Below are 91,791 nucleotides of genomic sequence, written 5' to 3' on the forward strand. Positions count from 1 at the left end.
TAGAAATATTTACACGCAAAATAGAGAAAAGTGAATTTGAGGATCCTCAAATTCACTTTTCTCATTATTTAGAAGCTAGTTATGTCCCAGCCTCCGTGTGTGTAATATGTATTTTGGTCCCTAAGGATTGTAGAGAAAAGCAGATTTTTTCTCTACAAGAATAGTTCCTCGAATGTCCAACAACGATTAATATATTGCTTTCATTCCTTTGAATCCAGTCAGCTCTTAACCTGTACTCGTTTCCAATGCAAATGTATGAACCAATTCATGATAAAACCCTTTCTTTGCAACCAATGTATCATGATCGCCTTTTTCGATGATCTGTCCATCTTTTAAAACAAGGATTTGATCTGCTTTTTGGATCGTATTCAATCGATGAGCGATGACAAAGCTTGTTCTGCCTTTCATCAACTTAGACAGTGCTTCTTGGATTTTCAATTCTGTAACTGTATCAATGTTGCTCGTTGCTTCATCCAAGATTAAAATCGCCGGATTAGCTAGTATAGCACGAGCAATCGAGAGCAGCTGCTTCTGTCCTTGGCTAATGCCGCTTCCATTTTGTGTAAGGATGGTATCATATTGTTTTGGAAGCTTCTTGATAAAAGTATGTGCATTTGCTAATTGAGCTGCTTCTTCCACTTCCCGATCCGACGCTTCGAGCCGGCCATAGCGAATATTATCGCGAATGGTTCCTTGAAATAAGTACGTATCTTGCAGGACAAATCCCATCTGCTGCCGGAGGCTTTCTCTTTTTATGTTGGTTATATCTTTATCGTCTATGGTGATGGTTCCTTTTTCTGCTTCATAAAATCGAGATAACAATTGAATAATCGTTGTTTTACCAGCACCTGTAGGGCCTACAAGTGCAACTGTTTCACTAGGAGATACGTTAAAATGAATATTATTTATTATCTGCTTTCCTTTTTCATACCCAAATGATACATGATGAAAGCAAACCTTCCCTTTCAATGTTGTTTTTGTTACATCTCGAGCTGTTTTTTCATCCTTTGCCTCTACTTCTTCTTCCAAAATTTCAAACACACGTTCTGCCCCTGCAATAGCAGACAATAATGTATTAAACTGATTCGCAAGGTCGTTGAGCGGTCGTGTAAATTGTCGAGAATATTCGGTAAAAATAATGATAACACCTACGGAAATAACCCCTTTTAAAGCCAAAATCCCTCCTACTCCTGCGATAATGGCAAAGCTCAAATTGTTTAAAACGTTCATGAGTTTCGGAATAAATCCTGAATACGTCTGTGCCCAGTATCCAGCGTTTTTTAACTGCTTGTTTTTTTCCATGAATGCCGCTGTCATTTTCTCTTCTTGAGAGAAAGTTTTGACAATCTTTTGACCAGAAATTGTTTCCTCAATAAAACCATTCAACTCTCCTAAATAGCGCTGCTGCTCTTTAAATCGTTTCCCCGTCCGATTAGTAATCCATTTCATCCCTCCGTACATAAGCGGTACGATAACCATTGTGATAAGAGTAAGCAACGGACTTAACCAAAGCATAATCGAAACCGTACCAATAAGGGTTAAGACGCTGGAGAAAACTTGAATGACAGAGCTATTCAAAGTCTGGCTTACATTTTCAATATCATTTGTTAATCTACTCATTAATTCCCCGTGCTGCCGTTTATCAAAGAAAGAAATCGGAAGCTGATGGAGATGACTAAATAACTGTGTCCTCATTGTATAGACTGTGCCTTGAGCAACACCAATCATCCAATAGTTTTGTAGAAAAAGTGCGAGCGAATGCAGAAGGTAAATGCCAATTAAAGCAATAAGCAAAACAAGGAGTCCGTCACTGTTTTTTGTCATTATATATGAATCTACTGCTGTACCAATCAAATAAGGCCCAAGTAATCCTAAAACAGAACTGACAACTACCATTATTAGAACGAGCAGCAATAGCCCCTTCCGATTCGAAAGATAAGACAATATTTTTTTTAGCGTACTGCTGCGGCTGCTTCTATTTCGCGATTTATTAAGTCTAGATTCGATTGGTTTCATGAATTTACTAACCATAGACCAACTCCTCCTGACCAAACTGAGATTGATAAATGCGCTGATAAAGAGAAGAATGTGCCATTAATTCATGATGGTTTCCTTTTGCTATTACCTGCCCATCTTCCAGTAATAAAATCATCTCGGCATTCATGGCAGTACTCATTTTTTGCGTAATGATCAACAATGTACTAGCATCCTCATCTAATGCTTCGAGTAAAGCAGCCTCTGTTTTCAAATCTAACGCACTCGTACTATCATCTAATATTAAAAGCTTCGGTTTACGAACGAGTGCTCTAGCAATAGATATTCGCTGCTTCTGTCCCCCGGATAGGTTAACCCCTTTTTGTCCAAGTACTGTCTCATATTGGTCTGGCATTTGAACAATTGTATGATGAATTTGCGCTTTTTCTGCTGCTTCGATTATTTCTTCCAACGAGGCGTTGTCTTTTCCCCATCCAATATTCTCCTTTATGGTACCAGAAAAGAGTATCGTTTCCTGAGGAACAAAACCGATTTGTTTGCGCAGGTCTGCTAATTTCATCTCTCTTATATCGACGTCATCTATCAATATCGTTCCATGATCAACATCATATAACCTTGGAATAAGCTGAACGAGCGAAGATTTTCCAGAACCTGTTGCTCCTAAGATCGCTAGTTTTTTTCCAGCTGGAGCAATAAAGGAAACATTTTGTAATACGGAGAAAGAGTGGCCAGGATAGTGAAATGAAACTTCTTTAAACTCCACTTTGCCGTTAGTAATTGGCGTTGAACATTGTATTTTATCATGATCAATTAAGTCAATCTCGGTAGTCAGCACCTCAGAAATACGTTGTGAGGATGCTCGGGCACGTGAAAATGCCATAATCACAAACGTAAGAATAGATAGTGCGGCTGTCATGCGAAACCCATAATTAACAATAGCAACAACCTCTCCAACTAATATTTTGCCATTGTATACCTCATTGCTTCCAAACCATAGCACTGCTAAAATGCTTACATTCATAAAAAATAAAAGAACGGGCATCGTTGTTTCTACTACACGAAGTGCAGAAATTGTTTGATCTCTTAATCCCTGATTTGCCTTTATGAAACGGTCTTCTTCATGTTTTCTTCTAATAAACGCTTTAATCAATCTCATCCCAGCCAAGTTTTCTTGCATCACACCATTTACCGCATCTAATTGCTGCTGCACCTTTTTAAACAATGCACCGCCTTTTTTCATCATCCAAATGAGAAATATCATAAGCAAAGGAACGAACGCAATAAGCACAAGCGCCAATTTGACATTTACGAATAGTGCCATAATTGCTCCGCCAAGAACAAGTAAAGGAGCTCTCAACATAATTCGCAAGCTCATAAAAACAGTATTTTGCACTTGTGTAACATCATTTGTCATTCTTGTAATGAAAGAAGAAGCAGGAAAGCGATTTAAGTTGGAAAAAGAAAATGCTTGTATTTTTTTAAAGAGGCTTTCCCTTACATCATATGCGAAGTGCTGACTGACATGGGCAGCAAAAAATGAGTTAATGATCCCGGCAAGAAAAGCAAACAAAGACAAGGCAAGCATGATAACGCCCCACTTTAACACGACATCTAGATCCTTTTTTACAATACCTTGATCAATAATGATTGCCATTAACAACGGATAGATCAGTTCTACTGCCAACTCAACGAGCATCAGAAGCCAGGCAATCGCCATCGGCCGTCGATATGGCTTTAGATAGGTTAATACTTTCATCTATAGTCCTCCAAACGATTTCCCCCATAAAACCCCCTCTAATTTTTCTACATCCCCTCCATTCTATGATCTCTTATATACGAAGCTTTTATTTATTTTACGGCAATCGTTAGAAAAGTTCTACCTTGCTGCCCAATTATCAAAAATGAACACGCTAAACTTTTATTTAGTGTCGCGATTCATTAGATTAATAGTGTTCAAATTTGTGATGACACGTGTCAACTCTCCTATGTTTTTTAATGGATGCCCTTGCATCATCCAAACTGCTTGTCACCCTCCTGTTACTTCTTTCTCCCTTTCATTATTACCAACAACATGCAATGTTCTAGTTGGAAAGGCAACAGAAACTCCTTCCTCCTCCAAAATATCCATTATTTTGAAATTAACATCTTGTTTCACATTTAAATATTCTTCCCAAACAGTCGTTTTTGTAAAAAAATAAAAGAAAATAGCTAAACTGTTTTGCTTATATTCATCGAATTTTACAAAGATCGTTTCTTGATGGATTTCGGGATGTTCTTTTAGCATTTTTTCCAAACGTTTAATTACTTTTTCTAATGTTGCTTTCGGTGTTTCATAAGTAACGCCTAATTCAAAATTAATTCGGCGTTTTCCCATCCGGCTCCAGTTTGTAATCGACTCATTGGCCAGCGTCGCATTTGGAACCGTTACAAGTGCTTGAGCGAACGTTCGAATCTTGGTGCTGCGAAAGCTAATATCCTCTACCGTTCCCTCTACGCTAGGAGTCATAATCCAATCACCGATTGAAAAGGGTTTTTCCGTAATAATAATAATGCCTCCAAACAGGTTGCCAATAGCGTCTTTAGCAGCTAATGCAAATGCAAGGCCTCCTAGCCCTAAACCGGCAACAAAACCATTAACATCAAAGCCAAATTGTTGAGCTATAACACTCAAGCTAATGGCAATAATAACAAACCGAATTGCTTTCGATAAAAAAGGGATCAGAATTTGATCTATCTCGATATTTAATCGTTTGTTTAATTTTTCAAAAAGCACTGAGGTAGAAGAGGATAAATTGTATAAACCCCATGTAATGAGTATAACAATAGATGATTTGAAAAATGCTATAAAAGTCGGATTCGTTTGCTTGATATAAGGAAAATAAGCAACTGCTACGTATATACCAATAATAACAAATAGCCATCGCAACGGTTTTTCAAATGCAAGAAAAACATGAGTAAAGAAATCCGTCGGGGTTTTTTTCGTTATTTTTAAAATTAGTTTAAAAATGTATGTAGAAAATATTTTCCTAAATAGCAAAAACAAAAGAAATATCCCGATAGATATCCCAATTGATTTCCAGTCATAAGTCATGAAGGTCTCCAATGACACGAGTAAAGACTCCTTTCTTAACTAAAGTGAACTTCTATCAGCAAGACTTTCCCAAGCGGGAAGCTTGGACAAATCAAACATTTTGCTGAATGGATGTACGTCATAAAGGATAAACATGCATCTGTTTTCTATGAAACACGAAGAAAATAATGGAACGACCAAGATAAAATGCTTGGTCGTTTTTTAATATTTTCTAGACTTTATAATGGAATAAAGCAGCCAGATTATCATACCAGCCGCAATGAAAAAGCCAATCTCTATAACAGGCAGCTTCCAAATCATCGTATACTCCTGGGCAATGGATGCACCGATGATCAGGCCAACCATCATAATACTAAAAGACAACAGTACAATGCTATAAGACAGACGGTTCCCTATCTTATCTAACTTATTTAAAAATGTATCGAGGTCAGGAACGGTAATCTCCGAGCGAAATTTCCCTTTTTGCATTGCTGCAGTTAGTTCTTTTATATTTTTGGGTAAATGAATCAAAATATCGCTATATTCAATTGCATGATGCCAGAAGCGCTGTGATAAAGTCTTTGGATTGTATCGTTCTTGCAAAAGCTTTTTGCCAAATGGCTCTGCTGCTCCCATTATGTTAAATTGTGGATCTAAACTTTCCACAATCCCTTCCATTGTCAGTAATGTTTTCCCTAACAATGTTAAGTCCGCTGGAAATTGTATATATGCTTGAAAGCGATGGAGAATAGTTCATTTATCACTTCTCCGAAGTGAATCTGACTTAATGCTTCTTGATAATACTTCTCTTGTAAATCTTCAATGTCCATTCTAAGCTCGTTTATTTTTGTATCCGGTTCAATGAGCCCCATGCTTGTAATTGCTTTTAAAATACCGTCTGTACTTTGATGTCTCATGGCAATAACGAGGGACGCAAAATGGTATTTTATTTCTGCATTTAATCTTCCAACCATGCCAAAATCCAACATACCTATCGTATCATTAGGCAAAATCACAATATTGCCCGGATGGGGATCGCCATGGAAATAGCCATCCACCAGCATTTGTTTTAACATGATATTTGTAAAACGTTCTGCAATTATTTTTCTATTATAGCCTAATTGATCTAAAGTTTTATTTTGACTAATTTTAATGCCATCTATGTAGTCAGAAGTCAACACTTTTTTTGTTGAGTATTCCCAATGAATTTTAGGAATAACTAAGTAAGGTTCCTCTTCACAATACCGAGATATTCTTTCCGCATTTCTTGCCTCATTATCATAATCTAATTCTTGATGTAATGCATTCGAAAATTCTTCCACTATTTCTGTTAAATGATAATTGGCTGCCCAAGCAAAACGATTTTCTGCCATTCTAGCCAAGTCCCCAATAATCTCTAAATCCGTTTCAACGATTGTTTTCAAATTTGGCCGCTGCACTTTCACTGCGACTCGTTTATTGGAAGGAAGAACAGCATCATGCACTTGACCAATGGAAGCTGATGCAAGAGGTTCTTCATTAAATTCAAGAAATAATTGCTCTAATTTATTCCCAAGCTCAGCTTCAATAATTTCTTTCACTTCTATAAAAGAAATGGGCTGTACATGATCTTGAAGCTTCTCTAATTCTTTCACAATTTCTTGAGGGATTAGATCTGGCCGTGTACTCGCAATTTGCCCTAATTTAACAAAAGAAGGTCCAAGCTCTTCAAGAAAACTTCGCACTTTTTCCCCTAAAGATCGTTTTTGTGCAAGTTTTTGTTCAGATGCCCATTTTTTCTTTATTGAAAACATCTCTGTTAAGCCGAGCTCCATCACTAGAAAAGCAAAGCCATTTCGAATAAAAGCATTCACAATTTCTTGATAGCGATGAATATGACGTATCCTTTTCCCAAGCATCTTCCTACTCCTTCCACTGCATCTCGTGTAGGTTTTTCGGCAAAGAAGACAGCATTAAAATAGAACATATAAGGAAGTAATCGTTCTCTTTTTATTCCTTCAGATTTTTTGAGGACGATAACGTCGACACTTGCTCTTCTAATTGAACAATTCGTGCCCGCAGCTCTTCTATCTCTTCCTCCGTAGCAACATGAAGCGATCTTAAAAGCTGCTTTGTCCGCAGTTCAATCATTTCATCGATTTCTGTACGCAATTTATCGCCTTTTTCTAATAATTCATTAACAAAAGCATTCGATTCTGATTTTGTTAGTTCTCCTTTTTTTACCAATTCATCTACTAACTTCTCCACCTGCTCTTTACTTGCAGCAGCTAATCCTAATCCTAATGAAAATCCTTTGCTAATCAGGTCTTTCATTTTCTTATCCTCCCTTTTGTCTGTTCTTCACTTAGGTGTAGAAATGCGGTTCATTATCATACTATATTTATTATTTTTACGTACTATCTTAAAAACATACTTGCAACTTTCTGTATAGAAAATTTTTTTTACATTGTACGTATTTTTTATGCTTGCATGTCATAAATTAATTTTTACTAAGGGCAGCTTTTTCAAGGATCAGACTCCACTATTATGAACATCATTTCATTTATTCTTATTTTTTATCCTAACATAAACCTATTAAAATATTAATTTTTTTATTCCAAAATAATAAGAGGTTGATCTGATGATTGACCAGCCTCCATTGGACGAGTAATTTCTATCAGAAATGTAGTCATATTTCTTTTTTTCTTTTCGTACCATATGTTAAAGAGGAGTGACGCATTATTAATAAGCGCTAATTTCTTAAAAAAAAGCAGTAAAAGCAATTAATAAAATAATCGCACCACTAAATAGTGTACCGAATTGTCCAACCGTGAATTTGCCTATTCGAACCTTTGCTAACTTTTGGCCCAATGATACACCAGCCCAAACGGTAATAAAGCTTCCGACTGCTGCAGTTATTGAAATCGCTAATGGGGATAATCCAAGAAGACCAGCTCCAAGTCCGTTTGTAAGTGCGTTTGCTGAAAGTGCAATCCCAAGGAGTATCGATTCTCCAATCCCGATGACTCCTGATTTATCAAGATCAACAGCTTCCGGATTTTGAAGGATGCCAGAGATGCTTTTTGTCTCTGTAACTTTCTCATTCTTATTTTCATTTTTTCGCGGAACTGCTAGTAAAATAACTCTTAATCCAATGACAAATAATAAAAAAGCTCCAACAATAACGGGAAGTATCCCTGGTAAAATTTGAGATAGCCATAACCCAAAGAAGATTCCAGCTATACTAAAAAGAAAGCAAATAATTGCAATCAATAGGTTGGAACTGATTGTAATGCGCATCTTTCTTATCCCGTACGAAATGCCAACACCTAAATTATCAATACTAGATGAAATAGCAAATCCTAAAATAATAAGCCAAGTCATGTTGATAACACTCCCTATTTTTTTAACACATTGTATTAAAACCATTGAAAAAAGTGCCTGCCCAAATCAAAACTGTTGATAAAATTTCAACAGACAGTTCAAATATGCATGTTCTATTCCTAAGGAGTGACTGAAAGATGGAAAAAACTGAATTTAATAACAAGTCTAGACTTGGCCCTTTATTAAAAAAACTTTTATCACAAAAAGCGCTCTCTATGCGTAAATTTAGTCAGCTTACAGGAATTGATACTGCAACAATTTCTCGTATTGCTAATCAAAAACAGCAGGCTAACATTCAGCATATACAATTGTTTGCCGAGCATCTTCAGGTTCCGATTAATACGCTACTAGCAGCTGCGGGCTATAAGCTTGAAGATTACCAGACTCCATTATCTACAGATATGCATCACTCTATAGAAACAATTCAAGAGGTTTTGGTTTCTTCTAATTTGTTTGATGAAACTTTTAAAGTTGAACAAATACAGAAAGCATTAGCGAAATATGAGCAGTACGCACGAACAAAAGAAGGAAAAAATATCATCGAAGAAGAATTTGAAGCAAAAGTGGAGCAAGTAAGCGGAGCAGGGCCATTTATTGACCAATTAAAAAACATGTATGAAGAATATTTGCAAGGGAATCTATCAGAAGATGAACAAGCTTTACTTGGGAGTGTACTTCTCTATTTTATTCTTTCTACCGATATTATCCCGGATTATGTCTTTCCAGTTGGCTTTTTAGATGATGCTTTAGCTGTCCAGCTCGTCTTAGACAAACGAGCTAGTTCTTTTCCACAATCATCCCCACAAATGAATGATCAAGACATTAAATAGTGTTTACACCCCTCGTTTTATTCCCGTGTTCCTATACAAAAAGCTGCTTGGCAGGCAGCTCTTTCCATTCACAAAAAAAGCTGCCAAAAGAAGGATTTTACGTTCTTTTGAACAGCTATGACATTTACGCTTTAACCGCGATATAGATTTCTACTTGATCTCTTTCCTCGTCATACAACTCATAATCTCCCGTATAAGTACGCTCTTGATCAGCTGTTCTGAAATACTCCCATATCGTTAACCATGTTTTTGGTACAACTTCTGTAATAAGACCTTTAGGTGTTGTAAAGACAGCATAAGTTGATGCAGGTACTGTTTTTGCTGTCATTCCTTCTGGGACTAGCCCGATTTTTTCTACTTGTTTCCCGATTGTCATCGAATACTCCCCGTTGACATCACTTTCATAATCAGAATACAGCCCGATCGTTTGCTGCGGCTTAACCAGGCAAGGAATTTTTTGAGCGATATCTTGTTTGCTATATTCGCTCCAAAGCCTGGGAATTTTCCCTTTCGATGTTATTTCTTTTGCATTGGTTGTTCGCACCGATACGCCTATCATATGAAAAGCTGCTCTTGTCACGATTTGAGGAAGGATTGGCTCTTCCTCTTGCTTTCGCCATCTTTTTAGGAAAGGCAGTGTTTCACGCAACATTGCTTCTGCTTCTTTCGCTTTCATACCTCCTGCTTCTATATGAGGAATACAGATTGCAATCATCTCTTCTAAGGAAAGATTCGGCTCCTTGAATTCTCCCGCTTCATAACAATAACGACAATAATCGCTGCTTTTTTCACCTGATCTTTCCGTTCCAAAAAGCTGTTCTGATTCTATCGGCATACTACAGCTTTGACATAATATATTTGCTTGCATATTCATTCCTCCTTCAAGACATATGTTAGAATAACCAAGTTGACAACGTTATGTCATATTATTTACAGAAGAAGATGAAGTGTTGCAAATTATTATTATCATAATGGACCTTTTTCCGGTGGAACCAAACAAAGATATTTTTTGAAAAAACAGCCCCTATTAGTTGTTTAATAAATAGCTGCAACGTTTCCAGCAAGCTTCTTTATTTTCTTTCTTAAGCTTTGTGGATGCAGTACTTCAACATCGTCTCGAAAGCTTAAAATAAAACCATATAGCCATTCATCTTCGGGCATCTCCGTTTCTATGATCAAGCGTCCTTTCTCGTCAACAGTTATATTTTCTACATGAAAATATTCTTCTACAATTGTACGTACTTTATGGTGGAAGGCTAACGTAAATGCAATCGTTTTGGATTGGTTATACCATTCTTTATCCCAAGGAAGGTCTTCTATTTTTATTTGTTTACGTTGAAAAGTAGTTTCTACAATCTGTAAATCGTGCATACGTGCTAATTTAAATAAACGAAATTGTTTTTTTTGTAAGCAATAGCTGTATAAATACCATGATCTTCCTTTTAAAATAACGAGATGGGGTTCTACTGTTCGCTGTGAAGCTTGTCCCAGTCTGTTAAAATAGTGAAATGTACAATGTGTACATGATTCAACCGCTTTTTTTAACATTGTCACCTTCGTTTGTAAATGAGGCTGTTGACCCCAAGGACTAAAATCGATAAAAATAGACTCTTTCACCTGATCCTGCTGCTTTGATATACCTTGAATTTTTTCTAATACGGCTGAAGCATGGTCATCTTGATAGGAAGTCGAGACACTTTTTAAAGCCATTGTAATCGCTGCTAGTTCTGCTTTCGTTAACACATGCTTATCAAGTCTGTAGCCTTCTATTAGCCCGATTCCCCCATTTGCCCCTTGATAGGTGACAACAGGTATTCCTGCTTGTGTAATCGTGTCAATATCACGGTAAATCGTCCGTACAGAAACGTCAAACATTTCGGCCAACTCTTGCGCACGAACACGCTTTCTATTAATCAATATCATTGTCATCGCCAACAACCTGTCAAGCCTCATCCACTTCACTCCTTCAGGTCTTCATCTGATCTTTTTTGAATCATATTTTCTAGTTCATTTAAGCCTATTAAACATGAAACAATTTAATTTGGTCATTTAATTCATTCGCAACCTTTGACAGTTTTTCAATCGTTGCAGAAATTTCTTGAATGGTGACTGTTTGTTCTTCAGCTGAGGCGGAAACTTCTTCGGATGCTGCAGAAGTTTCTTCTATAATTGATGTAATACCTTCCATCATATGTTGTACTTTGAATGCATTTTCATTAACACGCTGTAGAATTTCTTTTAACTGGTCAACATTTCCCTCTGTTTCTTGCACTCGAGCAACAATATGATGCAGTGCTTCACTTCCTGATTTTATAATAAATACTTGCTGTTCAAATTTTTCCATGTTATTTTCCAGGACAGCAATCGCTTTTGTCGTTTCTTCTTGAGTTGATTCTATCAGTTTTTTAATCTGATTTGTCGCAGCATTCGTTTCTTCCGATAACTTTCTCACTTCTTCAGCGACAATTGAAAATCCTTTTCCGCTTTCGCCTGCTCTAGCTGCTTCAATCGCTGCATTTAAGGCTAACAAATTAGTTTGTTTGGCAATTTCATCGATCATTGTAATAATATCTCCAATTTGCTCTGAACGCTCTCCTAATGCCTGCACATTTTTTGTTGCGGTTTCCATCTCGATGGCAGTTTCGCTTAAAGCAACAATACTTCTTTCTATTTTTTCTTTTCCTTCACTAGCAAGCAAAGTAGATTGTGCTGCATTTTTAATTGTATTTTCTGCCAATTGATTGCCTTCAACTACTTGATTTGTCGTATCATGCATTGCTTCAAGAATTTCGTTTGATTGAGTTGCCTGATGTTCTACACCATTTGCAACTTCCCCTATCGTCATAGCAATCTGGGCAGCAGATTCTCCTGTTTGCTTCATATTATTTTCTAAATAATAGCTATTATCTGTCACCTCAGCAGCATGGCCTCGTATAGAAGTAGCTAATTGATGCAATTGTTGCCGCATATGTTCAAAAGCGTATGCTAATTTTCCTACTTCGTCTTTGCTCTCAATCGCAATTGACTTTGTCAATTCCCCTTTAGCTATGAAATCTGCATTCTCTTGCAGTCTGCTCAAATTTCTAGAAATCCCATAAGCAATCATATAACTGACGATGCCAGTTAATACCATTCCAAGGATCATGATGATAATGGTATTATTCATATCTTCATTCATTCCACTATGCATATGATCAATATCCTGCTTTAATTCTGTAATCGTTGCTTCAAGATAAGTATTTACTTGTTCATTCATCTCTTCTGAATAGCCATCAAATTGTTCCATAAGTGGATTGCCTTTTTCATGTCCTCCATCTATATACGCCTGCGCCATTTTCTGGCCAGTTTCATAAAAATCATCAAATAGGGTAGAGAAATCATCCATTTCTTTAACGATGTCACCCGTTTCTAACGATTTTAGTTCATTTAACGTCTTTTTGAAATCTGCAGCATATTCTGCTGCAATATCGAATCCATCATCAAACCCTTCTGCTCCCCTTGTAGCACTAATATCCGTTAACCATTGCTGTACTTGAACAATATCCAGCTTTAACTGCTCCGCCATTAATGCTTTTTCAATTGAGCGCTGCTTAATATCGTCTAAAGTACTACTATATGCAGCCATTTGGGACACTAAATAAATCTCAGTGCCGCCTAAAACAGTAAAAACCAATAAGAAAGTGAGTAATAATTTTCGTTTAATCGTCAAGTTTTCTCTCTCCTATCTATGTATTATCATAAGCTTGCCATACATACCCCTTATCGTATTTATTCACATACATAAAGATATAGGATTACTAATGAATGTAATCCATATCACACAATCCTAACCTGGCCGAACGATAAAGTGAAACTTCCATGAGTGGGGGTTTTACTGCCAGTTAGATGTGGGATAAAGTGAAACTTCCATGAGTGGGGGTTTTCTCTCATCCCCCATACAAAGGATCTCAAGCTAAAGGCGCGACGTCCTCGAAAAGGGAAACCGCTTTTTCTTCGTGCGATGTATCACTGCCGAAGCTTTCCTTGTTCTGTCGCAACGCTTGAGTGACCTACGTCATGTAGGCCTGAACCAATCGGACATTTGACTTTCAGTTATCCCCACCTAGCGCTTCTGATTCCTCTTCCTTTTGAGGTGGGGGTTTTACTGCCAGTTAGATGTGGGATAAACTTGATCATTTGCCTTCTGCTAAATAGTTCATTAGACTGAATAATAAACAAAAAAGAGCAACCATCAGGTCACCCTTTATACCTATAAAACTTTAGCACTTTTATCATATGATTGTTCATGATTACTGTCAAGAATCTAGATTCATCCAGCTCTCTGCTTTAGAATATTCAAACTTAAAAAAAGTATTTTTCCAACTCTCTTCCTCACCCAATAAGTTTAAAAATTAAAAAAACCAGTAAAACCCTTAGCTTAGGGTTACTGGTTCTTATCTATGTTTTTTCAAAAAACAGGGTCTGGGTCAATACCAGTTCTTCGAAGTAATTCTGAAATAGTGACAAATTCATATCCTGCTCTTTGAATTGCAGGAATAATGACTTTCAGTGCAGCAACAGTTTGGCTTCGGTTTCCTCCTGAATCATGAAACAGCACGATATCGCCAGGACGGTAATCATCTAGTACATTTGTGATAATCTTTTTAACGCCGGGTCTGCTCCAATCTCTTGAATCTTGGTGCCATGACCACATAATGACTCGGAGTTTTTTATCAACTGCCGTCTTTATAATAAGATCATTATAGTATCCGCCTACAGGTCGATAAAAAATAGGATAGACGCCTGTCGTTTCATAAATCACTTCATCTGTTCGTTCTAACTCCTCTTTTAATGTTTTTTCATCCAATTTAAGCCTATAAAGATGATTATACGTATGATTAGCAATTTCATGTCCTTCCTCTATCTCTCTTTTTGCTAATTCAGGATATTTTTTGACACGTGATCCAACAACAAAAAAAGTAGCTTTGGCTTTATATGCCGCAAGTAGATCTAATATTTGAGAAGTATAAACCGGATGGGGGCCATCATCAAATGTCAGTGCAATCAGTTTTTTGTCTGTTTTTATATTCCAGATGACATGACCTGTTTCTTCAAGTTTCCCCCTTTCCATTGCATAGCTTAAATGAATGTTGGAAAAGAATACAAAGACAAGAAGAACAATACATAAAATGACAGAAAATCTTTTTCTCATCGTATGCTCCTAAGCAGCTTCTTTAAAAGCTGTTGATCATGTAAAGTAGATATCTTATGTTTTGAGTAATCGCATTATTTTATGCAGACTGATTATTATTTTAAAAAATCAAATAACGTTATTTCCCATTGTACTTATTTCATCATATAATGGCAGGAAGCTTCCTATTCTATAGATATGAGGTAAGAAAGCTTTTTCTTATCTTCCACATCCAGGTTCAGTTCATACAAGTTTTTAAAAAATTACATTCGCATCGCTGTTGCAATAAATCAACGATATTTCGTTTTTGTCGAGATCATCTATATCGGTTTGAGGGAAGTGATCCTATACTCCTAAAAAAAGTAAACCCCGATCTGAAAACCTGAAGTAGTCTAAGCGTGGGAACGTTGTCCAATTGGTTCGTGTCCATAAAATAAGGAGGTTTTTGATTTTCATTTTCGAGGAGGTTGCGGTTTATTTGAAATTCTGTATGGGGGGATAAAGAGAATCCCCCCAAATGAAAGTTTCACTTTTACGGCGTTATCACTCCAAATGAGTGTCCGTTATCATGCCAATTCGGTTTCCATACTGGACGCTCATGTTAAGCTTTAATGATTCACATGGTTCAAAAGCAGAACCAATCAGCAGCACAACAGTGGAACCAAATGAGAAATAGGCCATTTCGTTCCCCTTGTTTATAGAAGTGTGGTTATGGGTAAAATGAATGCTGTTCACATTCAATGCCCCGACCTTGATTACTGCCATTTGACAATTTGTATTCGTCAACATCGTAATAAGACGATAATTTGTAGATAGTGGTTTTGGAGCATGCTTCATGCCAAGTTCATTTACTGGATACGATTTTCCGCCGCATGACCATTGTTCTTCAATTTCTCCATTGACTGGACTATGAATTCGATGATAATGTGAAGGAGACAAATAAAAGATAAAATACCAGCCTTTACTAAATTGTTTTGCTTTTTCTTGATTGCCCAATATACTGTCAAGTTTGTAATCTTGTCCTTTTACTAGGAAAGAATCCTGTTCAGAAATCTTTCCGAATGATGTTAAAACGCCATCCACTGGACTCACAACTGATTGTGGCGAAGGATCAACTGGACGAATACCTGGTTTTAACTCGCGGGTAAATAAATCTTGCAAACTTTTATATTCATGAAGCTGGCGTGCCATTTCTTCAGTATTGAGAGCATTAGCTTTTGCAAAAGGTTTGATCAAAAACCTGCTCGCTGAAGAAGAGGTGATTTTTTTTAACAATGAAGAAGCAATAGGGTTTCCAGTTAACTCTACTAAGCTTCTAAAAAGGAATTTCCGCAATTGAATAGCCCCTTTTTTAAAAAATGTAGTATAATGAATGTATATGTTCAAAAAGGATCGAGACGTTTCATGTATCGATAACTGAGCCGAAGTTGAGAACATAGACAATAACATTTTAAATACGTACAGTACGGTCTTTTTGAATAAACTCAACATATTTTTTTATTTTTTCATGCAAGGGAGTGGTCTAATCCTGTTTTTATCTCATCGGACTGATAATACTTCGAAATTATTCATTAGTCAAATGGCTAATTTTTTAACGATCATGAATTTGGGCTGTGGTATTTTAGCGCTTTTATTTGTTACAAGAGGAAATCCACACCTCTCATTGCTCTTTATTTTTTTAGCTGCTCTGTTTGATTCTTTTGATGGAAGAGTAGCAAGGAATCTTAACATCGTTTCAGATTTCGGAAAACAGCTCGATTCATTATCAGATCTCGTTTCCTTTGGTGTCGCACCAGCCTTCTTACTATATGAAAGTATCTTACATCGCTATCACTCTGCTGGTACTCTCTTTATGATTATTTTCATTATTTGTGGTGCAATTCGATTAGCACGATATAACACTACTGTTTTTACCGGTTCCTTTCAAGGTCTTCCAATTACAGCAGCAGGTTGTTTTTTAGCTATCAGTTATTTCGGAATTCCTTATTTTCCATCTTATATCTTTATGTTTTTCGTGTTGATTTTATCTTTCCTCATGATTAGTTCATTAAAGATAAAAAAACTATAAACAAAGGTGCTGACCTATCAGGTTAGCACCTTTTACTTCCCTTTGTCCACCGTGAAACTTTACTGTTCCTCTTTTGCTGCTTCCCCGTATTTTCGGTAAGCAGCATGATAAGTTGGACCTACTCCGCGTTTAAACGCAATGGAATGTCTTATCGCTGCTGTAATAAAATTTTTTGCTTTCTTTACGGCTTCTTCCATCGTCTTCCCTTTCGCCAATTCCGCTGTAATCGCAGCCGAATATGTACAGCCTGCTCCATTTGTATGAATAGTAGCGATTCTATCTGCTCCCAATTGCTTGAAAGTTTGTCCATCATATAAAATATCAATCGCCGGCCCCTTTAAGCGCCCTCCCTTAACAAGGACATACGCTGGGCCCAATTTATGAAGTTCTGCTGCCGCCTCTTTCATTTCGGAAATAGATGTAATTTCAGGAATTCCTAATAGCCGTGCTGCTTCTGGCATATTTGGCGTAATAATCGCAGCTTGTGGAATTAATTTACTTTTCATCATTTCTATGGCGTCATCTTTTAAAAGCTGAGAACCCATTTTTCCAATAATCACTGGATCAACAACGATATTTTTTACTTGTGATTCCGCAAGTAATCGTGCTGTCCGCTCTATAATCTCATTTGAGAATAGCATTCCTGTCTTTAGTGCATCCAAACCGATATCATGAAAAGCCGTGTAAAATTGTGCTTCAATCGCTTCAATTGATTGTGTGTATACACAATTCCCTTTTTCTGGGTGAGATGCAACAATAGCAGTAACCGCAGTCATCCCAAATACATCCAGCTCCTGGAACGTTTTAATATCTGCTTGGATGCCAGCACCACCTCTTGCTGCTGAACCTGCAATAGACAAAGCTCTATAAATCGTCATGATGACATTTTCCCTTCTTTCCTCAAACAATCCTCATTTTTCATTATAAGGGAAACACTTATAAAAAATCAGCAAAAATATAAGGTTTTTCCTAATACGTTTTGTGAGATTTGCCTTTTACCTTCTTCCCATATATATAAATGATATATGCCCAAGTTTTAAAATAAATACAACCCCTGACAAAAAAATTGACCTTTTTGACTAGACAAAATTTTCTTTCGTGTATATACTGTTATACAACAATATTTAATAAATATTTCTGTTATATATAAGGAGGGGTAATCATGTTGCAACAAACTGCAATATTAAAAGAAAAACAACGATCAAAAAAGGTATGTGTTCAATGTGGGGCTAGTATTGATGAAAAGTATGAATCTCATTTAACAGAGTGTGACCGCTGTTTAAGATTTAGAGAAGATTAAAAAAATTAAACCTTCAAAAAAAAGAGCATTTCATCCGACTTAACTTGAGAATGGAAGAGTGAAATTTCTCCCTTCTCTGAGCAGACTTGACTTTTATCATTTAACATAAACACTTGACAATTTAGTAAATTAGACAGAAAATATCATCATAACTACATCTTATGAACTGACTGGGACTAGTAAATAATATGAACGTGCTAGAGAGTGGAATTCGAAGGCTGCAAGATTCCTCACGAGAGTATATTGAACCTGCCCAAAAAAAGCTGCTTATGGAAACATTGGCCGTTAGCCCTCGTTACGGGAATAGAGTTGGATGCTTAAAGGCATCAATGAAGGTGGTACCGCGGAGCACTTCTTCCGTCCTTTACTGGATAGAGGAAGTGTTTTTTGTTTTCTCTTTTACATGTACAAGCGCTTAATGCTAGGAAGAAAGGACGGAAAAATGAAAAAACAGCGAGTTGTTGTCAAAATTGGAAGTAGTTCACTTACAAATGAACAAGGTAAGCTCAGTGAAGAAAAACTTTCCGATCATGTTGCTGCACTTGCATATTTAAAGACGATCGGATATGAAGTGATTTTAATTTCTTCGGGTGCAGTGGCATCTGGTTTCAGTTCACTTGGATTTTCTACAAGGCCAAGAACAATGGCCGGGAAGCAAGCAGCGGCAGCTGTTGGACAGGGTTTATTAATGAGAGGCTATCTTTCTGCTTTTGAAAAACACAAGATCGTTCCAGGACAAATCCTTTTAACAAAAGAGGATTTTTACAGCCAAAAACGCTTCCGTCATTTATTTTCGACGATGACGGAACTGATTAAAAATGGGGTTATTCCAATCATTAATGAGAATGATTCAATCTCTAGCGAAGGCCTTACTTTTGGTGATAACGATATGTTATCTGCACTTGTCAGTGGTTTTCTGCACGCAGATGCACTCATTATTTTAACTGATATTGATGGTTTGTATGACAGTAATCCTTATTCTAATAAAAACAGTAAAAGGTACCAGTTTATTCCTGAAGTGACTGAAGATTTATTAATGCTCGTCGATGATCGCAGTTCTGCAGTCGGAACAGGTGGGATGAAGTCAAAGCTCATAGCCGCTCAAAAAGCCCTTTCCCTTGGTGTGAGTGTATTCATCGGAACTGGCTCTGGAAAAACAAAGCTTGCGGATATTTTAGAAGGAAAAGGAAATGGCACTTATATTGGAGCTCCGTTTCAAACGACGATGCAAATAAAGAAGCAATGGATTGCTTTTCACTCTCATGTAAAAGGAACAATTGAAATCGATAGTGGTGCAGAGTCAGCATTATTGTTGAGAGGAAAAAGTTTACTGCCTGCTGGCATCACCAACATTACCGGAGCATTCCAGGTGCTTGATGTTGTTGCTGTTGTTAATCAGAATGGTACAGTGATTGGCAGAGGACAAAGTAATTACGCAGCAGTAGACTTAGAACAGATTAAAGGCTTATCAAGTGATGAAGCAATGGAATATTGCAGTAGCCAGCGTCCTGAAGTGATTCATCGTGATAACTGGGTTGCAATTGGAAAGGAGATGCATTGAGAATGAATGAACTGCATAAAAAAGCAGCAATACTAAAAAAGACTGCACTGACATTGCCTATGCAATCTGAAGCTGAAAAAAATGACGCTCTATTAAAAATTGCTCGTTCGCTCCGAGACAATCAAGCGACAATTTTACAAGAAAATCAAAAGGATATGATAGCTGGAAAAAAAGCCGGACTCTCCCCTGCCCTTCTGGATCGTTTGCTTTTAACGGAGGAACGAATAGAGCAAATAGTTGAAGGTGTTCAGCAGCTTGTTACTTTAAAAGATCCAATTGGAGAAGTAATAGAAACTTGGAAACGGCCAAATGGCCTTTCGATTCAAACTGTTCGTGTTCCTCTTGGCGTCGTTGGAATGGTTTATGAGGCGCGTCCAAATGTAACCGTTGATGCAGCATGTATTTGTTTAAAAGCTGGAAATGCTGTTTTTTTAAGGGGTAGTGCATCCGCATTACACTCAAATATTGCCCTTGTTCAGGTAATGCAAGAAGCGCTTGCCCACTCATCCATTCCAAAGGATGCCATTCAGCTTTTAGAAGATACAAGCAGAGAAACAGCAAATGAAATGTTTCAGCTTCATGAATACTTGGATGTATTAATCCCTCGCGGCGGTGCTGGCTTAATCCAAGCTGTTTTAAAACACGCTACGATACCAGTGATAGAAACTGGAGTCGGCAACTGCCATCTTTTTATTGACGCTTCAGCACAAAAAGAAATGGCAATCGATATTGCTTTGAACGCCAAAACACAACGGCCATCTGTCTGCAACGCAATTGAAACAGTCATTATTCATGAAGATTGGCCACATACGGACGCCTTACTAGCAGTAATGCGGCAAAATGATATCGAGCTTCGTATTGATGAACGTTTTAAAATCGGTAGTGATTATCAGAAAGCAACAGAAAAAGATTGGCGTACAGAGTACTTAGATACATGTTTAGCTATGAAACAAGCAAAAAGTGTCCAGGAAGCAATTGAACATATAAACGAATATGGCACAAAGCATTCTGAAGCAATTATTTCTGAAGACGATAACAACGTAAAGCTTTTCTTTCAGGCTGTTGATGCTGCCGTTTTATATCATAACGCTTCAACAAGGTTTACTGATGGAGAACAATTTGGTTATGGTGCTGAAATTGGCATTAGTACACAAAAATTACATGCCCGCGGACCGATGGGATTGCGTGCGCTCACAGCAGTAAAAACAATCGTAGAAGGACAAGGACAGATTCGGAAGTAGGAGAGACAGCAAACCTCCCTCCATTGTGTTAAAAGTTGTTTAGTCCAAGCGTACGTAAGTGGTTATTTGACAATAAACGGAATTTTAGGAATAAGAATAGAAAATGGTTGCTGTCCAAATCCTTTGTTAAGGGAAGAGGCAATTTTTACGCGACTTTTATTTTAAAAGTTGTTTTTCGCAAATAGATAATGGTAATCTTTCAACTATTGCATAAAAACGATTCACTCGAAAAGCTCCATACAAATCAATGATGCATACTTAACAAATTATTTACTTAAAATTCCATATTTTAAATTAATCAGTGTGCGCCAATAAGTTAAAATATGAATTTCAATCATATTCATTATCCAATACTAGGTATCACTAAATATAATGCTATAGAATTGAAAAGGCCCTCCTAATATGCATGGTGATGCATGTTAAGAGGGCTCTCAAAAATAACACTAAATTGGGACGTACTTCAAGGCTATTTAGAAAAAGAACTTTTTTATGATTTACTTTGCGAAAAGGATTTAATCACACCACATGCTAGTCGCTTTCCAGCATCTCCAGCTGGCTGTGTTCGATAATCATCCGGAAACTGATGAATGATAATAGCCTTCCCGATAACATCCTTTACTTTAAATTTATTTGTAAAAAAAGACATGCGGGCATACCCATCATTTGAGAATAAAACGGGAAAATCTCCGGCATGATTGCCATGCGGCTGTTTAGTCGGATTCCAGTGTTCTCCTGCAGCTTGGAATGGATTGTTTTTATCTCCTACTTCACAATTACCGTGCTCGTGAACATGAAATCCATGTGGACCAATTGGCGGCCTCTTTCCTTTTGCTGGTTCATATGCGGGGAGTCCCGTCACCTCTACATAAACTTCTGTGCCATTTGGAACTTCTGTAAATACAACATACCCCTTTAAACCTGGTGCTAAAGGCCCTCCTTTTACTCGGGCATAAGCGGCAGGCATCGCCTCTTGCTGCCGATAATAACCTGGATGGGCCAACAAATATTGGCCATTATGATAAACGTACATATTCAGATATCACTTCCTATCTTGGTAGTTATCTGTCTACTCATTTTATGCCTAAGATTTTATGTTTGTGATAACATGTTTATCCCCCATTTTTATTAAGAGCACAATTTAATCAAGAGAAAATTTTTCTTGTTGGCACATCATGGGGTACAGTTTTAGGCACTGAAATGATTCATCGCTATCCAGACAAATTTTACGCTTATGTTGGGAATGGACAAATGGTAAATCCAATGGAAGGGATTAAAATTTCTCACAAATGGCTGAAGCAAAAAGCAGAGCAAACAAATCATAAGAAATTACTATATTTATAAGCACTCACTTAAAAGAAATATTCCGTCAGCATCTTCAGTAGGGTTGCTTTTAAACTCTTTATTTCTCGATCTTTCGTGTGATAGAGAATAGTGTTCTCTATCCTCAAAGCTCCTTTTATCTACCGGAGCTAAGTTCCTTTTGTTTGCAGCAGTTAATACAAGGGTCAGCAAATATCTTAAATGCTTCCCCATTCTAATTAATCCAATGCTGTACCTTTTTCATATTCTGACGAATTCCACTGTTATTTTTTATTGCTGACATGCTTCAATACACAAAATAATTCCCAATTATACCCATTTGCTTATCCATTCCGCTAGGTGATTGTAACGGTAGTCGGTTATGACAGATCACGATTTCATTCATTAGTCGTTGCATTGATTAATCCACCAATTAATAACACAGCTGCTGTCAAGTAAAACCAAACGATCAAAACAATAACACTTCCAAGTTGACCATAGAGTTGAGAATAGCTTCCAAATGAAACATAATAAGTAAAGGCTAACGCGACTCCTTGCCAACCTATTGTGGCAAATAGGGCACCAGGTAAAGCAGAACGGTACAAAACTTTCTCTGTTGGGAAAAATTTATAGAGAAATAAAAAAAATAAAAACAGAAAAAAAGTCCCCATCCCCCATTTAACAATCAGCCACCAGAAATAAAAAGAGGTCGGTACTGTGACATGTGTAATAACAAAAATACGAGCAATCTCTTCAATAATTGGAATGAAGAAAGAAAAAGAAAAAATAACGATCAATCCAGCGGTTAAAAAAAAATCGAAAAGCAATCCTTTCAAAAATGATTCTTTTCTCTTCATGCGATATGCATCATTCATCGAACGAACAAGCGATTGAACCGCCATAGATGATAACCAAAACGTTGCAATAAAACTAAAGGATGCTAGTTTTTTTTTCTGATTGTTGATAATAGAAAGTAATGTATTTTCAAGAATATCATAACTTCCTTCTGGTATATATGGCTGCAGCATCTCTAAAAGCCCACGAGCTTCAATTGGCAAAAAGCCAATAAGAGTAAACACAAAAATAAGAAAAGGAAACATGGACAGTAGAAAATAATAAGCCATTTGCGCCGAATGATCATAAAAACGTTCGTTAAAAAATCGTTTTGCTACAAGCAATCCAGTTCGCAGCACGGTCATGTCCCACACTCCCTAATATAAGTCGCTACAACTCGTAATAGATCAACTTGATTTTTAGACCAGATAAGTATCTATTATAAGCAGAACTATTTCAGTTATAATTTGATCGGCTCCATTTAAATGCAAACCAACTTCAGCGATAAGCCGATTTATTCGATTTAAAAGCGAATCGATAACATTTAAAGGCCGATTACATGATTTATAAGCAGATCGACTTCAGTTATAAAGCCATTCTCTTCATTTTTTGGCCAATCGACATCTTTTATAAGCCAATTCTCGCGATTTATAAGCCGATCAATACAACGATACGAAGCTTGCTCTTTAACATTTTCCCTCAGATTGCAGGAAAATAACCGTCTCAATAAAAAGAGCGTCACCACTCTTTGATTGGGCGACGCTCTCCTTTATTGTTCCCTTTTTTAGCAAAACGATGACGCAATTCTTTTTCGACTTCAACTAATGAAACGTTACGTTCTGCAAGCAGTACGAAGCAATGATAGAATAAGTCGCTGCATTCGGCAATGATATCATTGCGATCGTTATTTTTTGCAGCAATCACGATTTCTCCAGCTTCTTCAATGACCTTCTTGCCAATTTTATCAATTCCCTTTTTTAATAAATAGTTCGTGTATGAATTAGGAATTGGTTCTGTTTTCCTGTCCTCAATTTCCAGCATGACTTCCTCGTAAATACTTCGTGTTTTTGCTTCCTTCATTTTAGACTGATTATTGTCAAGCACTGTTTGAATGAAGCAGCTCTCTTTTCCAGTATGACAAGCAGGACCTAAAGGATCGACACGAATTAACAGTGTGTCTTTGTCACAATCAAGCTGAATCGATTGAACAATTTGTTTATTCCCAGACGTTTCTCCTTTATTCCAAAGCGTTTTTCGGGAACGGGAATAAAACCAAGTTTCTTTCGTTTCCAATGTTTTTTCATATGCTTCTTCATTCATATATGCAAGCATTAATACTGCATTCGTTTTATGATTGACGACAATAGCGGGCACTAATCCTTTTGAAAAATCGATTTTCACTTTACTCTCACTCCCTGCTCCTGGCACAGATGCTTCACTTCCTGAATAGTATGTGTTCCTTCATGAAAGATAGAGGCTGCCAATGCAGCTGCAACATTTGTTTCCTTAAAGACATCAATAATATGTTGAGGATGCCCACAGCCCCCAGAAGCTGTTACAGGAATCGCGACTGCGTCAACAACTGCTTTTGTTAATAAAAGATCATAGCCATCCTTTTTACCGTCACTATCCATACTTGTAAGTAATATTTCTCCTGCTCCAAGTTTTTCAACTTCTTTTGCCCACTCAATTGCATCTAAACCAGTATCATGCTTACCTCCTTGAATCATCACATGCCATTTTCCCGGGGCAGCTTGTTTTGCGTCAATGGCTGCTACGACAACTTGAGAACCATATTTTTCGGCAATTTCTTTTAATAATGATGGGTGATGAACAGCAGCAGAATTAATGCCAATTTTATCAGCACCTGCCTCTAATAACTGTTCAGCATCTTGAAGCGTTTTTACACCACCGCCTACTGTAAAAGGAACCGTTACATGCTGTGCAGTCTCTCTCACCCATTTTAGCATCGTACCCCGCGCTTCTGTCGTTGCGGCAATATCCAAAAATACAAGCTCATCTGCACCATTTTTAGAATAATAAGCAGCCATTTCAACTGGATCTCCCATTGTTCGCAAGCCGACAAACTGGATTCCTTTGACGACTTTTCCATCTTTAACATCTAAACAAGGAACAATTTTCTTCATTGCTGTACCTCCTTGAGCTTGATACTGCCATCATATATCGCTTTGCCGACAATTGCTTCTTTCATGCCGATGCCTGCAAGATCGGTTAGATCATCCATACTACGAATACCTCCTGATGCAACAATCGTACAGGTTACAGCTTCGGAAATCTGTTTCAGTTGTGCAAGATTAGGGCCTGTCATCGTCCCATCCCGAGAAATATCAGTAAATACAATCGTTTTTGCACCAAGGGCTTCCATCTGTTTAGCAAACTCGATAAAATCAATAGCTGTCACAGTCTCCCACCCCCGAGTTGCGACTTGCCCATTTTTTGCATCGATGCCAATAACAATATGATCGCGAAATTGTGTTAATGCCTCTGTTACGAATGTATTGTCTTCTAAAGCTGCTGTACCAAGTACAATTCTTGTAACTCCTGCTTCCAAATAACGTTCAACTGTTTGCAAATTCCGGATACCGCCGCCAACTTGAATTGGCACTGTCGACATCTTTGCTAAATCTTGGATTAATCCATATTGTTTTGCTTCACCTGCTCTCGCTCCATCTAAATCAACGATATGGACAATTTTTGCACCATCTGTAAGAAATTGTTGAATTTGCGAGCGCGGATCACTACCTACTTCCGTTGTTTTATTAAAATCTCCTTGATACAAGCGTACGCATTTGCCATCAATTAAATCAATAGCTGGTATAATGATCATTCTCTTTTCCCCCTATTCAAGCATTCCTTTTGTTGAATTGACCCCTTTTATATTCGGATCAATTGTTATAGCGATCGCTAATGCGCGGCCTAATGCTTTAAAAAGCGCCTCTATTTTATGATGTGTATTCACACCGTATAGAACCCTGGCATGAAGTGTTGTGCCCGATTGAAAAGCAAATGCTTGAAAAAACTCACGTACTAGCTCGCTATCGAATTGGCCAAGCTTTGGATTATCAAAAACAGCATCAAAGTGAAGAAAAGGACGACCGCTAATATCAAGTGCTACAAATCCTAATGCATCATCCATTGGGACATAAGCTGATCCGTAGCGCGTAATGCCATGTTTATCTCCAAGGGCTTCTCTGACAAGCTGGCCAAGCACAATGCCGACATCTTCTACAGTATGATGGCTATCAATATGTAAATCTCCTTTCGCATTGACAACTAGTCCAATGCGGCCATGTCGAGCGAATGCCTCCAGCATATGATCAAAAAAACCAATCCCTGTTTGAATATCTACTAACGACGGATCATCCAAATTGCAAGAAATTTCTATCATCGTTTCATTCGTTTTTCTACTCTTTGCTGCTTTCCTCATCCCAATCTCTCCAATCTTTTCTCTGTAAATATCTTCAAAGTCACATTCACTGTTCTCTATTCGTTTTTCCTTTTTTCCAGCCTCTTACTAACTGCTCGTGCATGCCCAACCAGCTGCTCTTTCATGGCAAGATGTTCTACAAATGGTGCCGCAGTTTTCAAAGCGGCTTCAGAATAATAGAGATAGGTCGTTTTTTTCATAAAGTCATCTACTGATAGCCCAGAAGAAAATCGTGCAGTTCCAGATGTAGGCAAGACATGATTTGGCCCTGCAAAATAATCGCCAAGTGATTCAGGTGTATGCGCTCCTAGGAATACAGAACCAGCATTTTTTACTTTTCCTAAATAGGAAAGTGGATGTTGAAGTTGAATTTCTAAATGTTCAGGCGCTAAACGATTTGCAAGTAGAAAAGCAGTGTCAATATCTTCAACTAAAACGATAGCACTTTGATTTGTTAAAGACTTGATCGCAATCTCCTGTCGAGGCAAAACAGCGCACTGCTTTCTTAATTCAGCTTGTGTTCTTTCTATTAATGTCTGAGATGTAGTAAATAAAAACGTTCGTGCATGCTCGTCATGCTCGGCTTGAGCAATTAAATCTGCGGCAATGAAGGTTGGATTCGCTGTTTTATCTGCAATAATCGCTACCTCAGAAGGTCCAGCAATCATATCAATACCGACATCACCAAATACGGATGCTTTGGCTGCAGCGACATATTTGTTTCCTGGTCCAACAATCTTATCGACGGCTTCGATCGTTTCCGTTCCATAGGCTAGTGCGGCAATCGCTTGAATACCTCCGATTTTATATATCGTATCAACACCGGCAATGTCGGCTGCGACTGATAAAATTGGATCAATTTGCCCGCCATTTCGTGCAGGTGTTACCATGATTACTTTTTCAACTCCGGCAAGGACTGCAGGAATGGCATTCATTAGTACGGTTGATGGATACACTGCCGTCCCCCCGGGAACATAAATCCCGACTCTTTCCATTGGCTGTAATAACTGCCCTGAAATGATATCTTCAGTCATTTCCATGATCCTCGATTGTTGGAGCTGTTTTGCATGGAACTGCTTTATATTTTCGGCCGCTTTTTGCAAAGCTTCTGATGTCTCTTCAGAAACGTCTTTCCATGCCTGTTTCCGTTCTTCCTTGGAAACTTCCCATTTATCTGGTATACATTGATCGAATTTCTCTACATATTTCTTTAATGCAACTTCTCCGTTTGTTCGTATATCTTCAATAACCTCTTTCACAAGAACCATGACTTCTTCCTCAAAAGCATTGTGTTCTTTTTGAGTGGATAAAAACGCATCGATAAAAGCATTTACTGTAAATGTTCTAATCATCTTGCTGCCTCCTTTATTTGTAAGGAATCAAGAATTGGTGTTATTTGTTCTCGTTTGATCTTCAAAGAAGAGCGATTGGCAATGCAGCGGGCAGTAATTGGCTGCATCCATTCCAACACAACAAGTCCATTCTCCTTTAATGTTGATCCCGTCTCCACAATATCGACGATAGCATCTGCCAAACCAAGAAGCGGTGCTAATTCAACTGAGCCTTCTAGCTTTACAATATCAACTGCTTCACCTTTTTGGCGAAAATACGCTGTCGTCACATTCGGATATTTCGTTGCTATGACCCGTTTTTTTCCAGAAACAGCCTCTTTTTTTTCTCCTGCCAGCGCAAAACGGCAGTTTCCAAATGGGAGCGGCAACAGATCAAACACATCAGGTTGGAATTCCATTAAAATATCATCGCCAACAATTCCAAGGTCTGCAATTCCGTGTTCCACGTAAGTTGCGACATCTACCCCTTTGGCAAAGACAAATGAAAATTCATCTGTTTCCACTCGTAGCTTTCTACCTTTATTCACAATCGGTTCTATACAATAGGATAACGATTGGAAATAGTCTAAAAATTGCTTTTCAATCCGCCCTTTTGTTAATGCGATGCAAACCTTCATTTTTCCTTCACCTCACGTACGTCAAACTGTTCATCTATTTGCAGGACGAGATCATAGTGATGTCCTTTTTTAGGCAATGTATATTGAATATCAACAATATACGCTTCATGTTCTCGGCGAATTTTTTCAGCAGCGGCAAGCGTATTATCGGAAGCGACAATACAGCAGCGCTTTTTTCGTTCTGGGGCTATTATTTTTTCTGCGAGTATATCGACATCAAAGGCTAAGCCAACTGCCGATGCTTGCATATCAAACTGGCGATACAGTTCATCATAGCGTCCACCCGAAAAGCACGTAGCTCCGTTTTCTTTTAAAAAACCTCTAAACATTGTGCCTGAATAATAGGGCAAATTTTTCACACGTCCTAAATCGACAATGACGTCTTCAACACCGCAAGCTTGTAAAAGCAAAGCCAACTTTCTTAAATGTTGGATAATGACAAGCAGCTGAGGTCGTTGTTTCCAGCGTTTTTCGTAATGCTCTATCACATCAAAAGAACCGAAGGCGTCAACAAGGTCTGTCAACTCAGCAGCAATCTCTTTATCTCCATGTTGGCAAGCGAACTGATATACTTCATCTTTTCTTTTGTCGTGCATTGCTTGCCTCAGTTTTTCAATCTGATCTACCGTCAAGTGAAGTTCCTTCGTCAGCTCTTTAAAAATTTCTGAATGTCCCAATTCTATTAAATAAGAATGGATCCCCATTTCTTTCAGTAATGTTTCAGCCAACATTAAGCATTCACTTTCACCAAGTAAAGTCGGCATATTTACTATCTCAATACCAACTTGCCGATTTTCAATGCCAGGCTTATCTCGTTGAAAGACCGCTCCTTGATATGCCCATTTTTTGTTAGGATGATCTTGTTTTGCTAATGCCCTCGCAATTGCTGTTGTCCAGTCTGGCCGCAGTACTTCAATTTCTCCTTCAGCATTAAACCATTTGAGCATATTTTTTAATTTCATATCTACATGCTCATTCGTAAAAGTATGAGCATACTCCACAACTGGGGTAGAAATTTCCACATAACCCCGCATCGTGATTATTTTCCTAAATGTTTCTAATACTTGATGACGGCTGCTCACAACAGCTCCAATGTCATCTCTACTTCCATTGGGCAATAGCATCTTGACTTCACTTCCCAGCTCGATTATTCTTTAATATATTAGCACTCTACCAAACTAAAGTATTTTGTAAATTGATATTACAATAACATATAATAAAAGAAAACGTCAATCTTAAAATGCAAAATGATGAAAACATGCGAATGGAGGTATTATATGTTCCCAGTTGGAGATTTTCATGTACATACACATTTTTGCCCACATGGTTCAAATGATCGGATGGAAGAATACGTAAAAAATGCGATTTCAAGAGGAATGAAGTTTTTATCCTTTACAGAGCACGCACCTTTGCCAAACGTTTTTGATGATCCCGCTCCAAACAAAGACAGTGCTATGCGATTAGAGGATATTGATGCTTATTTTAAGGAAGGAAATCGATTAAAAGAAGCATATAAAGACACGATCACAATTAAAGTCGGATTTGAAGTTGATTACCTACTTGGTTTTGAAGCAGAAACGGAGCGCTTTTTACACACATATGGAGCTGACATTGAAGATGCGATCCTCTCTGTTCATATGCTGCAAGCACCAAATGGAGAATACGTATGCTTAGATTTTAGTCCTGACGAGTTTGGACGCATCATTAGGTTATTCGGTTCTATTGATCATGTTTACGAAACCTACTATCAGACATTGCGCCAAGCAATCGAAGCAGATTTAGGAAAATGGAAGCCTGTTCGAATTGGACATCTAACGTTGATTGAAAAATTCTCTAAGCTTTTTAAAGCTGCGAGAACGTTTAATGATGTAATCGAAGAAATATTGACGCTTATCGCTGCCAAACAATATTCCCTCGATGTAAATACTGCTGGATATTTTAAAGAGTATTGCGGAGTCACTTACCCGACCGCTACAGTAATGAGACAGGCAAACAATAAAAATATTCCGCTTATCTTTGGATCTGACAGCCATACAGCTGGGCATGTAGGAAAGGGATTAGAGCAAATACCAAAAGACCTGCCGCTCGCATTGCCAAAAGCTTATGACGAAAAGGGGAACTAGTCCTGTTGCAAATAATGCATCTATGCTACGATAAGTAAAGGGTTATTCGATCAGTTGGAGTAGTCGTTTCGCTTCAACTGAAGTTCTCCCCCCTGGAAGAAGTACTTGGATTCGTCAGAAGGTGTGTGTCTATGAGTTTACTAATCTTTTTATTCGTGTTTGCACCATTTGCTATGCTCCTACATGAATGTGGCCATGGTCTTGGCGCTTTATTCGTGAAGGCTAGAGAAATTAAGATTACCCACGGCACAGGGCCTTCTATTGTCAGGCTCTCTATTGGCAGACTACAATATCATCTTCATCTCTTTTATATTTTTGGGGGAATGACAGAAAGCGCTAAAGAGGCTCCCTATAATCGTTTAGAAAAAATAGTTATTACCTTAATGGGCCCGATTTTGAATGGTATTACAGGCTTATTTGTTTTCTGCTTATTATCCTCTATACATTCTCTTTGGCATCTATTTGCCTTGTTTAACTTCTGGCTTTGCTTTATTAACTTGATCCCTTTTAAAATCAGCGAGCGCACGTCAGATGGCTATATTGTTTTTTATTTGTTATTTCATAAAAACTAGGATAAACACCCTTATGATAATCTTCTCCATGTTTTCATCATTTTATTAAAATCTCATCGTTTGTCCATTACTGCTAAATTGATTTTTACATAAAGTATATTAATCTCTTTTAAGGAGGTGAATGCTTTATGTCAGGCTATGGCGGCGGTGGATACGGTAAAAACTTTGCGTTAATTGTTGTTCTGTTCATTTTGTTAATCATTGTTGGAACTTCTTATGTCGGTGGTTATTGGTAATAGTATATTTTGCACCGTTCATAAGCAGCTATGCAATTAAGAATCAGATGAAACCTCTCCTCCATCTGATCTTATGACAGGCAACCTCCTACGTTAGCACCTAAAAAAGAGAAGCGTCAAATAATGGCGCTTCTTCTTTTTAATCCAACACATATTCAACAGAAGAGATTTCAAGGAAAGCACTAAATCTTTCCTTTAAAAAGAAGAGGAGAGAGAAGTTTTCTTCTTCAGTTTCTCCTACTCTTCAGGTAAAGTGATTAACTTGCCTCCCCATTCTGTATTCCAAAACAAGGGTGAGATGTATGGTGAGGACGAGAAACATTACTATCCTTCCTCTCACCACTAAAATTTAGACATTATTTAATGATGTCTAGAGGTTTTTCAGCTGGCCCTTCCAATACTTCTCCTGTAATTGAAAATCTTGAACCGTGACAAGGGCAATCCCATGTACGTTCACCACTGTTCCATTCAACCTCACATCGCATATGCGTACATGTCGTATCGACCATATGTACAGTGCCGTCCTCATCCTTGTATGCTCCTGCTCTTTTCCCGTTAAAAAGAATCACCGCTCCTTCATCACGTTCCAAGTCTGCAGCAGTCTTGCTTGGCGACTCAAGTTTCCCTTTCACTAAATGCTTTGCAACATCGGCATTTTGCTGTACAAATGTTTTGATGCTTGGATTAGGATGAAAACGTGATGGGGTGTAAAGCTCTTTATAAGGATTTTCCTTTTCTAAGATAAGATCTTTAAGTAAAAGTCCAGCTGCTGCACTACTTGTCATCCCCCACTTCCGATAGCCAGTCGCTACGAGAATATGTGGATTCCCAGCTGATATTTCACCAATATAAGGAATGTTATCTAATGTTGTTAAATCTTGCGCGGACCAACGATATGCAATCGAGTCCACATCGAACCTCGTTTTGACAAACTTCTTTAATGCTTCATAATGCTCGCTCGTTTCGACTCCTTGACCTGTTTTATGATTTTCACCGCCAATAATTAAATAATGGTCATCCCCGATTGGCGTGTGACGAATGGACCTTTTAGGATCTTCCACACTTAAATACATGCCGCCTGGATAAGGTTGTTCCGATTTTACTGCTAATACATAGGAACGTTCTGCATACATTCTTGAAAAATAAAATCCCGCCCCATCATAAAAAGGGTGATGAGAACAAATGACTACTTTGTCACAAAAAATATGGCAGCCATTTTCAGTGCTGATTTTTTGTTTTTTTCCCTTTTCAATATCAAGAGCTTTCGTATTCTCGTACAATCGTCCACCTTTTTCCACAATCACTCCCAGCAATCTTTTTAAATATTTTAGTGGATGGAATTGGCCTTGCTGCTCCATCATGAGAGCAGCTTTCACATTTATCGAGAGTGGGATCTTTTGTAAGAACACGCCGTCAATCCCTAGCTGTTCATAAGCACGCATTTCATTTTCCAGCTTTTTCACATCGGAATCAGACTCTGTAAAGAGGTAAGCTGCTTCGTTGGAGAAATCACAATCTATTTTTTGTATAGAAATCGTTGATTTTATCCATTGCAACGCATCGTGATTGGCGCTGTAATATTTTTTCGCTTTCTCACTGCCTAACTGAGTGATCAATTCATCATAAATCAAATCATGCTGTGCAGTAATTTTTGCTGTTGTATGTCCTGTTGTTCCATTAAATAATTCTCCAGCGTCTAAAACGGCAATACTTAATCCCTCATTTGCCAGCAAATATGCAGTTGTTATGCCTGTTATTCCCCCACCAACAATGGCAACATCAACGTTAATATCTTGATCTAAAACAGGAAACTGCGGTAATTTAACAGAAGCTCGCCAATATGGTTCAGGTGACTGCGGCAACTTTATTTGCATTTTTAAACCCTCCTAAGATTCTACAATCAACAATCAAACAGCATTTTGCTGCACGATTATATTATTAATGAACAATACTTCCTAAACATTTTTCCCATCACGACTTTTTTCATGTACAGAGTACTTTTAAATATTGTTAAAACTGTTATAATGATAAAAAAGTACTAAATATGTAACTTTTGTAAGCAAGTCCCCAAACGAGGCATGAGCAGTTTTGCTTTAAAAACAGCTTTTTTCTGTCGAAAGATAAGGAAATTTTTTAAGTTTCTAGACATGGGACTTTTTTAACAATCTCAAAAGAGGGGTGTCCAAAGAATAAAAAAGAGCCGAGAAATAAAAGCTTGGGGGTTTCGAATCCAAACGGATTGCAATAACTTTCTATGAAGCGTACACCTATTTTTGAAGATACGCTCATACGTGATAACGACACAGAATAATGAGGATGATGAGGTAAAGGGGATGGCAATATGTTAAAAAACTTACGACCGCGCGCTTCCATTGAAATGCTTTCCAAACAAGGAACTGATATTCATTCGGAGGGAAGAATTCAAGGAACTTTAGCATTCAATCATTTTACACATAAAGATTATGAAAATTTGCAAGAGGTACATACAACTTTATCACATTTAAAACAAGAAATGGTTCAGCTTTTTGCAGATTATTTCCAAAAATTATGCGAATCGCAAAACATGAAAGTGAGCAGCCTTTTAATAGAAAAATATATTGAGTCATTTTTTTTAGACCAGCGTGATCAACGGTATGTAGCCAAGATTATTCATTATTTTAACGAACTGAGGAGGGCAAAATTTAGTGCAGGAAGATTAATTGTTGTATTTAACCAATTTAACTATTATTTAATCACAAATTTACTCTCACAAAAAGGAGCCCGTCCAAACCACTGTATGGCGCTCATGGGGAGCATGCAAAAAGCGATTAATATTGACCAAGAGATTCTCATAGAAGTGTATGAAGAACGTTTAATGGAGCGAGTTGTACATGGCATTTCCGACCTAATGGAAGAAAACGCTAAAATTATGTTTATTAAAGAATTGATACAAAATCTTGATTTCCAAGGTAAAGAGATTGATAGCGCTTCTGCTGCGACTGAAGAAATGACTGCATCGATTGTAGAAATTGCTAATGCAGCAGTCAGTATTTCCGAAAAAACAACTGATTCTGTTAAAGAAATTGAAAATGGACAAATGATGATCACCAATGCGTTGGATGAAATATTTAAAACGGAGAAAACCTTCGAAATGATTGTCAATAAATTTGCATCATTACAACAAAATGTCGCTTCGATCAGTCATGTTGTCGAATTAATTAATAAAATTGCCGACCAAACGAATTTGCTTGCACTTAATGCTTCCATCGAAGCGGCACGTGCTGGAGAACAGGGAAAAGGCTTTGCGGTCGTAGCAGCAGAAGTACGCAAACTTGCTGAAAATACTGTTTCCTTCTTAAAGAATGTAAATGATAATGTTGGGAGTCTAAAAGCCATTTCGGATGACGTTTCTGCGTCAATTGAACAAACAACTTCTGTTATACATCGAGCTACAAATGACGCCCGTCAATCGCTTCCATTGTTGGGGAAAATGGTAGGAACCGTCCAAGAAATTGACAATGATATTAATAATGCTGCTGCCGTTTCCGAGGAACAAGCTGCTGCAGTGGAGGAAGTTTCAAAAAGAATGCAAGAAATTGCTGTACTCTCTGAAAATGTTCGTGATCTCGGAGCAAATACTGGAAAAGCAATTCGAGATTTGTCTTTAGTGATGGATCAATATCGTCTAGAAATTATCGAAGAAAATCACATCCAGCTTTCCACACCTTCCTTGCTCTATTTATCTAAAGCAGACCATATTCTCTGGAAGTGGAAAATCTATAATATGTTCTTGGATTTGGAGAACATCAACCCCGATCATGTTGCTTCGCATCAAGATTGCCGGTTAGGAAAGTGGTATTATGCAGAAGAGACGAAAAAACGATTTGCCAACATACAAAGCTACCGCGACATCGAAAAAGCACATAAAATTGTGCATGAAGCAGCTCATCAAGCTGCTGTCTATTTCAATCAAGGAAAATTAAAAGAAGCGGAAAGCTGTATGAACAAACTTGAAGCTGCCTCGGCGGAAGTAATTGAAACAATTAATTATCTACTAGAGGATATTGAAAGAGAAAGACAACAAGCAAGCTCTTTATAACAAAAGGGTGCTTCGTCTTTAAAGTCTTTAATATGGATATAATGCCTGACTTTAAAAACGGAAAAATCGACCTGATAACTTATTATCATAAAATATCTTAAATCATCTGCGAAACTGAAACAAGAAATGTTTCGCTTATTCAATAATCGCACTTAAAGACAATGGGTGAGAAGACTAAACTTTCTCACCCGTTTATAGAGTGAAAACTTCCATCAGTGGGGGTTTTTCTCATCTCCAATAAAAATGTCTCAAGCTAAAAGCGTGACGTCCTGTAGGCTCGAAACCAACCGGACATTTGACTTTCCGTTATCCCCCACTATCGCTTCTGATTCTTCTTATTCTTAAGATAGGGGGCTTGACTCGCCAGTTAGGCGTGGGCTAAATATTATTTCCCTATCGACGTCGTTGCTTTCTGATTCTTTGCAGTTGTAATAATCTGTGGAGCAATAGAAATTAATAGCACTAACACAATCACACATGCTAAAGAAGAAAAGAAATATGCAATCCCGTTAGCAGTAAGGGAAAAAATAAATGGTGTTTTACCGGCATTAAATGCATAGCTCTTAAAGAAGATCATTCCGGCAATAAAATGCCAAAAATAACGAACTGCTCCACCAAAAAATACAGCCGTTGTCATGTAGAAAATTGCTTTCCCTTTTTGCTGGTTTTTTACATTTTCTTGAATGGGATGGATGAGCAGACCAGCAAAGCCAATGCACGCAAATGCAATAAAGTACTCCAAAATAACTTGTACTGGATGAACAATCCACGCATCACCAACGATAATCTGCAAGATCCCCCATAAAAATCCAGATAATACACTCGCTTTAAACCCTTGGCGAAATGCCACGATAAAAATCGGTACCATTGCGAACTTAATTGAAATCGATGGCCCCAACTTAAAAGACAGAAGCAAGTCTAAAATAAGTGCAAATGCTGCAAAAATTGCGGCCTCAATCATAGCCAATAACTTTTCATTTCTCATAAAAAATAGCCCCCTATGAATGATTTTTAACCAAACATACCCATCGGAGGCCAGCAGAACAATACAGAACGCGTTCTTCTTACAATTGCCACATCCCTACGCTAGTACTAACTAACAGGTTCAAAGGGTCAGAACATCGTTCACTCTCAGCCTCACAGCTCCCCTTTTGGTAACGTTGATGAAGTTGTTTCCACTTATTGTAATACATTTCGGATCATTTCGAAAGGAAAAAAAAGCCAAGACGATTGTCTCGGCTTTTTTCTAATCCCCTTTCGGGTCTAATGCATCACGAAGTCCATCTCCAACGAAGTTAAAGCTTAGCACTGTTAAAAGAATAAGCACACCTGGAAAGAATGGATACCACGGTGCTTTCATTAAAACAGTAAAGTCTTGCGCATCTTGAAGCATATTCCCCCAGCTAGGAGTCGGCGGTTGAATTCCGAGTCCTAAATAACTTAATCCAGCTTCAGATAGAATCACGCTACCAATTAAAAGTGTTGCAGACACGATAATCGGACCCATTGCATTTGGTAAAATATGGCCAAAAATGATCCTTGATGCTCTCGTTCCAATCGTTCGTGACGCCAATACAAAGTCACGGGTCCGCAGTGTTAAAAATTCCCCACGCACAAGACGTGCAGTACTCGTCCAGCTTGTTAGCGCGAAAACAAGGATTAATGAATTAACTCCAGGATTGAAGATTGTAACGATCGTAATAAGTAAAAATAAACTTGGGATCGAAATAATAATATCAACGATACGCATTAAAATCGCATCGATGATTCCACCGTAATAACCAGCAAGCGCTCCAACTGTGATGCCAATTACTAAAGCACCTGCAACAGAACCAAAACCAACCAATAATGAAATGCGGCCGCCATATAAAAGGCGCGTAAATACATCTCGCCCATAGCGATCGGTTCCAAGCCAATATTCAGCACTTGGCGGCAGCAGCTTCTTTGTTAAGCTTTGCGCTTCAAAAGGATAAGGTGCAATCACTGGCGCTAAAATAGCGGCCATGATGATGATAAATAAGAAGATTGCTCCAAAAATCGCTAATTTATTTTGCAAAAATTTACGAAAAAAGATTTTCGTTAATGTATCGGGCTTTTCCAGCAAATGGGGGTTCATTTGAAGCTCTTGATCTGTTATTTCTACATTTCCTTGTGACATCATTTTCCCCCCTTAATACTCAATTCGCGGATCAAAGATTGCATATAGAATATCCGCTAATAAATTTCCTAGTACAACAAACACTGCAGAAATAACAGTAAGTGCCATAATGACAGGATAGTCTCTTGTGAATGCTGACTCAATAAATAATAACCCGATACCCGGCCAGCTAAATACTTTTTCCGTAATAGCCGCACCGCCAATAAACGACGGAAGCATTAAACCAAAGATCGTCACAATTGGAATCATGCCATTTCGTAGACCATGTTTGATAACTACTTTTTTCTCTTTAAAACCCTTTGATTTTGCCGTACGAATATAATCTTGTTTCAATACATCTAGCATGCTAGACCGTGTATAGCGGGTTAATGCAGCCATATCAGCAGTCGCAAGCACAAATGCAGGTAAAATTAAATGGTGAATCCGATCCCAAATACTAAAGGGCGCATTTAAAGTAGAAACGCCGCCTGTTGGGAACCATTGCAGCTGGACACCAAACACAATGATCAGCATTAAGCCAAGCCAAAAGTTTGGTGTGGCAACACCAAGAAACGATGTAACCGTTACTGAATAATCCAACTTCGAATATGGCCTCATAGCAGACATAATTCCAAATGGAATCGAAATGAAAATGGCTAAAAATGTAGAAACAATCATAAGAAGCAGTGTATTTGGTAAACGATTTAAAATCATTTCACTAACAGGGACACCACGACGAATTAGAGAGGTGCCAAAGTCTCCTTTGACCATATTTCCTAGCCATTTTACGTATTGAACTGGAATAGGATCATTTAATCCATACCGTTCTTCAAATTTAACTTTGTCTTCATCACTCATTTTAGGATCCATCAACATTGCGACGGGGCCGCCTGGTGCGGCTTTAATAAGCGCAAATGATAAAATGGTAATTCCAAGCAGCAAGGGAATAGCCATTAAAACACGCCGAATAATATAAGAAATCATTGCCTATTCTCCTTCAGTTTCATTTTTTCATCATTCTCCTACGCCATTAGTTTACGATCGAAAAAAAGTGTTTGCGATCTGGGTAGGGAAGCTTCCTGAAGAGAACTTCATACTCAAAAAATACAGAAGGCAGCACTTGCTTGATAATAAGACAAGTGTTCCCTTGCATCACAAACGATTTTTAAATAAAGAGAGAAGTTCTAATGTATGCGAAATACGTTATAGTACATTAACGTATGGATTTTTAAGCTCAAATGAGAAGAAAAGGGGAAATAAGCAATCATTTCCCCTGTTTCTCAAAATACAACTTGCTTATTTTTCTTCTTCCAACCACCATTTGTTAGCATGATAAATTTGATTTTTTGGATGGAATTCATAGCCTCTCAAGTTTTTCGGCATTGCTCTATACTCATCTGGATAGTATAAGAAAGTGTACGGTTGATCTTCAGCAATCTGCGCTTGGATTTCACCAATCATTTCTTTTCGTTTTTCACGGTCTTTTTCTTTTAACTGTGCTTCCATTAAAGGATCAATGTCAGGGTTGGAGTACCCTTGCATATTATTTCCTTTTTCCATTTCATCAGTATGGAAAATGCCGCTTGGATCTGGATCAATTGCCAAACTCCAGCCCATTACAACCGCTTCAAAATTACGCTCTACAGAATTAAGATCTTTAATAAGAGCGCTAAATTCCATAATGGCCGGCTTCGCGTCAATACCAACTTCTTTTAATTGTTCTTGCAAAATAACAGCAACATCTTCACGAACTTTGTTGCCTTGGTTCGTTTTGATTTCAAATGAAAATTTCTTTCCGTCTTTTTCTAGAATGCCATCAGCTCCTGGCTCCCAGCCAGCTTCTGCCAACAATTCTTTTGCTTTTTCACGATCGAAATCAAATTTCGGTACATCTGGATTGTATGCCCAGCTTAATGGACTTTCTGGCACGTGTGCTACTTCACCATGTCCATCCATTACATTCTCAACAATTTCTTCACGATTAATTGCATGTGTAATCGCCTGACGAACTTTTTTATCTTTAAACAAATCATTACGCATGTTATACCCTAAATACGTATAAGATAGTGCCATGCTGTTTTCAAGTCGTAAATTCGCAGCATCAGCAAATGCTTCTACTGTTTCTACATCTGGTTGGTCAACTTGAGGAAAATAGTTGATATCTCCAGATTGTAATTGGGCAAGCATTGTGTTCGCATCTGGAACGATTTTATAAGTAATGGTATCCAAATATGGACGTCCATCAAAGTAGTCTTCAAATGCTTCTACTTTTACATATTCGCCATCTTTCCATTCAACAAATTTAAATGGACCAGCACCAATTGGATTTTTCGTATTAAATTCATGTTCCCCTAAATCAGCAATCGGAACATCGCCTAAAATATGTTCAGGCAAGATCGCAAAGCCAAGTCCAATCAATGGGAACTGGACATCTACTTCCTTCATATGGAATTTAACTGTATAATCATCGACTTTTTCAACACTTTCTAATGATTTAAAATATGCGGCGCGCACCCCATCATAGTCTGGGCTTAATGGAATGTTGTAAGTAAAGACAACATCGTCGGCATTTAATTCTTCACCATCGTGGAATTTAATGCCTTCTTTGATCTTTACCGTATACGTTAACGCATCTTCTGATTCTTCGACACTTTCTGCCGCAGCGCCTTCTGTCGTTTGATTAAAATCAAGATCAGCACTTGTTAAACCGATAAACATCATGTCAATGATATTACTGCTGACGTTATCGTTGTAATACAGATTATTAAAATTAGTTGGTGAGCCACTAATACCAAAGACAAGGTCGCCACCGTATTGCGGTTCTCCAGTAGATTCTTCTTTTTTGCCATCGCCAGAACTTTTTTCTGAATCTTTGCTTGCATCTTTACCGCCGCACGCTGCTAGAAACATAGAAAGCACTAGCATCATGCTCAATAACAGATACGCTTTTTTCTTCATTTTCTTCCCCCCATTATTATTTTCATATGTTCATAGTCGTATAAAACGTTGAAGCTCTGAACCATCACCCCTTTCAATCGACTGTGTACAGCATTTTAGGGTTCACTGTACTCTAGTACAAGTGACAAGCAACGAAATGCTCTTTTTTGATTTCCTTAAACTCAGGCACTGCCTGGCGGCAAATATCTTTTGCCATAGGGCATCTCGTATGAAAGACACATCCTTTTGGCGGATTAGCTGGGCTCGGCAGTTCTCCTTGCAGTACAATCCGCTCTCGCCTTGCGACGCCTTTTTTACGCGGCACAGGAACAGCGGAGAGCAATGCTTGTGTGTAAGGATGGAGTGGCTCAGAGAAAAGACTATTTTTTGAAGCTAATTCCATCATTTTTCCTAAATACATGACGCCAACACGGTCGCTTATATGGCGAACGACACTTAAATCATGAGAGATAAAAATATAAGTAAGTCCAAATTCATCTTGTAAATCTTTCATTAAATTAATAATTTGCGCTTGAATGGACACATCGAGCGCAGAAACGGATTCATCTGCAATAATTAAATCTGGATTCAACGCTAATGCCCGCGCAATACCAACACGCTGCCGCTGTCCTCCAGAAAATTCATGCGGATAGCGATTAATGAAGGATGGATTAAAACCGACTTTATCTAATAGGTCTTCCATCCTTTCTTCCCGTTCTTTCTTGCTATACATATTATGTGTAATATAAGGCTCACTCAAAATGGCCTTTAAAGTTTTTCGTGGGTTCATCGACGCATACGGATCTTGAAAAATCATTTGAATATCTTTCCGTACGGTCGTCCTCATATGTTTCTCAGAAAGATGAGAGATATCTTTTCCTTTAAAGAGGATGCTACCATCAGTAGGCTCATATAGACGAATAATCGTCCTGCCAGCTGTTGACTTTCCACAGCCAGATTCACCAACAATTCCGAGCGTTTCTCCTTGCTTTACCATCATGTCTACACCATCAACTGCTTTTACATGGCCGACTGTTCTTTGAAAAACACCTGCTTTAATCGGGAAGTGTTTTTTTAAATTCTTTACCTCTAGCAAATATTCTGAATCATATGTTTTCGTTTTTTGTACGTTCTCTTGAGCAGCCGTTTTCATGCTTTTGCCTCCTCCTCGTCAGATAAAAAACAACGGACTGAACGGCCATCACGCGTCGGTTTTAGTTCAGGCTGTTCTTTCAGACAGCGTTCAAACGCATGAGGACACCGAGGAGCAAAGCGACATCCTTTTGGGAAGTGTTCTGGAGACGGAACATTTCCGACAATGGAATCGAGCCGATCCTTGTCGCCATCTATAGGTGGGATGGAATCCATCAACCCGATCGTATATGGGTGTAGAGGTTCATCAAATAAATCCTCTACAGCAGCCTCTTCCACAACTTGTCCACAGTACATGACAAGCACTCGATCCGCAACATCCGAAACGACCCCTAGATCATGAGTAATGATTAATATCGATGTATCAAACTTCTCACTTACTTCCTTCATTAAATCTAATATTTGCGCTTGAATCGTTACATCCAGCGCTGTCGTAGGTTCATCTGCAATTAACAGTTTAGGGTTGCAGCTCATTGCCATCGCGATCATTACCCGCTGTCTCATTCCACCGGAGAGTCTATGTGGATAATCATCAATGATTTCTGCTGCCCTAGAGAAGCCTACTAATTGTAACAATTCAATGGCTTTTTTTGTCGCTTCTTTTTTTGACATTTTTTGATGGTAAATAAGTACTTCTACAATTTGTTCACCAATTGTCAAAACTGGGTTGAGTGATGTCATTGGCTCCTGAAAAATCATCGAGATATCGTTGCCGCGTATATGGCACATCTCATCTTCTGAAACTTTCACAAGATCGCGGCCTTCTAATAGAATTTCACCATCGACAATTTTCCCCGGGGGACTTGGAATTAAACGCATAATGGATAGGGAAGTGATACTTTTTCCTGAACCTGACTCCCCTACAAGAGCAACCGTTTCCCCTTTATTTATTTTTAAATCAACGCCGTCAACGGCTGGAATCACTTTTTTTCTGCGAAAAAAATGTGTTTTCAAATTTTTTACTTCTAACAAAGTGGACAAACTTTTCACCATCCTCATCATGCTACAAAAAAAAATCTAGGAATCAAGCAAAAAGGAAATAACTTTGGGATGAAAGCGCTTCAATTGTATGAATATACAATTTTCCCTAGTAGGAGAACCCTGTTTTTCATCTTGATCAACAGGCGGGGATGCTGCACTTGTCTGCTATCAATCATGTATTTCCTTTCTTTCCTAGAAAACGACAATTTGAGCGTTAAATATTTACCACGCTCTCGTGATAGCAAGTTGTTAAGTTAATTACCTTGCAACGGTACGACTTATTTGTATATTATTACAAAGCAATTACAAAATGCAAGTTATTTTTTATAACAGCTTATTTTCTAAAAAATAAAAATAATATTTAAAACGAGGAAACGCTTTGTCTTTATTGGATTATAACACAAATACATCCATGCTATTTCATTATTTTTCTATAAAATGAAAGAATTTTGGATTGAATAAAGTGAGAAAACTCATTTTAATTTTTATATTTACACATCACCGTAGTAACGTGATAGAATCGTGTTTTCATCGTCTTTCTGTTAAACTTTGTTTTATATCATAAAGATCGTATAAATATTCATTACTAATAAATGAATATTCAAATTATTGTTTGTTGCAGCGAAAATATGACATGAAAATAATGATATTTTTTAAATAGTAAATGACAAATAAACTCGTTTAAACAAATTTTAAACGAGTTCATTTCGGATTGAAAGCATCCTTTAATCCTTCGCCTATAAAATTGATGGATAAAATGGTCATTGTAATAATAGTTGCAGGTGGTATCCAAATCCATGGTTTATATTGAAGAACATCTGGTTCCTTTGCTGAAGATAGCATATTGCCCCAACTTGGCACTTCTTGCGGCACCCCGAAACCTAGGTAGCTTAAACCTGCTTCGACAACGATCATCCCTGCAAATAGTAATGAAGCTTGTACGATGATTGTCGAAACGACGTTTGGAAGCAAATGCTTTACAATAATTTTATAAGGGGAACAGCCAATCGAAATGGATGCCAAAATATATTCATTTTCTTTTTCAGCTAAAATTTTGCTGCGTACAATCCGAGCAACTCCTCCCCAAGATAGGATGCTAATGACGAATATTAATACCCAAACACCTGAAACTTTTCCAAACAGAATCATATTAAGAACAAGGACAAATACTAAAAATGGAAAGTTTAAGATGAAATCAGTAAAACGCATGAGAAGATCGTCGATTATACCGCCAAAATAACCTGCAATTGAACCAATTACAGTGCCAATTAAAACGATAAAAAAAGTACATGACATGCCAACTAAAAGAGAAACTCGCCCCCCGTACAGCAGTCTTGTAAATACATCTCGACCACTTTTATCTGTTCCGAGCCAATGTTCTTGTGATGGCGTCAATGACATTTGGCCAATATTGACTTTGGAAATGTCAATCGTCGTTACATATGGTGCTGCAAAGGAGGTAATGACGACAAGCAATAAAAAACTTGTACTGATCATTGCTAATTTATTTTTTAAAAACTTCCTGCGCGCAATTGCCCATGGAGATAGACTCAATTTATAAGGATTTTTCTTTACATTCTTTCGTGTGACAATGTCCATTTGCCAGCCCCCTTTTAATCTAGCCGAATTCGCGGATCAACAATTCCGTATAAAATGTCTGCAAGTAAATTTCCAAAAAGGGTTAAAAAAGAAAACATCATCGTCAAAGTCATTAAAACGGGATAATCTCGCGTTTGAACAGAATTTAAAAACAATTGTCCAATGCCAGGGTACGTAAAAATGGTTTCAGTAATAATCGCACCATTGACAAGAGAAACAAGGTCAAATCCTAAAAAAGTAACGATTGTAATAATGGAGTTTCGTAAAATGTGAACATGATAGATTTTACTTTCCCGTGTTCCTTTTGCCCTTGCAGTCCGCACGAAGTCTTTGCGGCTATTTTCAATTATGTCGTTTCTTAAAAACTGTGTATAGCTAGCGGTGCTTAATGCTCCTAGTACGACAGCCGGTAAAATAACGTGCCGAATGCGGCTAAGCCAATAGTCAACTGTTCCTTCCGTTAATTGAATATCTACAGAACCATTGGAAGGAAATACATTCAGCTGAAAAGAAAAAATATAAATGGCAAAAACAGCAGCAACAAAAGATGGAATAGCCAAACCGAGATAATTAAGCCCCCCAATGAGATGATCGCCAAGTGTGTATGGTTTTCTTCCAGCATAAATCCCCATCACAAAAGCGAGAATATAAGTAATGAAAAGCGCTGATGCACTTAAAAAAATGGTATTTGGAATCTTTTCAGCGATGATATCTTTAACAGGCATATGGAAACGTGTTGATTTTCCAAAGTCGCCCTTCATAAAATTGCTAATCCAGCGAATATATTGTGTAAAAATAGGGTCATTATATCCGAGTCTTTCTCTCATTTCTTCGATATACTTTGCATCGGTAATTTCTGGATCAATTTCTCCACTGAAGGGGTCTCCTGGCATTAATTTTGCAAGTGAAAACACAACAATGGAGATAAGGATTAACATTGGAATCATACCAAGTATTCTTCTCAGGCTATATTTAAGCATTAGACATTCCTCCTCCCCTTATCTATTCAGCTTTTGTATTGCATCAGTGGGGGTTCATCAATAACTCCCCACTGATAGATATTTCACTTCATCCACTTTTTACTTGCCGTCAAGCGACACCTTGAGAGAGAAAACACCTTTTTAGTTCATAAGATATATTGTTGGATCGAACAAATCGGACATTTTTCCAAAATAGATTCTGAGTATGAGAAGTCAAAGATAAGAGAAGTTTCCCATTAATTATATCTAGGATACTTTCCTTTCAGATAGAGGGGTCTTCCGCAACAAGACATCGAACAAAATAGTGTCCTTTTTTGAGGACGTTTCGTTCTTAGCTTGAGATCCTCTTGCACGTATACAAGTAATTGATTCACTTTATTCCTCAATCCACCATTCATGAGGTCTATTTTTCCCAGAAAGGTCTAAAGTCACCCCTTTCACTCTCTTTGAAACAGCCATTACGTTTTCCAATTCGGCAATCGGCAACAGCGGCAATTCTTCATTTAAGAGTTTTTGCCATTCTACATAAATTGCTTTCCGCTTTTCCTGGTCAGTTCCAACAATCTCCATATTTAATGCATCTTCAATTAACTTGTCACTTTCATTATTTACCCATCTAGGGTAATTCAAGATCGTATCAGAAGCCCAAATACCTGACGGGTCAGGGTCTGCACCAGTTGACCAGCCACCAAAGAATGCCTCTACAGAAGGGTCCGCATTTTGCAATTGATCATAGTAAAGGTTTGCATCGATCATGTTTAATTCGGTCTTGATGCCTACATCTTCCCAATATTGAGTAATTGCTTTTGCCCGCGCCTCAAATGTTGGGTTGCCAGTATCATAGTGGCCGAATTTAATGACAAATTTCTCACCATTTGGATCTTCACGCCAGCCATCTCCATCCACATCTTTGTATCCAGCCTCATCTAATAGCTCCTGTGCTTTTTCAGGGTCATACTTATACTGTTTTAACAAATCGTTATCAGCGGAAATCCAGTGTGCTGTTGGAATTGGGCGATTCACTACTTTCCCTAGTCCAAAGTAGAACGCATCGACCCATTCGTTTCTATCAATTGCTGTAAGAAGAGCTTGACGGAGCAGCTTGTTTTGAAATTTTGGCTCATTCATGATGTTTTTCTCCCCATCCCAAGTGCCAAGTCTGAAGCCAATGTAGTAATAAGTTTTATCAGGAGCTCTAACCACTTCTACATTTCCGAGTTTCTCAATTTCCTCCAAATTACTCGGATGAAATTCTGTCATGTCAAGTGCTGCGTTCTTTAACTCTCCAACAATGATCTCTGGGGCAATTACTTTAATAATCACTTTTTCGATATGCGGCTTTCCTTGCCAATAATCTTCATTGCGAACAAGTTCGACAGACTCGCCGGGAATTATTTTACTCACCTTATATGGACCGAGTCCAATCGGTTTTAGCCGCACTTGTGGTGAACCTGGTTGATCTTCAACTTTAACATTTTCAAACTCTTTTCGAGACATCGGATATGTCCAGACGTTTTCCAGATTATTTACTCTTGCTTCATCAAACGTTATTTCAATCGTATAATCATCTATTTTCTTCAATCCCGAAATGCTATCTGCTTTTCCTTCCCGATAGGCAGGAACCCCTTCAATCGTTTGTACATTTTTGTAGCGCGGCCCCTCGTATTTTGCATCAGCAAGCACCTCGATGCTAAAAATCCAATCATCTACTGTTAACTCTTCACCGTTATGCCATTTTACTCCCTTTTCAAATGTAAACAGATACGTTTTGTTGTCTTCTGTTTCCCATTTGGCGATACTTGGCTGCGGCCTAAGCTCTTCGTCATACGTTATTAAGCCATCATCAAAAAAATCAATCACTTCACTATCTACTGTACCTTTGTAATAATTAACATTGAAAATTCCATCTGGCGGACTATCAATGGCATAGACGAGAGTTCCACCATCTCTAGGACCTGAAGAGATTGGCTTCTCTATTTCTTTCTCTTGATTTTCATCTCGTTTCGTTGCTTTATTGCCGCTACAAGCGACTAAAAAAATCGATGCAACAAGAAATACTGCTGTTATCCATAAGAAAGATTTTCTTTTTAGCAATGATCTTTCCCCCCATCGTAAATATTCAATCGTAGAGAATACAAGCAACCTGATGTCCTTGTTTCACCTCCTTTAAAATTGGCTTCACCTGCTGACACTTTTCTTCTGCTACTGGGCATCTCGTATGAAAAGGACAGCCCGACGGTGGATGAACGGGATTAGGAACATCACCTTCAAGAACAATCCTTTCCTTTTTCTTTCGTGGATCTGGCTCGGGGATTGCTGAAATCAACGCTTGTGTGTAAGGATGCAGCGGATTTCTATATAAGTTTTTTTTATCCGCAAGTTCTACGATATTTCCTAAGTACATGACCCCAATCCGGTCACTCATATGTTTAACGACACTTAAATCGTGAGCAATAAATAAATAAGTTAAACCAAATTCATGCTGTAATTCTTTTAGCAGATTTAATACTTGCGATTGGACAGATACATCTAGAGCTGAAACAGGTTCATCTGCAATAATCAGCTTAGGTTTAAGTGCAAGCGAACGTGCAATCCCAATCCGTTGTCTTTGTCCCCCGGAAAATTCATGTGCATATTTATAATATGCATCTTTAGGCAATCCGACTTTTGTTAATAACTCCATCACTTCCGTTTTTAATTGTTTCATCCTTTTGCCTGTATAATTTCGCAGCGGCTCTGATATGATATCCCCAACCATTTGTTTCGGATTCAATGATGCATAAGGATCTTGGAATACCATTTGAAAATTTTTTCTCTCCCTCCGTAATGTTCGCCCCCGTATATGAGTAATATCTTTTCCGTTAAAAAAAATTTTTCCTGCTGTAGGCTGAAGCAGTCTTAGTATCGTTCTTCCAACTGTTGATTTCCCACAACCAGACTCTCCTACAAGACCGAATGTTTCCCCGCTTTTAATTGTAAAACTAATGTTATCAACTGCTTTTACTTCAGCAACTTTTCTTCGTAAAAAACCGCCCTTAACTGGATAATAGGTTTTCAGATTTTGAACGTCTAATAATTGTTTGTTATTTCTCCAGTCTGTGTTTTTCATCACGATATGCCCATCCCTTCTTTTGGCATGCTCGTATCATAAAGCAAGCAGGACACTTCATGGCCACTTTCTATTTCAGCAAGTATCGGTGTAATCACAGTGCATTCCGGCATCGCCTTTGGACATCGTGCAGCAAAACGGCAGCCGACTGTTGGCATCTCGTTCAGAGAAGGAACAATTCCTTTAATAGACGACAATTCCTTTTTCTCTTCATCCATTTTCGGAATCGCACCTAATAATAAGGAAGTATATGGATGTTTCGGATTGTAAAACAGCGTATCTACATCCGCCTTTTCTACCATTTTTCCAGCATACATTACAATTACGTGATCACACATTTCTGCAACAATACCTAAATCGTGAGTAATTAAAATAATCGCCATATCATTGGCATCTTGAATTTCTTTTAACAGTTCTAATATTTGGGCTTGTACTGTCACATCTAGTGCTGTTGTTGGTTCATCGGCAATTAAAAGCTTAGGCTGACAGGCAATCGCGATGGCTATCATAACACGCTGTCTCATTCCGCCTGATAGTTGATGGGGGTATTCATCCATCATTTTTTCAGGTCTGGAGATGCCAACACTTTTTAGAAGCTGAATACTTTGGATTCTCGCCTCTTTTTTAGAGATTTTCATATGATTTAAAAACGCTTCACTCACTTGAAACCCAATAGTGAATACGGGATTTAAAGACGTCATTGGTTCTTGAAAAATCATCGAAATATCCTTCCCGCGTATTCGATTCATTTCTTGTTCAGATAGTGTGTCAAGCCGCTTGCCTTCAAAATAAATATGACCGCCAACAATTTTGCTTCCTTGCTTCGGAAGCAGCTTCATGATAGATAAAGACATCACACTTTTTCCGCATCCTGACTCCCCAACAACTCCTACTACTTCACGGCGTTTGATACTGAGTGAAACGTCATCTACTGCGTTATGATAAGTCCCATTGATGTCAAAGGCTGTTTTTAAATTGGCTATTTTTAAAATGGCTTCTTCGTGATGAATGTTTGATTTGATCTTCATCATGACACCTCTATCTTTTTATTATGTAGTTAGTGTTTTAAATTCATATTATGTAAGCGTACAATAGATTATTATCTTTATTCATTGGTATTTGATTTTTCTGAAAAAGATCGTCGCAGCTTTCTTCCTTATTATAGGTATACTTCTAATAGGTAGTATTTTTTCCACCAACAAGGAAAATGGCGGATTGTAGCTCACAAATATATCTTGTTAGCTGCATCCATGCTATAATCATTTAGATGATAAACAACGGAGGAATGAAAAAATTGATTACTGTAGATAATGTTAGTTTACGATATGGGGATCATACATTATTTGAAGATATTCATCTTAAGTTTACCCCAGGAAATTGTTATGGTTTAATCGGAGCAAACGGAGCTGGAAAATCCACTTTCCTTAAAATTCTATCAGGTGAATTAGAGCCGCAAACAGGCAACGTTCATATTACTCCTGGTGAACGACTGGCAGTGTTAAAGCAAAATCACTTTGAATATGATGAAGAAAATGTCATAGATGTTGTCATGATGGGCCATACTCGTCTATATGAAGTCATGCAAGAGAAAAATGCTATTTACATGAAGCCTGACTTCTCAGACGAAGATGGAATAAGAGCAGCAGAATTAGAGGCAGAATTTGGTGAATTAAATGGATGGGAAGCTGAATCAGAAGCAGCTATTTTATTAAAAGGATTAGGGATCAGCGAGTCGCTCCATGACAAAAAAATGGCAGAACTCTCCGGCTCAGACAAGGTAAAAGTATTACTAGCTCAAGCCTTATTTGGCAAACCTGATATTCTTCTCCTAGATGAGCCGACTAACCATCTAGACATAAAAGCAATTCAATGGCTGGAGGAATTCCTCATACAATTTGAAAATACAGTTATTGTTGTTTCTCATGACCGTCATTTCTTAAACAAAGTATGTACACATATTGCCGATTTGGATTTCGCAAAAATACAAATCTATGTTGGCAACTATGACTTCTGGTATGAATCCAGCCAGCTGGCGCAAAAAATGCAACAAGATACTAATAAAAAGAAAGAAGAAAAGATAAAAGAACTACAGAAGTTTATTGCTCGTTTCAGTGCTAATGCTTCCAAATCTCGACAAGCAACTTCACGAAAAAAATTATTGGAAAAAATTACTTTGGACGATATTAAGCCTTCTTCCCGAAGGTATCCATTTGTTCATTTCGCACCTGACCGTGAAATCGGAAATGATTTACTGCGCGTTGAAGGGCTTACTAAAACAATTGATGGTGTCAAAGTGTTAGATAACATCAATTTTATTATGAATAAAGGCGATAAAATTGCACTTGTCGGCGAAGATGAATTGGCAAAGTCGACCTTGCTACAAATCTTAGCTGGAGAAATCGAGCCTGACGAAGGAACCTTTAAATGGGGGATTACAACGAGCCAAGCATATTTTCCAAAGGATAATGCCAAATACTTCGAAAACATTGACTTAACGCTTGTAGATTGGCTTCGCCAGTATTCACCTAATGATCAAAGTGAGAGCTTCCTTAGAGGTTTTCTCGGCAGAATGCTTTTCTCTGGTGAAGAAGTGTTAAAAAAAGCAAATGTCCTGTCTGGAGGAGAAAAAGTTCGTTGTATGCTATCAAAAATGATGCTTAGCGGTGCAAACGTTCTTCTGTTAGATGAACCGACTAACCATCTTGACTTAGAATCGATTACTGCCTTAAATAATGGCATGATCAGCTTTAAAGGTTCGCTCCTTTTCACCTCGCATGATCATCAATTTGTTCAGACCATTGCTAACCGCATCATTAACCTGACACCAAAAGGTATGATCGATAAACAAATGTCGTATAACGAATTTCTTGAAAATGAAGCAATTCAGCGTGAAATAGAAGCAATGTATCAATGAATTATTGAAAGAAGTAGTCAACATAAGTTGGTTACTTCTTTTTTAAACAAAGCTTTGTTGGAAGCATTTATTGATAAGCTTTTACGCTTTCAATAAATGCATAACCTTATCTGTTATAGCCGCTAATTTTTCCGCATTTTTTTTGTACATTTGTTTTGCTTCAGGTACTTCTGTTTGCAATGAAAATAATTCAAGATCAGCTTGTGTTTTTTTCAAGACAGCGAGCAGCAAAGGTCTGGTCTGTGGAGTAGGGACTTGTATTTGATCGTCATAAATATCTACAGTTAATTCACCAAAGTGGTCTACTTGCCCAATAAAGACATTATCAACCGTAACGTTCAACTTTTCCAATTCTGCTTCTAGCCATTGACGATTATAACCACTTTCAGCCAGCGGTTCGTCCATTATTTCACCTTCCATGATCACTGTCTGCGGCTCTTTTTCAGCTGCGACGGTTATGCCTAGTTGTTTAGGGGTGAGCGGTTGTTTTTCTTTCTTGAGCAGAACGTTTAAATCCCCATTCGCTTCTAAAATAGCGAATTCAACATCGGCAACTCGATATGCATCCTTTTTGCGCAGCAGTTCCATTAAGTCATCTACTGTATATTTTTCTTTAGCGAGATTTTCTTCTTGAATTTTACCATCTTTAATAATAACCGATGCTTTTCCTTCAATAAAATCGCGGAATTTTTTGTTTTTCATTGTCGCTAAATTTACAAAGAAAGGGATAGCTGTCCACACAATTAACCCCATTACACCAACATAATAATTACTTTCCAGCCCAGTTGAAATTTCAGCTGCAATACTTCCAATTGTAATGCCAATAACGTATTCAAATAAGGACAGCTGAGAAAACTGTTTCTTCCCTAACCATTTTGTCAACAGAAATAAAATAATTAATAAGGTGAAAGAGCGAATGATAACTTCTATCCACTGTGACAATATTGGTAAACCTCCCTTTTACATTTTAACGTAATGTTCAATAAGCTATTGCTAAAGATCAACATTTTTAGAATTCCATCTTTCTAAGGCTGATATTGTCGTTCTTCCCGCTCTAATGTCATTAATCTTTTTCGAATATCCTCAATGATTTCATCCATCTCGATCATAGATTCATGAAAAAGACGCTGCTCATTGTCTACTGTTGTTTTTAAAGCTAATTCACTAAAGCTGGCTTGTATGCTTTTCAAATTTGCATAAGACGTTTTTACGTTGGAATATACTGTCACTTTCAAATCCTCCATTAACAATATACTTCAAATCTCAGCTTCTACAGTAAAGCTTTATTAAAAGCTAGGATGACCCATTACAATGAGCCATCCACCATAGTTGCTACTGCTCTCGATATTGGGGTTCTTCTTCTTCTACTTGATGTAAACGTGGTAAAATCGAATCAATAACTAGCTGCGTTTGTTCAGCAGCATTTCGGTACAACTGCTTTGCTTGTTGGTTATCTGTAGCTAAGGCAAAACTTTCTAAGTTAGCTTGTGCACTTTTTAACCCTGAAATCGTTTGTCTTATATCGTTAATAACAGTCATACTTTTTCCCTCTCTTTCGTTTCTTTAGAAAATCATCTGCTCATGACTTCATTTTATTTTGTGATAGCAATGTGTTAATTATCGATTGAAATGTTTTCCATCTTTGATATTACCGTATTTAAAATACTGGCATTCTCTGTCAGCTGTCTGTTTTATAAAGGATCATTATTTCTTAATGGCTTTACGTTCATATTGGAGATAGTCATCGTTCCATATTTCGGCTATACTAATATTTAGGATTTCGAAATAATTATATAGAGGTTGTTCAAAAGGGATATGGGAAAAATGAGAATTTCATATCATCATTCTTAAATTTCTTTACTCTTTCATTTGAACATCAAGAAAGGAGATTTTGGATGAAAAACCAAACTGAAAAACGATTCACACGGGCAGAAGTACCGGAACATTTAACATGGGATCTCCGTGACTTATTTGCCACAAAAAAGGATTGGGAAATGGAATGGAAAGCTATTCAGGAAGATTTACCGATAGTTACGAAGTTTAAAGGCAAGTTAGGAGAGCAGGCAAAAAATCTTTTAGATTGCTTAAAAGCAGCAGATGCGTTAGAACAGCGCATGATTCATGTGGCAACTTATGCCAATTTACAGCTATCCGGAGATGGAACCGATCCCGGAAATCAAAGCGACGCCGCCAAGGCAGCTGCATTGCTCTCTAAAGTAAGAGCAGCCCTCGCTTTTATTGATACCGAGATTCTCTCCTTATCTGAAGAGACCATAAAAAAGTACATAAAAGAAGAGAGCGAATTATCTGTTTATCAAAATCTTATAGATGATTTGCTTGAAAAGAAAGCCCATATGCTTTCAGCCGAAACAGAAGAAGCACTTGCATCCTTAGGTGAAGTGATGGGTGCACCATATATGATTTATCAACGAAGCAAAGCATCAGACATGCAATTTGCATCAATTACAGATGAAAGCGGAAATGAACTTCCGATGTCATTTGCTTTATTTGAGGATCGCTATGAACTTTCAAGCAATACAACAGAACGCCGTCATGCATATGATTCCTTTATTGCAACTTTAAAACAGTATCAGCATACTTTCTCAGCCGCATATGCTACTGAAGTAACAAAACAAGTAAAGCTTTCCCGCCTTCGTCAATACAGCTCTGTGACTGATATGCTGCTTAAACCGCAGCATGTAACGAAGGAAATGTATGAAAATCAATTAGATGTGATTCAAACGGAGCTTGCTCCCCACATGCGCCGCTATGCACAATTGAAAAAACGTCAATTAGGAATCGATCGCATGAAATTTTGTGATTTAAAAGCTCCACTTGACCCTGAGTTTAACCCAGCTACCACTTATGAAGAAGCTTCTGAAACGATCATGGATGCATTGCAAATCATGGGGACAGAATACAGTAATATGGTAAAAAAGGCTTTAACAGAACGTTGGGTTGACTTAGCCGATAATATTGGGAAAGCTACTGGCGCATTTTGTTCTAGTCCATACGGTGCTCATCCTTATATATTAATTACATGGACAAATACGATGCGCAGTGCCTTTGTGCTTGCACATGAAATTGGCCATGCGGGACATTTTTATTTAGCAGGAAAACATCAATCAAGGGTAAATACCCGTCCATCTACTTATTTCATTGAAGCACCATCGACTATGAATGAACTGCTGCTTGGCAATTATTTATTATCGAAGACGAAAGATGTGCGTATGAAACGTTGGGTTATCTTACAGCAGCTCGGTACTTATTATCATAATTTTGTTACACACTTATTAGAAGGAGCGTTCCAACGCCGTGTCTATGACCTTGCAGAGCAAGGATTGCCGATTACAGCTTCCCTTCTTTGTGAGCAAAAAGCTCGTGTGCTTTCCGATTTCTGGGGTGATACGGTTGAAATTGATGAGGGTGCCAGTTTAACGTGGATGCGACAGCCTCATTATTATATGGGTCTATATCCGTACACATATTCTGCTGGTCTTACTGTTTCAACTGCCGCAGCACAGATGATTTTCAAAGAAGGCCAGCCTGCTGTCGATCGTTGGCTTGATGTCCTAAAATCTGGAGGAACATTGAAACCACTTGAGCTGATTAGAAAAGCAGGGGTTGATATGTCAAATCCAAATGCTATTAAAGAAGCAGTAGCTTATGTAGGTACACTTGTTGATGAACTAGAAAAGAGCTACGAGTAAGCATGTGAAGTAATGCTTTAATATGTAAAGGCGTAAGCCCTTCATCCTTCAAGCGTTAAAGTAAATTTTAAGGCTGAACGAAGTATTTTATCTTCGTTCAGCTTTTATTTTTTAAAAAATAGGAATCAAAGTACTTCTCAATAAAATTTACTTTGACAGATAGAGTAATTTACGATAATATTACTCTATCATGTAGAGTATTAATCGGACAAGGAAGGAGAATTATGATTAGAAGCGATTTGATTCGTGGACATTTGGATTCCATTATATTACGGTTGATTTTTGAGAAAGATCAATATGGCTACGAAATATCAAAAGAAATTAGTTCAAGAACAAACGATCGATTTCAAATTAAGGAAGCAACTCTATACGCGGTTTTTCAACGACTAGAAAGAAAAGAATTAATTGAATCTTATGTTGGCAGTGTATCACACGGCGGAAAACGAAAATATTACAGAATCACCACTTTAGGAAAAGCTTATTTAAAAGAAATGGTAGAAGAATGGAAGGAAATAAAAGAAATCATCGATTTGTTTATGGAGGGATTATAATGAATAGATTGAAAAATCATGTAGATTATTTGTTTAAGGATATTCCAGACAGCGAACAAGTTAATACAATAAAGCAGGAAATTTTTCAAAACCTTGAAGAAAAAGTCTGGGACTTAATCTCACAGGGAAAAGAAGAAGAAGACGCAATAAATAAAGCAATTGTTGATTTCGGCGATATTGAAGAAATAAAAAATGAATTAGGGATAAAGAAGCCAATTAAAAAAAGAGCACCTAAATTAGATTTAGACTTTTCTATTTGGGGAAGTATGCTAATCATTGGATTATTTATGTTTATGAATTTCTATTATACCCCGAAAACGATTTGGTTTGTCTATCCTACATTTGTTGTTTTATGGTGGCCTCTTGCTTTGTTTTTTAGATTTCTGCGTTCTAAATAAAAGGGGGATTTGTGAAAATGAAATATGAGGTCGGCTTTTCTTATGCAGCAAGTATTTTAATCATCTTGTTTTTAATGATTACTAATTACTTAACAACTCCAAGTCATCTTTGGTTCATTTATCCAGCTTTTTTTCTTTTACTATGGCCAATAGGACTGCATAGCAAAAGGCAAGGGAAATATAAACAATATTCTTTTATTAGCAGCATGTTGATTATTGCTTTTTTTATCACTATTAATTATGTTGATTCGCCAGGCCATCCATGGTTTTTATATGCTTCTTTTCCAGTTATTTGGTGGCCAATTCTTGTTTCTTTAGAGGAACGCAGAAATACAATGACAGCAGCATTCATTGGATGCATCAGCACCATCCTCTACTATTCGGTTCTTAATGCTCTCGTTTCCCCGCAATACCCATGGGCTATTTATCCATCGTTTCTAGTTTTGTGGTGGCCGCTTGCTGTATACTATGCTAATAAAAATAAACATTTTGAATTTTCGTTATCTGGAAGTTCATTAATCATTCTATTTTTCATTATTGTGAACGTTGTTTCTACACCAAATACAATTTGGGCTGTTTATCCGATTTTTGTCGTCCTTTGGTGGCCATTAAGCATTTATTATTTTATACATAAAAGAAGACAATATCATATGGGAAAAGGTAGACTTAATGACATAAAGTAATCATTGAGTCTTCTTATTACTTGCTATGGATTTACTTCTTCATGTACGAAAAACACCTCTTTACAAACCCTAGCTTTTTTTTCGTTCCAATTTACGTTATAATGTCTTGATGATGCAAATATGAGGTGAAAGCAATTGAATAAGCGAACAGAAATGGCTATGGGTGAAACACTTGCTATCAAAACAAGCCATGTTTTCCCGCCAGATACGAATCATCACGGAACACTTTACGGTGGAAAGTTAATGGCTGATATTGATGACATTGCCTCGATTTCCGCGACAAAATTTGCTCGCTCCTCTGTTGTTACAGCCTCTACTGATTCTGTTGATTTCATAAAGCCTATTCGAGTTGGGGATGCTGTTACACTCGAAGCTAAGGTAACTTGGGCTGGGAGAAGTTCGATGGAAGTATTCGTCAAAGTAACATCTGAACATTTATTAACAGGAGAAAGATCTATTGCTGCACTTTCCTTTCTTACCTTTGTCGCACTAGGTCCTGATGGAAGACCAACTCCTGTACCTAATATTGTTCCACAATCAGAAGAAGAGCGCTGGTTGAACAAAACGGCTGTCAGAAGAGCAGAGCATCGAAAAAGACGAAAAAAAGAAAGCGAAGAGCTCGCACAATATTTTAAGTAATTTTCAGCCAGCCTTTCTAGTAAAAATACCGTGAATGATAGTCATGCTATCAGTGGAAGTTTTGCTCCCACTGATAGCTAGTTCTGGTAGAATAACAATCCTTTTAACATCACTAAATAGGCTTTACTTTATTTTCCCATATATTTTTTCTAGCCAAACATTTGTCATTTTTTGCTGTTCTATTAATTCTTCTAATAAAACGGAAAGCGTATGTTCATTATTTGAATGTTTAAACAAATTTTCCAACGCAGACTGCATCTGATTAGCGTCTTTCACCTCCCCCACGCCAGACTCTATCATATCGTCTTTCATTTTTTCCGCTGCAGAATGAATAATCAATCCCCAGCCAAATCGTTCAACTATTCTTTTCTTTAAGCCAATAATATGCCCTGGGTGTTTTTCAAACGTAAACACCATCTGTTTTTGGTGCATATACAAGTAGTCAATGATATTTATCAGTACTTCCTGCGCCTCTTGATTGCCAGCAAGAACATCCAGATCATCCATCATGAATAGATCTGCTTTTTGAAGCTGATGCTTAAAATCAGACAATTTATTTGTCCGCCTCGCTTGCTCCAACTGGTTGACAAAATGATCTGCATTTAAATAGACAATTTTTCCTTGGTGGTTATCGACAACTTCATTTGCTATTGCATGAAGCAAATGAGTTTTGCCTGTGCCAACAGGACCATAAACGTTTAATGGATTATAAGCGTCTCCTGGGCTGATAGCCACTGCCAATGCTCCAGCGTGCGCAAATTCATTGCTATGATTAATATGAAAGTTATCAAATGTATAAGCATTAAGAATTGGAAAAATCAAATCATCAAATTCTGTCTTAGAAGTGTTCTTTTCAATTGAAAGTCTATATTGTTTTCTAGTAACTTCATAAAGCGCCTCTGTCAGCAGCGGCAAAACAGCTGCTGAAAGCTTATCTTCGCAACCACTTTCCATTTGAAGCACCACATGATGACTCCTTGTATCCATACCTACTAATACTGCTTTATCTAGCCATTCATACAGTTCGGGTTCCTCAACCTTATCTTTTGCAAATTGCAGCACTCTTTCCCAAATTAAAGTTGTATCTGTCATATTCGCTGCTGCTGCTAATCATTTATCTTGCTCTTTTTAATATTATCGATCATGAGCAATCATTTAGCGGCAGCTGTCCCTCCATTCTTTTTAAATACTTGTTGCAATACTTATATAGTCAATTTCTTCTTTAACATATAAAGTGAAACTTCCATCAATGGGGGTTTTCTCTTCTCCCACTGATGGGAAGTAGAACAAAGCCTAAGGTCGCAGGCGTCCTCGAAAAGGAAACCGCTTTTCTTCGTGCGATGTATCGCTGCCGAAGCTTTCCTTGTCCTGTTGCAACGCCTTTGTGACCGACATCCTTGAAAAAGGATAGCACTTTTTCTTCGTGCGATGCTGATTCAAGAAGACTTCCTTATCCTGTCGGCCCGAACCAATTGGACATTTGACTTTCAGTTATCCCCACCTAGACTTCTACGATTCCTCTTACTCCCCGAGGTGGGGGTCTTACTACCAGTTAGATGTGGGATAAAATGAAAGGTTGTTCTACCTTATTCGATACAATTGCAGTGCTTTCCTCTCGCAAATGAAATCTAATTGTGAAAATATCGGACAATCTAAAGCAACTTTTTTAATTGTTTCAGTAACGTGCCTATCAGTCAGATTTTCTTTCCTCCTCAATCTAAAGAAAACGAAGGAAATCGCTTTTTCCTATCAAGAAGTTCATTGCTAAAATAATCAGATATTTGCCTTTCAGCTATCCCCCTTACCTAGACTGCTTTTAAGAGGCGATTGTTCAAAAGATGTGGGATAAAAGAAAGAATAGGATAACCTTTAAAAAGGCTATCCTACTTTTTGTTAAGCTTGTTTAATTGCAGTTTCTTCTTCTAGTGATTGTAATCGCTCTTTCACTTCTACTTCTGTTAAACCATGTTCTTTTATATATAAATTTCGTGGATGAATTCGACATTCATGCGAACAACTGCGTAAATATTTATGTTCATTTTCTTCTGAAGAAAGTATTTGTTTATTACACTCAGGATTTGCACAGTTCACATAGCGCTCACATGGCTCGCCTGTAAAGTAATCTTTTCCGACAATAACATGAGTCTTTTGATTAATCGGCACACCTATTCTTTCGTCAAACACATAACATTGTCCATCCCATAATTCTCCTTGAACTTCTGGGTCTTTCCCATAAGTAACAATACCGCCATGCAATTGAGAGACATCTTCAAAGCCTTCTTTTAAAAGCCAGCCGGAAAACTTTTCACAGCGAATGCCGCCAGTACAGTAAGTTAAGATTTTTTTGCCTTCAAACTTTTCTTTGTTATTCCGAACCCACTCAGGAAGTTCTCGAAATGTTTTGATGTCTGGTCTAATCGCACCCCGAAAATGGCCCAAATCATATTCATAATCATTTCGTGCATCCAAAATAACTGTGTTTTCATCCTGCATTGCTTTAAAAAATGCTGTTGGTTCCAAATATTTCCCAGTTAGTTGATTGGGATTAATATCATCTTCTAATCTCAACGTAACTAATTCTTTTCGCGGACGAACATGCATTTTTTTAAAGGCATGTTGATCAGCTTCATCGATTTTAAACACGATATTATCAAAACGCGGGTCTTCTTTCATCGTTTTCATATAAACATCTGTCTGCTCGATTGTTCCAGAAACAGTTCCATTAATACCTTCTTGCGCAACAAGAATTCTTCCTTTTAAGCCAAGCTCCTTACAAAAAGCAAGATGTCTTTTCGCAAAAATTTCTGGCTCCTCAATCTTAACATACATATAGTACAAAAGTACTCTATATTGCTTTGTTTCTGACATTTTTCAAACCACCTAATTTGATTTATATTTGCAAGATATAAATGTATCTAGGGGATCAAGAAATTAGTTCCTTGCAAAACTATCCTTCTACACATTACTCTTACAAGAGTTTATCATACAAAAAATAACTTAAAAAAGCAAGTTAATGTCTCTATAATAGCGATTGCAACCCCTTGACTCGCTTATTTCTTACCATTATCACACTAAATAAAGCGAAACTTCCATGAGTGGGGGTTTTCTCTCATCCCCTACTGATAAGAAGTAGAACAAAGGCTAAGATCTCAGGCGTCCTCGAAAAGGAAACCGCTTTTCTTCGTGCGATGTATCGCTGCCGAAGCTTTCCTTATCCTGTCGACCCGAACCAATCGGACATTTGACTTTCAGTTATCCCCACCTAGCGCTTGTGATTCCTCTTATTCTTGAAGTGGGGGTCTTACTGTCAGTTTAAATCGGAACTTTCATCATCGTTGAACTAAGGCTCAGCTCGGGAACGTCTTCGAAAAAGAAGCTTGTTTTCGATCGCTTAAGTATTCTTCGTTTCGAAATATCGAGGTGAAGTCCTTGAGTAAAATCAAGACCATTTTTCATCTTCTCCTTTCTATTATTTTCTATGGTAAAATATGCACATATCTATTCATTTTGTTGTGTCCTCTGAAGTTGAAAGTTATTCGTTCATTGAGTCAAAAAAGGAGGAGATCTTTTTGAACAAAGAAATCAAAATTGGTGCAGTAGTAGATTTGGAAACAACCGGTCTTAGTCCAAGCAAACATGAAGTGATCGAAATTTCTATTTTAAAATTTCTTTTTTCTAAAAAAACGGGAGAAATAGTGGAACAACTGGAAGATTTCTACAGTCTCAATCAACCATCAATACCACTTCCATCTTTTATCAGAAAATTGACTGGCATAACAGATGATATGTTGCAAGGCCATAAAATAGATATCCAGCAACTTATGACATTTAGCCAAGATATTGAATATCTTATTGCTCATAATGCTTCCTTTGATCGCAGCTTTATGATAAGGCTCTCACCATTTTTCGTAGAAAAAAAATGGTATTGCTCGATGCGTCATATCCGTTGGAAAGAATACGGATTTACAAACAAAAAACTTCAGACATTGTTGGATAGCCACAACATTTTAAACGATACAGCACACCGAGCAAACAGTGATACAAAGAGTACCCTTACATTGCTGCAACAATTAAATCCTAAAGGCGAAACATATATGAAAGAAATGATGCTGCGAAAACCAATGCAAAAGCCTAAAATAGTGTTTAATGATCAACAGAGGCTCCCTGCTAATAGGCCAAATTTCTAGTAGATTGCTTGTTACTTACATATTTTGCATTTGCACTTTAACGGTACACGCTTTCTTATGATAAGAGTGCAAATTTTTAAGATCAGCATCTGATATTTATAAAACTGATCTTATATCTTGTGAAATCGTTCAATCATACAACGTGCTAATATCGATTCGTTTGTTAATGAATCCTTTATATCTTTTTATGAAACGCAGGAATTATAATCGAACGCATATATGATAAGCAGTTCACAAAGATTTATAAGCCAAAACATAATGATAAGATTTATAGTGATCGTCTATGTTTACTCTTAAAAACTATCTTTAGATTTCTCACATGAGAATCCATTTTAATCAAATTTTATTTAAAAATTACAAAAGAGGCTATTCATAAAGATACTAATCTTCGTGAATAGCCCCGGCAAGCATGGTATTAATCTAACTTCAAACCTTTTAATGCCTCTGATAACGCATTATTCAGGGGTTCTTCTTGTTTCTGTTGTTGTTTCAAATAATTTTGCACATAACGCTTATCTACTTTACCGCGAGATTCTTTCTTACGACGTTCTTGGAAAGAAGAAAACTTCTCACGATAGCCACATTTACACGTAAAGATTTGGCCGTTTCCTTCACCGCGAAGTTCTAATTTTTTCTTACATTGAGGACAGCGTGCGTTTGTGACACGTGCTACATTTTTACGGTGGCCACATTCACGGTCTTGGCATACAAGCATTTTTCCTTTTTTGCCGTTTACTTCTAGCATAAGTTTGCCACAGTCGGGGCAAGTTTTTGTTGAAATATTGTCGTGTTTATATTTTTTATTACTCGACTTAATTTCTGCAACAATTTCTTTTGTATAGTTTTTCATTTCAGAAATGAATACTTCTTTTTTTAATTTGCCTTTCGCAATTGCATCAAGCTTTTGCTCCCATTCAGCAGTTAGTATAGGAGATTTTAATTTTTCAGGCACTAAATCTAGCAGTTGGCGGCCTTTCGAAGTAATATGAATATCTTTTCCACGCTTTTCAATTAAGAACGAATTAAAAAGTTTGTCAATAATATCAGCACGAGTTGCAACAGTACCTAATCCACCAGTCGATTTTAACGTGTCGGCAAGCTGTTTATTTTGTGTTTCCATATACTTCGTAGGATTTTCCATAGCAGAAAGCAATGTTGCCTCTGTAAAGCGTGCTGGCGGCTTTGTTTGCCCAGATGTTTGAACGATTAATTTCACTTTTAATGTGTTTCCTTTTTCAATGCGCGGCAAGATTTGCTCTTTTAAATCCTCTGCTGTATCGTCATCTTCAAAATGATTCTCATAAACCTCTTTCCATCCACTAGATAAAATCGTTTTCCCTCTAGCCAAGAAGTTCTGATCCCCAATTTTTGCACGAAGCGTTAATTGCTCATATTCAAAGGCAGGAAATAAAACAGCTAAGAACCGTTTAACAACTAAATCGTATATTTTTCGTTCTTTGTCAGTGAAAGCTGAAAAGTTCACAAAACCTTCTGTTGGGATGATTGCATGGTGATCACTTACTTTATTATCATCAACAAACGCTTTAGAAACTTTAATTGATTTAGTTAAAATTTTATTAGCTAAAGAACGGTATTCGCCTACCCCACATGCTTTAAGACGCTCTGGAAGCGTTGTAACGATGTCCGATGAGATGTAGCGTGAATCTGTACGAGGATATGTTAAAACTTTATGTTGCTCATACAACTTTTGCATAATGTTTAACGTTTCTTTCGCTGAGTAGCCAAAGATTTTATTCGCATCGCGTTGCAGCTCTGTTAAATCATAAAGACCAGGAGAAAAAGACTTTTTAGGCTTTTTCTCAATTTCTGTTACAACAGCATTTTGTTCGCCCAACTTTTTCATAATCGCATCAATTTTTTCTTTATCAAAGCTGCGGCCATTGCCTTTTGCATCTTGCCAAGTCAGCGTTAAATTCTCAGTTGTTTGCGCTTCAATGCCATAGTATGTTTGTGCCTTAAATTTTTTAATCTCTTCCTCACGAGCTTCAATCATAGCTACAGTAGGTGTTTGTACACGACCACAGTTTAGTTGTGCATTAAAACGAGTAGTTAATGCACGCGTTGCATTCAATCCGATATACCAATCAGCTTCAGAACGGGCAACAGCTGAAGCATATAAATTCTCATATGCTTTACCAGGCTTTAAGTTGGCAAAGCCGTCCTTTATTGCCTTGTCTGTCACAGACGAAATCCATAAACGTTTAATCGGTTTGTTAACCTTCGTCTTAGCAATAATCCAGCGAGCGACTAATTCTCCCTCTCTCCCAGCGTCTGTAGCAACGATTATTTCTTTTACATCACTTCTGGAAAGTTGAGTTTTAACAACATTAAACTGTTTTCCAGTCTTTTTTATTACTGTTAATTTCAAACGTTCAGGCAGCATTGGCAGATCTTCTAGATTCCATTTATGATATTTCACATGATAACTTTCTGGGTCAGCTAATGTTACTAAGTGTCCTAGCGCCCATGTTACAATATATTTATCTCCTTCAAGATAACTATTGTTTTTTTTATTACATTTCAGTACACGTGCAATATCACGTGCAACCGAAGGTTTTTCAGCAATTACTACACTTTTTGCCATATTAAAAACATCCTTTCGAGTTCCGTAAGTTAAATATAGCATACTTATTTATTTGATTCAGTTATTCCGAAGTTTATCCCGATAGAAGCTTTTAGGCGCTTTATCAAGATTCAATTTAACGCTAAACTATCTACTTCTTTTAGATAAGGGAGTGCTTTCTTATATGGTACTGGGTTGGTGGGATAAAAAAGATTGCCAAAATAATCTTTTTTTATTAGGATGTAGAAAAGGAGTGGATATTGATGGCAAAAAGTAAAGCAAGAAAGTATCGAGACAAAATGATAAGAGAAGGAAAGCGTAATCCAGTAGAAAATCGTGGCATATATGTTTTAGCTGATATGCGCACACGAAGAACGAAAACGAAAATAGAAAAACTGCAACAACAAAAATACAAAGGTCGAATCTCCTATCATGATAAGGAAGATTTCGACCTTTTTACTTTTTATAGTTATACAACTGATCCTGAACCACAAGCAATAGAGCGTATTCAACCACACTTCTCCTACTTAATTCCACCTGTTCATCTCTTAAGCGAGTTTCTCGATTTAAATTTTGGATAAACTCGAACGCACTAGATGGGAAGGCGAATTTTCAAAAAAGGAAAAATAATGTAAAGGATGTCTTCTTGGAAAAAGCCGCTTTCGAATTTCTTGAACGGACATCCCCTGTTCATACAAGTATAGTATTTCACCCCTAATGTTTTCTAAGTAATCAAGCTTTTTCTTAATGACTATTTTTCCAGACTGAATGATTCCTGCATGAGCGCAAATATACGTATCAAAATCATAAGTTAAAATGGATTGCAATGAGTTTATCATAAGCGGAACTGATTCAAACGCAAACATACTTTTTGGATGAGGCAATACGTATAAATCTCCACCGAACATCCAACCTTTTTCACGATTATAAATAGCTACATGATCGTTTGTATGCCCTGGAGTATTGATAATCTCCCACTTATATCTATTGCCCTCATGTTCATTCTTAAACGCCAACGGTTCAAACGATTCACGTTTTCCCAATAATAAACGACGATACATCGGCAAATTAGCCTTCTTTTGGCAGATTGGGATGCCGACTTCATGAATATAGACTGGGAGTTGTTTTTTTATCTGAAGCCAAGGAGCCAAGCCAGTATGATCTTCATGATGATGGGTTAGGAAAACTTGCTCTATTTCCCAACGTTCGTATAAGGACGCTAGTGTATGATGACATTTTGCCGGCCCAGTATCGATTAAAATTCCATCTACAAAATAGACAGAAATAGATAGACTTTGCCTAGCAAAAGTTACGATCATCTCGGCTTGTAAAATTTCCTCTTTATGATTGATTGTAATCATCCTTAACATCCTCTTCTTAAATCAAACTTTATAGAAACTGTTTTGTTATGATTGAAATGCTAAATAAGCAACCGAAAAAAGGATGTGGCACTATATTATTTGAACGATGGAGACATGCAAATGCCAACCCTCGACTGAAAGGAGATTCATCCCCATTCATATACACTTGAGTACTTCCTATATAAATGAATGAACATTCATTCTTATTATACATCAAAAAAACTTACGAAGTAACTCCTTCTACACTTTTTAATAAAAAAATGAAAGGTAATAGACCTTCCATTTTTTAGTTATATTTTAATTAAATGAATTTATTCGTTTTCCTTCCTTTTCACTCCATTTAAATACTTTATCAAACAATTTATATATACGTTTGGACTCTTTTGCAAGTAAAGGACCAAAAATGGCTAGTATTAAAACATATACAGCGGAAAATGGTTTTAAATCTGGGTTTAATCCACCAACCAGACCTAAATTAATGATAATAATGGAGAACTCCCCACGAGCTACGATTGTTAATCCAATATTAAGTGAGGCTTTATGTGACAACCCTGATTGGCGGCCTGCGATCAAACCGGCAATAATATTTGAGATAATTGTAACGGCTACAGCTCCTAATGCTAGGTGTATAGCCCCTCCGAGTGACAGCGGATCAATACTAAGACCGAAACTAAAGAAGAATAAAGCACCAAAGAAATCACGGAATGGGATGACCATCTTTTTAATCCGTTGACTATGTTCTGTTTCTGATAAAACGAGACCGAAAAGAAGTGCTCCAATAGCTTCAGCAACATGAATATATTCGGAAAACCCTGCAATAAAAAACAAGGCTGCAAAAACAACAATGATGAAGATTTCATCAGATTTAATATTGAACATACGATTAATGTATCGTGTTCCGAAACGTGCAATGACGAAAAACAACAGCATATATCCAATAGAAATAGAGACAGATAAAAGCGTACCCCCTACGGAGGTTGCACCACCAAGAAGAATCCCTGACATCACTGATAAAAATACGGCAAGAAAAATATCATCAAATAAAACAATTCCTAAAATCAATTCTGTTTCCGCGTTTCCAGTACGTCGTAAATCTACTAGTACTTTTGCGACTATTGCAGTTGAAGATACAGCAACCATACCAGCAATAATTAATGATTCATATAATGGGAAACCGATTAGAAAACCGTAAATGAGACCGAGGATAAAGTTTAAGGCAACATATATCGTTCCGCCTATTGCAATCGAACGTCCAGATTTTATTAATTTTCCAACTGAAAATTCTAGACCTAAATAAAATAGAAGGAATAATACACCAATACGACCAAGAAATTCAATTATCTCTGCACTCTCAATAAACTTCAAATCAATGATTCCGATTACAGGGGCGTGAGGACCTACAACCATACCGAGAATAATGAGGAAAGGAATAATTGAAAACTTAAATCTGTTTGCAAATAATGCTGCAATTGCTACTAATACAAACGATGTTCCGATTTCAAATATTAAATTATCCATACTATACTAATCACCCCGTATTCGTTAATAATTCGCTAATCAATCTTTTGAGCTGTGTTCTTTCACCTGAAAGAACAAGTGTATCGCCTACATCAATAATGGTCTCTGAACCAGGATTAAATAACTGTTTCATATTTTTTTTCAAAATCGCAATAACTGTCACATTATATTTGTTTCTAACCTCTAAATTACCGATTGTTTGATTAATAGCTGGTGCATCCTGTTCTACTTTAAACCATTCAATTAGTAAATCATCAAAAGCCATCTCAATCGTATCAAGCGCTCTTGGTTTGTACACCATGCCACCTAGTATTGCTGCCACTTTTCTCGCTTCTGAATCATTTAATATCACACTCGAAACGCTTTCTTCATGATCAGTATCAAAGTGATAGATCTCTCTGCGTCCATCGTCATGAACAACAATGACTATTTTTTCATCATTCCGTGTTATTACCTCGAATTTAACTCCAATACCAGGCAGTTCAACTTCTCTAATGTTCACTATAACTCCTCCTTTAACTTGCTTTATCGTGGATTAAGGGGTGCCGTTCTTAAAGATTCACATCAATCTCCGTTTTAATAGGCTTGTCTTTACTAATTCCAAGATATTTATATGTTTCTGACGGGCTTGAATGATGGAAATGTTTCTGAAGAAAAGATATAGCGACTCCTTGTATATAGGCATGGTATCCAAAGGTCTTCCGTAAAGAGTTTGTACCAATTTTCCCCTTTATCCCCACTTTTTCAGCTGCCTGACAAATGATGCGATAAGCTTGTTGACGTGTGATCGGTCTTTGCGTTTTTGTCGATTGAAATAAGTAGTCTTCATTTCTCAAATGTACAGTTTTCACATAGTGTAGTATAGCCTTTTTCACTTTTGGATTGAGATATATCTCCATTGGGGCTTTCATATCTTTAGTCGGAAGGGAATAAAAATCCTTCACCACACCGTCTCTTTCTAAAACCTCTCCAACTTTAATATTCAACAGCTCAGTTATCTTTAATCCTGTATTAATCCCTAACACAAAGAGCATAAAATCTCGTTCTGAATGTTTCTTAAAAAACCTTTTTAGCGCGTTTATTTCCTTTTTATCCTTTAAAGCTTCTACATATTCCATCAAAATTATCTCCTTGCCCATGTTACATAACTATATTATAAATACATGTTATGTAACATGCAACAATTAATTAAAACTAATATTTTACATCACTAATCATCGCAGTGATAGCCGCATCCTTAGTAGATAACGTGACCGCTTTGTCCTATCAAGAAGCTAATACTACGTTTTGTGATGACAAACGAAACAAAAAATTGGACAAAGGTACATTGCATCATTTCCTGTCTTATGTAAATTTACTTATTTTAACTTCTTTGTAGTTGCTTTAGTAGGGCTCGATTTGTAACAGCACCTATTCTATATAGTATTGTTTTTAACAAATTTACTATACTGAAGAAATGAGAGGCTTTTCATATTGTTTGTGATTTGTCAAAAACACTAGTAAAAGGAAGATTCCATTTATGTTAACCAGGGTGAAAAGGATTTTTTTCTATGCAAATCTTTAATAATCATATAAAATAAAAGTATGCTTCTGCTCACATAAACTAACAGCATCTGCTATATTGTAACAAACTCGCTTCTTTTTAACCGAAGGAATAGTGGATAGTATTCGCTAATTTCTTTATTATAAGAACAGATTTCTGTTCTGCTTTCTCGTGGTAAAAATTTACTTATTAAGGAAATAAAAGGGATTAATCACTTTATAAAGGAGCTGTGTAAACTATTATAAGGGGAGAAATGATGGACAAACCAAACAATATACTAACAAAAATAAAACATAAAAAATTGTCAACAGCTGCTTTCATTAAAAGATTAGTGCTTATTTCGATTGGTGCAAGTTTAATGGCTGTTAGCCTCGAGCTTTTTTTAGTACCGAATAAGATTTTGGATGGCGGTATTACTGGTATTTCTATTATCCTAACGCATCTTTTAGGCTGGAAACTGGGCATTATTATTTTCCTCCTCAACCTTCCATTCATTTACATTGGCTATAAACAAATTGGAAAAACCTTTGCCATCTCCACTCTTTATGGGATTAGCGTTCTGTCAATTGTTACTTTTTCTCTTCATCATGTCACCTTTGTAACAGATGATTTATTATTAGCAACTGTTTTTGGCGGCATTATACTTGGCATTGGAGTTGGATTGGTTATTCGATCCGGTGGCTCGTTAGATGGTACAGAGGTGCTATCCATTCTTCTAAACGGAAAACTCCCTTTCTCTGTTGGAGAAATTATCATGTTTTTTAATTTGTTTATTTTTAGCAGTGCTGGCTTTGTATTTGGCTGGAATCGTGCAATGTATTCTGTCCTTGCGTATTTTATTGCTTTTAAAGTGATTGATATCGTCATTCAAGGGCTCGATGAATCAAAATCTGCGTGGATTATCAGTGATGAAGTCGAAGAGATCGGCGAAGCCATTCTTGCTAGGCTTGGTCGTGGTGTTACTTATTTAAAAGGAGAAGGAGCATACACAGGGGATGATAAAAAAGTGATTTTTTGTGTCATTACCCGACTAGAAGAAGCAAAATTAAAATCAATTATTGAAGAGTTAGATCCATCTGCTTTTTTTGCTGTTGCTACGATGTCAGAAGTTCGCGGCGGCAGGTTCAAAAAGAAACACATCCACTAGCAAAATGCATGCAATCGGATCAAACATCCGATTGCCTTGTAGTTTGTTATATGCATTATTTCCAAATTCCTGATAACTGTTGATAATGAGAAGGAACAATATGTAATGTCTTGTTTTTTCCATACATTTGAATAATATAAGGAACGAGACAGGATAAACCTTGCTGCAAAGAGGAAACTTCTGCTTCTAAATCAACCTCTTCATTTTCCTTTAACACGCTGCACAATTCACTAATCACATCACTTATTAAATATATAATTCGAATATGTAAAACTAGTTCCATCTTCTGTTCAAGCTTATTCAGCATTTCCGCAAGATGAAAAGCAAAATCTTTTAAATGTCTTTGCAGCTGTTTCATTAAAGCAGAAATCGAATTTTCGTGAACAGCTTCTATTTTTTCTTCCATCAACTCCTTTACCAAGCATAAATGACGCAGCAATGTTTGCATAAGCTCACCTTCTTAAAAAAAGATTGTGCAAAATGTTCTTAGAAGCAGACGCTTTTTTTCAATTTTGCTCATACAGCAGCTTCTAATAGACGATTCGCTTCATGAACTTTGCATGCTTTTGGAACGCTTGCCTAAAGAGAGCTAGATCGGGGTAAAGCGCCCACTTGGATATCATATGAAAAAAGGTAAAAAAAAGACTAACAAAACCGTCTATCTAAATGGAAGTTGCTGAAAAGGAATAATGTGAATGTTTACACAACATGATAGAAATGAAAGAACTTGAAAAGGTTATTGAATAAAGTCTTTTTAGTGTGGATTTCTGTCAATTTAATTTTTTATACGAATACGCCTAAATTGCAAGGTTGCATCCCCACTATTTAGGCGTATTTTGAATTTAGGACAGCTAAAAATGCTTACGCCGTCAATTTTGACAATGTTTCATCTTTCGGCAAAAATAATGTAAAAATACCGAGTAGAGGCAGCACACTGCATAAAATCATAACGAATTTGATACTAAACATGTCAGCTAGTGTGCCGAATAAAACTGCACCTATCGCTCCCATTCCAAATGCTAAACCAACAATCAGACCGGATACCATACCGATCTTATTCGGTACTAGCTCCTGTGCATATACGACTGTTACACTAAAGCTTGACATCACAATGACGCCAATCAAGAAAAACAATGGAATGACCATATACAATGGGACATGAGGCAAAGCTAAAGTCAATGGAGCTGCTCCAAATAAAGATAGAAAGATAATATTTCTTCTTCCAAAACGATCACCGAGAGAACCGCCAAATAAAGTGCCTATAACCCCGGCAATCATATAAATAAAGACATATAATTGTGCTTGTTTAATCGATAATCCGTAATCTCCAATTAAATAAAATTGGTAAAAATTACCTATACCAGCTGAATACCATGAACGGGCAAAAACTAAAAAAATAAGTAAGATAAGAGCAACTTTCACTTTTCGATTCATCGGGTTCTTTTCAGTCGTTTTTGATTGCTGCTTTTTCGGAATGGAGAAAAGCGCTATTTGTTTTTTATACCATTTGGAAACATTTGATAAGATAATGATTCCTAATCCTGCTGCAAAAGCAAACCATGCTGCACCAATTTGTCCAAGCGGTACAAAGATATAAGCGGTAAATATAGGCGCCAAAGATTGGCCAGCATTACCACCGACTTGGTAAATGGATTGTGCAAGCCCTCGTTTTTTTCCAGCTGCCATATAAGCGACGCGAGACCCTTCTGGGTGAAAAACAGCAGATCCTAGACCGATAAATAAGACCGATAATAAAATCAAATAAAAATTAGGCGAATAAGCAAAGGCCACTAACCCTATTAAACTTAAAAACATACCAAATGGCAATAAAAATGGCGTTGGTTTTTTATCTGCATACAAACCGAATACCGGCTGCATCACAGACGAAGTCATATTAACGACAAATGCAATCCAGCCAATTTGAGCATAAGTTAACCCCATTGATGACTCTAAAATGGGAAACATCGCAGCAACTACCGCTTGAAAGGAATCATTCAACATATGTCCAGTGCTGATTGCAAATAAAATAGCGTACATAGTTGTCATTTGTTGGTCTTGCTGTTTTTTTGCTGCTTCCATTTGTTTCTCTCTCTCTTTCTCTTCATTTTTTTGCGGTTCGTTTCTCCTTTCTTTCTATAGAATAGACTTATTATACCTTAATCACGTTTTTTAAAACAAAAAAAAAGACAGAAGGCATGCTGCTTTAGTCTTTTCCTATCATTTACTCATTTATTTAGCAAATATGTTTGATAAAACCATTGGATAAATATTGAACATTCATCTATTTTAAAAACAGGAATAGATGAAGAGACCACATTTTGCGGTAAAGGAAACCGAGAAATGACAGCCTGAATATGATCCAATTGCTCCAAAAGAATTAAATCCTGCTGCTGGCGAAGAAGGACTGCTTTTGGATGAGGTGCAAGTTTGAAGCCTTCTATTAAAATAAGATCGAATGCAAATAGCTGATAGAGCTGTAGTAGTGTGTCTAATTGCCATTCTTGAGCAGGCAATTGAAGGAGCAGGGCTCCCTCTCCTGCAACTCCAGATAGAGCAGCCCCTGCTTTCAAATGGTGGTCTGAATCTTTAGAAGGAATGCTTGTCGAAGGAACTCCACCATGGCCATGATGTTTGATTGTACCAATCCGTTTTCCTAGCGATGCTCCTTTTGCAAGCAGATTAGTTATTAACGTTGTTTTGCCGCTATTTTGATAGCCAACTATCTGGAAGATTTTGGTATTTCTTCCCATAAGACTGCACTTCCCCTCTGCTCTTCTAAAAAAAGAACGTTGACAACATCTCCTTGCTTATATCCCCTTGTTCCACCTGGTAAAACCATCAAAGAATTTGCCCATGCAAGGGAGGTAACAACATTCGATTTATCAAGGCCAACAGGTTCCACGCAAAGCTTGCCATTAGAAAAATCGACACTGCTTCGTACAAAACGATGAAATGGATTCGCTTTAGGAAAATCCTTCTGCAAATATGCCTTGCCGCTCTTTAAAAATGGTTTATTGGAATGAAGCCAGTAGCGGATTATTGGACGAACATACAATTCAAAACCAACATAGCAAGCAGAAGGATTACCAGAAAGGCCAAATAACAGTTTGCCTTCTTTTTCGGCTACACTTGTTACACTTCCTGGCCGCATGCCAATTTTATTAAACAATAGCTGTGCTTGAAGCTGCTCATAAATGTGTGGCAGGTAATCAAAATCACCTACAGATACCCCGCCTGTCGTAATGACCATATCACACTCCTCTATTGCTTTATGTATCATTTGATAAAGAGATGGCAGATCATCTTGGCACAGATCATATTTTCGTACGCTCCCACCTGCTCGTTTAATTTGCGCCTCAATCATCGGTCCGTTGCTATTGCGAATTTTGCCTGGCTGCAATGGTTCGGAAACATCCAACAATTCACTTCCAGTAGCAATTAAACCGAGCACTGGTTTTTTTGCTACTTTTACTTTATGATACCCGAAGGTTGCAAGTAAAGCCTTTACTCCAGGATTAATCAAAGTTCCCTTTTCTATTAATTCTGTACCCTTCCTCGTATCTTCTCCTTTAAAAGAAATGTTATCATTTTCTTTCATCATGCGAGATAGTGTGATAAACTTCTGTCGATCACTTTCACTTTCTTTCACAAGCTCCAACATGACGACTGCATCTGCACCTTTCGGAATTGCAGCTCCAGTCATGATTCTAATTGCTTCTCTCTCGCGAACCTGCATATTGCTTACTTGTCCCGCTCCAATTTCATCGATAACTTTAAATTGAAGTGGATTGGTTGATGAACATCCTTCTGTATCAATCGATCTGATAGCGAAGCCATCATATGGCGAACGATCGAATGGCGGTACGTCATGTGTTGCAATAATAGGCTCAGCCAAAAAACGATCTTCACAATCTGAAATAGCCAATATTTCTGTTTGGCCTCGTCGTTTTTGTTCCATCACTTTATCAATTGCATCTTTCACAAAAATGGGACGACGTCTTTCTACCATTATCAACCCTCCGGTCTTTTTTATGTCATACGGTTATCAATGAATCTATTAGATTGAGATCATCTGTGTGTCACACTGGTTCATTTTGTAAATGTTCTATACCAGCAGCTAGGGTCCTTTCCATTTGTCTGGCATTTTCTTGTTCTTTTAACAACATTTCCTGAAAATCTTGGAATAAACGTTCAATATCTTCCATTTGTTGATTGATTCTCTTAGTATGAGTCAATTGATCTTGCATGGCTGCTTGAATATCTCCGATGTTCTTCTGCCCTGTGTTAATAGAATGCAGTACCTCGGCTACTTTATTGGCAGCTTGCGAACTCACCTCTACCCCTTCTTCCACAAGTGAAGCACTCTTTTGCGTTGCCTTTAAAGACTCATCAATTTCCGTTTCTACAGCTAATGTCAGTGTACTAATATGCTCTGTACTTTCTGCTGTATTTTCAGCCAATTTTCGGACTTCAGCAGCTACCACAGCAAAGCCTTTCCCGTGTTCACCAGCTCTAGCCGCTTCAATAGATGCATTTAAAGCAAGTAAGTTCGTTTGTTCCGCAATTTCCTTTATAACTTGTACAATCGATTTAATTTCACTAGATCGATCGCTAAGATGCAGCATTTTTTCTTGGGTTTCTTTTATTTGATTTCCCAATTCGTGAATAATGCGTTCTGCATTTTCCATATAGCTGCTCCCCTCATGAGATTGCGCCGCCATTTGTTCTGAAAGTTTGTTTATTTCTTCTCCTTTACTAGCTAAATGATCTGTTTGTGCTGCCCTATCATTACTAAGATTAGACACAGCTGCCATTTTTTCTTTCATTTCTTCCATCCACTCTGCCAAACGCTGGTGTGTTTCTTTTCCTTTGTCTTTAAACTCTAAAATATTTGCCAGTTCTGAATGCAGTCCTGAGAACCAATTTCTTATTGCTTCATCCTTGCTTTGTTTTTCTGCTTCTAGCTTAGCAATCTGCTGTTCCAGTTGTTTTTCTCTTTCCGTTTTCTTCGCTTGTCCTTTTCTCCCAAACATAGCCTTCTCTCCCTCATGTCTTATCGTATATTGTTGTTTTATCCTACATCTAGCCAACAGCAAGATCCACAGCCTTTAAAGGTGATAGGTGAGAAGTTAGAAGTAAACGATTCCCATCTTATACTTCTAACATCTCACTTCTATTTAGTAAATGTTCGATACGATATGAATCAGCATGACAGAACGATAAGGTATCTTTCTTTATTGAGCACTGGAGACCACTCAAGATTGCCTCAGTTGACAGGTTCTGATTCTTTCGTCCTTCATTTATAAGGCGTCTCCTACTGATGGTTGGTTTCCGTTTGCTTTCATTTACCCGCCGATGTATGACATTTCTATTTTCTTTTTATTGTTTCCCGTTTCTTCCGTTCTCTTATCCGAATAGCGATCATGCCGTTGATTCCAAATATCAATGATTTTTTCTCGCACTTCTTCTCTGCTCGATCCGCCTCGAAGCAACGCTTTCAAATCAAATCCTTCATTTGCAAATAAACATGTGTATAGCTTTCCATCTGCTGATATTCTAGCCCTGGTACAGCTAGAGCAGAACGATTCTGATACAGAGGTAATAAAACCGATTTCAGTTTGTTCTCCTTTGTACCGATATCTTTTTGCCACTTCCCCAAAATATGCTTGTTCTACAGGTTCTAAATTAAAATGAGAAGATAATTGCTCCCATATTTCCTGCTTCGTCATCACCTTCTCCCACTTCCATTCATTAGAATTCCCAACATCCATAAATTCAATAAATCGAAGTGTGACCTTTTTGCTGCGAAAATAAGAAGCCATTGGAATGATTTCTTGATCATTGATTCCTTTTTGAACGACCATATTGACTTTCACATTAAATCCAGCCTCTAATGCTGCATCAATACCTTGCAACACATATTTTGCACCAATATGACGACCATTTAAACTGTGAAACACGTCATCATTTAAAGCATCCAAAGAAATATTCAACCTGCGCAAACCTGCCTCATATAAGCTTTTAGCTTGTTTCGTCAACAAAATGCCATTCGTCGTTAAACCAATATCTTCAATCCCTTGTATATGGAGGAGCCGCTGAATAAGCACAGCAACATCTTTACGGAGGAGCGGCTCTCCTCCTGTTAAACGAAGCTTTTTCACTCCTAAATCTGCAAAAATTTGCCCCAACGTTTCTATTTCTTCAAAAGATAAGATTTGTTCCCTAGGCAAAAAAGCATAACCAGGACCAAAAATCTCAGCAGGCATGCAGTATTGGCAGCGAAAATTACAGCGATCCGTTAGAGAAATGCGCAAATCTTGCAATGGTCTATTGAACCGATCGAACACTTTCACAAAGATCATCTCCTGTTCTATATAACAGTTATCGGCACTGCCTTTCCCAGTAAAATTGAACAGTAACCTTACAGGTGTAGACCCAACAGTCGAGTGTCCCTGAAGTTTAAACAAGTTCACTAAATAACTGAACAATTACAACAAGTCTTGAGGGATCATTACGTTCTATATCCCGTTAATTGACTTCTCCCTTCCTAACAAAGAGATGTTTATCCTAATGAAAACGTGATAAGCATATTTGTAACCATTGTACCAGTTTTTAAGAAAGTTAAAAATAATCTAGGAAAAAATAACGAAAAATATCTATCCGTTTCTTATTTCTTTATCAAGCGTTTTTTTAATGAGATGGAGGGCATCATAAAAAACACATTCATACAATCAATTTCCATGAGTAAAAAATCCTTCAATAATGATATAGCGTAAAAATTCCTTGTTTAGTCAAAAAAATACTGTGTCCATTTCGTTTCTATCATATATAATGTAGAAAAGATGAAATTGGGATATATACGTAAATAAGGATGACTGCTTTCAGACTACGTGAATCGCATTTTGTTACCAGAAAATAAAGGTGGTGAGTCCTAATGGCAACAAAAACGATCCCTATAAATGAGTTAATGCGCTTTGTCGACCACACGTTTAAAATAAAAAAAGGACAATATCTATTTCAGGAAGGTATGCAAGCTAAAGGACTGTATCTTATTTTATCAGGAAAGGTGCAAGTAAGTAAAATTACGGAGGATGGAAGAGAATTGACCTTCCGTCTTTGTGGGCAGAACGATATTGTTGGCGAAGCAATTATTTTTTCACATTTTCCTACCTTTATGCTTACGGCCAAAGTGATTGAAGATGGGGAAGCCGCTTTTATCAGCAAAGAAAAAATGGAAGAAGAATTATTCAAAAGCGGTGCGTTTGCAATGGAATTTCTGAAGTGGATGAGTGATCAATATCGGAATACACAAACAAAATTTCGCGATCTTCTTCTTCACGGAAAAAAAGGTGCTGTTTTTTCCACATTGATTAGAATGACAAATAGCTACGGTGTCAAAAAAGCTGATGGAATCTTGATCGATTTTCCATTTACAAATCAAGAGCTTGGTAATTTTAGTGGTACTTCTCGTGAAAGCGTTAATCGAATGTTAAGCGACTTGAAAAAAAGAGGCATTATTTCCATGTGCGAAGGGAAAATAATGATTCATGATCTGCAATATTTAAGAGACGAGATCGGCTGTGAAGGATGTCCAATTATGTATTGCAGATTAGAATAGCCTAGAGGCTGGCCCAAGATCATTGGGATCAGCCTCTGATCGTTTTTTATCCCACTTATGCTAGATAAGAATAGATGTCCGATAGGATCGAGCCAGCACTTCATGTATTCACAAAAAGACAAGTGCACTTAGCTTTAGTTTTTATATAGATGAAAAAGGATTGCATAGTCATGATATTCTCATTTCATGCTTCCTTATTTTTAAAAAAACTTCGTTAATTGTGATTTAAAATGAAACTTTTTTCTTGTAAAATAGTATAAGAGATATAACGATTCTTGAACATCCAAATAATGAATCGTGATATAAAAGCCTATAACTCTATGTGAACACTTTAAGCTGCGCTTAAACAACCTGTTTAGCATATCTAAGTGCTTGAAAGTTTACTGATACAAAAGGCTTACGACATAGGAGTGATACAAATGAAAAAAGGGTTAATAGCAATTGTTACTGTCGTTATTTTGCTAGCGATTTTGGTAGTTCCAGTCGTTTCTAGCTATAACGGATTTGTAACAGCAGACGAAAATGTGGAGAAATCGTATGCACAGATTGAAAATCAACTACAAAGACGATTAGATTTAATACCTAATCTTGTTAACACTGTTAAAGGCTATGCTACACATGAAAAAGAAGTAATTGAAAGTGTTTCTGATGCAAGAGCAAAACTTGCTGGTGCTGGTTCTCCTGCTGATAAAGCAAATGCTGACGCAGAGCTGTCTAACGCTTTAAGTAGATTGCTTGCAATCTCAGAAAACTACCCAGACTTAAAAGCGAATGAAAACTTTCAGCAATTAATGGATGAGTTAGCAGGTACGGAAAATCGCATTGCGGTTGCCCGCCAAGACTATAATGATCAAGTCTCATCATTTAATAAAAAAGCAAAGCAATTTCCAGGAAATATAACAGCGAAAATGTTCAACTTTGACCAAAAGGAATATTTTAAAGCGGATGAAACTGCGAAAGATGCTCCGCCTGTAGATTTTGAAGGAGATGGAGAGTAATGCGAAAATCGCTCCTCCTATTTCCACTGCTATTTTTGTTAGCAGTTAGTTTCATAGCGGGAAAGGCGGATGCTGTTGAAATTCCGAAGCCGGGCGTGGAAATCTATGTTCAAGATTATGCCCAAGTTTTATCCGAAAATGAAAAACAAGAGTTGATTCAGCTCGGACACCAGCTCCATCGGCATACGAAAGCACAGATAGCTGTTTTAACCATTCCCTCTTTAGAAGGAGAAGACATAAGAAACTATGCAGTACAAGCTTTTCGAACATATGAGCTAGGCGACAAAGATATGAACAATGGGGTGCTTATTCTCCTTGCCAAGGAAGATAGGAAAATCCAAGTTGAAGTTGGCTATGGACTTGAAGGCGCCCTCCCTGATGGGAAAGTTGGCCGCATCCTTGATGACTATGCCCTTCCCTATCTAAAAGAGGGCAACATTGGTGCTGCTATTGCGAACACATATAAGAAACTGTTTAATGAAGTCGCAGAGGAGTATCAGTGGAAGCAAGTTACTGATGCCGAAAGCTACTATACCGAAGGAGAAGGGCTCTCGGCATTAGAAGTAATATTAATTGTTTCAATTATCATTGTCTTTATTATCTTAGATATGAAACTTTTTAAAGGCGCTCTTACACATACGTTACTGCAGCTCCTAGCATTCTTCATAAGCCGAGGCGGCGGTGGCGGCAGCGGCGACGGTGGAAGCAGAGGGGGCGGCGGATCATCTGGCGGCGGCGGTGCGGGTCGAAGCTGGTAAAAAAGCACTAGTGAGCCGATCATTGGCTACTAGTGCTTTTTTTTCAAAATCCCTGCTACGATCTTCCAAATAAACAGCATACTAACAACAAGTAAAAAACTATATATGAGCAACGTTGGTTGTCGATGTTTAAAAAACAGCTGCTCCCCTTCTTGATTAGATTGCGCAGCCTTCGCCTGAATTGGCGTCAACTGAAAAGAATCCAAGAGTTTGCCTTGAACATCTTTTATTTTTAATGTGCCGTTTTCATTAATCTCTTCTGATACGAACTCATCAATTGGTTTTGTATAATAAATGCTTTCAAAAGATTTATAAGTATGATTTCCAACTTTGTATTCTTTATCATTAGATAGTTTTTGTGTTTGATAGTTTTGAAATCCGTAATGAAGCAAATTCAGCGTATCTGAATATCCAGCTTCTTTCGTTCTAGATTTTAATGTCACTACCGTTAATTCAATCTGGTCATTTTTTGCAGCAGTAGCAAGTGTATGAAGGGATTCATCTACATAGCCAGTTTTTCCGCCAACAACGGTCTCTGCTATAGCATACTCCCCTTTCAACAAAAGATGATGTGTAACCAAAGTTGTGTCCCACGATTCGCCATGCCATTCCATCTGCTTTGTGCCAAAAATTTCTCGAAAAATATCATTTTGAAGAGCATAATTAGTGATTTTAGCCATATCAGCAGCGCTTGTATAATGATTTTCTTCATATAAACCATGGGGGTTTAGAAAATGAGTGTTTTGCACTCCAATTTTTTCTTTTAAATATTGATTAAGATGCTCCGCAAACTTTTCTGTCGATCCGTGTATATGCTCAGCAATCACAATCGCAGCGTCATTCCCAGAATTAATGAGTAAACCTTGAATAAGCTGTCTTAATGACATTGTCTCGCCAGCCTCTAAATAGACTCTCGTACCTTCTACACGTTCTGCATTCTCGCTTACTACTGCGATTTCTTCCAAATCACTCGTTTCAATAGCATAAATAGCTGTTGCGATTTTTGTTAAACTAGCCGGAGCCATTCTTTGTGAACTATTTTTTTCATATAATATTTTTCCGCTTTTTGTATCCATTAAGACAGCAGATTCACTTTCCAACTCAATGCCTGTCTCATCTTGAGCAAAAGCGGCTGACAGCGTACTCATTGTTAGAACCATGAATACAATTAAACTTGCAATTTTCTTCATCTCGCAGTTTCACATCCATTGCATTATTTGAAACATAAATCTCTTTTTTGATTCTATCAAATCCAGCAAAGATTTTCTCGTAAAAATGAAAAATTTAAGAAAATGAAATAAGAATGTCATCTAATGTGAAAATCTCATTTTTAGGAGAAAGATGATAATAAAGCGAAACTTCCATCAGTGGGGGTTTTCTTTCATCCCCCACTGGACAAGAAGTAGAACAAAGGCTAAGATCGCAACGTCCTCGAAAAGGAAACCGCTTTTCTTCGTGCGATGTATCGCTGCCGAAGCTTTCCTTATCCTGTTGCAACGCCTTTGTGACCTACGTCCTGTAGGCCCGAACCAATCGGACATTTACTGGCAGTTTCCCCCACCTAGACTTCTTCGATTCCTCTTACTCCCCGAGGTGGGGGTCTTACTGCCAGTTAGATGTGGGATAACTAGAATGCAATACTAATTGTGCGGCTTTAAAAGATAAGTTCATGAAGAGGATGACATGAAGGAATAGTTGTGTTACGAGGAATTCACGGTTATTTTCTCATTATGTTAGCCATACTAAGTCTATAATATGGAAAAGAATGGTGGGAAAGATGAAAACTCCAGGGCAAAATGTATTAGTAACAAAGCAAGTATTTATCACGTTAATTTTATCGACAGGTCTTCTTAATCATGTCATCATTATTCCATTTGTGCTTAATACTGCAAGTAGAGACGCGTGGATTAGTGCGATCTTATCGATCTTTCCGCTGATTCTATTTGCTTGGATGGTTTTTTTTATCATAAAAAAAACCAATCAGCAAAATATGTTTGATTGGTGGAAAAATCATTTTGGGAAAAAAGCCGCTATTGCTTATCTCGTTCCCATCTTACTTTTTTTATATATTAGTACTTATGTTACATTAAAAGATACGACCATTTGGATTAGTATTTATTTCGTAACGGACCTTCCATATGTTACTACTTTCATCTTATTTTTATTGCTTTGTTATATTGCGACAAGGCTTGGTTTAAAAACGTTAGCAATTTCTAGCGGCATTATTTTGCCAATAGTTGTTATTCTAGGTTTTTTTATTGCCGCTGCTAACACTACTGAAAAAAATGTTGATCTGCTCTTTCCGATTTTAATGGATGGCTTTAAGCCAGTGCTACGTGGATTAATCTATATCCTTGCTGGATTATTTGAGCTATTTATCGTCATTCTTTTAGTACCTAACATACATAATAAAATCAAGTATAGGCACATACTATTGTTAGGATTCATTTATTTAGGGCTGCTTCTCGGACCCTTAACAGGGACGATCATGGAATTTGGCCCCGTAGAAGGGAAGAATTTTCGCTATCCAGCATTTGAACAATGGCGTCTATTAAAGATTGGAGAATATATTACTCACCTTGATTTTTTTGCCCTTTGGCAATGGTTAAGCAGTGCACTCATTAGAATTAGCCTATTTATTATTTTAATTTCTTATGCCGTACCTGAAAAACACCGCACCTTTACTATCACAGCTCTCTATTTCGGACTGCTTATTTTGGAATTGATTCCTTTGCAGAGCTATCAATTTTATCAATTTATTTATGTTTACTTTTTTCCATCTCTGCCATTTTTCTTCCTTGCTATGTGTGTCATTTTTATCATAATGATTTTCATCGCAGAAAAACGAGGTAAACAGCATGAAAAAACGAAAAAAGAAACAAGCCATCAAAATTACTGATATGCTAAAAAAAGATGCCAAACATTCTTCAGGAACAGCTGATTGGCTCCAAGAAGAAATGAAAGATAGTGATGATTTTCACATCAAAACGATGGGAAAATTCCCTTCTCTTTTATTAGCGTATTGTGAAACACTGATAGATGAAAAATATATTGATCGTACGATTTTAACAAAATTAGCAGAGGAAAATGTAGAAGATACAGATCTGATAAATGAAATTCCGCGGCTGTTTCAAACAATTCATTTATCGAAAAAGCCAAAAGAAGAAATTATTCACGCTCTTCTAACTGGTTCATTATTATTTATCATTGACGACATGATCTATCAACTTAATATCTTAGATATACCTCTGCGCAATGTAGAAGAAACATCTTATGAGTCATCTATTAGAGGACCGAGAGATGGTTTTGTTGAGGATCTAAATACGAATCTCTCTCTCATTAGACGCCGGCTTAAAAGTTCATCTTTGGCAGTTGAAATATATACTTTAGGAAATCGCAGCAAAACAAGAACTGCGCTTCTTTATTTTAAAGATGTCATTAATCCCGATATTTTACAAGATATAAAATCACGCCTTTCCAACATTGATATTGATATCATGGTCAGCACCCAACAGTTGGAAGAATTAATTAAGGACAATCCTTACTCTCTTTTTCCATTATTCGACAGTACTGGACGGCCTGATTTTGTCATTCAAACATTAAATCAGGGGCGCTTTGCGCTTATTATAGATGGAAGCCCAACAGCCTCCATTGCACCTGTAAATTTACCAATGCTTATTAATTCGCCAGAGGATGCAACACAAAAATTTATTTACTCTTCATTCCAACGGATATTAAGATTATTTTCATTATTTTTAGCAACATTACTGCCTGGATTGTGGATAGCATTAATAGGATTTAATGTCGAGCAAATTCCTTACCAATTAGTAGCGACCATATCCATTTCTAGAGTTGGATTGCCTTTATCGCCTGCACAAGAAATGTTTATCACATTGGTATTATTTGAACTTTTTAATGAAGCTGGTGTCCGTTTGCCAAAAGCTGTTGGGCAAACGGTAGCTGTCCTTGGAGGTTTAATCGTTGGTGATGCAGCAATTCGATCAGGCTTAACCTCACCATCGATGCTTGTTATCGCTTCTATCACATTCGTATCTTCCTATACGCTTGTGAATCAATCATTGACAACAAGCATTACCCTGACGAGGTTTCTTATTTTATTTTTGTCTACATTTTTTGGATTACTAGGCTTTATTACAGGATTTTTAGGATTGGTTATTTATTTGGCGACATTATCATCTTTTGGGGTTCCTTACCTCTCAAATTTCGCACCATTTTCTTGGAAAGAAATTATTGGCAGCTTATTGAAAAAACCAGCTTTTTTTTATAAAAAAAGAGCAGCTTCAACTATGCCGCAAAGTGCTGAAAGAGAGGGAAATGAATGAAAAAAATAACTGCTTTTTTCATTTGTATTTCTTGCCTTCTCTTCTTAACAGGATGTCATGGCCATCGAAGTATTCAAGATTTGACTTATATTGTTGCGATTGGCATTGACTATGACCTTGATAAAAAAGAGTATATTGTTTATACGCAATCCATCGATTTCATGAATGTCGCAAAACAGGAAGGCGGCAGGCAAACAGAACCGATACCGAATTGGATCGGAATTGGAAGAGGAAAGACAATTTATTTAGCTCTGAGCAACCTCTTTCCAAAATCACAACCACCGCTATTTTTAGGACATCTAAAAGCGATTATTTTTAGTGAAACAATTTTAAAGCATAAGTTCAAAGAGATCATCAGTGACTTAGGAAGAAATGAAACATTTCGCTATACAGTCAACATGTTTGCAACAGATGAATCATTAGAAAAAATACTGTCGCAAAATGTACTATTTCATTATCCTCCGCTCCATAACTACCTCTCTAGAAATACGATTGGTAGCGGGGATACAGACTTCATTCAACTAATGACGGGAAAAATGATTGTAAGCAACTATTATAAACCAATTGGCAGCGTCATGATTCCTTCGTTTGGGATTAGTGAACATACATGGAAATCCGATGGCACATATCCAGTCATTTATACAAAAGGAGCCTATTTTTTTCAGCAAAAAAAATATAAAGGATTTTTAAAAATGGATCAATTAAAAGGATTTATATGGAAATCTCAAAGGCCATTTAAACAAACATTGCCAATTTATAGGGATGGAGATTTAATTGCTGTTATTTCAGTATTCAATCCAACGATGGATATTAAAGTAAGGGAACAGTCATTATTTCCGACATTTGATATTCATGCAAATGTACAAGCTTCTCTCGTTGAAAAGAGAGAAAATATCTCTTTTTCGGAGTTGCATGAAGAAACAAGCAAATCTCTAAAAAAAGTCATCTTTGACACTTATGAGCATGGTTTCAAAAGAAAGTTGGACATCTTTAACTTAGGAGATCGCTGGTATCGTTTTCATCGTCATCATTTTAAGGCGTTCTCTAAATCAAATCCTTCTGCATTTTATTTAAAAAAAAATGCGCTTAAAAATATTGAGTTAGAAGTGGAATTCACTAATTTTAACAGCTTTAAATATAACCATCATCAACAAAATTATCATGACTAGTCAATCAAGCAATCCGCTGGGTGACTTTATGATTGCAGCACTTTAGTAAACCTTAAAAAATAAAAGTTGACATAAGATGAGGAATCAAGTTAAGCTAAACTAAAATAAAGCTTATGAACGCTGGATAAGAAGAAAGAAGGAATCGTATGATAGAATCAAGATATAAGTTAAAAATGATGATTGTTGCTGCACTCTTCTCCGCTATCATAGGAATATTAGCACAAATAACAATCCCATTGCCGATTATACCAATAACTGGCCAAACATTAGCTATTGGATTGGCAGCAACCATCTTAGGAGCAGCATATGGAACGCTTTCTGTTTTCCTTTACCTATTGATCGGTATGATAGGCGTTCCTGTTTTTGCGCAATTAACAGCAGGATTAGGCATTCTCATCGGCCCGACAGGCGGATTTTTGGTTGGTTTTATTCCTGCTGCTTTTATCATCGGTTTTTTCTTAGAAAAAACTGCCTTTACGATCAAAAATGCCATTATTGCAAATACAATTGGCATGTTTGTAACACTATTGATTGGGACAGTTTGGTGGAAAAATCAGGCTGATTTATCGTGGACTGCTGCCTTTGCAGGTGGTTTTACACCATTTGTTATCGTTGGCATTATTAAAGCAGTACTTGCCTCATGGTTCGGAATTATCGTTAGAAATCGCTTACTGGCCGCCAATCTTTTATATACAGTTGGCAGTAAGAAAGCATCATCTCATTCAGCGTATAAAGATCTTGAAATGCCATGATAGCCTACTCATTGTATCAAGCAGCACTGCCAACTATATTTATTTAGAGATGGGAGCTAGGTCTCTCTTCCCATCTTTCTTTCATTTTCAAAAGAATCATCGATAAGGTTTTTTCATACCTTTTTCGGACATGCTTTTGTTACTTTAATATTTGGCCTATTAATTTTTTCAACAATGGATAAAGTATGTCTGGCAGCTCATCAATATTTGAAACAGGAACACTGTATTTTCCATAAATATTTTCTATCGTGCGTTTTTGCCTCTCTTCAATTGTTCCATTCGAGAGGAAGACGTTCATCACAATAATTCCTTGCTTTCTGGCATTTAAAACTGCTTCATGTGTATCAACGATACCATTTTGGTCATAGTGAAAGGCAGCTGGCTCTCCATCTGAGAAAATGAGCAAAAACTTTTGTTTTTCATAACGGGCTTTTAGATTCTCTGTTACCTTGCGAATTGCATATCCATCCCGATTATCCTCCTCAGGCTTTAACTGCATAATCGCTGCGCCTTGCTTCTTGTGAAAACAATTTACATTTGAAACGACCGGAAAAAAATAATTGGGCTGTTTTTCTGTCGTTGAACTGCTAGTGTCTTCCCAAAAACCTACAATCTCATGTTGAATGCGCAACAACCTTAACGCTTCATGGAACAAAACAATCCCTAGTTTTGTTTGTTCCATTTTGTCTGCCATAGATGCTGAACAATCGACTAAAAGCATAAAAACAGCATCCAATTCAGGAGCTGGAGCGTTTTTTTTGTAAAAAAGCCGTGGATACTCTTCCGTAAAGTACCGCACCAGCTTTTGATCAAGAGAACCATAATGTACATTCTTCCGTGGTCCAGTCTGTTTCTGTTCTAGTGTTTTCTGAATCATATTAACTAATTTCTTTAAGTGTGTTGCTATTTTTTGTTTATACGTGCGATACGTATCCATTTCTTCGGAAGTTGGATGAGCGGGTGTCAGGAAGATGGAAGAAGCAAATCGATTCGCAAAGCCATATTTGTCATGGCCTGATTTAACTATATTACGATGGAGTGCAGCCTCCTCTATCTCATCATAATCATTGCGAACAGAACGTCGATTTGAACCTTTAGCAATAGATAATAACGTTGGATCACCTTCGTCCTCCTCCCGTCCCCCATCACTTCCTAAGCGGGTCTGTGTTCCTTTCTCTAAATCGAAGGAAAAAAAGGTTCTTCCTATTTCTTTTGTTTCCCGATGCCACATGTCCATTTTTTCTGCTAAGCGTTCTGCTCCTCTCTCTTCCTCTTCTTTCGCAATATCTCGATTTTGCAATGGGTCTTTTCTCTTTAAATCGGTAAATGCAAGACCATTTTCTCCATGTCCTATTAGTACAGGCAAATGAAAATACGTTTGCAGCATATCAGCATCAAGCACTTCTTGGAGCACATCAATGAGGGCTAAACATTGATCGCTTGTTGCTCTCGTATTTGTTGTTTCATAGAAGGCTGAAAGCTGTTGTCTAATAATTGGCATGGCAAAAGAAATGGACTCGTTTAGGAAAGGCAATGATATAATCGGTGAAGCCGCTGTTAATAATAAGTAACAAACATTAAACAATGCATCAGAAAAACGGCTCTGTTCCAAATTTACTTGGAGCTGAGTAGAAAAATAGCGGCGTAGCATAAAACGACGCTGCTGAAAAACACGCTTCGTGCCGGGACGTTCCCTCTTACAAATTTCCTCGAGACGCAAATCCTCAGCCATCATCATCAATTGTTTTGCGAAGCTTTGGATTGTTGTCTTTTTAATGTATTTATGATAGTCAGCAACAATGGCTTCTTCCGTATAATTTGCATTGCCAATTACTCGCAAGAATACGTCACTTTTCATGCCATTTTTACACTGTTCTTCTGGACGATGCTGCCAAAAGTGGCTTATATAAACCACTTTGCTATGGCTATCTAAATAAGAATGAGCACCGAATTGAATTTGATAATCTTGATCCGCTGCTAACGTTTTTGTTAAATCAGTTAGCTCCATATAAAGACTTGCATCTACTTGTTCATCATTAAATTGGATAAAACGTCTCATTCAACCAGCTCCCTACTCAAACAATGTTTCAGCAATATTTTGAACTGCTGCCTTTTCGCGAGCATCTTCTAATTTATCCATAATTCCACGTCGAATAGCACGTAATGGAGGTAAGTATAACGCTAAATCGCACGTATCAATGAGAGCTCTAATCGATGCCGCCTCCTCTGATACAACACCATTTTTAACTTGAACAATTAAATCTTTTGATAACATCACAAAACGATCCAGCAGTACTGGATCTTGGAGTTTGCTTTCCACTTCAAGAACTCGCTTCAACGTTTCCGCTTGAATATAAGGAATATCTATGACAACAAAGCGATTTTTCAATGCTTCATTTAATGGAACCGTACCAATATAGCCCTCATTAATTGCCGCAATAACCCCAAATCCTTCTTGTGCTTGAACAACTTCGCTCGTAAAAGGATTCGTGATCATATGGCGATAATCAAGAACACCATTTAAAATCGGCAATGTTTCTGGTTTCGCCATGTTGATTTCATCGATATATAATAAATGCCCTTTTGTCATTGCTTTTATGACTGGTCCAGGTATAAAGCTGATCTCACTTTTACCTGCAATGTGTCGAATCGTTTTAAAACCGAGCAATGCTTCCGCATCCATATCAACAGAACAATTGATGCTATGCATAGGCTGGGAGAAAATTGCAGATAATGTTTCAGCGAGCTTCGTTTTTCCAGAACCAGTTGGGCCTTTCAGCAATACATTTTTCCCTAAAGCTAAAGCAGTGATAGCATCATACAAAACAGGTTCATCAGCAGCTACGTACCCTTCATTTCCTATTAAATAACCATATTCCTTATCTTGCTGAAATGATTGTTTTCTGTTTTTGATCATTGCTTGTACCGCTTTTGGCAAATTAATCGTATTTATCATCTCATCTATCCCTTTCTTTCATGATAGTGAATATTTGCACATACATTATAATATCATAATGACGATAGCAATGTTGTTTTATATGTTAGCTCAATCTAAACATTGCCGTTATCGGGATGATTTGATTATATATCGCTCTAATTTACTTTACAAAACTTAAATATGACATTTCAATATTTTTGTAAGCAAAAAAGCATTCTTATTCCATGTTTTTAGAAATGCTGCAAGTTTTTAATGAATGAAAATATCTTTAACAAAATACATTTATTACCTTCTAATGATAAGAAAGCCCTTCCTATCGTTTATGAAGCTGCTGCTTTTTGTCTGATTCAAAGTATACGCTCGGGCGAATTTCTCAATAAAAGCAGGGAAAAAATAATAGCTTTTTTATACTAGTCGTTTATCATAAGTCCTAGGATATATTTCATCTTACTTTTTTTCTACTAAAGCAAGATTATTTTGTGCAAAAGATTTATCTCCCACTTAAACAATTTTGTAGTGGGAGAATTCCTTTGGAAAGCTGTTATTCACTTTTTTATCGTGCAAGCAATAGAAACTAACGAAAAGCTTTACAATCCCTCTTATGATCCATCATACATGTATAGTCCTCTAGCAGGTTTTTTAATATGGTCATACAAATTTTCAACTGTTTTCATAAAAGAAGTCATATTCGGAATAGTCAGGCCCGTTCTATGTTCGATCTCCTTTTTTAGTACGATGCCGCGCATTGGCTCGGACTGTTCTTTTAATATTGCGACGGCAACCTCTCTCATTTTACTAGATTTGCTTCTTCTTGATGGCCTGCTTCGTCGGATTTTTTTGATCGTCGTTTCCTGAGGCTCTTCAACATTCATAGCTTGAAAAGCATTCGTTTCATTTTCAATATTCGCTTGGGGAGTTTGTGGCATTTCTTCCAAAACCTTTTGATTAATTTCAGCCGCTTTATTCATTGCGCCTTTTGGTTCTTTGTCATCAAGCTCTCTTAAACGTTCGTATATGGTGATTCGCTCTGCTCGGAGTTCCTTTAATAAACGTTCCTCTGCTTCTCTTAACTGCTCTATTCTCATCTGTAACGCCGCTCTCTCATCAAACATATTTCACCCTCCTGAATAATCTCTCTAGTATAAACATAGTTAAATTATATGATAGTTTTTAAAAAAACAACAGCGAATTTTAAATTTTGCTATTTTTACATAAAGTATACTTTATCAGAGGATACAGGCGCAATGTCGATTTTCATCAGTTTATGCCATTATATTTCGTAATTTTACGAATTTTATTACTTGAATCAATATATATTCATTAGTAACATAGAGGTGAGAAATATCTTGTAAAGCAAATAGGGAGGTAGACGATGAATCAAAAAACGGAAAGCAAAATTGATGAACGTGTAAGTGAATTCCTCAAAGGACCGAAACTGCTTTATATCAACGGTGAATTTGTGGAAAGTCTCTCTGGAAAAACATTCGATACCCCTAACCCAGCAACTGGTGAAACACTGGCAAAAGTCTATGAGGCAGGAGCAGCAGATATTGATTTAGCTGTGAGAGCAGCTAGAAAAGCGTTCGATGAAGGCAAATGGTCTAAAATAAGTGCTGCTCAAAGAAGTCGTCTCATTTATAAACTAGCTGACTTAATGGAGGAGCATAGTGAGGCATTAGCTCAATTAGAAACGTTAGATAACGGAAAACCAATTAGGGAAACTACACATGCTGATATCCCTTTGGCTATTGAACACCTTCGCTATTATGCCGGCTGGTCAACCAAAATTACTGGACAAACCATCCCGGTTGCCGGCCCTTATTTTACTTATACACGCCACGAAGCAATTGGAGTCGTCGGCCAAATCATTCCTTGGAATTTTCCACTACTGATGGCGATGTGGAAACTAGGTGCAGCACTTGCAACAGGCTGTACAATTGTACTTAAACCAGCAGAACAAACACCGCTTTCCGCCCTTTATTTAGCTTCATTAATTGAAGAAGCTGGATTCCCTCCAGGTGTAATCAATATTGTTCCTGGCTTTGGTGAACCAGCAGGATCATCATTGGTCGATCATCCTCTTGTCGATAAGATTGCCTTTACTGGATCAACAGAGGTCGGAAAGCTTATTATGTCAAAAGCATCTCAGTCATTGAAGCGGGTTACATTAGAATTAGGAGGAAAATCACCAAATATTATCTTACCTGATGCCGATCTGACTAAAGCGATTCCAGGAGCTTTAAATGGCGTTATGTTTAATCAAGGCCAAGTTTGCAGCGCTGGTTCTCGTGTATTCATTCAAAAGAAAGAATTTGACCATGTTGTCGCCGATATGGCCGCACATGCCAAAAAAATAAAACAAGGTGCAGGCATTGAAAAAGAGACACAGATGGGTCCGCTTGTCTCTTCAGAACAGCAAGAACGGGTAATGGGATATATTGATAAAGGAATCAATGAAGGAGCAGAATTGCTTGCAGGGGGAAATAAACCAAATAATGGAGGCTACTTTGTCGAGCCAACGATCTTTGCAGATGTACGCGACGAAATGACCATTGCTAAAGAAGAAATCTTTGGCCCAGTCATTGCTGCTATGCCTTTCGATGATTTAGATGAAGTAATTGCTAGAGCGAATAGCAGCAGCTATGGATTAGCTTCCGGCGTTTGGACTCGCGACTTAGCGAAGGCCCATTATCTTGCCAGTAAAATTAGAGCTGGAACTGTATGGGTAAACACATATAATGCATTTGATGCAGCAGCGCCATTTGGGGGTTATAAAGAGTCGGGAATCGGCCGCGAAATGGGCTCATATGCCTTAAATAACTACACAGAAGTAAAAAGTGTTTGGATTTCTATGCGCTAATAGTAAAGTGTAGCTTTTCTCAGCTTAATTTTTCTGAATCTGCCGCCTATATGCATCGTTCTCTAGTAGAACAGTAGATTCAAACCAATCAATAATAACAGTTAAATATAAGATATATTAAAAAAACGGAAGACTGAAAAGAACGCTTTTGCATTTATTCTTTTTAGTCTTCTTGCTTTAAATCAAAAATAAAGTGAAACTTCCATCAGTGGGGGTTTTCTCTCATCCCCCACTGATGGTTAGTTGAACCAATCGGACATTTACTGGCAGTTATCCCCCACCTAGACTTCTTCGACTCCTCTTCACTCTTGAGGTGGGGGTCTTACTGCCAGTTAGATGTGGGATAAATATTGCCCTCCACCTACCTTTATCTCAGCGACGGAGCACTTGACATCTTTAAAGCTAGTGCAAAGGGACGTTCTCCCTTTTGTTCAAGAATATGATGCAAGTCGTTGTTGCGGGCTAACGTCAACAATTACAACACCCTCTCTCTGCTTATCTGAAAAGAACAAACATACGAGATTAGTCATACTTTTGAATTAATTTTAGTGAAACCCTTTCCAAGTTGCAATGAAAAAGGTAAAATAATGATTAAATAGGTGTTCGAAAAGTCCGAGATGACCGTTCAACTGGAAGCAATTAGTTCGATGAAATCAGAATAAATGGTTTTTTCGGAAACGTATAGAAGTAACTTTTTCTACAGGTTATTGCGTATCCGTGCTCAATTTATTTTCTTTGAACTTCTCGGTCTTTTTTGTTCCCCTTTTTTTTCAACAGGCACATAAAATAGAGAAAAGCAATTAATTTCACAGGGAGGTTTTTTCTTGAAAATTTTAAGCAACGAGCAATTGGTAGCGGCATATCGTGATGCGGAAAAGAATGATCAAGATCGTGACTGGGTGAAATTATTGAAAAATGAAATTAAAAAACGTGGGTTAAATCCACAGTAATTCTCTATAAGACGATATAACGGAAAGAGGCTGGGACATAACTAGCTTCTAAATAATGAGAAAAGTGAATTTGAGGATCCTCAAATTCACTTTTCTCTATTTTGCGTGTAAATATTTC

General features: G+C 37.4%; 81 protein-coding genes, 1 pseudogene and 1 riboswitch. Of the genes and pseudogenes, 28 read left to right on the forward strand and 54 right to left on the reverse strand.

Going from position 1 to position 91,791, the window contains the following annotated elements:
• Nucleotides 1-225: 225 nt before the first annotated feature.
• The 7 genes from J2S08_RS16260 to ytaF form a co-directional block, all read right to left on the reverse strand.
• Nucleotides 226-2,031 carry an ABC transporter ATP-binding protein gene (locus J2S08_RS16260; protein WP_370875701.1) on the reverse strand — a complete coding sequence of 602 codons (1,806 nt, stop codon included), beginning with the start codon at nucleotides 2,029-2,031 and terminating at the stop codon, nucleotides 226-228.
• Nucleotides 2,024-3,751, reverse strand: coding sequence for an ABC transporter ATP-binding protein (locus tag J2S08_RS16265; RefSeq protein ID WP_307231349.1), 1,728 nt, complete (start codon nucleotides 3,749-3,751; stop codon nucleotides 2,024-2,026). Before J2S08_RS16265 ends, J2S08_RS16260 begins: the two co-directional genes overlap by 8 nt.
• A gap of 270 nt (nucleotides 3,752-4,021) precedes the next feature.
• Nucleotides 4,022-5,086: a mechanosensitive ion channel family protein gene (locus J2S08_RS16270; protein ID WP_307231498.1), complete on the reverse strand. Its 1,065-nt coding sequence runs from the start codon at nucleotides 5,084-5,086 to the stop codon at nucleotides 4,022-4,024.
• 201 nt (nucleotides 5,087-5,287) lie between these two features.
• Complete coding sequence (locus J2S08_RS16275) at nucleotides 5,288-5,767, reverse strand: hypothetical protein (protein WP_307231351.1); 480 nt, start codon at nucleotides 5,765-5,767, stop codon at nucleotides 5,288-5,290.
• Nucleotides 5,768-5,769: 2 nt separating this feature from the next.
• Nucleotides 5,770-6,963 (reverse strand): ABC1 kinase family protein, encoded by a 1,194-nt coding sequence (locus J2S08_RS16280; protein ID WP_307231353.1) that lies wholly within the window; start codon nucleotides 6,961-6,963, stop codon nucleotides 5,770-5,772.
• Between the two features lie 91 nt (nucleotides 6,964-7,054).
• The gene (locus J2S08_RS16285; RefSeq protein WP_307231355.1) at nucleotides 7,055-7,378 is read right to left on the reverse strand and encodes a phasin family protein; all 324 of its coding nucleotides are present in this window, start codon (nucleotides 7,376-7,378) and stop codon (nucleotides 7,055-7,057) included.
• Nucleotides 7,379-7,804: 426 nt separating this feature from the next.
• Nucleotides 7,805-8,428, reverse strand: a complete 624-nt coding sequence (ytaF, locus tag J2S08_RS16290) for a sporulation membrane protein YtaF (RefSeq protein ID WP_307231357.1) — start codon at nucleotides 8,426-8,428, stop codon at nucleotides 7,805-7,807.
• A 137-nt stretch (nucleotides 8,429-8,565) separates the two neighbouring features.
• Here ytaF and J2S08_RS16295 point away from each other — a divergent pair, with 137 nt between their 5' ends.
• Entirely contained in the window at nucleotides 8,566-9,258 is a 693-nt protein-coding gene (locus tag J2S08_RS16295; RefSeq protein ID WP_307231359.1) for a DUF1232 domain-containing protein, read from the forward strand.
• Between the two features lie 124 nt (nucleotides 9,259-9,382).
• Here J2S08_RS16295 and J2S08_RS16300 read toward each other — a convergent pair whose 3' ends face one another.
• The 5 genes from J2S08_RS16300 to J2S08_RS16320 all read right to left on the reverse strand — a co-directional run bounded on the left by J2S08_RS16300 (nucleotide 9,383) and on the right by J2S08_RS16320 (nucleotide 15,763).
• A complete protein-coding gene (locus tag J2S08_RS16300) occupies nucleotides 9,383-10,126 on the reverse strand; it encodes an effector binding domain-containing protein (RefSeq protein ID WP_307231361.1) in 744 nt (247 codons plus the stop codon).
• A gap of 167 nt (nucleotides 10,127-10,293) precedes the next feature.
• Nucleotides 10,294-11,211 carry a helix-turn-helix transcriptional regulator gene (locus J2S08_RS16305; RefSeq protein WP_307231362.1) on the reverse strand — a complete coding sequence of 306 codons (918 nt, stop codon included), beginning with the start codon at nucleotides 11,209-11,211 and terminating at the stop codon, nucleotides 10,294-10,296.
• 67 nt (nucleotides 11,212-11,278) lie between these two features.
• Entirely contained in the window at nucleotides 11,279-12,883 is a 1,605-nt protein-coding gene (locus J2S08_RS16310) for a methyl-accepting chemotaxis protein (protein WP_370875703.1), read from the reverse strand.
• A gap of 822 nt (nucleotides 12,884-13,705) precedes the next feature.
• Nucleotides 13,706-14,449 carry a polysaccharide deacetylase family protein gene (locus J2S08_RS16315; protein ID WP_307231366.1) on the reverse strand — a complete coding sequence of 248 codons (744 nt, stop codon included), beginning with the start codon at nucleotides 14,447-14,449 and terminating at the stop codon, nucleotides 13,706-13,708.
• A 522-nt stretch (nucleotides 14,450-14,971) separates the two neighbouring features.
• Nucleotides 14,972-15,763, reverse strand: coding sequence for a phosphatidylserine decarboxylase (locus tag J2S08_RS16320; RefSeq protein WP_307231368.1), 792 nt, complete (start codon nucleotides 15,761-15,763; stop codon nucleotides 14,972-14,974).
• 193 nt (nucleotides 15,764-15,956) lie between these two features.
• Between J2S08_RS16320 and pssA the strand changes: the two genes are divergently transcribed.
• Nucleotides 15,957-16,496, forward strand: a complete 540-nt coding sequence (gene pssA, locus J2S08_RS16325; protein WP_370875704.1) for a CDP-diacylglycerol--serine O-phosphatidyltransferase — start codon at nucleotides 15,957-15,959, stop codon at nucleotides 16,494-16,496.
• Between the two features lie 59 nt (nucleotides 16,497-16,555).
• On the opposite strand, the gene thiD is transcribed toward pssA, so the two are convergent.
• Nucleotides 16,556-17,374, reverse strand: a complete 819-nt coding sequence (gene thiD / locus J2S08_RS16330; RefSeq protein ID WP_307231371.1) for a bifunctional hydroxymethylpyrimidine kinase/phosphomethylpyrimidine kinase — start codon at nucleotides 17,372-17,374, stop codon at nucleotides 16,556-16,558.
• Nucleotides 17,375-17,658: 284 nt separating this feature from the next.
• Here thiD and yhfH point away from each other — a divergent pair, with 284 nt between their 5' ends.
• From yhfH to J2S08_RS16345, 3 genes are all read left to right on the forward strand, one after another.
• The gene (gene yhfH, locus J2S08_RS16335) at nucleotides 17,659-17,796 is read left to right on the forward strand and encodes a protein YhfH (protein ID WP_307231373.1); all 138 of its coding nucleotides are present in this window, start codon (nucleotides 17,659-17,661) and stop codon (nucleotides 17,794-17,796) included.
• A 442-nt stretch (nucleotides 17,797-18,238) separates the two neighbouring features.
• Nucleotides 18,239-19,357 carry a glutamate 5-kinase gene (proB, locus tag J2S08_RS16340; protein ID WP_307231500.1) on the forward strand — a complete coding sequence of 373 codons (1,119 nt, stop codon included), beginning with the start codon at nucleotides 18,239-18,241 and terminating at the stop codon, nucleotides 19,355-19,357.
• A gap of 2 nt (nucleotides 19,358-19,359) precedes the next feature.
• A complete protein-coding gene (locus J2S08_RS16345) occupies nucleotides 19,360-20,598 on the forward strand; it encodes a glutamate-5-semialdehyde dehydrogenase (protein WP_307231375.1) in 1,239 nt (412 codons plus the stop codon).
• Nucleotides 20,599-21,085: 487 nt separating this feature from the next.
• On the opposite strand, the gene J2S08_RS16350 is transcribed toward J2S08_RS16345, so the two are convergent.
• Nucleotides 21,086-21,562, reverse strand: a complete 477-nt coding sequence (locus J2S08_RS16350; RefSeq protein WP_307231502.1) for a superoxide dismutase family protein — start codon at nucleotides 21,560-21,562, stop codon at nucleotides 21,086-21,088.
• Nucleotides 21,563-21,735: 173 nt separating this feature from the next.
• On the opposite strand from J2S08_RS16350, the pseudogene J2S08_RS22595 reads away from it, so the two are divergent.
• Nucleotides 21,736-21,939: pseudogene (locus J2S08_RS22595) on the forward strand (alpha/beta hydrolase); the annotation flags it as partial.
• A 356-nt stretch (nucleotides 21,940-22,295) separates the two neighbouring features.
• Here J2S08_RS22595 and J2S08_RS16355 read toward each other — a convergent pair.
• The 8 genes from J2S08_RS16355 to J2S08_RS16390 all read right to left on the reverse strand — a co-directional run bounded on the left by J2S08_RS16355 (nucleotide 22,296) and on the right by J2S08_RS16390 (nucleotide 29,272).
• Nucleotides 22,296-23,096, reverse strand: a complete 801-nt coding sequence (locus tag J2S08_RS16355; RefSeq protein ID WP_307231377.1) for a YihY/virulence factor BrkB family protein — start codon at nucleotides 23,094-23,096, stop codon at nucleotides 22,296-22,298.
• Between the two features lie 373 nt (nucleotides 23,097-23,469).
• The gene (hisIE, locus tag J2S08_RS16360) at nucleotides 23,470-24,132 is read right to left on the reverse strand and encodes a bifunctional phosphoribosyl-AMP cyclohydrolase/phosphoribosyl-ATP diphosphatase HisIE (RefSeq protein WP_307231379.1); all 663 of its coding nucleotides are present in this window, start codon (nucleotides 24,130-24,132) and stop codon (nucleotides 23,470-23,472) included.
• Nucleotides 24,129-24,878: an imidazole glycerol phosphate synthase subunit HisF gene (gene hisF / locus J2S08_RS16365; protein WP_307231381.1), complete on the reverse strand. Its 750-nt coding sequence runs from the start codon at nucleotides 24,876-24,878 to the stop codon at nucleotides 24,129-24,131. The genes hisIE and hisF overlap by 4 nt, the downstream gene beginning before the upstream one ends.
• Nucleotides 24,875-25,579, reverse strand: coding sequence for a 1-(5-phosphoribosyl)-5-[(5-phosphoribosylamino)methylideneamino]imidazole-4-carboxamide isomerase (gene hisA / locus J2S08_RS16370; protein ID WP_307231383.1), 705 nt, complete (start codon nucleotides 25,577-25,579; stop codon nucleotides 24,875-24,877). Before hisA ends, hisF begins: the two co-directional genes overlap by 4 nt.
• Before the next feature lie 12 nt (nucleotides 25,580-25,591).
• Complete coding sequence (gene hisB / locus J2S08_RS16375) at nucleotides 25,592-26,179, reverse strand: imidazoleglycerol-phosphate dehydratase HisB (protein ID WP_307231385.1); 588 nt, start codon at nucleotides 26,177-26,179, stop codon at nucleotides 25,592-25,594.
• Nucleotides 26,180-26,235: 56 nt separating this feature from the next.
• Nucleotides 26,236-27,531, reverse strand: a complete 1,296-nt coding sequence (gene hisD / locus J2S08_RS16380; RefSeq protein ID WP_307231387.1) for a histidinol dehydrogenase — start codon at nucleotides 27,529-27,531, stop codon at nucleotides 26,236-26,238.
• A complete protein-coding gene (gene hisG / locus J2S08_RS16385; protein ID WP_307231389.1) occupies nucleotides 27,528-28,148 on the reverse strand; it encodes an ATP phosphoribosyltransferase in 621 nt (206 codons plus the stop codon). Before hisG ends, hisD begins: the two co-directional genes overlap by 4 nt.
• On the reverse strand, nucleotides 28,145-29,272 hold the full coding sequence (locus J2S08_RS16390; RefSeq protein ID WP_307231391.1) for an ATP phosphoribosyltransferase regulatory subunit: 1,128 nt from the start codon (nucleotides 29,270-29,272) through the stop codon (nucleotides 28,145-28,147). Before J2S08_RS16390 ends, hisG begins: the two co-directional genes overlap by 4 nt.
• A 153-nt stretch (nucleotides 29,273-29,425) precedes the next feature.
• Here J2S08_RS16390 and hisJ point away from each other — a divergent pair, with 153 nt between their 5' ends.
• The 3 genes from hisJ to J2S08_RS16405 all read left to right on the forward strand — a co-directional run bounded on the left by hisJ (nucleotide 29,426) and on the right by J2S08_RS16405 (nucleotide 31,079).
• Nucleotides 29,426-30,271, forward strand: a complete 846-nt coding sequence (gene hisJ, locus J2S08_RS16395; protein WP_307231393.1) for a histidinol-phosphatase HisJ — start codon at nucleotides 29,426-29,428, stop codon at nucleotides 30,269-30,271.
• 131 nt (nucleotides 30,272-30,402) lie between these two features.
• Complete coding sequence (locus J2S08_RS16400; RefSeq protein ID WP_307231395.1) at nucleotides 30,403-30,843, forward strand: site-2 protease family protein; 441 nt, start codon at nucleotides 30,403-30,405, stop codon at nucleotides 30,841-30,843.
• A gap of 128 nt (nucleotides 30,844-30,971) precedes the next feature.
• Nucleotides 30,972-31,079 (forward strand): YjcZ family sporulation protein, encoded by a 108-nt coding sequence (locus tag J2S08_RS16405; RefSeq protein WP_307231396.1) that lies wholly within the window; start codon nucleotides 30,972-30,974, stop codon nucleotides 31,077-31,079.
• Between the two features lie 356 nt (nucleotides 31,080-31,435).
• Here the strand turns inward: J2S08_RS16405 and J2S08_RS16410 are convergent, their stop codons facing one another.
• Entirely contained in the window at nucleotides 31,436-32,953 is a 1,518-nt protein-coding gene (locus J2S08_RS16410) for an FAD-dependent oxidoreductase (RefSeq protein WP_307231398.1), read from the reverse strand.
• Between the two features lie 467 nt (nucleotides 32,954-33,420).
• Here J2S08_RS16410 and J2S08_RS16415 point away from each other — a divergent pair, with 467 nt between their 5' ends.
• Nucleotides 33,421-35,157, forward strand: a complete 1,737-nt coding sequence (locus J2S08_RS16415; protein WP_307231399.1) for a methyl-accepting chemotaxis protein — start codon at nucleotides 33,421-33,423, stop codon at nucleotides 35,155-35,157.
• Between the two features lie 385 nt (nucleotides 35,158-35,542).
• On the opposite strand, the gene thiT is transcribed toward J2S08_RS16415, so the two are convergent.
• The 11 genes from thiT to J2S08_RS16470 form a co-directional block, all read right to left on the reverse strand.
• Entirely contained in the window at nucleotides 35,543-36,142 is a 600-nt protein-coding gene (gene thiT / locus J2S08_RS16420) for an energy-coupled thiamine transporter ThiT (protein ID WP_307231401.1), read from the reverse strand.
• Nucleotides 36,143-36,218: 76 nt separating this feature from the next.
• Nucleotides 36,219-36,317: riboswitch (TPP riboswitch) on the reverse strand.
• A gap of 86 nt (nucleotides 36,318-36,403) precedes the next feature.
• Nucleotides 36,404-37,273 carry an oligopeptide ABC transporter permease gene (opp4C, locus tag J2S08_RS16425; protein ID WP_370875705.1) on the reverse strand — a complete coding sequence of 290 codons (870 nt, stop codon included), beginning with the start codon at nucleotides 37,271-37,273 and terminating at the stop codon, nucleotides 36,404-36,406.
• A 54-nt stretch (nucleotides 37,274-37,327) separates the two neighbouring features.
• Nucleotides 37,328-38,278, reverse strand: a complete 951-nt coding sequence (locus tag J2S08_RS16430; RefSeq protein ID WP_307231405.1) for an ABC transporter permease — start codon at nucleotides 38,276-38,278, stop codon at nucleotides 37,328-37,330.
• Between the two features lie 312 nt (nucleotides 38,279-38,590).
• Entirely contained in the window at nucleotides 38,591-40,252 is a 1,662-nt protein-coding gene (locus J2S08_RS16435) for a peptide-binding protein (RefSeq protein ID WP_307231407.1), read from the reverse strand.
• A 112-nt stretch (nucleotides 40,253-40,364) separates the two neighbouring features.
• On the reverse strand, nucleotides 40,365-41,384 hold the full coding sequence (locus J2S08_RS16440) for an ABC transporter ATP-binding protein (protein WP_307231409.1): 1,020 nt from the start codon (nucleotides 41,382-41,384) through the stop codon (nucleotides 40,365-40,367).
• A complete protein-coding gene (locus J2S08_RS16445) occupies nucleotides 41,381-42,364 on the reverse strand; it encodes an ABC transporter ATP-binding protein (protein WP_307231411.1) in 984 nt (327 codons plus the stop codon). The genes J2S08_RS16440 and J2S08_RS16445 overlap by 4 nt, the downstream gene beginning before the upstream one ends.
• 702 nt (nucleotides 42,365-43,066) lie before the next feature.
• A complete protein-coding gene (gene opp4C / locus J2S08_RS16450) occupies nucleotides 43,067-43,963 on the reverse strand; it encodes an oligopeptide ABC transporter permease (RefSeq protein ID WP_307231413.1) in 897 nt (298 codons plus the stop codon).
• A gap of 14 nt (nucleotides 43,964-43,977) precedes the next feature.
• Nucleotides 43,978-44,943 (reverse strand): oligopeptide ABC transporter permease, encoded by a 966-nt coding sequence (opp4B, locus tag J2S08_RS16455; protein ID WP_307231415.1) that lies wholly within the window; start codon nucleotides 44,941-44,943, stop codon nucleotides 43,978-43,980.
• Between the two features lie 375 nt (nucleotides 44,944-45,318).
• Nucleotides 45,319-47,037 (reverse strand): oligopeptide ABC transporter substrate-binding protein, encoded by a 1,719-nt coding sequence (gene opp4A, locus J2S08_RS16460; protein WP_307231417.1) that lies wholly within the window; start codon nucleotides 47,035-47,037, stop codon nucleotides 45,319-45,321.
• 25 nt (nucleotides 47,038-47,062) lie between these two features.
• Nucleotides 47,063-48,052 carry an ABC transporter ATP-binding protein gene (locus J2S08_RS16465; protein ID WP_307231504.1) on the reverse strand — a complete coding sequence of 330 codons (990 nt, stop codon included), beginning with the start codon at nucleotides 48,050-48,052 and terminating at the stop codon, nucleotides 47,063-47,065.
• Nucleotides 48,052-49,080, reverse strand: coding sequence for an ABC transporter ATP-binding protein (locus J2S08_RS16470; protein ID WP_307231420.1), 1,029 nt, complete (start codon nucleotides 49,078-49,080; stop codon nucleotides 48,052-48,054). The genes J2S08_RS16465 and J2S08_RS16470 overlap by 1 nt, the downstream gene beginning before the upstream one ends.
• Nucleotides 49,081-49,346: 266 nt before the next feature.
• Between J2S08_RS16470 and J2S08_RS16475 the strand changes: the two genes are divergently transcribed.
• Complete coding sequence (locus J2S08_RS16475) at nucleotides 49,347-50,966, forward strand: ABC-F family ATP-binding cassette domain-containing protein (protein WP_307231506.1); 1,620 nt, start codon at nucleotides 49,347-49,349, stop codon at nucleotides 50,964-50,966.
• A gap of 81 nt (nucleotides 50,967-51,047) precedes the next feature.
• Here J2S08_RS16475 and J2S08_RS16480 read toward each other — a convergent pair whose 3' ends face one another.
• The 3 genes from J2S08_RS16480 to J2S08_RS16490 form a co-directional block, all read right to left on the reverse strand.
• Nucleotides 51,048-51,908 (reverse strand): DUF421 domain-containing protein, encoded by an 861-nt coding sequence (locus J2S08_RS16480; RefSeq protein ID WP_307231422.1) that lies wholly within the window; start codon nucleotides 51,906-51,908, stop codon nucleotides 51,048-51,050.
• A gap of 83 nt (nucleotides 51,909-51,991) precedes the next feature.
• Nucleotides 51,992-52,195 (reverse strand): DUF1657 domain-containing protein, encoded by a 204-nt coding sequence (locus J2S08_RS16485; RefSeq protein WP_307231424.1) that lies wholly within the window; start codon nucleotides 52,193-52,195, stop codon nucleotides 51,992-51,994.
• 103 nt (nucleotides 52,196-52,298) lie between these two features.
• Nucleotides 52,299-52,505, reverse strand: coding sequence for a DUF1657 domain-containing protein (locus tag J2S08_RS16490; protein WP_307231426.1), 207 nt, complete (start codon nucleotides 52,503-52,505; stop codon nucleotides 52,299-52,301).
• 356 nt (nucleotides 52,506-52,861) lie between these two features.
• On the opposite strand from J2S08_RS16490, the gene pepF reads away from it, so the two are divergent.
• From pepF to J2S08_RS16515, 5 genes are all read left to right on the forward strand, one after another.
• Entirely contained in the window at nucleotides 52,862-54,676 is a 1,815-nt protein-coding gene (gene pepF, locus J2S08_RS16495; RefSeq protein WP_307231428.1) for an oligoendopeptidase F, read from the forward strand.
• Between the two features lie 224 nt (nucleotides 54,677-54,900).
• A complete protein-coding gene (locus tag J2S08_RS16500; protein ID WP_307231430.1) occupies nucleotides 54,901-55,227 on the forward strand; it encodes a PadR family transcriptional regulator in 327 nt (108 codons plus the stop codon).
• Entirely contained in the window at nucleotides 55,227-55,625 is a 399-nt protein-coding gene (locus J2S08_RS16505) for a permease prefix domain 1-containing protein (RefSeq protein WP_307231432.1), read from the forward strand. Before J2S08_RS16500 ends, J2S08_RS16505 begins: the two co-directional genes overlap by 1 nt.
• A 17-nt stretch (nucleotides 55,626-55,642) precedes the next feature.
• Nucleotides 55,643-56,308 (forward strand): 2TM domain-containing protein, encoded by a 666-nt coding sequence (locus J2S08_RS16510; RefSeq protein WP_307231434.1) that lies wholly within the window; start codon nucleotides 55,643-55,645, stop codon nucleotides 56,306-56,308.
• A 153-nt stretch (nucleotides 56,309-56,461) separates the two neighbouring features.
• A complete protein-coding gene (locus J2S08_RS16515) occupies nucleotides 56,462-56,947 on the forward strand; it encodes an acyl-CoA thioesterase (protein WP_307231508.1) in 486 nt (161 codons plus the stop codon).
• Nucleotides 56,948-57,070: 123 nt separating this feature from the next.
• Here the strand turns inward: J2S08_RS16515 and J2S08_RS16520 are convergent, their stop codons facing one another.
• Together J2S08_RS16520 and trhO are read right to left on the reverse strand one after the other, a co-directional pair.
• A complete protein-coding gene (locus tag J2S08_RS16520; protein ID WP_307231437.1) occupies nucleotides 57,071-58,039 on the reverse strand; it encodes a DnaA ATPase domain-containing protein in 969 nt (322 codons plus the stop codon).
• Nucleotides 58,040-58,840: 801 nt separating this feature from the next.
• Entirely contained in the window at nucleotides 58,841-59,815 is a 975-nt protein-coding gene (gene trhO, locus J2S08_RS16525) for an oxygen-dependent tRNA uridine(34) hydroxylase TrhO (RefSeq protein ID WP_307231440.1), read from the reverse strand.
• Nucleotides 59,816-60,516: 701 nt separating this feature from the next.
• Between trhO and J2S08_RS16530 the strand changes: the two genes are divergently transcribed.
• Nucleotides 60,517-61,134 (forward strand): exonuclease domain-containing protein, encoded by a 618-nt coding sequence (locus J2S08_RS16530; RefSeq protein WP_307231442.1) that lies wholly within the window; start codon nucleotides 60,517-60,519, stop codon nucleotides 61,132-61,134.
• A gap of 415 nt (nucleotides 61,135-61,549) precedes the next feature.
• Here the strand turns inward: J2S08_RS16530 and J2S08_RS16535 are convergent, their stop codons facing one another.
• Entirely contained in the window at nucleotides 61,550-63,739 is a 2,190-nt protein-coding gene (locus J2S08_RS16535; protein ID WP_307231445.1) for a DNA topoisomerase III, read from the reverse strand.
• A gap of 242 nt (nucleotides 63,740-63,981) precedes the next feature.
• On the opposite strand from J2S08_RS16535, the gene J2S08_RS22600 reads away from it, so the two are divergent.
• On the forward strand, nucleotides 63,982-64,299 hold the full coding sequence (locus J2S08_RS22600; protein WP_370875702.1) for a hypothetical protein: 318 nt from the start codon (nucleotides 63,982-63,984) through the stop codon (nucleotides 64,297-64,299).
• Here J2S08_RS22600 and J2S08_RS16545 read toward each other — a convergent pair.
• From J2S08_RS16545 to J2S08_RS16560, 4 genes are all read right to left on the reverse strand, one after another.
• A complete protein-coding gene (locus tag J2S08_RS16545) occupies nucleotides 64,285-65,079 on the reverse strand; it encodes an MBL fold metallo-hydrolase (RefSeq protein ID WP_307231447.1) in 795 nt (264 codons plus the stop codon). The genes J2S08_RS22600 and J2S08_RS16545 overlap by 15 nt on opposite strands.
• A gap of 297 nt (nucleotides 65,080-65,376) precedes the next feature.
• A complete protein-coding gene (locus J2S08_RS16550) occupies nucleotides 65,377-66,597 on the reverse strand; it encodes a cation:proton antiporter (protein WP_307231449.1) in 1,221 nt (406 codons plus the stop codon).
• 10 nt (nucleotides 66,598-66,607) lie between these two features.
• Complete coding sequence (locus J2S08_RS16555) at nucleotides 66,608-67,099, reverse strand: cation:proton antiporter regulatory subunit (protein WP_307231451.1); 492 nt, start codon at nucleotides 67,097-67,099, stop codon at nucleotides 66,608-66,610.
• Between the two features lie 49 nt (nucleotides 67,100-67,148).
• Nucleotides 67,149-67,715, reverse strand: coding sequence for a tyrosine-type recombinase/integrase (locus J2S08_RS16560; RefSeq protein WP_307231453.1), 567 nt, complete (start codon nucleotides 67,713-67,715; stop codon nucleotides 67,149-67,151).
• A gap of 681 nt (nucleotides 67,716-68,396) precedes the next feature.
• On the opposite strand from J2S08_RS16560, the gene J2S08_RS16565 reads away from it, so the two are divergent.
• On the forward strand, nucleotides 68,397-69,287 hold the full coding sequence (locus tag J2S08_RS16565) for a YitT family protein (protein WP_307231455.1): 891 nt from the start codon (nucleotides 68,397-68,399) through the stop codon (nucleotides 69,285-69,287).
• Nucleotides 69,288-69,342: 55 nt separating this feature from the next.
• Here J2S08_RS16565 and J2S08_RS16570 read toward each other — a convergent pair whose 3' ends face one another.
• The 6 genes from J2S08_RS16570 to moaA form a co-directional block, all read right to left on the reverse strand.
• Nucleotides 69,343-69,735 (reverse strand): hypothetical protein, encoded by a 393-nt coding sequence (locus J2S08_RS16570; RefSeq protein ID WP_307231458.1) that lies wholly within the window; start codon nucleotides 69,733-69,735, stop codon nucleotides 69,343-69,345.
• 413 nt (nucleotides 69,736-70,148) lie between these two features.
• Nucleotides 70,149-71,366, reverse strand: a complete 1,218-nt coding sequence (locus J2S08_RS16575) for an MFS transporter (protein ID WP_307231459.1) — start codon at nucleotides 71,364-71,366, stop codon at nucleotides 70,149-70,151.
• A gap of 146 nt (nucleotides 71,367-71,512) precedes the next feature.
• Nucleotides 71,513-72,037: a molybdopterin-guanine dinucleotide biosynthesis protein B gene (gene mobB, locus J2S08_RS16580; RefSeq protein ID WP_307231461.1), complete on the reverse strand. Its 525-nt coding sequence runs from the start codon at nucleotides 72,035-72,037 to the stop codon at nucleotides 71,513-71,515.
• On the reverse strand, nucleotides 72,007-73,296 hold the full coding sequence (locus J2S08_RS16585; RefSeq protein ID WP_307231463.1) for a molybdopterin molybdotransferase MoeA: 1,290 nt from the start codon (nucleotides 73,294-73,296) through the stop codon (nucleotides 72,007-72,009). Before J2S08_RS16585 ends, mobB begins: the two co-directional genes overlap by 31 nt.
• Before the next feature lie 70 nt (nucleotides 73,297-73,366).
• A complete protein-coding gene (locus J2S08_RS16590) occupies nucleotides 73,367-74,320 on the reverse strand; it encodes a methyl-accepting chemotaxis protein (protein WP_307231465.1) in 954 nt (317 codons plus the stop codon).
• A 312-nt stretch (nucleotides 74,321-74,632) separates the two neighbouring features.
• Nucleotides 74,633-75,649 (reverse strand): GTP 3',8-cyclase MoaA, encoded by a 1,017-nt coding sequence (gene moaA / locus J2S08_RS16595; RefSeq protein ID WP_307231467.1) that lies wholly within the window; start codon nucleotides 75,647-75,649, stop codon nucleotides 74,633-74,635.
• A 572-nt stretch (nucleotides 75,650-76,221) separates the two neighbouring features.
• On the opposite strand from moaA, the gene J2S08_RS16600 reads away from it, so the two are divergent.
• The 3 genes from J2S08_RS16600 to J2S08_RS16610 all read left to right on the forward strand — a co-directional run bounded on the left by J2S08_RS16600 (nucleotide 76,222) and on the right by J2S08_RS16610 (nucleotide 78,661).
• On the forward strand, nucleotides 76,222-76,905 hold the full coding sequence (locus J2S08_RS16600) for a Crp/Fnr family transcriptional regulator (protein ID WP_307231468.1): 684 nt from the start codon (nucleotides 76,222-76,224) through the stop codon (nucleotides 76,903-76,905).
• A gap of 419 nt (nucleotides 76,906-77,324) precedes the next feature.
• Nucleotides 77,325-77,903 carry a LemA family protein gene (locus tag J2S08_RS16605; RefSeq protein ID WP_307231470.1) on the forward strand — a complete coding sequence of 193 codons (579 nt, stop codon included), beginning with the start codon at nucleotides 77,325-77,327 and terminating at the stop codon, nucleotides 77,901-77,903.
• Nucleotides 77,903-78,661, forward strand: coding sequence for a TPM domain-containing protein (locus tag J2S08_RS16610; protein ID WP_307231472.1), 759 nt, complete (start codon nucleotides 77,903-77,905; stop codon nucleotides 78,659-78,661). Before J2S08_RS16605 ends, J2S08_RS16610 begins: the two co-directional genes overlap by 1 nt.
• 29 nt (nucleotides 78,662-78,690) lie before the next feature.
• Here the strand turns inward: J2S08_RS16610 and J2S08_RS16615 are convergent, their stop codons facing one another.
• The gene (locus tag J2S08_RS16615) at nucleotides 78,691-79,851 is read right to left on the reverse strand and encodes a D-alanyl-D-alanine carboxypeptidase family protein (RefSeq protein WP_307231475.1); all 1,161 of its coding nucleotides are present in this window, start codon (nucleotides 79,849-79,851) and stop codon (nucleotides 78,691-78,693) included.
• Nucleotides 79,852-80,438: 587 nt separating this feature from the next.
• Between J2S08_RS16615 and J2S08_RS16620 the strand changes: the two genes are divergently transcribed.
• The 4 genes from J2S08_RS16620 (at nucleotide 80,439) to J2S08_RS16635 (ending at nucleotide 84,925) form a co-directional block, all read left to right on the forward strand.
• Entirely contained in the window at nucleotides 80,439-81,560 is a 1,122-nt protein-coding gene (locus tag J2S08_RS16620) for an endospore germination permease (RefSeq protein ID WP_307231477.1), read from the forward strand.
• The gene (locus tag J2S08_RS16625; RefSeq protein ID WP_307231479.1) at nucleotides 81,520-83,004 is read left to right on the forward strand and encodes a spore germination protein; all 1,485 of its coding nucleotides are present in this window, start codon (nucleotides 81,520-81,522) and stop codon (nucleotides 83,002-83,004) included. The genes J2S08_RS16620 and J2S08_RS16625 overlap by 41 nt, the downstream gene beginning before the upstream one ends.
• Nucleotides 83,001-84,173 carry a Ger(x)C family spore germination protein gene (locus J2S08_RS16630; RefSeq protein WP_307231481.1) on the forward strand — a complete coding sequence of 391 codons (1,173 nt, stop codon included), beginning with the start codon at nucleotides 83,001-83,003 and terminating at the stop codon, nucleotides 84,171-84,173. The genes J2S08_RS16625 and J2S08_RS16630 overlap by 4 nt, the downstream gene beginning before the upstream one ends.
• Before the next feature lie 146 nt (nucleotides 84,174-84,319).
• On the forward strand, nucleotides 84,320-84,925 hold the full coding sequence (locus J2S08_RS16635) for a biotin transporter BioY (RefSeq protein ID WP_307231484.1): 606 nt from the start codon (nucleotides 84,320-84,322) through the stop codon (nucleotides 84,923-84,925).
• Between the two features lie 139 nt (nucleotides 84,926-85,064).
• On the opposite strand, the gene J2S08_RS16640 is transcribed toward J2S08_RS16635, so the two are convergent.
• The 3 genes from J2S08_RS16640 to J2S08_RS16650 form a co-directional block, all read right to left on the reverse strand.
• Complete coding sequence (locus J2S08_RS16640) at nucleotides 85,065-86,984, reverse strand: vWA domain-containing protein (protein WP_307231486.1); 1,920 nt, start codon at nucleotides 86,982-86,984, stop codon at nucleotides 85,065-85,067.
• Nucleotides 86,985-86,996: 12 nt separating this feature from the next.
• Nucleotides 86,997-87,842, reverse strand: a complete 846-nt coding sequence (locus J2S08_RS16645; protein WP_370875706.1) for an ATP-binding protein — start codon at nucleotides 87,840-87,842, stop codon at nucleotides 86,997-86,999.
• A 620-nt stretch (nucleotides 87,843-88,462) separates the two neighbouring features.
• On the reverse strand, nucleotides 88,463-88,975 hold the full coding sequence (locus tag J2S08_RS16650; RefSeq protein WP_307231489.1) for a Rok-like winged helix domain-containing protein: 513 nt from the start codon (nucleotides 88,973-88,975) through the stop codon (nucleotides 88,463-88,465).
• A 260-nt stretch (nucleotides 88,976-89,235) separates the two neighbouring features.
• On the opposite strand from J2S08_RS16650, the gene J2S08_RS16655 reads away from it, so the two are divergent.
• Both J2S08_RS16655 and sda read left to right on the forward strand, forming a co-directional pair.
• Nucleotides 89,236-90,723 carry an aldehyde dehydrogenase family protein gene (locus J2S08_RS16655; RefSeq protein ID WP_307231491.1) on the forward strand — a complete coding sequence of 496 codons (1,488 nt, stop codon included), beginning with the start codon at nucleotides 89,236-89,238 and terminating at the stop codon, nucleotides 90,721-90,723.
• An 824-nt stretch (nucleotides 90,724-91,547) separates the two neighbouring features.
• Nucleotides 91,548-91,673, forward strand: a complete 126-nt coding sequence (gene sda, locus J2S08_RS16660; RefSeq protein WP_307231493.1) for a sporulation histidine kinase inhibitor Sda — start codon at nucleotides 91,548-91,550, stop codon at nucleotides 91,671-91,673.
• The last annotated feature ends 118 nt before the right edge of the window (nucleotides 91,674-91,791 follow it).

It is taken from the genome of Bacillus chungangensis (genome assembly GCF_030812995.1).
Taxonomy (GTDB): domain Bacteria; phylum Bacillota; class Bacilli; order Bacillales; family Bacillaceae_C; genus Bacillus_CF; species Bacillus_CF chungangensis.

Coding starts and splice junctions, on each gene's coding strand:
- J2S08_RS16260 (WP_370875701.1), bottom strand. CDS start 2,031: ATGGTTAGTAAATTCATGAAACCAATCGAATCTAGACTTAATAAATCG.
- J2S08_RS16265 (WP_307231349.1), bottom strand. CDS start 3,751: ATGAAAGTATTAACCTATCTAAAGCCATATCGACGGCCGATGGCGATT.
- J2S08_RS16270 (WP_307231498.1), bottom strand. CDS start 5,086: ATGACTTATGACTGGAAATCAATTGGGATATCTATCGGGATATTTCTT.
- J2S08_RS16280 (WP_307231353.1), bottom strand. CDS start 6,963: ATGCTTGGGAAAAGGATACGTCATATTCATCGCTATCAAGAAATTGTG.
- J2S08_RS16285 (WP_307231355.1), bottom strand. CDS start 7,378: ATGAAAGACCTGATTAGCAAAGGATTTTCATTAGGATTAGGATTAGCT.
- ytaF (WP_307231357.1), bottom strand. CDS start 8,428: ATGACTTGGCTTATTATTTTAGGATTTGCTATTTCATCTAGTATTGAT.
- J2S08_RS16295 (WP_307231359.1), top strand. CDS start 8,566: ATGGAAAAAACTGAATTTAATAACAAGTCTAGACTTGGCCCTTTATTA.
- J2S08_RS16300 (WP_307231361.1), bottom strand. CDS start 10,126: ATGCAAGCAAATATATTATGTCAAAGCTGTAGTATGCCGATAGAATCA.
- J2S08_RS16305 (WP_307231362.1), bottom strand. CDS start 11,211: ATGAGGCTTGACAGGTTGTTGGCGATGACAATGATATTGATTAATAGA.
- J2S08_RS16310 (WP_370875703.1), bottom strand. CDS start 12,883: ATGGCTGCATATAGTAGTACTTTAGACGATATTAAGCAGCGCTCAATT.
- J2S08_RS16315 (WP_307231366.1), bottom strand. CDS start 14,449: ATGAGAAAAAGATTTTCTGTCATTTTATGTATTGTTCTTCTTGTCTTT.
- thiD (WP_307231371.1), bottom strand. CDS start 17,374: ATGACGATTTATAGAGCTTTGTCTATTGCAGGTTCAGCAGCAAGAGGT.
- yhfH (WP_307231373.1), top strand. CDS start 17,659: ATGTTGCAACAAACTGCAATATTAAAAGAAAAACAACGATCAAAAAAG.
- proB (WP_307231500.1), top strand. CDS start 18,239: ATGAAAAAACAGCGAGTTGTTGTCAAAATTGGAAGTAGTTCACTTACA.
- J2S08_RS16345 (WP_307231375.1), top strand. CDS start 19,360: ATGAATGAACTGCATAAAAAAGCAGCAATACTAAAAAAGACTGCACTG.
- J2S08_RS16350 (WP_307231502.1), bottom strand. CDS start 21,562: ATGCCTGCCGCTTATGCCCGAGTAAAAGGAGGGCCTTTAGCACCAGGT.
- J2S08_RS16355 (WP_307231377.1), bottom strand. CDS start 23,096: ATGACCGTGCTGCGAACTGGATTGCTTGTAGCAAAACGATTTTTTAAC.
- hisF (WP_307231381.1), bottom strand. CDS start 24,878: ATGAAGAAAATTGTTCCTTGTTTAGATGTTAAAGATGGAAAAGTCGTC.
- hisA (WP_307231383.1), bottom strand. CDS start 25,579: ATGATCATTATACCAGCTATTGATTTAATTGATGGCAAATGCGTACGC.
- hisB (WP_307231385.1), bottom strand. CDS start 26,179: ATGAGGAAAGCAGCAAAGAGTAGAAAAACGAATGAAACGATGATAGAA.
- hisD (WP_307231387.1), bottom strand. CDS start 27,531: ATGATTAGAACATTTACAGTAAATGCTTTTATCGATGCGTTTTTATCC.
- hisG (WP_307231389.1), bottom strand. CDS start 28,148: ATGAAGGTTTGCATCGCATTAACAAAAGGGCGGATTGAAAAGCAATTT.
- J2S08_RS16390 (WP_307231391.1), bottom strand. CDS start 29,272: ATGCTATTGCCCAATGGAAGTAGAGATGACATTGGAGCTGTTGTGAGC.
- hisJ (WP_307231393.1), top strand. CDS start 29,426: ATGTTCCCAGTTGGAGATTTTCATGTACATACACATTTTTGCCCACAT.
- J2S08_RS16400 (WP_307231395.1), top strand. CDS start 30,403: ATGAGTTTACTAATCTTTTTATTCGTGTTTGCACCATTTGCTATGCTC.
- J2S08_RS16405 (WP_307231396.1), top strand. CDS start 30,972: ATGTCAGGCTATGGCGGCGGTGGATACGGTAAAAACTTTGCGTTAATT.
- J2S08_RS16410 (WP_307231398.1), bottom strand. CDS start 32,953: ATGCAAATAAAGTTGCCGCAGTCACCTGAACCATATTGGCGAGCTTCT.
- J2S08_RS16415 (WP_307231399.1), top strand. CDS start 33,421: ATGTTAAAAAACTTACGACCGCGCGCTTCCATTGAAATGCTTTCCAAA.
- thiT (WP_307231401.1), bottom strand. CDS start 36,142: ATGAGAAATGAAAAGTTATTGGCTATGATTGAGGCCGCAATTTTTGCA.
- opp4C (WP_370875705.1), bottom strand. CDS start 37,273: ATGAACCCCCATTTGCTGGAAAAGCCCGATACATTAACGAAAATCTTT.
- J2S08_RS16430 (WP_307231405.1), bottom strand. CDS start 38,278: ATGATTTCTTATATTATTCGGCGTGTTTTAATGGCTATTCCCTTGCTG.
- J2S08_RS16435 (WP_307231407.1), bottom strand. CDS start 40,252: ATGAAGAAAAAAGCGTATCTGTTATTGAGCATGATGCTAGTGCTTTCT.
- J2S08_RS16440 (WP_307231409.1), bottom strand. CDS start 41,384: ATGAAAACGGCTGCTCAAGAGAACGTACAAAAAACGAAAACATATGAT.
- opp4C (WP_307231413.1), bottom strand. CDS start 43,963: ATGGACATTGTCACACGAAAGAATGTAAAGAAAAATCCTTATAAATTG.
- opp4B (WP_307231415.1), bottom strand. CDS start 44,943: ATGCTTAAATATAGCCTGAGAAGAATACTTGGTATGATTCCAATGTTA.
- J2S08_RS16465 (WP_307231504.1), bottom strand. CDS start 48,052: ATGAAAAACACAGACTGGAGAAATAACAAACAATTATTAGACGTTCAA.
- J2S08_RS16470 (WP_307231420.1), bottom strand. CDS start 49,080: ATGAAGATCAAATCAAACATTCATCACGAAGAAGCCATTTTAAAAATA.
- J2S08_RS16490 (WP_307231426.1), bottom strand. CDS start 52,505: ATGACTGTTATTAACGATATAAGACAAACGATTTCAGGGTTAAAAAGT.
- pepF (WP_307231428.1), top strand. CDS start 52,862: ATGAAAAACCAAACTGAAAAACGATTCACACGGGCAGAAGTACCGGAA.
- J2S08_RS16500 (WP_307231430.1), top strand. CDS start 54,901: ATGATTAGAAGCGATTTGATTCGTGGACATTTGGATTCCATTATATTA.
- J2S08_RS16505 (WP_307231432.1), top strand. CDS start 55,227: ATGAATAGATTGAAAAATCATGTAGATTATTTGTTTAAGGATATTCCA.
- J2S08_RS16510 (WP_307231434.1), top strand. CDS start 55,643: ATGAAATATGAGGTCGGCTTTTCTTATGCAGCAAGTATTTTAATCATC.
- J2S08_RS16515 (WP_307231508.1), top strand. CDS start 56,462: ATGGCTATGGGTGAAACACTTGCTATCAAAACAAGCCATGTTTTCCCG.
- J2S08_RS16520 (WP_307231437.1), bottom strand. CDS start 58,039: ATGACAGATACAACTTTAATTTGGGAAAGAGTGCTGCAATTTGCAAAA.
- trhO (WP_307231440.1), bottom strand. CDS start 59,815: ATGTCAGAAACAAAGCAATATAGAGTACTTTTGTACTATATGTATGTT.
- J2S08_RS16535 (WP_307231445.1), bottom strand. CDS start 63,739: ATGGCAAAAAGTGTAGTAATTGCTGAAAAACCTTCGGTTGCACGTGAT.
- J2S08_RS22600 (WP_370875702.1), top strand. CDS start 63,982: ATGGCAAAAAGTAAAGCAAGAAAGTATCGAGACAAAATGATAAGAGAA.
- J2S08_RS16545 (WP_307231447.1), bottom strand. CDS start 65,079: ATGATTACAATCAATCATAAAGAGGAAATTTTACAAGCCGAGATGATC.
- J2S08_RS16550 (WP_307231449.1), bottom strand. CDS start 66,597: ATGGATAATTTAATATTTGAAATCGGAACATCGTTTGTATTAGTAGCA.
- J2S08_RS16560 (WP_307231453.1), bottom strand. CDS start 67,715: ATGGAATATGTAGAAGCTTTAAAGGATAAAAAGGAAATAAACGCGCTA.
- J2S08_RS16565 (WP_307231455.1), top strand. CDS start 68,397: ATGGACAAACCAAACAATATACTAACAAAAATAAAACATAAAAAATTG.
- J2S08_RS16570 (WP_307231458.1), bottom strand. CDS start 69,735: ATGCAAACATTGCTGCGTCATTTATGCTTGGTAAAGGAGTTGATGGAA.
- J2S08_RS16575 (WP_307231459.1), bottom strand. CDS start 71,366: ATGGAAGCAGCAAAAAAACAGCAAGACCAACAAATGACAACTATGTAC.
- mobB (WP_307231461.1), bottom strand. CDS start 72,037: ATGGGAAGAAATACCAAAATCTTCCAGATAGTTGGCTATCAAAATAGC.
- J2S08_RS16585 (WP_307231463.1), bottom strand. CDS start 73,296: ATGGTAGAAAGACGTCGTCCCATTTTTGTGAAAGATGCAATTGATAAA.
- J2S08_RS16590 (WP_307231465.1), bottom strand. CDS start 74,320: ATGTTTGGGAGAAAAGGACAAGCGAAGAAAACGGAAAGAGAAAAACAA.
- moaA (WP_307231467.1), bottom strand. CDS start 75,649: ATGATCTTTGTGAAAGTGTTCGATCGGTTCAATAGACCATTGCAAGAT.
- J2S08_RS16600 (WP_307231468.1), top strand. CDS start 76,222: ATGGCAACAAAAACGATCCCTATAAATGAGTTAATGCGCTTTGTCGAC.
- J2S08_RS16605 (WP_307231470.1), top strand. CDS start 77,325: ATGAAAAAAGGGTTAATAGCAATTGTTACTGTCGTTATTTTGCTAGCG.
- J2S08_RS16610 (WP_307231472.1), top strand. CDS start 77,903: ATGCGAAAATCGCTCCTCCTATTTCCACTGCTATTTTTGTTAGCAGTT.
- J2S08_RS16615 (WP_307231475.1), bottom strand. CDS start 79,851: ATGAAGAAAATTGCAAGTTTAATTGTATTCATGGTTCTAACAATGAGT.
- J2S08_RS16620 (WP_307231477.1), top strand. CDS start 80,439: ATGAAAACTCCAGGGCAAAATGTATTAGTAACAAAGCAAGTATTTATC.
- J2S08_RS16625 (WP_307231479.1), top strand. CDS start 81,520: ATGAAAAAACGAAAAAAGAAACAAGCCATCAAAATTACTGATATGCTA.
- J2S08_RS16630 (WP_307231481.1), top strand. CDS start 83,001: ATGAAAAAAATAACTGCTTTTTTCATTTGTATTTCTTGCCTTCTCTTC.
- J2S08_RS16635 (WP_307231484.1), top strand. CDS start 84,320: ATGATAGAATCAAGATATAAGTTAAAAATGATGATTGTTGCTGCACTC.
- J2S08_RS16640 (WP_307231486.1), bottom strand. CDS start 86,984: ATGAGACGTTTTATCCAATTTAATGATGAACAAGTAGATGCAAGTCTT.
- J2S08_RS16645 (WP_370875706.1), bottom strand. CDS start 87,842: ATGATCAAAAACAGAAAACAATCATTTCAGCAAGATAAGGAATATGGT.
- J2S08_RS16650 (WP_307231489.1), bottom strand. CDS start 88,975: ATGTTTGATGAGAGAGCGGCGTTACAGATGAGAATAGAGCAGTTAAGA.
- J2S08_RS16655 (WP_307231491.1), top strand. CDS start 89,236: ATGAATCAAAAAACGGAAAGCAAAATTGATGAACGTGTAAGTGAATTC.